This window comes from Paraburkholderia sp. BR10141 (genome assembly GCF_056155635.1).
This window is the reverse complement of record NZ_JBMIQH010000015.1, coordinates 1-115,343: the sequence shown is the minus strand read 5'-3', so window position 1 is coordinate 115,343 and position 115,343 is coordinate 1. Positions and strand designations below refer to the sequence as shown.

The window sequence follows — 115,343 nt, the reverse complement described above, 5'->3', positions numbered from 1 at the left end:
TCGCGCGCGGCGTGTAGCGCTTGATGCAGATGTTGCGGTCCACGAAGATCGTACCGATATCGTTCGCCGCGATCAGGTTCTGCAAGTCGTCGTTGATCTTGCTGGTCTCTTCGACCTTCGACTTCAGCTCCGCGTTGACGGTGGTGAGCTCCTCGTTGATCGACTGCAGCTCTTCCTTGCTGGTTTCGAGTTCCTCGGTCGCCGAGCGCAGTTCCTCGTTGATCGCCTGCAGTTCCTCGTTGGACGCCTTCAGTTCTTCCGTCGAGGTTTCCGACTGCTCGATGGTCGACTGCAGCTGCTCCTTGGTGCGCTGCAGTTCGCGTTCGAGCTGGGTGATGATCGGGTCCTTCTGCACGTCTACGGAAGCCGTTTCCACCCCGCTCATGCTGTCTTCGACTTCGTCGAAGAGCACGAGCACGAAGTCGGCGTTCGCCTCGGGGTCGTGCACCGGCCGCGCCGTCATGTTGACGAAATACGAGCGCCCGTCGCGCTCCAGACGTACGCGCCGCGCCTCGACGCTGCGGTTCGTGTGCAGCGCCTGGTAGATCGCGGTGCGCAGCTCGAGCCGCAATTCCGGGCGCACGGCGGCGACGATGTTATGCGAAGGCTCGCCGCCCGAATACTGGAGGAAGCGGCCCGCGCGGTCGGACAGATGCACGATTTCCGAATCGCGGCTCACCAGCACGCTAGGCGGCGCGTACTGTTCGACGAGGCGCTGGTGCAGGTCGCCGAACGAAAAGCGGCGGCGCCCCGGCGGCTGCACAGTCGCGACCACGGGCCGCGCGTTCATCGTGCCGGCAATCGCCACGGGCACGGGCGTGTCGCCGCGCACCGCCATGTTCGCCCGGTAAATGCGGTTGCGCTTGTCCACCACGGTAAACATCGAACTCACGCTGTCCGCGGATTCGGAACTGCCGAGGAACAGCACGCCGCCCGGCCGCAGCGCGAAGTGGAACATCTTGAGGATTTCGATCTGCGCTTCGCGGTCGAGATAGATCAGCAGGTTGCGGCAGCAGATCAGGTCGAGGCGCGAGAACGGCGGATCGCTCAGCACGTTGTGATGCGCGAACAGCATGTGCTCGCGCAGTTCTTTCTTCACACGATAATGCGCGGCGTCCTTGGAGAAGAACTGGCGCACGCGTGCCGGCGTGACGTCGGCGAGGATCGAGTCAGGGAAGAGCCCCGTGCGCGCGAACGAAATCGCGCGTTCGTCGATGTCGGTTGCGAACACCTGGAACGAGGTGCCTTCCGTCGACTTGAGCGAGCGCTCCTGGAGCAGCATCGCCAGCGAATAGGCTTCCTCGCCCGTGGCGCAGCCCACGGACCACACGCGGATGCGGTCCTGTTCGCCGCGCCCTTCGAACAGCTGCGGCAGGACCTCGCGCTCGAGCACGTCGAACGCTTCCTTGTCGCGGAAGAAGTTGGTGACGCTGATGAGCATGTCCTGCAGCAGCGCCTGGGTTTCCTCGGGATGCAGATGCAGATGGTCCCGGTACGCCTGCAGGTCGGTGATGCCGTTGACCTGCAAGCGCCGTTCGATGCGGCGCAGGACGGTGGCGCGCTTGTAGTGGCGGAAATCGTGCGCCGTGCGCGTGCGCAGGATGATCATGATCTCGCGCAGCGCCCGCTCGGCCGCCTCGTTGATATGCTCTTCGCGCCGCTCCTCGCTTTCCGCGACCGGCAGTTGAATTTCCTTCGTCGTCGACCAGAGGTCCATCAGACGCTGCGGCATCTCCGCCGCCGTGGTGACGAAGTCGACCATGCCGGTGGCGATGGCGCTGCGCGGCATGCTGTCGTATTCCGCCTCCGAGGGATCCTGGGCAAACGTGATGCCGCCCATTTCCTTGACGCGCGAGAGGCCGGCGGAGCCGTCCGAGCCCGCGCCCGAGAGCACGATGCCGATGGCGCGCTCGTGATGCGTTTCGGCGAGCGTGCGGAAGAACACGTCGATCGCCGCGCGGCGGCCCTCCTGAGGCTGACTGGGAGAAACGCGCAGATAGTCGTCCACCATCGCCAGATCGAGTGACGGCGTGATGACGTAGACATGGTCGGGCTCGATGGGCGTCGGGCTCGTCACCTCCACCACGGGCATGTCGGTCGCCTTGCGCAGCAGCGCGGCCATACTGCTTTCGTGGTCGGGCGCGAGATGGACGACCACAACGAACGCCATCGAGGTGTGGGAGGGAAGGGATTCGAAGAAGGCCAGCAGCGCGCTAAGGCCGCCTGCCGATGCGCCGATACCGACGATCGGATAATTGGTCTGGCTGCGGGGCATATGGCCACGTCGTTTCGGCATGATCGCCAGGTCCTGAAGTTGGAATGAATCGCGTTCGCACTCGCGCGCTCAGGCCGCGGGTGCTGCGCCGACATTATCCCTCCAGGAGCATCGACTGCAATAGTCCTGCCGCATCGCCCGCACGCCGCGCGGTTTCCTCCTCCCGCTGCTGCGCATCGCGGTCGCCGCACTGCCGGTAGTGTTCGCTCTGGGCACGGCTCATCGATTCGCGCTCGCGCAGCGCGCGCAGCGCGTCGCGCAGCGAGCGCTCCACGTCGCGGCTGCGGCCCCGGTTGAGCGAGGCCGCCGTGTAGGCGTGGCCCGTATGGCAGCGGTAGCGCAGCAGACGCGAGTAGTCGAGGCGCCAGAGCGTGCCGTTGCACTCGGGGCAGGTGAACGTCGAAGGCGTGCCGATGCTGGTCAGATCGCCGGCCAGGCCATTGCCCTCGCGCCAGGCGCGCAGCTCCGTGCTGACGAGCCCGGCGGCGCGGCGTCTCGCGACGCCTTCCTCGGCCGTTGCGGGCGGCGCGCGGTCCGTCAATTCCACGAGCCGGTGGGCCACGCCCGCGAGCGGCAGGATGTAGTCGGCGAACGGCGCAGCGTTGAGCGGCATTTCGCTGGCGAAGGCGTCGGACGGGTCCTGGACGATCCCGGTGCCGCCGCAGGCCTGGATGGCCTCGAGACCGGCCGCGCCGTCGTCCAGCAAGCCCGTAAGAATCACGCCGATGCTGCGCGGGCCCAGTTCCGCGGCCACGCTGCGAAAGAGCGGGTCGATGGCCGGACGGGCAAAGTTTTCCTTCGCGGCATGCACGAGCCGCAGATGCGAGCCCTCCACGATCATGTGCTGGTCGGGGGGCGCCACGTAAATCCTGCCGCGCGCCCAGGTTTCGCCGTCCGCGGCATGCACTGCGCGCAGCGGGCCTGCGCTGTTGAGCAGCGAAGGCAGATGGCTGTAGTGGCTGCCCACATGGAGCACGATTGCGATCGTCGCCCGCAAGTCGGGCGGAAGCGCGGACACAAGACTTCGAAGCGCATCGACGCCGCCCGACGATGTGCCTATGGCGATGAAGTCTCGGTAGATCAATTGGTGTCCAGGCTGGCAGGTGAATCGGGATCAATCCGTCACTTTGCGCAATTGCCGTGCCTGCAGGGGTGGCAGAGAGCGAGCGCGGGGGCCGCGGCATCTGCCTTGCTGTTTCGTCGGGGACTGACGAACAGGACGGAGGGCAGGCCGATGACACGATCCACGCGCGCCGCCGCGGCCATGGCGAGCGTCGCGGCGGGCGCCGCGCTCGCCATGTGGTCCACGCGCAGCCTGCGCGAAGCTGCGCACGCACGTGCGAGCGGCAAGCACGTGGCCGCAGCGCGCAGCTTCAATCATGGGTCGGCGCTGCTCGCGCTCTCCGTACTGGCCGACAGCGCCATGGAGCACTATCGCGGCTCGTTCGAAAACCGTGCGATGTACCTGCCGCCCGCCGTGGCGCTCTGCTCGCTCGCCGCGGCGCTGCATGGCGGCGCGGACCGGCGCGCGGCCTCGCACGGGCTGCGTCACGCGATCCAGCTCACCAGCGCCGCGACCGGCGTGACGGGCACCGCCTTCCATCTTTACAACGTGACGAAGCGGCCCGGCGGATTCAGCTGGCATAACGCCTTTTACGGCGCGCCGGCGGGCGCACCCTTCGCGCTGGTGCTCTCCGGCGTGCTGGGCGCAGTCGCCGAGCAGTTGCGCGACGAGCCCGGGCACGACCCGCAGCTCTTCGGCATGCCCGCGGGCAAGGCGCTCGCGCTGGTGGCGGGCGTGGGGCTGCTCGGCACAGCGGCCGAGGCGGCGCTGCTGCACTTTCGCGGCGCGTTCCAGCATCCGGCGATGTACGCGCCCGTGACCATCGTGCCTGTGAGCAGCGCGTTGCTCGCGCATGCGGCGTGGGCCCCGCCCCGCCATGCGGCCCGCGCGAGCGGGTTCGCGCGCTTCTGGCTGCGGCTCACGGCGGCGCTCGGTTTTGCGGGCTTCGGCTTTCATGCGAACGGCGTGGCGCGCGCGCAGGGCGGCTGGCGCAACTGGTCGCAAAATCTGTTCGCGGGGCCGCCCCTGCCCGCGCCGCCCGCCTTCAGCGCGCTCGCGCTCGCAGGGCTTGCGGCGTTGCGCATGCGGGAGACCGAACGATGACCCGAACGCCGACCTATCCCGGCTACGACGTGCTTGCCAAACGCGACACGCCTTCGTGGGACGCCCCCACGCGTGCGGTGATCGCGGCGCGCCTGAACACCCCGAACCAGGCGCGCTATCTCGGTCCATCGCAGTGGCAGACGCTGCTCGCGCTGTGCGACACGATCGTGCCGCAGCCCGGCAACGTCAATGGCGAGCACGCTCCGCGCGTGCCGGTCGCCGCGCTCGTGGAAGGCAAACTGCTCGACGACCGCCGCGACGGGTTTCGCGACGCCCGCCTGCCGCCGTTGCGCGCCGCCTGGGAGACGGGGCTCGCCGCCCTCGATGCGGAAAGCGTGAAAGCCTGCGGGGAGCCCTTTGCACAGTTGGACGACGAACGGCGGCGTGCGCTCGTCGCCCGCATGCAGCGTGGCGAGCTGCGCAGCCGGGCCTGGCACGGCATGCCGTGCGACCTGTTCTTCGCGAAGCGCGTGCTGCACGACGTGAGCGCCGCGTACTGGTCGCACCCGCTCGCGTGGAATGCGATGGGCTTTGGCGGCCCGGCGAATCCGCGCGGCTACGTGCGCCTCTATACGAACCGGCGCGATCCTTGGGAAGCCGTCGAAGCCGCCGACGAAAGCGACGCGGCGCACGAGGCGGCCCGCAGGGAGAACGAGCGTGTGCGCTGATCTCGCCGACTCGACCGACGCCAGCGAAGCGCCGCGTGGCAAGCACGGCCGCGCGCCCGACGTGTTCCGGCGCGGCGGCTGGATGCGCATGCGCGAATACGCGCTCGACGATCCGGTCGATTTCGCCATCGTCGGCACCGGCGCGGGAGGCGCGACGCTCGCCTGCCGGCTTGCGGAGGCGGGCTTTCGCGTGGTGGCGTTCGACGCGGGCGCATGGTGGCGGCCCCTCGAAGAATTCGCCTCCGACGAGACCCACCAGGCCAAGCTCTACTGGACCGACGAACGCATCTGCGACGGCGAAAACCCCTTGCAGCTGGGCAGCAACAACAGCGGCCGTGCGGTGGGCGGCAGCACCGTCCACTTCGCCATGGTCTCGCTGCGCTTTCGGCCCGAGTGGTTTCAATCGCGCACCAAACTCGGCTATGGCGTGGATTGGCCGCTCGACTGGCGCGAGATGTGGCGCTACTACACCGAGGTCGAGCAGGCGCTCGGCATCTCCGGGCCGGTGAACTATCCGTGGGGACCCAAACGACCGCGCTATCCGTATCGCGCGCATGAAATCAACGGCGCGGGCCTCGTGCTCGCCCGCGGCTGCGAGGCGCTCGGCATTCCCTGGGCGCCCACGCCGCTCGCGACGCTCTCCGCGCCGCGCGGCGACGCGCATCAGTGCGTCTATCGCGGCTTTTGCGTGTCGGGCTGCGCGACCAACGCGAAGCAGAGCGCGCTCGTCACGTGGATTCCCCGCGCCGTGCGCGCGGGCGCGGAAATCCGTGATCTCGCGATGGTGGGCCGCATCGAAACCGACGCGCTGGCTCGCGCCGCCGGCGTGCATTTTCATCGCGAGGGGCGCTGGCATTTCCAGCGCGCGCGCAACGTGGTCGTGGCGGGGTACGCCATCGAAACGCCGCGCCTGCTGCTGCTCTCCGCGAACGGTCGCTTTCCCGAAGGCCTGGCGAACCGCTCGGGACTCGTCGGGAAGAATCTCATGGTGCAGACGAACCAGGCCGCGTGGGGCGCATTCGACGACGAAATCCGCTGGTACAAGGGGCCGCCTTCGCTGGCGCTCACCGAACACTGGAACTATCAGGACGAAGGCAAGGACTTTCACGGCGGCTATTGCTACATGAGTCAGGGCCCGCTGCCGCTCGTCTGGGCGGCGACGCAAACGAGCCGCGGCCTGTGGGGCGACGCGCTCATGCGCGAGATGACGAAGTACAACCATCAGGCGGGTCTCAAGATGGTGGGCGAGACGCTCCCGCAGGAACGCAACCGCGTGACGCTCGCCGACGAGAAAGACGCGCTCGGCCTGCCCGTCGCACGCGTCACATGGTCGATGGGCGAGAACGACCGCCGGCTCGTGAACCACGCGCTGGACTATATGAGCCGTGCATTGGAGGCGGCGGGCGCGCGCGACATCTGGACCCAGGACGACGACACCTGCCACCTGAACGGCACGGCGCGCATGGGCAGCGACGCGCAAACGAGCGTCGTCGATGCGGACTGCCGCTCATGGGACATTCCGAATTTATGGATCTGCGACGGCTCCGTGTTTCCGACCGTAGGCGGCGTCAATCCTTCGCTCACCATCCAGGCCGTTGCGTGCCGCACCGCCGACCGCATCAAGACGCTTGCCGCGCGCGGCGAGCTTTGATGACCATCGCGCGGGCACGCGTCGTGCGTTGACGCAGATGTTTTTCAAAAGGAGGCCATCATGCCACTCAGCAAGGGAAAAACTCGCGAAGCGATCTCGAAGAACATCAAGACGGAAGTGAAGCAAGGCAAGTCGCAGAAGCAAGCCGTTGCCATCGCGCTGAACCAGGCGCGCAAATCCGGCGCGAAGATTCCGAAGAAGAACCAGAAGTGATCGGGCGCGCCGCGCACGCGGCGCGTCTTTCATCACGCGTTTCGTGTTTCGTGAGTTAGCCATCCTCGCCGACTTCGGCAGGTTCCGGCAGGTCCGGCAACTCGTGCGGCTCCGCCTGAGGGGCGCCGGATTCGCGCTCGTCGGGTTCTGCGCCGCCGCCCGGATCGTTCTTTTTCGGCGGCGTGGCGGGCTCCATCTGGACGCGTCGAAAACGGGGCAGGTCGTAAGGGCTTTGCATGCTCGATCTCCATAAAAAACGCCGGTAAAAGCGCGTAGCGGGCCTGCCGGGATCGCGCAGCGCGTGTGCCTGGCTCGCGCAGCGATGAGGCGTGCATGGGCATGCCGGGTGCGCAGGCGAAAAACGTTCTGGACGCCTACGCTGCTGCGCCGCTCATGACCCCTCTTGCCTACTTCCTGCACAGCGCGGGCCCCGCATCGGGTCCGGTGCAGGCGCTCGACTGGGGCCTCGCCGTCCTGTGCGTGGGCGTGTGCATCGTCATAGCGTCGTTGCTCTATCTGGCGATCCGGCGCAGGCGTCGCGGTGGCGCGGCGCAAGATGAAGCTTTGTTACAAACCAACGTTGCCGACGAGCACGGCGAGCGCACGGCGAACCGCATCGTTGCCGTCGGCACGGCCATTTCATCGGTGCTGTTGCTGGGCGCGCTCGTGGCGATGCTGCGCGTGCTGGCCGCCGTGGCCGACCCGCCGCGCGAGCCTTCGCTCACCGTGACCGTCACGGCTTACGACTGGTGGTGGAAAGTGAGCTATCGAACGCCCGAGGGCGCGAGCTTCGAAACCGCCAACGAAATCCACATTCCCACGGGCGAGCCCGTGCGCGTCGATCTGCAAAGCGCCGACGTCGTGCACGCGTTCTGGGTTCCGGCGCTCGCGGGCAAGACGCAGGCCATACCCGGCCAGGTCAATCACCAGTGGATCGAGGCCGACCATCCCGGCGTATGGCGCGGGCAGTGCACCCAGTTCTGCGGGGCCCAGCACGCGCACATGGCCATGGAAGTGGTGGCGCAAGCCCCCGCCGATTTCTCGCGCTGGCTCGATGCGCAACGGCAGCCCGCAGCGGCCGCGCAAAGCGGCGCGGCGCAGCGCGGCGAGCAGCTTTTCGCCGCGCGCTGCGGCGGCTGCCATGCCGTGCGCGGCACGCAGTCGGGCGGCATGCAGGCGCCCGACCTCACGCATCTCGCCTCGCGGCGCCTGATCGCCGCGGGCACGCTCGCCAACACATCCGTCAACCGGCTCGACTGGGTCGCGCACGCGCAGCAGCGCAAACCCGAATCGCTCATGCCCGACATTGCCCTCACTCCGGCCGAGGCGAGCGACCTCGGCGCGTGGCTCGACACACTCCAGTGACATGAACGATATCCCGGCCTCCCCCGCAGCTTCCGACCGTCCCGCCAGCGCGACGGTGCCGCGCCGTCCGCGTGCCGGGCGCCTCTCGCGCGTGCCGGAAACGGGCACGGCGCCGCTCGACGAAGCCACCCTGCGCCGCCTCCAGGAGATGTGGGAAACGCGCCCCGGCTGGCGCGGCTGGCTCTCCACGGTGGATCACAAGACCATCGGCCTCCGCTATCTTGTCACGGCGTTCGTGTTCCTCGTGCTGGGCGGCGTGGAGGCGCTCATCATGCGCGCGCAACTCGCGCGCCCCAACGAAACGCTGCTCACGCCCGAGCAATACGACCAGCTGTTCACGATGCACGGCGTCACGATGATCTTTCTCTACGCGTTACCCGTGCTGAGCGGCTTTTCGAACTACCTGTGGCCGCTCGTGCTCGGCTCGCGCGACATGGCGTTCCCGCGCCTGAACGCGCTCTCGTACTGGGTCTTTCTCGGCGCGGGCATTCTGCTCTACGCGAGCTTTCCCGCGGGACAGGGAGCCAATGCGGGCTGGTTCAACTACGTGCCGCTTTCCACGGCCGCCTACGACCCCGGGCCGAACATCGACGTCTACGCGCTCGGCATGGTGCTGCTCGGCATTTCCACCACAGTGGGCGCGGGGAACTTCGTCATCACGTTCCTGCGCATGCGGGCCAGCGGCATGTCGGTCGCGCGCCTGCCCATCCTCGTCTGGGGCACGCTCACGGCTTCGGCCGCCAATCTGCTCGCCGTGCCCTCCGTGAGCCTCGCGTTCTTTATGCTCTGGCTCGACCGCAACGCGGGCTCGCACTTCTTCGATACGACAGTCGACGGGCGCCCCCTGTTGTGGCAACACCTCTTCTGGATCTTCGCGCACCCGTGGGTCTACGTGGTCGTGCTGCCCGCCATGGGCATCGTGTCCGACGCGCTGCCCACCTTCTGCCGCCGCCCGATCGTCGCCTACGCGGCCGTTGCGCTGTCAACGGTCGCGACCATGCTCGTGGGCTTCGAAGTGTGGCTCCATCACATGTTCGCCACGGGCCTGCCGCCGCTCGCCCTGGCCTTCTTCGGTGCGGCGAGCATGGTGATTTCCGTGCCGAGCGCGATTGCGGTGTTCGCGTGGATCGCCACGATCTGGACCGGCAAGCCCGTGTTCAAGACGCCGTTCTACTACTTCGCGGGATTCGTGCTGATGTTCACCGTGGGCGGCGTTTCCGGCGTGATGACCGCCGCCGTGCCGCTCGACTGGCAGCTCACCGACACCTACTTCGTCGTGGCCCACCTTCACTACGTGCTGCTCGGCATCAACGTGTTTCCGGTGCTCGGCGGCCTCACGTACTGGTTTCCCAAGTTCACCGGCCGGCTCATGCACGAGCGCTTCGGCAAGTGGACCTTCTGGGTCACGTTCATCGGCTTCAATCTGGGTTTCTTTCCGATGCACATCTCCGGGCTCCTCGGCATGCCGCGGCGCATCTATACCTACCCGGAAGGCATGGGCTGGGACACGGCCAACCTGCTCACGAGCATCGGCGCGTTCGTGTTCGCGATCGGCATCGCCATGTTCATCGGCAATGCGCTCGTGAGCGCGCGGCGCGGCGCACGCGCAAGCGCGAACCCATGGAATGCGGCGGGCCTCGAGTGGGCGACCTCGTCGCCGCCGCCTCCGTACAACTTCGCGATCCTGCCGAGCGTGCGCTCGCGGGACCCGCTCTGGCAGCCCGATGCAAATGTGCCGCGTCCCGGCTATCTGCTCCATCGCGGGCGCGAAGCGCTCGGCGTCACGCCCCTCATGGGCGAGCCCGACGTCATCCTCAAGATGCCCGAGGACAGCTACGCGCCCTTCGTGCTGGGCGTGGCTTCGACGCTCGTGTTCGTGGGGTTGCTGTTCCATTCGACTCAGTTCACCGCGCTCGCCGGGCTCGCATGCGGACTCGCGCTGCTCTCGTGGCTGTGGCCGCGGCGCTCGCTAGGACAGCGCGAACCGTTCGCGCCGCAAGGCACGACGCCCGCCGGCAAAGTCGCCGAGACGACTGCGATCCGCAGCGAAGACGAAACCCTTGCCTTGCCCGTGGGCAGCGCCGGCGAACATGCGGGCGGCTGGTGGGGCGTGCTCACGCTCGTCGTGACGGAAACCGCGCTGTTCGGCTACCTGATCTTCTCGTACCTCTATCTCGCTTCGCAGAGCGCACAGCCCTGGCCGCCCGATGGCCTGCCCAAGCTCGGCATGAGCGGACTGAACACGGCGCTGCTGCTCACGAGCAGCGTGTTCGTATGGCTCGCGGGCGCGTTTGTGCGGCGCGCGCGCTCCTGGCCCGCGTTCTGGTCGATGATCGTCGGCATTGCGCTCGGCGTCGCGTTTGTCACGATCCAGTTCTTCGAGTGGCACGACCGGCCCTATGGGCTCGCGACGCATCTGTATGGTTCGCTCTACTTCACGATCACGGGCTTTCACATGGCCCACGTGATGGCGGGTGTGCTGATGCTCGCCGCGCTCGCGTTCTGGATCGCGCGCGGCTACTTCGACGGCAGACGCGATGCGGCACTCACCATTGGCGGCCTGTACTGGCACTTCGTCGACGTGGTGTGGCTCTTCATCTTCTCCGTGCTCTATCTCTCGCCTTACTGGATGCGAGGACGATGATGCAATCCGCCGCGTCTCCAGCACCCGTGCCCGCACGCATCCGGCCCACGCTGCGGCAGCATATTGCCGTGTGGTACGGCATTTTTGGCGTGCCGGCCATCTGGGCGGTCCACGTGCTGGTCTGCCAGACGCTCGCAGCCACCGCGTGTGCCGGCGGCGTCCCGCAACGCAATGGCGAGCCCTGGGAGGTCGTGCACTGGACGCTTGCGCTCGTCTCCGCCGCTGCGTTCGCTCTGGCGCTCACCGGCGCGCTGCTGGCGCGACGCACGTGGCGCGAAAGCGCCGCCGTCGACACGCCGCAGCGCGACACCTTCCGCTTTCTCGCCTGGAGCAGCACGGCCGTTGCCGTGGCGTTCACGATCGCGCTCGTGTTCACGATATCGGTGCTGTTCGCGTTGCCGCTCGAACGGCTATGCGGGGCGTTGCGATGAACTCCCGCGCCGGTTCGAGCGCTGTGCTCGCCGCCCTCGTGCTGCTCGCCGGCTGCCACCGCGACGAGCCGTTCGCGACGACGAAACCGCCGCCCGATGCCGCCCAGATCGCACTGGGCGAAAAGCTCGCGAAAGCGGGCGATTGCGCCTCGTGCCACGATTCCGCCAAACGCGAACCCTTCGGCGGCGGTCTCGCCGTGAATTCGCCGTTCGGTCCGATTTACGCCAGCAACATCACGCCCGACCCCGTGCACGGCATCGGCGACTACACGCCCGCGCAGTTCGCCGCGGCCTTGCAGCGCGGCGAAGCACGTGGCGGCAAGCGGCTCTATCCCGCGATGCCTTATCCGTCGTTTGCGGCGCTGGCGGCAAGCGACGTGAACGCGCTCTACCAGTACTTCATGTATGGCGTGAAGCCGGTGCCGAATGCCGCGCCGCAAACGCATCTGCCGTTTCCGTTCAACCAGCGCTGGGTGATGATGTTCTGGCGTCTCGCGTTCGCACAACATGGCCGCTTCGAGCCCGACCCCGGGCAGACCGCGCAGTGGAATCGCGGCGCCTGGCTCGTGCAGGGTCTCGGCCACTGCGGCGCGTGCCACACGCCGCGCGGGCCCGCCTACAACGAAATGGGCTACACGCAAAGCAGCCCGCTCTACCTCACGGGCGGCGTGAACGACCACTGGTACGCGCCGAATCTGACGGGCGACCCAGGCAGCGGCCTGGGCCGCTGGAGTGCCGACGACATCGCCGCGTTCCTGCGCGACGGGCACAACGACCGCGCCTATGCATTCGGTGCGATGGCGCCCGTGGTGGGCGCGAGCACGCAATACCTGGGCGACGACGATCTGCACGCCATCGCCACTTATCTGAAATCGCTGCCCGCACGCGAGGCGAGTGGCCAGTATGCCGATTCCGCGGCCGCGCGCGCCTCGACCATGGCGGCATTGCACGGCGGCACGCCGGAGCGGCCCGGCGCCGGCCTCTATCTCTCGTACTGCGCAAAATGCCACGGCGCCGACGGCGCCGGCAAACCCGACAAGGCGCCGCCCCTTGCGGGCAGTTCGCTCGCGCTGTCGTCCGACGCGACAAGCGTACTGCGCCTCATCGTCGAAGGCAGCCAGAGTCCGCAAACCAGTAATGGCGGCACATCGCGCAAGATGCCCGGGTTCCGCACCGAGTTCACGGACAGCGAGGTCGCCCAGGTGGCGAGCTTCGTGCGCGGCGCGTGGGGCAACAACGCGCCGCCCATCGCACCCGCCGAAGTCACGCGGCTGCGCGGCGCGATCCACCGTTGAGCGTGCCTCCCAGTCAAGCATGGCGCGAGGTGGGGAACGACCGCGCGCCATCCGGGTCAGGGGCTATCTGACGAGCTTATTGCCCCTTGCTGTCGCTGCTTGCGTCCGCACCCGGGGTGTTGGTCGTGTCGTTCATCGGTTTGGACATCGCCTTCGTGTGCTTCTTGTGATGAGTCGACTTGTGTGTCGTACCGGTAGCGGCAGGATTCTGCTCGACGCCCTGAGTCTGCGCCGGATACACGTCACTCGCGCCGCCGGTCGCAGCGCCTGGACTCGTGCTGCTGCTGCCGCCGCCTGAACCCTGGGCGAGCGCGAGACCCGATGTAGCAAGCGTCACGCTCGCTAGTGCAGAAATGAAATAGTGTCGTGGCTTCATGGTTGGCTTTCCTCGTCATCGTCTGGATAGAAAAAACGGGCGGTGCGTGCTGAAAACCACCCGCGCGCTAGCCCTTAGCAGCGCACATGGTGTGCCACGCATGCGAGCGTCTGCCGCAGCGCAGGGGCATACGGCTTGCGCGCACGTTTGCGTCGCTGTGGGCCGAGCCTGCAATGAACCCCGCCGCACTCATGAACCCGATGCCGCTCGTCGTTACCTGGCCCGATTTCGCGGCGCGGCTGATCGGGGCGATCGTGGCGGGCGGGCTGATCGGCCTGACGACCCGCGCCGGCTCACCTGGCGCGGCGATGGCCCTTCGCCGATCCGCTCAGCAGGATTGCCGTCTTGACCACGGCCAGATGACTGAGCGCCTGCGGGAAATTGCCCGCCAGCCGCTGCGCCCCCACGTCATACTCTTCGGCGAGCAAACCGACGTCGTTGGCCACGGCCAGCACGCGCTCGAACTGGGCGATGGCCTCGTCCACGTCGCCGCGCAGGTAGAGACAGTCGGCCATCCAGCACGAGCACGCGAGGAAGGCGCCTTCGTCGGGCGCTTCGTCCCCGCCGAGCCGCCAGCGACGAATCAGGCCGCCTTCGCCAAGTTCGGCGCGAATCGCGTCGATGGTGGCCGACATGCGCGGCTCGTCGGCGCGCATGAAGCCCACGAGTGGCATGAGGAGCACGCTCGCATCGAGCGCCTCTTCGCCGTAAGCGCGGACGAAGGCACCGCGCCGCGCGTTCCAGCCGTGCTCGCAGACCTCCTCGTACAGGGCCTTGCGCATCTGCAGTGCGCGTTGCACCAGCGGGTCGCCTATGCCCGGGCCGTCTTCACACCAGTGTTTGATGAAGCGGTCGAGCGCCACCCACGCCATGACGCGCGAAAGCGTGTAGTGGCGCGCGTGGCCACGCGTCTCCCAGATTCCCGAGCCCGGCTTCCCGCCATGATCGAGCAGCCAGCCGATCAAGCGCGCTTCGAGTTCGGCCTCCTCCTGCGCCGCGACGATGCCGGCGCGCCGCGTGAGATAGAGGCAATCGAACGCCTCGCCGAACACATCCGGCTGATATTGCATACACGCCGCATTGCCGAAGCGCACGGGCCTCGCGCCCTGCCAGCCCGCCAGGGCGTCGACCTCGCGCTCGCGCGGCACGTGGCAGCCATCGACGCAATACATGACGTGAATGTGTCCGCGCACATGGCCGATCGTACGCAGCAGCCAGTCGCGCCAGGCGCGCGCTTCGTCGTGAAAGCCCGCTTCGAGCAACGCTTCCAGCGCGAAACTCGCGTCGCGCAGCCAGCAATAGCGATAGTCCCAGTTGAGTTCGCCGCCCGGCGCCTCCGGCAAAGACGTGGTGGGCGCGGCGACCATCGCGCCCGTCGGACGGTAGACCAGCGCGTAGAGCGTGAGGAGCGAGCGCCGCACCGCTTGCGGCCAGAGCGTTCGATCGTTGTCGAAGTGGTCGATCCAGCGGCGCCAGTGACGTTGCGTGTCGTGCAGCGCCGTGACGGCCGATGCCGGATCGACGCCCACGGCCTCGCCCGGGCATAGCGTGAAAACGAAGCGCTCGCCCGCGCGCACCGTGAACGCGGCTTCGAGCGCCTGCGCGTGGACACGCAACGGCACCTCCGCGCGCAACGTCATCGGGCCACACGCGGCGTGCACGGTCGCCGCGCCGCTTGCGTCTATCGTGTGTGGCGCAGCGTGCCCATCCGCGCGGCGCGGCTGCGCGATCATGTGCATATCCACACTGCCGTCCACGCCTTCGACGATGCGCATGATGCACGGTTCAGCGCTATCGGCCGCCATGAAGTCGATCACACGCGCGCTGCCGTGCGTGCCCTTCCAGGCGGTTTCGACCATGAGCGTGTCGCGCCGGTAGCTGCGGCTCGCGCGGCGCGCCGGATCGGCCGGTGCAAGGCGCCAGTGGCCATCCTCTTCGCGGCCGAGCAGCGCGGCAAAGCAGGGTTCGCTGTCGAAACGCGGCCAGCAGAGCCAGTCGATCGAGCCATCGCGAGCGAGCAGCGCCGCGCTGCGGCCATCGGCAAGCAATGCGTAATCTTCGATGAGGCGTGTTCGGGTCATGGACGATAGCGCTACCCGCGCACGAATGGGCGCGCTCGAATCCGTGCGAGCACTTCGGATTCCCGAAAGGTTTGCAAGCCCAATGAGGGCGCGTCCCTTTGCAATGGCTGCGCACACCGTCTTTTCGCGCTGCAGTCGGCCGCGCGCGAACTTGCATCGATTACGTGTAAGGCTTGAAACGCGTGCGCAGCCCACGCCCGGCTTGCCAATGCGACGAATACACTCCAGGACATCTCGCAGCGTCGCGTGCGCGCAGCGTGAGCATCGAAGATCAAAGGGCGTCGTGCCACTGACGCATCACTACGAGCTTGCCGCGCAGGTGCCCCCCGGCGAGCCGCTCGAAGCCCCTTGGCGTGTCGTCGAAGTCGAAGCGCTCGACCACTTCGGCCTTCACCGCGCCCTTCTCGACGAGCTCGACGATATGGGCGAGCTGCGCGCCGTCCGCTCGCGCGGTGTAGCGCGTAGCGCGCGCGCCGTGGCGGCTCGCTTGCGCCTGCGAAGGTTCGCCCAGCGTCGAGACCATCGCCCCGCCGTTCTTGACGACCTGCCACGAGCGTTGCTGGGCTTCGCCGCCCACGAGGTCGAACACGAGGTCCACCTCGCCTGCCTCCTCTTCGAAGCGCTGCGCGTGATAGTCGATGACTTCGCTCGCGCCGAGCGCTAATAGCGCGTCGCGTTCGCTCGCCGAGGCCGTCGCGACGACGCGCGCGCCGCAATGGCGCGCGAACTGCACGGCGAAGCGCCCGACGCCGCCGCTCGCGCCTTGAATCAGCACGCGCTCGCCGCCTTGCAGCTTGCCGTGCTCGAACAAACCCTGCCACGCCGTGAGCGCGGCGAGCGGAATGGCGGCCGCCGCGTCCACGGCGCAGGTTGCAGGCGCGCCCGCCAGCGCGGTTGCGTCGACCACCACGTAATCGGCGAGCGCGCCAGACCCCTGGCCCACGAACGCGCAGACGCGCGCGCCTTGCGGCCATGCCTGTGCGCCCTCGCCCCTGCTCACTACCACGCCCGTCACGTCGCGGCCCAGCGTATATGGCAAATCGCCTTCCGTAACGAGCGGATAGCGGCCTTGCAGCGTCTTGAGATCGACGGGATTGAGCGCGGCAGCCTGCACTTCGATCAGCACTTCTCCATGCGCGGGCTCGGGCACGCTCAGGCTTTCCTGGCGCAACGACTCTACGCCGCCAAAGCGCGGCACGCGCCACGCGAGCATCGTCTCGGGAATATCAGCGTCCATCGATGGCTCCTTGTGCGCCCATCACTTCTTGCCCGGAATGACGCTCGCCATCACCTGGCGCGCCGTGTTCGCAATCACGCCGCCCTCGTCCGGGTCGCCTTCCATGAGCGCGCGCGCGAAATGGCGCGCCTGCTCGATCGTCACGTGCGGCGGCAGCGGCGGCACGTCGGGATCGGTCTTCACTTCGAGCACCACGGGGCGCGGCGATGCGAGCGCCTGGTCCCAGGCGTCGCCCAGCTGCTCCGCGTTGTCCACGTAGATGCCCGTGAGCCCCACCAGTTCCGCAAAACGGTGATACGGCACATTGGGAATGTCCTGCGAGGCTTCGAATTTCGCGTCGCCCTGCATCACGCGCTGCTCCCAGGTCACCTGATTCAGGTCCTCGTTGTTGAACACGCAACAGATCCAGCGCGGGCTCGCCCATTGGCGCCAGTACTTCGCCACGGTCACGAGTTCGGCCATGTTGTTCATCTGCATGGCGCCGTCGCCCACGAGCGCGATCACGGGCCGTTCGGGATGCGCGAACTTCGCCGCGATGGCATAGGGAACGGCCGCCCCCATCGAGGCGAGACCGCCCGACAGCGAACACATCATGCCGCGCCGGATCTTGAGGTCGCGCGCATACCAGTTCGCGCACGAACCCGAGTCGCTCGTGACGATCGCGCCATCGGGCAGACGCGGCGACAGCTCGGTCACCACGCGCTGCGGGTTCACCTTGCCGCTCGTCGCCGCGTGCGCGCGATCCTCGAGTACGCGCTGCCAGCGCTCGCCAGCATGGATGAGGCGGTTGCGCCAGCTCCCGGCGTTCTTCTGCTCGAGCAGCGGCAAGAGCGCGCGCAGCGTGGCCGCGCTGTCGCCCACGAGGCTCACCTCCATCGGATAGCGCACGCTGAGCATGCCCGCGTCGATGTCGATCTGCACCGCGCGCGCGTCGCCTTCCTTCGGCAGGAATTCCGAATACGGGAAGCCGGAGCCAATCATCAGCAAGGTGTCGCAAGAGGACATCATCTCGTCGGTCGGCTTGGTGCCGAGCAGGCCGATGCTGCCCGTCACCCAGGGAATGTCGTCGGGCACCACGGCTTTGCCGAGCAACGCTTTGGCAACGCCCGCGTGCAGGCGCTCGGCCACGGCGAGCACCTCGTCGCCGGCGTGCATCGCGCCCGCGCCGACGAGTATCGCCACCCGGTGGCCCGCGTTGAGCACCTCGGCCGCGTGCTTGAGGTCGGCCTCGCGCGGCACCACTTCGGGTGCGCTATAGCCCACGCCGGAATGCGCCGTGCCGTGCTTGCGCGCGGGCGGCTCATATTCGAGTTCCTGCAAGTCGTTGGGCAGCACCATGGCCGTGACCGTGCGCCGCGAGAGTGCGATGCGCACTGCGCGGTCCACCACGTGGCGTACCTGCGCAGGCACGCTGGGCTGCTGCACGTAGGCGCCCGCGACGTCCTTGAACATCGAGACGAGGTCGAGTTCCTGCTGATAATGCGCGCCGAGCGCGGCGCGCGCCTGCTGGCCCGCAATGGCCAGCACGGGCATGTGGTCGAGCCGCGCGTCATAGAGCCCCGTGAGCAGGTGCGCCGCGCCCGGCCCCGACGTGGCAATGCACACGCCCAACTCGCCCGTGAACTTGGCGTGGGCGCTCGCCATGAAGGCGGCCATTTCCTCGTGGCGCGCCTGCACGAATTCGATCTTGCCCTGCGCGCGCTGCAGCGCGCCGAACATGCCGTTGATGCCGTCGCCGGGATAGCCGTAGATGCGTCGCACGCCCCATTCGTGCAGCCGCTCGATGATGAAGTCGCTCACCGTAGTCGTCGCCATGTGCCGTTCTCCTTACGGATAGTCCGAGTCGTTTGCCGTGTTGGCGTCACCCGCGCAAACGCCGAACCTGGCGCCGGGTGAGACTGGCGGCTTTTGCGCCTCGACGCGCGTCTTTTTTCGTTCGACACCCTCTGCATAGGCATAGCGATTGCTGCCTGCAGGGAGTTGCCCTTTTCGCGCAAATCGAATCCACCGGGAGCCGCATGAAAGCCTTCCCCCATTCAGCCGATTTCAACGGTGAGCCAGGAGCCGCGCATGGCTGAGCAAGAAGGCTCGGGCGGCGTGGGCGCCTGGTCGCGCGCACACCGGGGCAAAGCGCGCCGCACGGATGCCGAAAAATCGAAAAACGGTGCGAACCGCAGTGAGAAGAATGACAATCAGGGCCGCAAGCGACCCGGCAAGAAGCCGCTCATCGTGATCGGCATCGTGCTGCTCGTGATCGCCATTGGCGCGCTTGTCTGGTGGTTCGTCACGCGCGACGAGGTCAGCACCGACGACGCCTATACCGACGGCAACGCCATCACCATCGCCCCGAAGGTATCGGGCTATGTGACGCAACTCAACGTCGACGACAACGTCTACGTGCACAAGGGCGACCTGATGGTCGAGATCGACCGGCGCGACTACGCGGCCCAGGTCGACCAGGCGCGCGCGCAACTCGGCCTCGCGAAGGCCCAGTTGCTTTCCGCGCAAGCGCAGCTCGACATCGCGCGCGTGCAGTACCCCGCGCAGTACGACCAGGCGCGGGCGCAGATCGAAACAGCCAGCGCGAACTACGCGCGCGCGCAGGCCGACTACGAACGCCAGCACGGCGTCGATCCCCGCGCAACCACGCAACAGAACATCGACACGGCCAACGACCAGCAGCGCGTGTCGCATGCCGGCGTCATGAGCGCCCGTGCCCAACTGAAGACGGCGAGCCTCGTGCCGCAGCAGATCCGCCAGGCCGTGGCCGCCGTGGAGGCGCGCCGCGAAGAGGTGGCGCAGGCCGAGGCGCAGCTCGACACGGCGGAACTGAACCTCGCCTGGTGCGACATGCGCGCGCCCTCCGATGGCTGGGTCACGCGCCGCAATGTGCAGTACGGCACGTTCTTGCAGGCGGGCACGTCGCTTTTTTCCATCGTCACGCCGCAAATGTGGATCACCGCCAATTTCAAGGAGTCCCAACTCACGCGCATGCGCCCGGGCGACAAGGTCAAGATCAGCGTGGACGCCTACCCGAAGCTCGAATTACGCGGCCACGTGGATAGCATCCAGCTCGGCAGCGGCTCGCGCTTTTCGGCGTTCCCCGCCGAGAACGCGACGGGCAATTTCGTCAAGATCGTGCAGCGCGTGCCGGTGAAGATCGTGATCGACAGCGGCTTGCCGGGGAACCGGCCGCTGCCGCTGGGGCTTTCGGTCGAGCCTACGGTGTATCTGGCGGACTGAGGGCGCGGCCATGAGCGATTCGCAGAGCAACTGGCGCCCCGCCGGCAACCCCTTGCTCATCGCGATCGCGGTCACGCTCGCCGCGTTCATGGAAGTGCTCGACACGACCATCGTGAACGTCGCGCTGCCCCATATCGCCGGCACGATGTCGGCGAGCTACGACGAGGCCACCTGGGTGCTGACGTCCTACCTCGTCGCCAATGGCATCGTGCTGCCCATCTCGGCGTTCTTCGCCCGCGTGCTCGGCCGCAAGCGCTATTTCATGCTCTGCATCGTCGCGTTCACGGTGTGCTCGTTCCTGTGCGGCGTCGCCACGAGCCTCGGCCAGCTCGTGATCTTCCGCGTGGCGCAAGGCTTCTTTGGCGGCGGCCTGCAGCCGAACCAGCAGTCCATCATCCTCGACACCTTCGAACCCAGCCAGCGCGGCCGCGCGTTTTCGATCTCCGCCGTCGCCATCGTCGTCGCCCCTGTGCTCGGCCCGACGCTGGGCGGCTGGATCACCGACCACGTCTCATGGCGCTGGGTCTTCCTGCTCAACGTGCCGGTCGGCATTCTCACGACCCTCGCCGTGTTCCAGCTCGTGGAAGACCCGCCATGGGTCAAACGCGAGACACACCAACGCATGAACTGGCGCACGGTCGACTTCTGGGGCATCGGGCTCATCGCCCTGGGTCTCGGCTGCCTGCAGGTCGCGCTCGATCGCGGCGAGGACGACGACTGGTTCTCGTCGCCGTTCATCGTCACCTTCGCCGTGCTCGCGGTGCTCGGCATCGTGGGCGCAACCTTGCGCCTCATCTACGCGAAGCATCCCGTCGTGGATCTGCGCTGCCTGCGCGACCGCAATTTCGCGCTGGGCTGCTGCATGATCGCTGCGTTCGCCGCCGTGCTCTATGGCAGCGCCGTGATCATTCCGCAACTCGCACAGCAGCAGCTCGGCTACACCGCCACCCTCGCGGGCCTCGTGCTGTCACCGGGCGCGCTGCTCATTACGATGGAGATTCCCATCGTCAGCCGGTTGATGCCGCATATCCAGACGCGCATGCTCATCCTGACCGGCTTCATCATGCTCACCATGGCGCTCATCTACGCGCGCACGCTCACGCCCGATATCGACTACCTCACGCTCGTGAAGCTGCGCAGCGCGCAGTCGCTCGCCATCGGATTCCTGTTCGTGCCTGTCACGACGCTCGCTTACCTGACCGTGCCGAAGGAGCTCAATAACGACGCCTCCGCACTGTTCACCATGTTCCGCAACGTGGCCGGCTCGATCGGCATTTCGGTCTCCACCGCGTTGATTCGCGAGCGCTCGCAGGCATGGATGGCGCATCTTTCGGCACATATGTCGCCGTTCTCGCAGAACTACCAGGACACACTCGCGCGCGAGGCGCAAACGGTCATGCAAAGCACCGGAGCGCCGCTCGCGCACGCCATGCAGACGGCGAACGGCCATCTCTACGAGACCTTCGTTTCGCAGGCCACCATCCTTGCCTATATCGACGTATTTGGCATACTCGCCTGCTTCTGCGCGGTGTTCGCGCCGCTCGCGCTGTTGTTCTCGCCCTCGAAAGCGGCGGGTTCAGGAGGCCATTGACATGCGAGCGCTCGCCGTCATTCTCGCCGCTTCACTGTGTGCCTGCACCGTAGGCCCCGACTTCCAGCCGCCGCAGGCCAACGCGCCCGCAGACTGGCATGCGACGCAACGCACGGCGAACGGACCGGGCGGCGTATCGACGCCCACCGTCGAATCGAATCCCGATCCGCAGTGGTGGCGCGGCTTCGGCGACCCCGCGCTCGACGCCCTGATCGAGCGCGCATTGAGCGACAACCCCGATCTGCAGATCGCGGTCGTGCGCATCGCGCAAGCACGCGAACGAACCCAGCAGGCCGCCGCACAAGGTCTGCCGAACGTGCGCGCGAGCGCGAGCTACAAGCGCGAACAATTGGGCGCGAAGGGCCTGCTCGAATCGGCGGGCGTCTACAACAAGGTCGATGCGCTCGGCGCGCCCAACTCGCCCATCAACCAGATCGCGCCGGGTGCGGGCCCAGGCGTGGAGCGCGGCGCGCAAAGCGCGCTCGACCGGCTCACCGCGCCCGTGGACCTGTGGCAAGCGGGCTTCGACGCGTCATGGGAACTCGACCTCTTCGGGCGCGTGCGACGCTCGGTCGAAGCCGCAAATGCGCAGGCCGATGTCGCGCTCGAGTCGCAACGCGATGCGCAGGTCTCGCTGGAAGCCGAAGTGGCCGAGACCTACCTGCAGCTGCGCGGCGCCCAGATGCTGCACGCGACGGCCCAGAACCTCGTCGCCGAGCAGCGCGAGACCGAGGACCTCGCGCGCAGCGCCGCGATGCACGGCCTCGAAAGCGAACTCGACGTCGCGCGCGCGCACGCCGAGCGTACGCAAACCGAGGCGCTGCTGCCGCAATACGATCAGCAGATCGCGCAGTCGCTCAACGCGCTCGCGGTGCTCGTAGGCGAAGCGCCGGGCGCGCTCGACACCGAACTCACGCCGCCCGGCATACTGCCCGGCACGCCGCCCGCAGTGCCGGTCGGGCTGCCCGCCACGCTCGCGCGCCGGCGCCCCGACATCCGCCGCGCCGAAGCTTCGCTGCACGCGGCCACGGCCAACGTGGGCGTGGCCGTGGCGCAGTTCTATCCGGACATCTCGCTCACCGGGCAGGTCGGCACGCGCGCGACCTCGCCGCACGATCTCACGCACTGGGCGAACCTTTTCTGGTCATGGGGGCCGAGCGTATCGCTGCCCGTCTTCCAGGGCGGCGCGCTCGTGTCGAACTTGCGGCTGTCGAAGCTCCAGCAGGTCGAAGCCGCGCTCGATTACCGCAAAACCGTGCTCGATGCGCTGCGCGACGTGAACAACGCGCTCGATGTGTATCGCACCGATCAGACGCGCCTCGTCTCGCTCGACGAGAGCGCGGCAGCCCAGCGCCACGCGTTCGATCTCGCACGCGAGAGCTATCGCAAGGGCATTGTCTCGTTCATCGACGTGCTCGATGCGCAGCGCCAACTGAGCAGCGCCGAGCAGAACGCGCAGCAGGAGCAACTGCAGGTATGCACCGACCTCGTGGCGTTGTACAAGGCGCTGGGCGGCGGGTGGGAGCAAGCGGGGCCGATCGCCTCGTCCGCACCTTCACCGCCGCGCTAATCGAGCAGCTTTGCCGCCATTCGCCGGCGCTTCTTGCGTTCGCGACGCAGCGTCGCGAGCGCGGCATCAGCCTTCGCACCGTCCGGGAAGATCTCGCGATGTTGGGCGAGCAGGTTTTCGCTCGCGACCGCATCGTTTAGCTTCCCGAAACGATCCTGTAGTTTCTTGAGCGACTTCATACCCCGGTTTTCGCGGCGCGGCAGTATCGATCCGAAGAACTCGAGCAGATAGCGCAGGCGCTTCGCCCCCTTGCGCACCTCGTGCCACGAGGCGTAATCGCGGCGTTTTGCGCTGCGCGCTCGCCGCATGCGCTTAGCCAGCGACCGGCGCGCCGCTCGCACGCGTTCGCGCGCGAGGCGCTTGAGCGGCGTGCGGCGCGGCGACGTGTTCAACGCCCGGTTCACCTCATGCAGCATGTCGCGCAGCGCGTGCTTGAGATCGGCGGCAGAGAGCGTCTGCCGGGCGTGCTCGCGCGCCGCTTGTCGTACCGGCGCAAGGTGCCCGTTCGCGAGTGCGCCGCCGTCCGTGCCGAGCAGCGCGACGGCAATATCCCAATCGCGCACCTCGCCCGCGGCCGACGCCGCACGCTTGAGAAACGCCCGCTGCGGCTCGATGCTCGCGCGCCCGAGCAGCGGCCGCCACGCCCACAACAGCGTGCGCAGCCGCCGCAACGCGACGCGCAGCTGGTGCATCGTTTCCGGCTCGGTGTCGAGCGCGGTGACACGCGCAAGCGCTTCCCTCACCAGCGGCTGCGCATAGCGCGAGAACTGCGATTGCGCGTCGCTGCGCGCGTTCTTCGATCGTGTAGCCGGCTTGTCCATTTGCTTGTGCCCTCCCGTTGACGCTCACGCCGGCACCGCCAGCGTCTGCGCCACGCGCGACCATACGCGATGCTGCCCTGCCGCTTCGATGAATTCCTTGAGCACGCGCTCGAGTTCGGCTTCATCGCCGTTCGCGACGCCGTCCGCGTGATCGGGCAACTGCGCGGCGGAAAGCACGAGCCGCCCGGTATCGAGCGCGCCGATCGCCTTCAGATGCTTGAACGCTTCGAGCACGAAATGACGCGCATCGCCCGACTGCGTCAATGCCTCCGTGGCCTTTTCGCCGCCGGGGACGAACACCGCGTCGAACATGACCGAGGGCATGCCGGTGATAGTCGCATCGGGCGCGAGATCGCCGATCGGCGCGAGCGTGGGCGCGATGACGAGCGCCGTTGCGCCCTCCAGCGCAAAGGCATCGCGCAGCCGCGTGAGCATGGCGGGGTCCGCGCCGGGCGCGGTGAGCAAGGCGATCTTGCGCGCCTTGATGCCGGGCTGCACGCGGTTGAGCAGGCTGAGCGCGGGCGAACTGGCCGTGCGCGGCTTGCCTGGTTTGGCGCCGGCTTTTGGTTTCGGCAAGCCGAGCGCTTGCGCCACGCTCGCAGCGAGGTCCGCGTCGATGTTCGCGAGAATGGCGTTGACCTGGCGTTCGCGTATTTCGGGCTTCGTGACCTTGCCCAGTTCGAAGGTATAGGCGGCCTTGATATGGTCCTTCTCCGGCTCCGACATGCTGTGGTAGAACATCGTGGCCTGCGAGAAGTGGTCCGCGAACGACTCGCTGCGCACGCGTATCTTCACGCCGTCCATGCGTTCCTGGTAGCTTTCGAAGCCGCCGTCCTTCGGCTGCGTTTCCTTCGGCCACCCGCCGCTCACCGAATTCGGTTCGTACGAAGCCTGGCCGACGTTGAGGGTTTGCCGGTGCATCGCATCGCGCTGATTGTTCTGGTACGGGCAAACCGGCCGGTTGATCGGAATCTCGTGAAAGTTCGGGCCGCCAAGACGGCTGATCTGCGTATCGGTATAGGAGAACAAACGCCCTTGCAGCAACGGGTCGTTCGTGAAATCGATGCCCGGCACGATATGGCCCGGATGGAACGCGACCTGCTCCGTTTCCGCAAAGAAGTTGTCCGGATTGCGGTTGAGCGTCATCTTGCCGATGATCTTCACCGGCACCTCTTCTTCGGGCACGAGCTTGGTCGGGTCGAGCAGATCGAAATCGAAGCTGTGTTCGTCGCTCTCCTCGATGACCTGCACGCCCAGTTCGAACTCGGGATAGTCGCCGCGCTCGATCGCCTCCCACAAGTCGCGCCGATGAAAGTCGGGGTCCTTGCCAGCGATCTTCTGCGCTTCGTCCCACAGCAGCGAGTACGAGCCCAGCACGGGCCGCCAGTGCCACTTGATGAAGCGCGCGTGGCCCTTGGCATTGACGAAGCGAAACGTATGCACTCCGAACCCTTCCATGGTGCGCAGGCTGCGCGGGATCGCGCGGTCGGACATGGCCCAGATGACCGTGTGCGCGCTTTCCGGCACGAGCGAGACGAAGTCCCAGAACGTATCGTGGGCGGTGCCGCCCGTGGGCATTTCGTCGGGGGCCTCGGGCTTCACCGCATGCACGAAGTCGGGGAACTTGATCGCGTCCTGAATGAAGAACACGGGCACGTTGTTCCCCACCAGATCGAAATTGCCCTCGTCTGTGTAGAACTTGGTGGCGAAGCCGCGTATGTCGCGCACGGTGTCCGACGAGCCGCGCGGCCCCTGCACTGTCGAAAATCGCACGTAGACAGGCGTTTCCTTGGCGGGGTCCTGCAAAAAGCCCGCGCGCGTGAGTTCGGCTTGCGACTCGTATACACGAAAAACCCCATGCGCAGCGGAACCGCGCGCGTGAACGATGCGCTCGGGAATCCGTTCGTGGTCGAAGTGCGTGATCTTCTCGCGCATGATGAAGTCTTCGAGCAGCGAAGGGCCGCGCGCACCTGCACGCAAGGTGTTCTGGTTATCGGCGATCTTCACGCCCTGGTTGGTGCGCAGCGCCTCGCCGTCCGCATGCGCGCGAAACGATTCGAGGCTCTGCGATTTCGCGTCGGTGGGCTGATGCTTGCCTTGAGGGCTTTTGTGTTTTGTCATGGGGTGGCTCCTGGTGAGTGTTCCGAATGGCTCGCCACAAGGTGAAGGCGAGCGACAACATCATCCGGAGCGCAAGCGATGTGCCCTCGCAATCGCGCCGGCGCACGCGCGCAGGGGGCATGCGATTTGCGCACCCGCAATAAGGGGGGAACGGGAGCGCACGATGGCTGCATGGACCAAGACGATAGACGTTGCGGCGCGCGACATCCCGGGGTTCTGATGGAGCGCGGCGCGACTGGGCAGGCCAGCGTGAAGGTCCCGCGCGCCGTCTACTACGCGCTCGCGTCCAACGTCGTGGTGGCGCTGTGCAAGTTCGCCGCCGCGGCCTACACGAATTCGGGCGCCACGCTTGCCGAGGCCGCGCACTCCAGCGCCGACTGCCTGAATCAGTTTTTGCTCATCGCGGGCCGGCGCGCGGCTCGCAACAGGCCCGACGAACAGCATCCGCTTGGCTTTGGCCGCGAGACGCACTTCTACGCCATGCTCGTCGCGCTGCAGTTTTTCTTCGTGGGCGGCCTGCTTTCGATGGCCATCGGTGCATGGCGGCTCTGGCATCACAGCGGCGTCGATCATGTGCAGATCGCCCTGGGCGTGCTGGCCGTTGCGGCGCTCGCCGAGGGCACCGCGTTGCGCGCATCGATCCGTTCCGTCGACCGGCGGCGCCGCGCGGGCGGTCTATGGCGCTGGTTTCGCGAAACCGGCGAACTGGAGAACATGCTCTCGATCGGCGAGGACGCCGCGGCGCTCGCAAGCCTCGTCGTCTCGATTGCCGGCACGGGGCTGGCCGCCCTCACCGGCTGGCCGGGCTTCGACGCGCTCGGCAGCATCGGCGTGGGCGGCGTGATGATGGCGGCGGCCGTGTTCGCGCTTCGCGAGATCAAGTCGCTGATCGTGGGCGAAGCGGCGCGCGCGAGCGTGCGCCGGGACATGCGCGCGTGGCTCGAAGCGCGCCCCGAGATCGGCCGCGTGGTCAGCCTCGTCGTGCTGCGCTGGTCGGACAGCCTGCTCGTAGCAGTCCAGGCCGAACTCGCCGAGCGCTGCGACGCCGTCGAGCTGGTGCGCATCATCGACCGTGTCGAAAACGCCTTGCAGGCGGCGTTTCCTGCGGCGCGCTGGGTGTTTTTCGAGCCCGAGTTGCCGGAACACGGTGAGCATCCGCTATAGGTTCGAGGGCGCCATCGGGCCCCGCACGCACCCGAACCACCAGGCAAGCGCATTGCGCATTGCATGATCGCGACCATTCCAGCCCAACCCGCCCTGATAACGAGGCCGTTATGCACACAGCCACCCGCAACCCCGCGCCGCGCGCACACGACGCAAAGGCGAGGCACGATGACACGCATCTTCGCAGCGAAGCCGTGCCGATCGAACTCACGATCAACGGCGCGCACCACGCGCTGCACGTGGAACCGTGGACCAGCCTGCTCGACCTGCTGCGCGAGCAGCTTCATCTCACCGGCACGAAGAAAGGTTGCGATCACGGCCAATGCGGCGCGTGCACGGTGCTCGTGAACGGCGTGCGCATCAACGCGTGTCTCGCGCTCGCCGTGTCGCACGACGGCGCGGACGTCACGACGATCGAGGGACTCGCGCAAGACGGCGCGCTGCACCCCGTCCAGCAGGCCTTCATCGACCACGATGCGTTTCAGTGCGGCTACTGCACGCCGGGCCAGATCTGCTCGGCCGTGGGGCTGCTCGCCGAAGGCCACGCGCATTGCCGCGACGACGTGCGCGAGCAAATGAGCGGCAATCTTTGCCGCTGCGGGGCATACGTGAACATCGCGAACGCCGTGGAAGGCGTGCGCCGCGCGCAGGACCTCGCCGGCGGCGAAGAGGACGAAGGAGACGCACCATGAACCGCTTCTCGTACGCTCGCGCGAAGAGCGTGGACGACGCCGTGCGGCTGCACTACGCCACCCCCGGCGCCGAATTCCTCGCCGGTGGCACGAATCTCGTCGATCTGATGCGTGAGGATGTCATGCGCCCCGCCGCGATCATCGACATCACACGGCTGCCGCTGCGCGACATCGAGGCGACGCAGGACGGCGGCTTGCGCATTGGCGCGCTCGCCACCAATAGCGCGCTGGCATGGGACGCGCGCGTGATCGAGCGCTATCCGCTGCTCGCGCAGGCGCTGCTCGCCGGGGCGTCCGCGCAGATCCGCAACGCGGCGACCGTGGGCGGCAATCTGCTCCAGCGCACGCGCTGCCTCTACTTCTACGATCCCGCCACGTGCTGCAACAAGCGCGCGCCGGGCACCGGCTGCGCCGCGCTGGACGGCGTCAACCGCATGCACGCGATCTTCGGCGCGAGCGAACACTGCATCGCCACGCATCCATCGGACATGTGCGTCGCGCTCGAAGCGCTCGACGCCACGCTGCACGTGGCGGGCCGGCGCGGCACGCGCACGCTGCCCTTCGACAGCCTGCACCGCCTGCCCGGTCACACACCGCACCGCGAAACGACGCTCGCCGACGAGGAACTCATCACCGCCGTCGAATTGCCGCGCGAGGGCTATGCGCAGCACTTCACGTATCTGAAGCTGCGCGATCGCCAGTCGTATGCGTTCGCGCTCGTTTCGGTCGCGCTCGGCGTGCGCGTGGAGGACGGCACGATGCGCGCGCTAGGCTGCGCGCTGGGCGGCGTCGCGCACAAGCCCTGGCGGGATCGCGAAGCGGAACAGCGTCTGATCGGCCGCGCTGTCGACGATACACGCGCCATCGAACGCTACGCCGACGCCGTGGTCGCGCACGCCGACCCGCGTCCCGGCAATGCGTTCAAGGTGGATCTCGCGCGACGTGCGATCGTGCGCGCATTCGAACAGGCGCTGGCGCCCCGAGCCGAGGGCGACGGCGCAGAAGACTCCGGGGAGGAATCAGCATGAGTACCGCCTATGAAGCTCGCCGCGACGCGAACCCGGTCGCACGCATCGGCGCGCCGCTCTCGCGCGTGGATGGCCGCAGCAAGGTCACGGGCGCCGCGCGCTACGCCGCCGAGTTCACGGCCACAGGGCTCGTGCACGGCGCGGTCGTCAACGCCACCATCGCGCGCGGCAAGATCGTCGCCATCGACGCGTCCGCGGCGCTCGCGCTGCCAGGCGTGCTGCACGTGCTCACGCACGAGAACCGCCCCACGCTCGCCGAAGACGACGCGGCCTGGAAGGATCAGATCGCACCGGGCGGCAAGCCGTTTCGCCCGCTCGCCGACACGCACGTCGCCTTCGCGGGCCAGCCCGTCGCGCTTGTGGTGGCACAGACGCCCGAACTCGCGCACTACGCGGCTTCGCTCGTGCGCGTGCGTTATCGCAGCGAGGCGCATCAGACCGAACTGGCCCGCGCCCTGGAGCATGCGGTCGACCCCTCCACCGAGAAGGGCGGCTTCGAGCCGCCGCCGGCACCGCGCGGCCACGCGTACCGGGCGCTCGCGCGCGCCCCCGCCCGCACCGACGCGTTTTACAGCATACCCGCGGAGTTTCATCAGCCTATGGAGATGCACGGCTGCACCGTCGTGCCTTCCGCCGACGGGCGTTACATCGTCTACGAAAAGACTCAAGGCGTGAGCAATACTCAGCAGTACCTGATGAAGGTCTTCGGCCTGTCTCAGGACCGCGTACGCGTGATTTCGCCGTTCGTGGGCGGCGCGTTTGGCTCCGGCCTGCGGCCGCAATACCATCTGCCGCTGGCGATGATGGCGGCGCGCGTGCTGCGCCTGCCCGTGCGGGTGGCGCTCACGCGCGCGCAGATGTTCACCTTCGGACACCGGCCCGCCTCGATCCAGCACGTTGCGCTTGCCGCGCAACGCGATGGCCGCCTCGAAGCGATCATCCACGAAGCCGTGGGAGAAACCTCGCAGTTCGAGGACTTCACCGACGTGGTCGTCAACTGGTCGGGCCGGCTGTATCGCGCGCCGCACGTCCAGCTCGGCTACAAGCTGGGGCGGCTCGACGTGTACACGCCGCTCGATATGCGTGCGCCAGGCGCCGCGCAAGGTCTCTACGCGCTCGAATGCGCCATGGACGAACTGGCCGTCGCGCTGGACATGGACCCGCTCGAACTGCGCATCCGCAACTACGCCGACGAGGACGCGAACAAGCAGTTGCCGTATTCGAGCAAGGCGCTGCTCGACTGCTACGCGCAAGGCGCCGAGCGTTTTGGCTGGGGCGCGCGCATTGCGACACCGCGCGCCATGCGCGAGGGCCACGAACTGGTGGGCTATGGCATGGCCACGGGCATGTGGGAGGCATTGCAGACCGAAGCGACCGTGCGCGCCGTCCTCAACGCGCAAGGGCGGCTCGAACTCGCCAGCGCCACGGCCGATATCGGCACCGGCACCTACACCGCCATTTCGCAGATCGCCGCCGACGCGCTGCACATGGCCATCGACGATGTCGAGTTCACGCTCGGCGACACATCGCTACCGCCCGCGCCGATCGAAGGCGGCTCGTGGACCGTGGCTTCCGTGGGCAGCGCCGCATCGCTCGCCTGCACGCAGCTGCGCTCGCGCCTCGCACAACTGTTGCCCGCGCACGGCGGCGTGGCGTTCGCCAATCTCGACCCCGGCATGCTGGACGAAGCGCTCGTGATCGAACGCGGTGAGGTGAGGTTGAGCGAGAGCGCCGGCCGGCCCGAAACGCGCGCCCGCATTGCCGACGTTCTCGCCGACGCGGGCATGAAAACGCTCGAAGCGCAGGTCACACTGAAGCCCGAGGCGCTCCAGAAGCAGTATTCCATGGCGACGCATTCAGCCGTGTTCGCCGAAGTGCGCGTGGACGAAGCGCTCGGCATGGTGCGCGTGGCGCGCTTGGTGAGCGCCGTTGCGGCGGGCCGCATCGTCAACCCGAAGACGGCCGCGAACCAGATCGCCGGGGGCGTGGTATGGGGCATCGGTATGGCGTTGCACGAAGAAGCGCAGTTCGACCATACGCTCGGGCGCATCATGAATCACAACCTCGCGGAATATCACGTGCCGGTGAATCGCGACATCGGCGAGATCGACGTGCTGTTCGTGGACGAGCACGACGACGTGGTGAACCCACTCGGCGCGAAGGGGGTGGGCGAGATTGGCGTGGTGGGCGTGGCCGCCGCCGTGGCGAACGCGATCTACAACGCCACGGGCAAGCGCGTGCGCGATCTGCCGATCACGCTCGACAAGCTGCTGTGAGGCACACGCGCGAGACATCATGAATGCCACCCGATTGACGCGCCTCGAAGCGCGCGCCTATACGATCCCCACCGACCTGCCCGAAGCGGACGGCACCATCGCCTGGCGTTCCACCACGCTCGTGCTGGTTGAAATCGATGCGCTCGGCTTCACCGGCGTGGGCTATACCTATGCGCATGCGGGCGCCACAGCGCTCGTGGAGAGCGTGCTCGGCGACGCCGTGCGCCAGCACGACCTCTTCGACACCGCGCGCATCAACCTCGAAATGCAGCGGGCCGTGCGCAACATCGGCCGGCCGGGCCTCGCGGCCTGCGCAATATCGGCCGTCGATGCCGCGCTCTGGGACCTCAAGGCGAAGGCGCTCGGCATCCCGCTGTGCGCGCTGCTCGGCATGCAGCGCGAGCGCGTGCCGGTGTACGGCAGCGGCGGCTTCACGAGCTACGACCTGAAAACGCTCACGAAGCAGTTGCGCGGCTGGGTCGAGAACGACGGCTGCGCGTGGGTCAAGATGAAAGTCGGCTCGCACCCGGCCGACGATCCGGCGCGCGTGGCGGCGGCGCGCGAGGCGATAGGCAGCACGGCGGGCCTGTTCGTCGACGCCAACGGCGCCTATGAGATCGAGGAGGCGCAGCGGCTCGCGCAATGCTTCGCGCAAGAGGACGTGCAGTGGTTCGAAGAGCCGCTTTCTTCGGACGACCGCCGCGGCCTCGCCGCGCTGCGCGCCGCCCTGCCCGCGCGCATGGCGCTCGCCGCGGGCGAATACGGCTATACGGCAGACGACTTCCGCGCGCTGCTGGAAACCCACGCCGTAGATGTGCTGCAGGCCGACGCCACGCGCTGCTGCGGCATCACCGGCTTTCTGCAGGCCGACGCGCTGTGCGATGCGTGGCATACGCCGCTCTCGGCGCATTGCGCGCCGGCGCTGCATCTGCATGTGGCATGCTCGGCGCGGCGCCTCGTGCATATCGAATGGTTTCACGATCACGCGCGCATCGAGGGCATGCTGTTCGAGGGCGCGCCGCGCCTGCACGCCGGACATATCGCGCCCGACCTCGCGCGCCACGGCCATGGCCTGACGTTCCGGCACGCCGACGCCGAACGCTACGCGGTGCGCTGACGCGCCGTCATTCAACTGTCAGGTGGCCGCGCGGGCACCTGCTGCCAGCCGCCTGGGCAGGTCCGCACGTACGGGTAGTAGGTCTGTGACGCGACGCAGTAGTACCAGACGCCGTAGGGCGCCTCGCCGCCTTGGCCGCCCTGGCCGGTTTGCTCGCCTTGCCCGTACTGCTCGTTTTGATCGTACATATTGGCGCCGCCGTACTGGGGCTCTGCCTGGTACTGAGCCTGGCCCTGGCCTTGTTCGATCCACTGCGTGGGCTGCGAGAAGTCGCCGGAAACGTAGGGGTAGTAGACGCTCGCGACGTACGGCGGATAGTAGTACGGATAGAACGGATAGCCGTAGATGAAGCCGGGGCCGAAGTAGAAGCCGACGCTCGCCGATCCGCAGCAGCCATACCAGCCGTGATAGCGGCCGCCGTGATACCAGCCGTAGCCGTGGTAGTAGCCGCCATGGTAGTAGCCGCCGTGGTAGTAACCGCCGTGATACCAGGCGCCGCCGTTATAGCCACCGTGGTAGCCGCCGCTCCAGCCGCTGCTGTGATTCGCGCCGCCGTAGCCGCCGCCTCCCCAGCCGCCGCCGCCACCGCCGCCCCAGCCACCGCCGCCGCCATGCACCCAACCGCCGCCTCGACCCGCGCTTGCCCCGGCGCTGATGCATAGCGCCACGAGCACGAGCAGGAGTCTGCACAATTCACGCGCTTTCATGATGCTTACCCCGGTAGCCGCTGACCGAAACGCTGACCGATAGCCGTCTGGCTTCATAGATTAGTTTAGGCGTCGGAAGCCCATTTTTCCTGTGCGGGCGAACACGGCGCGCTACGGCTCGCGCCAGTCGTCCTGCCGCGCGATGATGGCCGCACCGATGAGTCCGCCGTCCTGCCGGAACGCGCCCGGAACGACGACGCGTTCGCGAAACCGCCGCAGCGTGCGCTTGCGCACGGCCGCGTCCAGCGCGTCGATCAATGGGGCCACATTTGAAAGGCCGCCGCAAACCGGGACGACTGAAGCGCCCGTGATGTTGACCACGGCCGCGAGCGGCTCCGATACCAGCGCGAGCCACGCGCAAACGGTGCGCCTCGCGCGCTCGCCGCCTTGCTGCCAGTCGTCGAGAAGGGTGTGGCTGTCTTTCTGCTCGTCGTTCAGGAGTGCGTGGAGCCGTTCCAGACCGCGTGCCGCGCCGATGGTGTCGACGCAGCCCACTCGCCCGCAGCCGCAACGCAATGCCATCACGGGCTCCGCGTGGCCCATGCCGTCGAAGTCGACGTGCGTGCTGACCGGCAGCCCGTGGCCCCACTCTCCCGCTATGCCGCTCGCGCCGCCCACCACGCGGCCGCCCACGACCAGCCCGCCGCCGACACCCGAGCCGAGGACCACGCCGAACACGACATCGTGGCCGGCACCCGCGCCCTCGACGGCCTCGGCCAACGCGAGGCAGTCCGCGTCGTTTGCAATGCGTATGCGCCGCTTGAGCCGGGAGGACAACTCCGCGCCGAGCACGCGGCCCGAGACACATGGGACGTTGGACGCGCAAATCACGCCGCTTGCGGGATCGATCGCGCCTGCCATCGAGATGACGAGAGGCGAGCGGGTCTCGCCAATATGCCGGGCCGCCAGGGCTTCGAGGGTCGCGCCGAACGCCTCCCAACTGTCGACGGGGGTCGGCACGCTTTCGACGAGGCGCACGCTGCGCGGACGGTCCGATACACCGAGCCTGATGTAGGAGCCGCCGATGTCCGCGACAAAGACGCGTGGGTGTTGCCCTTGTTCAACGCTGGTGTCTGGCACCCTGGCTCCTCGTTAAGTGCATCGGCGACGCCGGCCTTTGGTTTCAGCGGGCGCGCACGAAATGATGCTCTATCTTCGCGCGCAACACGCCGTCGACGGCCGCGAGCCGTTCGCGCAGCCGGGCCGCCCGGCGTTCGGTCATGTCGCCAAATACGATTTTTTGCTCGAGCACGTCGCCGAAGCGGGTCACGGCCCATCGGTCGACGACCACCTGTTCGCCGTCGAGCACGCCAGCGGCGGTCGACACGACGCCGAGATCCAGACCGGACACCAGATGCACGGTGTGAGTGAGCGTGAAACCGGGGAGGCAGTGCGACAGGTCTTCACAGACGGTCGAAGAGGAGGAGATATCTTGATGCATGGTGGCTCCGGATGAAAGTTGATCGAACCGGTGCCAGCCAGGCTGTTCCCGTTTCGTTGCCGTGAATCGGCCGCATCGCCTCGAGGGCTTCCACCTTGCCCGGGAGGGCAGGTTGGCGTCGGTCAGTCCGACTCTGGATGCTTTGCTGCTGCGTGGTGTTTCTTGTTCGATATTCCGAACGAGCTTTCATTATACCGAAATCAGGACGCCGGGCAAGAAGTGCGGCCACCCGGCTCTCCCGGCCCGCAAGCTACTTCCTGGGCACTGCGCCACGCGATTCGACCGCCCTGAGGAAATCGAAATCGGCGCCCTTGTCTGCCTGGGTCACGGTGTCGAGAAAGAGCTTGTGATAACCGCGGCTTGCCGTGGGCGCAGTCACCGGGTTCGCCTGCGCCCGGCGCCGCAGTTCTTCGTCGTCCACGAGCAGCGTAATCTCGCGGTTGGCCACGCTCAAGCGGATGCGGTCGCCGTTACGGACCTGCGCTAGCGGGCCGCCGATGGCGGCTTCCGGCGTGACGTGCAGCACGATGGTTCCGAATGCCGTGCCGCTCATGCGTCCGTCCGAAATCCGCACCATGTCCTTCACCCCGGCCCGCGCCAGCTTCTTCGGGATCGGGATATAGCCGGCCTCGGGCATGCCCGGCGCGCCTTTGGGTCCGATGCGTTTGAGGACGATCACGTCGTCGGCGTGGACGTCGAGATCGTCGGAGTCGATGCGGTTCGCCATATCGGTCGCGTCCTCGAACACCACCGCGCGGCCCTCGTGCTCCATGAGCGCCGCCGAGGCGGCCGATTGCTTGATGACCGCGCCACCCGGCGCGAGATTGCCGCGCAACACGGCCAAGCCGCCCTGCGGGTAAATGGGCGCGGTGAGCGGCTTCACCACGTCCTGCGCGAAGCGCGGCCCGGCGCGCTCCATCTCCTCTCCGAGGGTGCGGCCGGTCACGGTCATGGCGTCGAGATGCAGCAAGGGCTTCAGTTCATGGAGCAGCGTGGCCATACCGCCCGCCCGATGAAAATCTTCCATGTAGTGCTCGCCGGACGGCTTCAGGTTGAGCAGCACCGGCGTTTCGCGGCCCATACGGTCCACGGCGTCCAGATCGATGTCGAAGCCCATGCGCCCGGCAATCGCTGCGAGATGCACGATGCCGTTGGTCGACCCGCCGATGGCCAGCAGCACCCGCAAGCCGTTTTCGAACGACTCGGCGCTGAGCACCTGGTCGATGGTGAGCCGCCGTCGCGCCATCTCCACGACTTGCGCGCCGGTCTGCTCGGCCACGCGCATGCGGTCCGAGCTCACCGCTGGAGGCGAGGCCCCGCCCGGCATCGTCATGCCCATGGCTTCCGCCACGCAAGCCATCGTGCTGGCCGTGCCCATGACGGCACAGGTGCCGACGCTCGGCACGAGGCGGTCGTTCACCTCGGCGATCTCGTCCGCCGTGACTTCGCCCGCGCGAAACTTGCCCCAGTAGCGGCGGCAATCCGTACACGCGCCGACGCGCTCGCCGCGATGCGCGCCCGTCATCATCGACCCGGTAACGAGCTGAATGGCCGGAATGCCCGCCGACGCCGCGCCCATCAACTGGGCGGGCACCGTCTTGTCACAGCCGCCGATGAGCACGACCGCATCCATGGGCTGCGCGCGAATCATCTCCTCCGTATCCATCGACATGAGGTTGCGCATGAACATGCTGGTTGGCTGCGAAAAGCTTTCGTGGATGGAAATGGTCGGGAATTCCATCGGCAAGCCGCCCGCCAGCAGAATGCCGCGCTTGAGCGCCTCGAGAAGCTGAGGCGCGTTGCCATGGCACGGGTTGTACGCGCTGCCCGTGTTCGTGATGCCGATGACGGGTCGCGCCAGCGCGTCGTCGGTATATCCGGCGCCCTTGATGAAGGCCTTGCGAAGGAACAGCGAGAAGTCGGTGTCGCCGTAGTTCGTGAGTCCGCCGCGCATGCCCTGCGGATCATGGGGATCTTTTTCGTCGGGGGAGTGCTTATCGGACATAGCCACCATCCTCGGGTCGGTTCAATCAGCCTGGTCGAAGTTGCCGCCGCCGGTAAGGGTACTGCGAATTGCGCAATCAGCGCGGGGGAGAACGGCGTGACATGAGTGCCCACGATATTACAAAACGCCTTCGATGGCGGAATGAACTCAATGCGCGCAAACTCGGTCAGTCAAGGAACCGGACTTGCTCGCTGTATTCATTTCGGCCCACTGAAGCGAAATCATGTCGACGAAACCGACTCACCCCGCGACCCAGCCCCACGCTTCCAACGAAGCTTCCCGCGCGGCCCCCAGCGCGAAAGTGCCTGCGCATCCGCACGGCGCACCGGCCGCGCCCGCCTCGCCCGTTGGCAAGCATCCCGCACCGCCCTGCACGCTCGTGATCTTCGGCGCGGGCGGCGATCTGACCAAGCGCCTTTTGATGCCGGCGCTCTACAACCTCGCCGTCGACCGCCTGCTCGACGACGGCATGAAGATCATCGGCGTGAATCATGGCGAGCGCGAAACGAAGGCGTGGGTCGACGATCTGCACGCCGCGCTGGAGAAATTCGCCGCCGACAAGGCGAGTACCTTCCACGCCGGCAAGCTCGACGACGAGGCGTGGGACTGGGTCGCGCAGCGGCTCACCTACATGGCAGGCGAATTCGAGGACGACAGCGCGTTCGAGCGCCTCGCGCAGCAGCTGAACGGCAAGTCGCGCGGCAACGTCGTGTTCTACCTCGCCGTGGGCGCGCGCTTCTTCAAGCCGATTATCGAGCGTCTCGGCAAGGCGGGGCTGCTCGACGAGGGCAACGACAGCAACGGCGCGTTCCGCCGCATCGTGATCGAAAAGCCCTTCGGCGCCGATCTCGCTTCGGCGCGCGACTTGAACGAGCATGTGCTGCGCTTCGCGAGCGAATCGCAGGTCTATCGCATCGACCACTTCCTCGGCAAGGACACGGTGCAGAGCATACTCGCGCTGCGCTTCGCCAACGCCATGTTCGAGCCCGTCTGGCGGCGCGAGTACATCGACAGCGTGCAGATCACGGCTTCGGAAGTGATCGGCGTGGAAGGCCGCGGCAAGTTCTACGAGCAGACCGGCGCGTTTCGCGACATGGTGCCCAATCACCTGTTTCAGCTGCTCGGCATGGTCGCCATGGAGCCGCCCAACTCGTTCGACGCCGAAGCCGTGCGCAACAAGAAGGCCGACATCTTCGATGCGCTCAAGCCGCTCACGCCCGACGACGTGGTGTTCGGTCAATACGCGAAGGGCCCGGCGGGCGTGGGCTACCGCGAAGAACCGGACGTGGCGCAGGACAGCCGCACCGAAACCTATGCCGCCGCGCGCGTGCAGATCGACAACTGGCGCTGGGCGGGCGTGCCGTTCTATCTGCGTACCGGCAAGCGCCTCGCCGCGCGGCGCACGGAGATTTCGGTGCAGCTGAAGAGCGTGCCGTTTCTGCTCTTTCGCGACACGCCGGTCGATACGCTCACGCCCAACGTGCTGACGCTGCGCATCGATCCGTCGCATGGCACGAGCTTCGACTTCAACGTGAAGACGCCGGGGCCAGTCGTGCAGATCGGCCCGGTGCATTCGTCGTTCGACTACGACGACTTCTTCGCGGAGCGTGCCAATGTCGGCTACGAAACCCTGCTCTACGATTGCATGCTCGGCGACCAGACGCTCTTTCAACGCGCCGATGGCATTGAGGCGGCATGGTCGACGGTGGATGGCGTATTGCACCCGGAACTCGACGCCGCGCTTCCCGTGTACGAGTACGCCGCGGGCAGCGAAGGCCCGGCGCAGGCGGATGCACTGCTCGCGCGCGACGGCCGCGCGTGGCGCACCCTCGCGCCGGCGCCGGCGAAGAAGACGTGAACCAGACAGCCAAGGAGAACGTATGACCAAAATCGAAAAAGCGGTGAAGAAAAGCGCTGTGAAAAGCGCGGTAAGTGCAACGCACACCTCGAACGACATCGAAAATATTCTCGCGATCGACGTTGGCGGAACGGGCCTGAAGGCCGCGATCATCGACGCGAGCGGCGCAATGCGCACGCAGCGCGTGCGCGTGGCGACACCGCATCCGTGCCCGCCCGCCTTGCTGGTCGAAACGCTCGCGACGCTCGTCGGCCCGCTGCTCAAGCAGTATCCGGCGACCCACGTTTCGATCGGCTTTCCTGGTGTCGTGCGCAACAATCATGTGATCACGGCGCCGCATCTCGGCCCCGACGACTGGAACGACGTGCCGCTCGCGCAGATGCTCGGCGAGCGCCTGGGCATTGCGTCGGTGCGCATGATCAACGACGCGGAAATGCAGGGCCTCGCCGCGATCGAAGGGCAAGGCCTCGAATTCGTGATGACGCTCGGCACGGGGGTAGGCACGGCCATGTTCCGTGATGGCGAACTGATGCCGCACCTCGAACTCGCGCATCATCCGGTCAGCCGGAAGCGCGCCTACGACGAGTACATCGGCGACGCCGCGCGCAGCAAGGCGGGGAACAAGCGCTGGAACGCGCGCGTCGAGAAGATCATCGGCATACTCGACTCGCTCGTGCACTACGACAAGCTCTGGATAGGCGGCGGCAACGCGGCGCGCCTCACGTTCGATCTGCCGCCGAACGTGGCCACCGTGCCGAACGACCGCGGCATCGAAGGCGGCGCGCGCCTGTGGCATCCGCGTTCGGTGCGCGAAACACGGCAGTTGCCCGCGGCCACGCAGCGCGCAGGCAAATTCCGCTAGCGGGATCGCTCGAGGCTTAGGCGCGGGCCGCGCCGCTACCCTTGCGCGCTTGCCCGCCGCCATCCGCGAAGAGTTCGATCACGCGTTCGCGCAGCCAGCGATTGCCTTCGTCGTGCTGCACGCGCGCGTGCCAGAGCAAATGAATCGGCGCGGCGGGCAGCTTCATGGGCAGCGCGCTCAGGCTCAGCGAAAACGGCTTCGCCAGTTGCAGCGCCAGCCGCTCCGGCACCGTGGCGATCAGATCGGTGCGCTCGAGGATGTAGCCCACGCTCATGAAGTGCGGCACCGAGAGCCGCACCTGGCGCTTCACGCCGCGCCGTTTCAGCCATTCGTCGACCTGTCCGTGCCCCGTGCCCGCCGACACCACCACCAGATGCTCGGCCTCGCGCCAGGCCGCGAGCGTGAGCGGCGCATTCTCCAGCGGATGCCCGCGCCTGAAGAGGCAGACATAGCGCTGATCGAAGAGACGCCGCTGATAGAAGCCGCCTTTGAGTTGCGGCAGCAATCCGATGGCGAGATCGACCCGGCCGTCGGCCATCTCTTCGCTGAGATTGACGCCCGTATTGCGCACGGTGTTGAGCGCGACGCCCGGCGCTTCGCGCGCGAGGCGCTCGAGCAGCGCGGGCAGGAACACGACCTCGCCGATGTCGGTCATGCCGATCGTCATGGTGCGCGTGGCGCGCAACGGATCGAACCCGGTCACGGGATTGAGCGCGCCGTGCAGCGTGGCGAGCGCCTGCGCGACCGGCTCTGCGAGACGCAGCGCGAACGGCGTGGGCACCACGCCGCCCGGCCCGCGCACGAAGAGCGGATCGCCCAGCAGGCGGCGCAGCTTCGCGAGCGCGTTGCTCACGCCGGGCTGGCTCATGTTCATCTGCTCGGCCACGCTCGCCACGCGCCGCTCGCGCATGAGCCGATGAAAAAGCAGCAGCAGATTGAGATCGATGTCGCCCAGTTCCATTCATTCAATCCAGTGATGAAGCAGATTCCTTCCATTTTATTGTGGAATGAGAAGCGGCTGCCGAGAATACGGACACGGTGTGAGCGTGATGAAGCAGCGCCAGTGCCGACCCCACCTATATGAATATCGGAGACACAGTCATGAAATCACGTGATCTGAAGATTGCGATCGTCGGCGCTGGCATCGGCGGCCTCACACTGGCTCTCGCGCTGCGCGAGCATGGCATCGACGCGCAGCTCTTCGAGCAGACCGACGAGTTGCGCGAAGTGGGCGCGGCCGTCGCCCTCTCGGCCAACGCCACGCGCTTCTACGAGCGCATGGGCCTGCGCCCGGCCTTCGAGAAAGTCTGCGCGGAAGTGCCGGGCCTCGTCTATCGTGACGGCCGCAGTGGCGCGGTGATCGGCCACCATCGCGGCGCACCGGACTCCCGCGGGCAATTCGGCGGCTCGTACTGGGGCGTGCATCGCGCCGATCTGCAAGCGGTGCTGTCGGGCGCGGTCGGGCTCGAGCGCATCAAACTCAGCCATCGGCTCGTCGATCTCGCGCAGCAACCCGACCACGTGAGCCTGACGTTCGCCAACGGTGAACACGTCGATGCCGATCTCGTGATCGGCGCGGACGGCGCGCGCTCGATCACCCGGCGCTGGATGCTGGGTTACGACGACGCGCTGTATTCGGGCTGCTCGGGCTTTCGCGGCGTGGTGGCCGCGGAGCGCACGGACCTGTTGCCCGATCCCGAGACCATTCAGTTCTGGGTCGGGCCGGGCGGCCATCTGCTGCACTATCCGATTGGCGACAAGGGCGACCAGAACTTCCTGCTGGTGGAGCGCCATCCGTCGCCGTGGCCGTCGCGCGAGTGGGTCATGCCTGCCCAGGAAGGCGAGCAACTGCGCCTTTTCAGGGACTGGCACCCGGCCGTCGTGCAGATGATCACCGCTGTGCCGATCAGCCTGCGCTGGGGGTTGTTCCACCGCCCGCCGCTCGGCCGCTGGAGCAAGGGCCGCATCACGTTGATCGGCGACGCCGCGCATGCGCTCGTGCCGCACCACGGCCAGGGCGCGAACCAGTCGATCGAGGATGCCGTGGTGCTGGCCGACCAGCTGGCGAAGGCGGGCTCGGGTAACTGGCGCGAAGCGCAGCAAGCCTACGAGCGCCTGCGCCGGGGCCGCACGCGCAAGGTGCAGTACGCTTCGATCACCACGGCGGACGTGCTGCATCTGCCCGACGGCCCCGCTGCGCAGGAACGCAACGCCCGGCTCGGCTCGCGCGAGGGCGTGCTCAATCATCTGGACTGGATCCACGATTTCGACGCGCTTGCCCAGGAGCCGAACGAGCGCCAAGGGGGAACGTGGCTTTAAGGGTGACCGGCAAGCTGCACAGTTAATGATCCGTTAATCTCGGCACGCTAGAATCGGCGCTTTCAACCGACCCTTTCTGAGCACGGAGCGCCCATGCAAATCGCTGCCGATTCGCGCTACGACCTCGTAGCGCGCCTGCTTCACTGGCTCGTCGTCGCACTCGTCGCGGCGCAGTTCGTGATCGGCTGGACCATGCCCGATGTGCACCGCGACACGCGCCCCGTCGGCGAAATTGCGTGGCACCTGGGCGTCGGCACGGCGCTCGTCGCCGCCATGGTGTGCCGTCTGCTCTGGCGCGCCACCCATCGCCCGCCGCCCGACGACCAGACGCCGTTCATGCGTGCCGTGGCAGCCCTCACGCATGCCGGCCTCTACGCCCTGCTCATCGGGGTGCCCATGCTCGGCTGGATCAACGCGTCGTCGCGCGCGTGGGACGTCACGCTGTTCGGCGCCATCCCGCTGCCCGCGCTCTCCCCTGCGGGGTCGTCGTTCGGGCACGCCATGGGCGACGTCCACAGCGTGCTCGCGTGGGTGCTGTTCGCGTTCATTTGCCTGCATGTGGCCGCGGCGCTGTTTCATCGCTTTGTGCTCAAAGATCGTGTCTTGCAGCGCATGAAGCTCTAATCGCGCAGCACCACAGCCGCGCTCACAGCGCCATGCCGCCGTCGATCATGAGGCTCGACCCCGTCATATAGCCGGACTCCTTGCGCACGAGCCACGCTACACCGTCACCACGATCTTGCCGAACTGCCCATTGGTTTCGAGGTAGCGGTGTGCATCCACAATCTGGTCGAACGTGAACGTGCGATCGATGACGGGCTTGAGCGCGCCGCTTTCGAGTCCCTTTAGCACGTATTCCACCGCGGCCTTGCGGCGCTCTGCGTCGCCGCTGGTGAGCCAGATGTTGTGGGCCTTCACGCTCACGACCTTCGCGATCATCTCCAGCACGGGCAGCGTCGTGGCACGTTCATCGAGCGCGCCGTAGAGATACGCGATCCCCTGGAAAGACAGCGCCGAGATCAGCTTCACGAAGTTCGGGCCACCGACCGGATCGAAAACGACACGCGCCCCCTTGCCGCCGGTGATGCGCATGATTTCGTCCAGCAGATCCGTCTCGTCGGTCACGACCACGTGCGCCGCGCCTGCGTCGAGCAACGGCTGTTTCTTGGCGGCGTGACGCGTGACTGCGATCGACGTCGCACCGGCGTGGTTCGCGATCTGGATCGCCGCGAGTCCGACGCTGCTCGACGCGGCCGGCACGACGACGTAATCGCCGGCGCCCACCTTCGCATCTTCGATCAACGCGCCGTATGCGGTGACGAACATCATCCACACCGACGCGGCCTCAGCGAACGAAAGCGATTCAGGATGCTTGACGACTGCATAGTCCGGCACGACGATGCTTTCTCCATATGTGAAGTACTGATTCATCGAAAACGACGGGATCACGTTGACCTTGTCTCCCGGTGCGATGCCGGCTACTCCCTGGCCCACGGCGTCGACGATGCCGGCCGCTTCGTATCCGAGTCCTGCCGGAAAGCGCACAGGCTCGATGTACTGGTCGGCGCGCCACATCGATTCCGCGCGATTCAGACCAATGGCTTTCACGTCGATGCGAACTTCGCCGGGGCCAGGGGCGCGTACCGGTTCGTCCACGAATTGCAGCACTTCCGGGCCACCTGCTTGTGCAAACCTGACTGTGCGTGACATGACTGACTCCTGCTTCGATTGATGAGGACGTAATGGGCGCATCACAGGCTCACCGCGGCCTGCGAGTTCGACTGATGAATCGGGAAATCCGGGTCATGCTTTTCGTCGCTGCCCCGGAATGCTGCGCGCACATAGGGCGTAAGCGGCAGTTTGTGCTTCAGACGATACGGCAAGTTCGGGTTTGACGAGAAATGCCTGCCAAACGCCACGATCGCTTCGGCGCGACGCCGTCTGCTGGACAATCGGCGGGCGCACGGCGGCGCAATGCTCGTTGCGCCGCATCCGCATCGTGCCGTCCGTTCCGGGCGGCCCGCGCTACAGCATTTTCGAAGTGCTCTGAGCCACGCGCTGGGCCGCTGCCGCGCCTCACGCCGCGCCGATATGCGGCTGCAGCGCCTTGAGCCAGCACGCCACCACCACCGCCCCGCCATCGGGCGTCCCGATCGCCCGCGCGCCGAGATAGCTTGCCCGGCCCGCGCGCGGCGTCATTTGCGCCGTGCTTTTCGCACCGGACTCCGCGGCGCTCACCGCCTGCGCCCACGCCTCGCCCACGGGGCGCGCCGACTTTAAGGCGCTTTCCAACGCATCGACGGCGGGTACGAGCGCATCGAGCATCGTGCGGTCGCCGGGTTTCGCGCCGCCCAGTTCGCTGATCGCCTGAGCCGCAGCGCGCATGGCTGCCGCCCAATCCAGCGCGCCGGGCTGCGCTTGCTCGCCGAGCGTGCGCGAGGCGCGCAACAGCGCAGTTGCGTAGAACGGCCCGGAACTGCCTGCTATCGCACGGCGCAATGCCGTGCCGAGCGCGGCGAGCGCGCTGCCCGGCGAGCCGAGCGCGCCCGGGGGTAGGGCGAGCATGGCCTGCGCGGCGCGCTGCATGCTCGCGCCCAGATCGCCGTCGCCGGCTCGGGAATCGAGGTCCGTAAAAATCGCTTCGTTCTCGATCAATGCGTGCGCAACGGCATCGAGCGCCGGCTTCAGACGCTGCGCCCATGCAACGCTCGCCGCGTCCGCAGGCGTCGCGCCCGACTCAGCGCCCGCATCGGCTGCCGAAAACGCCGGCTCGATGCGGATTCGCCGGTTGACCGTGCCGACGCCGGGCCACGCGCGCGCTTCGGTGGCGGCGTCGAGCAGCGCCAGCTTCGCATCGTCGAGCCGCAGCACGGAGATCGAACAGCCCGGCATGTCGAGCGCCGAGAGAAACGTGCCGGTCCATGCCCGCTCGACGGTCACGTGACGGCGATTCAGGCTCTCGAATGCATCGCGCATGATGATCGCCAGCTCCATCGCCGGTGTCGCGCCCAGTCCGTTCACGAGCAGCGCCACGCGCTCGCCGCCTTTCAACGCCAGGTCTTCGACGATGTTGGCGAGCAGCGTTTCCGTCAATTCGCCCGCCGCCATCGGCACCGTGCGCTCCACGCCTTTCTCGCCGTGGATGCCCATGCCGAGTTCGATCTCGTCGTCGGCGAGGCGAAAGCCGGCTTGCTGAGCGCCGGGCAGCGTGCAGCCATCGAGCGCCACGCCCATCGTGCCGAGATTCTCGGCCACGCCGCGCGCAATCGCGGCCACGAGGCACAGCGCGTCGCCCCGCGCCGCCGCCGCGCCCGCGATCTTGTGCACGAGCACCGTCCCCGCAATGCCGCGCCGCTGATTGCGCTCCGTATGCCCGCGCAGCGACACGTCGTCGGCCACGATGACGATTTCGACCGGAATACCCTCGGCTCGCGCCAGTTCGGCCGCGAGGCCGAAATTGAGCCGGTCCCCCGTGTAGTTCTTCACGATGAGCAGCGCGCCGTTCGGACCCGCGCTCGCGCGAATTGCGGCCAGCACGGCGTCGGTGGAGGGCGACGTGAACACTTCGCCGCACACGGCGGCGGTGAGCATGCCTTGTCCGACGTAACCGCCATGCGCGGGCTCGTGGCCGCTGCCGCCACCCGAAATCACGGCGACGTTGCGCTCGGCCGGGCTGGGCAGCGGGTTGCGAACGAGCACGTTTTCGTTGCCGAGCACGGCGACATGCGGCGCAGTACGCGCAATGCCCTCGAGCATTTCGTACACCACTGACGACGGATCGTTGACGAGTTTCTTCATGAGAGTCCCTTGAACGAGTAACCGGGGGCAAAAACCAGGGGCAGAAGCGAGGGGCAAAGCGACGGGACCGTGCGCGATCCCTTCACGCCATGAACGTATTGAAGCACGGGCATCGAATGCGTTCCGGATGCCTGCCCCACACGTAGCGCCAGCATCCAGGCCTCTAGGTAAAAACACCCATCAAAGAGGCACGCGGAATACCCGTTATTCAGACAGTAGCGACCGATCACGGACTTGCCGTGCCTTCGCGGTCTGCATGCCTGGAACACATGGCCCCTCTGCCCGCCTCCCGCGCTGATGCGGGTGCATTCACCCGTAACCTGCCCACTCCGGCCGAGCAACGCGGCGCGAGTGGCGATGTGCCGAATCGCGTTGCGTGGCGATGAACGTAGAACTATCCGGAACCCCTCCACAGGCCCCGTCCCGCGCGCCCGGCAAGGGCGTCGCCGTAGCGCTGGCCGTGGCGCTGATCGTCTGCGTGGCAATCGGCGCGATACTGAGCGCGAACCTGTCGCGCGGCACGGCCGACTCGCGGCTTCGCCAGGAACTGAACACCACGTCGGAACTCGAAGCCCTGCTCACGCTGCACATCGCGGCGAATACGGACTTCCTCAAAGGCGTGGGCACGGCGGGCTATACGTCGCGCGCGTGGCCGATCAAGCGGGCTGCAGTCGTGGCCGGTATTTACGACCGGCTCGAGCACGACTTTGCCGGCGCGCCGCGCAACGAGCGCACGATCCGCGAGTTGCGGCAGTTGAGCGCCATCTGGCCCGAGCAGCTCGACGCGGCCGCGCGCAATATCGCGCTCGCAGACGCGGGCGCGAGGCTCGACCCCGCCCTGATGCAGCGCGCGAACGAAACGCTCAGCTCCATCATGTCGCTGCTCACCGAGCTGCGCTCCGAGCAGCGCGAACAGATCAAGGTCGTGCAGTTCAGCGCGCAGGCGCAGCTCGCGCGGCAAAAGATCTCGCTGATCGGCACGGCGACAGCCGGCGCATTGCTGTTGCTCTTCACGTTGTTTACGAGCCACCGCGCCGCGCTTTCCCGCAGCGCCGCGAAGATCGTCGCGCTCGAGGCCGAGCGGCGCTTTCGCGAGTACTTCGAGCAGCATCCGGTTGCGATGCTCATTTTCGATGTGCGCTCCTACGCGATCCTCACCGCCAACGCCGCGGCCCAGCGCCAATACGGCGCGAGCCTTCAACAACTCAGGGCCATGTCGGTCGAGCAACTCCGCCTGCAGGCCGAAACCGGTGCGTTCCGCCGCGACCTGCACGGCTACGTCAATTCCGGGGCGCAAAGCGGAGCAGGCGGCGTGCGCCGGCACGTGCGCATCGACGGAGAAGTGATCCACGTCGATATCGCCTGGCATCTGCTGGACTATGCGGGTCAGGACGCGTGTTTCATCACTGCGCACGACGTCACCGCGCACGAACAGGCGAGAGAGCATTTGCGCATTCGCAGCCGGGCGCTGGAGGCTTCGAGAAACGCTGTGATCATTTCGCAAAAGGTCGATGGCGAAAGCATCATTACGTACGCCAACGCGGCGTTCGAGCGCATCACCGGCCGCGCCGTGGCTACAGCGAATGGCGCCGGGCACTGGGACATGCTCGATTGCGATAAAGCGTGCGCCGATGCCAATATCGTTCGCACTGCCATGCAATCGGAGCGCGAAGGCGAGGGTCTGCTCAAATGCTGCCGGCCCGACGGCTCGCCCTACTGGATCGAGCTGCATGTCGCGCCGGTGCTCGACGAGCGCAATCGCCCCACGCACTGCGTGACCGTGTTCAACGACGTTTCCGAGCGCATCCGCTATCAGGAGCAGTTGCGCCTGCAGGCCAACGAGGACTCGCTCACGCATCTGCCGAACCGGCTCGGCCTCAAGGCGCGATTGCGCGAACTGGTCCGCACGGCGCTCGACGCGCAGCAGAAGTTCGCGCTGGTGTTCATCGACCTCGACAACTTCAAGGAGATCAACGACTCGCTCGGCCATACCGCGGGCGACGAGGTATTGTGCGAAGTCGCGCGCCGCCTTTCCGCCAATATCGCCCAGGGCGAAATGGTTTCCCGCTATGCGGGCGACGAGTTCGTCGCCGTGCTGTACGGCCGGGGCAGCGTCAATCACTTCGTCGCCGCAGCGGCAAGCATGCAGGAATCCTTGACACATGGCCTGCTGATCGGCAACAAGGTCATCGTGCCGCGCGCCTGTGTCGGCCTCGCCGTGTTCCCCGATCATTCGAGCGATCCCGACTCGCTGCTCAAGTACGCCGACTCCGCCATGTACCGCGCCAAGTCGATGGGACCCGGCAGCATGCAGGTATTCGACATGGCTATCGCCATGCAGAACCTGGAGCGGGCGAGCCTCGCGCAGGCGTTGCGGCTAGCCGTGGCGTCGCGCGCGTTTGCCGTTGCGTGGCAGCCGAGAGTCAACCCGAGGACAGGCGAGACGATGGGTTTCGAGGCGCTCGTTCGCTGGCACGACGCAGAGCGCGGCCAGGTGAGCCCGGCGCTGTTCGTGCCGCTCGCCGAGGAAAACGGCCTGATCGTGCAGATCGGCGAGTTCGTGTTCGAGGAGGCCTGCCGCCAGGCCCGCGAGTGGGCGCGCGAGCACCCGGACATCGTGGTTTCGGTCAACGTTTCGCCGGTCCAGTTCGTGCGTGCTGACTTGCCCGCGATGATGGCGCAAACGCTGGCGCGTACCGGCGTGAGCCCGCGCAATATCGAGCTGGAAATCACCGAAGGCGTGCTCATGGCGCCCCGTTCGCTCGCCACGCTGCGTGCCCTTCGCGAGATGGGGCTCTCGGTCGCCATCGACGACTTCGGCTCGGGCTATTCGAGCCTCGGCTATATTCGCAGCTTCATGCCCGATCGCCTCAAGCTCGACATGTCGTTCGTGAAGGGCATTGGCCACTCGCGCGCGGACGAAGTCATCGTGAAGGCTGTGCTCGCGCTCGGCCATACGCTCGGCATGCGCGTGGTAGCGGAGGGCGTGGAAACGCTGCGGCAACTGGAATTCCTGATCGAGAACGGCTGTAACGAGGCACAGGGCTACTGGTTCTCTCGCCCTGTGGACGCAGCGAGCGCGCAGTCTTACCTGGAAGGGAGCCATGCGGCCGGCGTTCACCAGCGCTAACCTGCTCAGATGGCTCACCGGGCCGCGCGCGATTTTCTATGGCAGCCTCGCGGTCGCCTTCATCATGGCGTCGCTCTGTGCGACGGTGCTCTACGAGAGCCGCCACGACGCCCTGGAGCGCGCCCGGGAGAACTCGCGCAACGTTGCGCTCATCGCCGAACGCGACATCGAACGCAACCTCGAGCTTTACGAGCGCGATCGCCGAGAAAATCCGCCATGCGATCAGCGACCTCGCGATCGAGCATGCGGGCAGCGAGTACGGGCGCGTCACAGCAAGCATCGGCTACGCAAGCTGGTCGCCGGATCGGGATGTCGATGTCACGCAGGTCATCCAGGCGGCGGATCAGGCGCTGTACGATGCGAAAGCGCGCGGCCGCAACCGCGTCGCCATGTGTGGCGCTTGACCCGCGCGGCTACGGGGTGACGACACTACTGGAAGCGGCGCCTGCGTGCTCGGCCGGGCGCGCGTCCTGCCCGCCTCCCAGCGCCACATAGAGCGAAGCGCCGTTTTGCAGCGCCGCAGCGCGTAGCTGGATCAGTTGCTGTTGCGCCGCGAACAGGCTGCGCTTCGCATCGACCACTTCCAGGTAGATGGAAATGCCGTTCTCGTAGCGCAGTTCCGCGGCCTCCGCCAGGCGCGACTCGGAGGCCACCGCGCGCTCCTGTGCCGCGATTTGCTCCTGCAGGCGCTGGCGCGCGATCAGCGCGTCGGAGACTTCGCGGAACGCCACCTGAACGGCTTTCTGGTAGTTCGCCACGAGTTCGGTCTGACGCGCTTCAGAGAGGCGCACTTGCGCGCTGCGGCGCCCCGCGTCGAAGATCGGCAGCGCGACGAACCCGGAGATGAGCCATGCCTGCTTGCCGGGCACGAACAGGTCGCTCAACTCGGGAGACACATAGCCGAAATTGCCCGTGAGCGAAACACGCGGAAAATAGTCCGCACGCGCGGCGCCGATATCGGCGTCGGCGGCTCGCAGCGACTGCTCGGCCGCGCGAATATCGGGGCGCAGCGCCAGCAGCGAAGAAGGTAGGCCCGCGTCGAGCGTGCCGAACTGGTCCGCGTCGGCCAGCGCGTGGCGTTGCGTCATGTCCGCGGCATCCGGCAAGGGACCGCCGATCAGGACCGCCAACTGATCGCGCTGCTGGCCTGTCGTTCTTTGCAGCTCGGCAAGCTGCGTCTGTGCCTGCGTAACGAGAATGCGCGCCTGCTCGTAGTCCACGAGCGAGGTCGCGCCCGCTTCGAGGCGCAGCCGCGCGACCTCCAGCGCATACTGGCGCGTTTGCAGCGTGTGCTGCGCGAGGTCGATGCCCTCGTTGCCAGAAAGGATCGCGTAGTACGTCGCGGCCACATTGCTGATGAGCGAGAGGCGAAACGCTTCGTTCGCCTCCACCGTCGCCAGATAGTTTCGCCGCGCCGACTCGCTCTGGTTGGCCACGCGCCCCCAGAAGTCGAGTTCGAACGACGTGACGGCCACCTGCACGCTGTACTGGTTGACGTGAATCGACGTGTTGTTGTTGGGCAGCTCGGGCTCGATGGAGTTGAGCGGAGTTTTGGTGCGGGTTGCGTCCGCGCCCACGGCCACTTGTGGAAACTGCGCGGAGCGCTGCACGCGATAAAGCGCCTGAGCCTGCCCGATGCGCGCAACCGATGCCGCCAGATCGCGATTATGCGCAAGCGCCATGGCGATCAACTGCCTGAGCGCCGGGTCGCGAAAGAAGGTCTCCCACGTCAGCTCTGAAGCGAGCCGCTCGCCGCCCGGCGCGGCGATATCCGCACTCTCGTAGCTTTGCGAAACCGGCAAATCGGGCTGCTGGTAGCGAGGCGCGAAGTTGCACGACGCGAGCGTCAGGCACGCGGTGATCGCCGTCCACCTGGCAGTCTTAAGCATCGTGCGCTCCCGCGGGCCGCGCGTCTTCTTCGTCATCGTCGCGCGTCCGTTTGCGGCTCAACCATCGGCGCGCCACCACATAGAACACGGGCGTGAAGAAGATACCGAACAGCGTGGCCGTGAGCATGCTGCCCATGATGCCCGTGCCCACCGCCTGCCTGCCCGCCGCGCCCGCGCCCGTGGCGAGCACGAGCGGCAGCATGCCGAGCACGAAGGTCACGCTCGTCATCAGGATCGGCCGCAGGCGCTGGCGCGCACCGTTCACCGCTGCGCTCACCGTATCGCTGCCACCGGCCTCCTCCTTGATCGCGAACTCCACGATCAGAATGGCGTTTTTCGCCGCGAGCCCGATGATGGTCACGAGGCCGATATTGAAGTAGATGTCGGCGGAAAAACGCCGCGCCATGGTGAACAGAACCGCGCCCAACACGCCCAGCGGAATGATGAGCAGCACGGCAACGGGAATCGCCCAGCTCTCGTAGAGCGCGGCGAGCAGCAGGAACACCACGACGAGGGAAAGCAGCAGCAGCGCACCGATCTGCCCGGCCGCCTGCTGTTCCTCGAACGCCGTGCCGGTCCATTCGTAGGTCAGGCTGCCGGTAAGCACGTGGTCAGCAATGCGCTCCATCTCCGCGAGTGCCGCGCCGCTCGAACGGCCCGGCGCCGCCTGCCCGGAGATCGTGGCCGAGGGAAAGCCGTTGTAGCGTTCGACCTGCTGCGGTCCCGCGCTCCAGTGCACGCTCGTGAACGCCGAGAACGGCACCAACTCCCCCACGTTGTTGCGCAGCCGCAGCGCGCCGATATCCTCGGGCCGCATGCGCTGGTCGGCGTCGGCTTGCATGAGCACGCGCAGCACGTTCCCCTCGTAGACGAAATCGTTCACGTAGTTCGAACCGAATGCGAGCGCGAGCGCGCTGTTCACCTGACCGATCTGCAGCCCCAGCGCGCGCGCCTTCACGCGGTCGATATCGACATAGAGCTGTGGCGCGGGCGGCAAACCGTCGGGACGCACGCCCACCAGCAAGGGACTGCGCGCGGCCTCCGCCAGCATGCGCGCGCTCGCCTGCTGCAGCGCCGCGCCGCCCACGCCGCTGCGGTCGAGTATCTTCATCGTGAAGCCGCTCGCATTGCCGAGCGCGGGAATGGCCGGCGGATCGAGCGCGAAGACGAGCGCTTGAGGAATATTGCGCAACGCCGCGTTCGCGCGCGCCACCAGCGCCCCCGCAGAATTGGCCGCGCCAGGCCGCTCCGACCACGGCTTCAGGTCGACGAACGACATTGCCGCCGACTGTCCCTGGCCGAAGAAGCTGAATCCCGTGACGGATGCGATATTGCGCACCTGCGGCTGCTGCCTGAGAAAGGCCTCGACCTGATCGACGACCTGTTGCGTGCGCTGCGCCGTCGCGCCCGGCGCCGCCGTGTACGCGACGAAAATGTGCCCTTGGTCCTCGCCCGGAATGAAGCCGCGCGGCAACTGGGTGAAGAAGAAACCGGTCGCCGCGCACACCACGACGAAGACGAGGAGCCAACGCACCGGCTTGCGCAGCATGGCCTGCACGGCCAGCACGTAGCGCTCGGTGGCGTTTTCCATGCCGCGATTGAAGGCATCGAACACGCGCTGTTGCATGCGGGCCGGCCAGTGTGTGGCGGCGGGCTTGCCTGTGCCGTCACTGGTCTTCGTCCGGCTGCCCAGCAGCGTTGCCGACATGGCCACGCCCAGCGTCAGCGCGAGCAGGGTCGACAGAAAGATCGAAACGGTGAGCGTGACCGAGAACTGGCGATAGATCGCGCCCGTCGAGCCCGGAAAAAACGCCATGGGAACGAACACCGCAATGAGCACGAGTGTGCTCGCAATGGCGGCGCCCGCAATCTGCCCGACGGCCTTGACGGTTGCGCGCCGCGAACCGAGTCCCTCTTCCTGGATCACGCGCTCGACGCTTTCCACCACCACGATCGCGTCGTCGTTGAGAATACCGATCGCCACGACCATGGCGAACAGCGAAAGCAGATTGATGGAGAGTCCGAACAAATAAATACCGACACACGTGCCGATCAGCGCGATCGGCACGACCAGCGTGGGGATGAGCGTCGCGCGCCATTTCTGCAGGAAGAGGAACACGATGACCGTCACGAGCAGCAACGCCTCGACCATCGTGCGCAGCACGCCGCTCAGCGAGGTCGTGATGAACGGCGTCGTGTCGAACGGCACGACCCATGCCACGCCCTTCGGGAAAGTCGGCTGCAATTGCGTGAGACGCTGCCGGACGGCGCTCGCCACGGCCAGCGCGTTCGCTCCGCTCGCAAGCTGGATGGCGATCCCGGCGGACTCCCTGCCGTTCACGCGAAAGCGAAAGCCATAGCTGTCGTTGCCCAGCTCCACGCGTGCGACGTCGCCCACACGCACTGTCGAGCCGTCCGGGTTCGAGCGCACGATGACCTCGCGGAACTGCTCGGGCGTAGAAAAGCGGCCGCGCATGACGATCTGCGCATTGAGTTCGGCGCCCGGCGCAATGGGCTGGTCGCCGAGGCTGCCGCCCGCAGTCTGGCTGTTCTGCTCCTGGATGGCCGTCATCACTTCGATTGCCGAAATCCCGAAGCTGCTCAGTTTTTCCGGATCGATCCATATCCGCATGGCATACGACGAACCGAACAGCTGTGCATCGCCGACGCCGGGAATGCGGCGTAATTCGTTGACGATGTTATTGGCCGCAAAGTTGCCCAGCTCGACAGCCGGGATCGAACCATCGGCGGACTGCAGCGCAATGAGCATCAGAAAGCCGGACGACGCCTTCGTGACGCTCACGCCCACCTGCCTCACCTCCAGCGGCAGGCGGGGCTCCACGCGGCTCAGGCGGTCCTGGACCTGCGAGAGCGCGACGTCGAGATTCGTGCCGGGCCTGAGCGTGACGGTGATCTGCGCCGTGCCGTTCGAGCGGCTCTGCGACGACATGTAGAGGAAATTCTCGACGCCGTTCATCTCGTCTTCGATGATCGACGTCACCGTGCGGTCCAGCGTGTTCGCGTCGGCACCGCTATAGACCGCCGATATCGTGAGCGAGGGCGGCGCGACGTCGGGGTACTGCTCGACCGGCAGCAGCATGAGCGCGAGGGCGCCGAAGAGCGTGACGAAGAGCGCAACGACCCACGCGAAGACTGGCCGGTAGACGAAGAATCGGTTCATGAGGCGCGCCGCTCAGGAGTGGGCCGGCGCGGTGAAGGGATGGGCGTCCACGCGCTGCCCCGGCTGCACCCTTTGCCAGCCGTCGACGATGACGCGCTCACCCGGCTCCAGCCCATCCTTCACGACCCATTGCCCCGCTTCCTGCGGGCCGAGCACGACATTGCGGCGCACGACGGTGCCGTCGTCGGCGACGAGCGAGAGGTTCGCACCGTTGCTGTCGAACTGCACGGCGCGCGCGGGGACGACGAGGCCGTTCGGTATCGTCCCGATCACGACGCGCCCGCGCACGAACTGCCCCGGCAACAAGATGCGCGATGCATTGCTGAAGCGCGCGCGCAGCACCTGCGTCCCGGTGGAAGGATCGACGACGAGATCGGTGAAGTCGAGCACGCCCGGCTCGCCATAGTCGTCGCCGTTCCCGAGCGTGAGCCACACTTGCGCGCGGGCGGCCGGCGCCGCGAGCGTGCCTGACGCGATCTGTTTGCGTACTTCCAGCAACGAAATATTCGACTGCGTAAAAACGGCATTCACCGGCGTTAGCTGGTTGACCTGCGTGAGCAAGGTTGCGCCCGCAGCGCTGACCAGCGCGCCTTCGGTGACGAGCGCGCGCCCCACACGGCCCGCTATCGGCGCGCGAACCGTGCATCGATCGAGGCGAAGTTGCGCGAGCGTCACCGCGGCGCGTGCATCCGCAACATTCGCGTCGGCCTGCTGCAGTGCGGCCGTCGCGGCCTCGAACTCCTGGGCGCTCACGACCTGGCGTGCCACCAGCGGCTTGAAGCGCGCCACCTCCGAGGCCGCATTGCCCTGCACGGCCCGGGCCCGGTTGAGCGCGGCCTGGGCCTGCTGCAATGCAGCCTCGTAGTCGCGCGAATCGATCAGAAAGAGCGGCGCCCCGGCGCGCACGTCGGTGCCCTCCTCGAAGAGCCGCCGCTCGACGATCCCGTCCACGCGTGCGCGCACTTCCGCCGAACGGATCGCTTCGATCCGCCCCGGCAGTTCGATCTCGCGGGGAATCGTTTGCGCCGCAACCGTTACGACGAGCACGCTCGGCGGCGGTGGCGCCGCGCCGCTCTGAGCTTGCCTGTCGCGGCATCCGTTGCCCGCAAGCAGCAACATTGCCGCAATGCCGATCAGCCACGGTCTGCAGCGTCTGGGTTCGCAGTTTGGCACGCGAGGCTCCACCGAAAAATAGAGACGGTACGCGCGCGCCCCGAATGGCTCATTGCGCCGTACCCGACCGGATCATTGCGATGTTCACTCAAACTGCAAATCAGAGCCCCCGATGTGCGCAATTCGCGAATGCTCAAGCGCGCGAAAAACGCATAACGTTTCGATCGTTATCTAACAAGCAGCGCTTTCATGCATTCACAGGAATTACGCAAAACCGCCGCAAAATCAACCAGTCGTAAATTACTTGAAGTCGGAATTCCGTTTACTACTATGGATAGACGCTTCACACCCTTATTCACACCGCTAGATTCGTTCGTTTTCCAGCCTTTGCCCATACGCTTTTAAGGGCACGTTCGCACAACTGGATATCACGGATTTCGGGATGTTCTATAACCGAAGAAGCCATAGTCATGGTGACGTCAATCATCTTCTTGCCTCCGGAGATCGAATCATGAAAAGCCAACTCGTCCTCTCAGTCATCGCTGCGCTCCTCCTCGGTGTTGCCTCTTCCGCAATGGCGCAAGACGCAGCATCGGGTGCAGACCAAAGCCAGGGGACAGGTCGCCAGCAGGTCATGCCGACCATGCCGCATCGCGACTGGCATGAGGGCCAACAGGTTCCCTCGAAGTATCGGCATTACAACTACCAGATGAAAGACTGGAAGTCGCATAACCTGGACGCACCGAAGCGCGGCCAGCAATGGCTTGGCGTGAACGGCGACTACGTGCTGGTGACGAGAAGCAACTGGAGGATCTCGAAGATCGTTTCGGGTACTGAATGACCGGATGACGCGACGGGCTACGTTGCCGTAGCCCGTGCTTGCTGCATGATTCAGGCATGGACGGTTGCCATGCCTGCTGCCCTTCTCATTCGACGAGCCGCGCGCGCAGGCGCTTGTACTCGTCGTCGGTAATCGAGCCTGTCGTTTTCAGCTTGTCGAGCTTCTCGATTTCGTCCGCGACACTGTAGCCCACTATGTGGCGCAGTTCTTCGCGCGCCTTCTGCGCCCGTTCCTGGTTGCGATGCGCCATGTCCCTGCCTTGCGTGAGGACATAGGCAAATATGCCGATATAGGGCAAAACAATCAGAAAGATCACCCAGACGATCTTCAGGAAGCCCGATATATCGGTTCGACGGAACAGGTCGCTCGTGATCGTGATGAACAGCCAGAACCACAGAATGAACATGAATATCGAAAACGTATCGATAATAAAGTTCGAAAACGTAAAGCCATTTGCGAAGATCATGAATCGCCTCCGTCGGTTTTGCGTGTGTAAAACGGCAACCGCACACTGACACGGGCATCGATGGCGATACCGTGTGCGCGCGAAACGTGATGCGCGGCCGTGACGCGGCCGCCGACTGCGCTTTCGTCAGGTCAGATCAGGTCGCGCCTGCGCTCCCGGCCGCCAAACGGCACCACGGCCATGGAAATGAGATCCAGCCCGAGGAACAATCCGAGCAAGGGCAACGGCACGCTCGGGAAATTGGCGGCCAGAAAAATGGCGAGCAGGAAAGACAGCGCCGCACTGACAATGCCGATGTTGTTGATCTTCACGTCCTGCCCGACGGAAGCAATGATCTTGAAGAAGCCGTCGAGCACGAAAAAGATCATCAGCATCACGGTAAGCCCGCGAGCCCGTGCGCTGTCATTGACCAGAATGAGAATGCCGATGAGTATGGGCACGATGACCGGCGGAATGCGCCTGATAGCGAGTTTCCAGTCCTTCGTCGTGAACAGATTCAAGGCATGCACGAAGCCGCAGAACAGCAGCATCCTTGCGATGAAAAGCGTTCCGATCAGGGACCTTGTCGAGAGTGACAAGACGATGCAGAAAATTCCCGCCGCGACGAGAAGCGTTGAACTGGCAATCGGAAAAATAGCACGCTTTTTCATATTCGAATGTAACTGCGTCAATACGGTTACATAGATCGGCATATCTGACTTGCGCGTATTCTTGCCGAATTATAGGCTTAAGCGAAATTAAGCGTTCTACTATCAGCCGTCGAAGTATAGTGCGTGAGTGTGCAAATACAAGGGCGCGATTGCACCGTGAGCCTCGAACGCGGCCACACCTTCTCGTTCAGTCCCAACGGCGAGCACTTCCTGCTCGACGGCGAACCCTTGCAGATTCGCAGCGGCGAGATGCATCCCGCGCGCATACCACGCGAGTACTGGCTGCATCGCATTCGCATGGCCAAAGCGATGGGCATGAACTGCATTGCGCTGTACATCATGTGGAACTACCACGAGACGCGCAGGGGCGTGTTCGACTTCGAAAGCGGCAACCGCGATCTCGAAGCCTTTATCCGTCTGTGTCAGCAAGAAGCGCTGTGGGTGCTGCTGCGTCCGGGCCCCTACGTTTGCGCAGAATGGGACCTGGGAGGCCTTCCCGCTTACCTGCTGAGCGAACCGGACATCCAGCTTCGCACCGACTCCGCCAGCGATGCCCGTTACATGGCTGCGGTTGCGCGCTACATCGGCGAACTGGTTCCCCGCATCAAACCGTTGATGATCGATGCAGGCGGGCCGATCCTGATGATCCAGATAGAGAATGAATTCGGTTCGTACGCAAGTAATCCCGCTTACCTCGAAGAACTGAGGCAGCTCTGGCTACGGGGCGGCGTAACGGGGCCCTTCTACACCGAGGACGGCCTCGCGCAACTCGAACGCAATCGCACGACGGTGACGGGTGGCGCCATTGCATTGAGCAACGGCAACGCGGCGCAAATCGCCACGGTGCGACGCGCGTTTCCTGCCGTTCCCGCGATGGCGGGCGAGGTCTACCCGGGCTGGCTGACGCATTGGGGCGAGCCTGAATTCGCCGGACTTCATTACGATCTTTCCGCCATCTTGAGTGCATTCATGCAGTCGCAATTGTCGTTCAACCTCTATGTCATTCACGGCGGCACGAGTTTTGGCTTTCATGCCGGCGCGAATATGGACGAGTCGGGCAACTATCAACCCGATATCACGAGCTACGACTATGGCGCGCCAATTAACGAGCACGGGGCCGCCACCGCGAAATACCTGAAGTATCGCGACATCATCGCCCATTACCTGGCCGAGCCGTTGCCGGAGATCCCGGACGCCATACCCACGGTCGCGGGCCACACCCTGACGCCCACCCTCCATGCCTCGATCTGGGACAACCTCCCCGCGCCCTTGCCAAGTGTCGCTCCGTTGCCGTTCGAGCACTACGGCCAGCCATTCGGCTTCATGCTGTATCGAAAAACGTTGCGTTCGCAACCTGCTGACGCGCTGGATATCAGCGGCGTTCACGACTATGCAACGGTCTTCGTCGGCGAGCGCTACGCGGGCGGCGTCTCGCGTGCGCGGATTCCGCACGACTATTCACAGCGGCTACGCGTGACGCATCGCGCGCCGCTCGCATTGCCCGCCGCCGCGTCCGGCGCGTTGGAGATCCTGGTAGAGGCCATGGGCCGCGTCAACTTCGGGCCTGCAATCGTCGACCGCAAAGGCCTGCTGGAGCCCGTGAAAATGCAATACGCCGACGGGTCCGTTTCATCGCTCGAGGAATGGGAAGTCTTTTTGCTACCGATGGATGAGGCGTACGTCGCCGGGTTGGATGCACGCTGCACGAATCCGCTGAAACCCGGGCTCTTTTTCAAGGCGCGCCTGGTTCTCGATGAAATCGGCGACACCTGGCTCGATATGAGCCACTGGGCCAAGGGCGTGGTCTGGGTCAATGGGCACAATCTCGGACGCTACTGGAGTATCGGCCCGCAACAGCGCTTGTTTTGCCCCGCGCCGTGGCTCACGCAAGGCGAGAACGAGGTGCTGATCTTCGACCTGCACCAGATCGAAGCGAAGCCGGTGCATCTGGCGAATGCGTTGTATTAGCCTCCAGCGGTCGGCAGCAGTTCCAGCGTGAGCACTTCGAATGACGCGAGCTGGATTTCGCACGGCACGTCCGCGTCCAGTATTGCGGGAATGCTGCTCTTGCCTGCATGCCAGAGACTCCGCGCAAGAAATCGTCCTGCCGCCTCGGCCGGCAATTCCAGTTGATGCCGCAGCGCCAGTGCAAAGCGCTGCGCCTGATCGTGCGGATTGCGCAGTGTGACGAATGCCTTGTGCGGCGCCCACGCGGCCCAGCCGTAGATTGCCGCTTCGTCGGGCGCGCCGCCGATCCAGTGGCTGTCGCGCAATACATCGCTGTTCGCGCGCGCCCACCGGGCCGCTTGCGCGAGCACGTTCCAGTCGTCTTCGCCCAGCAGCGAAGGCGTGATGTATAGCTCCTGCAATTGCGTACCGCTCGCGAAGAAGGACCGCACCTCGTGCGCGAATGCGTCGCCTGCCGGCGCATTCAGGCGCGGATTGCACTGTGCCAGCACAATGCCGTGCAGCATCAGGGAATTGAGCGGAAAGAGCGGGCTGCGCAGCACGACTTTGCGGTACGTCTGCGCGTCGCGATACGTGATCCAGCGCTCGCGGTTCGTGCCGCTGCCCGCCTGACCGTCGTCACTGCCGCCGCGCCAGATCGCGTCGACGTAGCGCAGCCAGAACGGCGAGGGATGCGTGCCGGTCGAGAGATTGATGAAGGTTGCCGGTTTCGCCGCGCGAATGTCGCCGATGAGCTGGATTGCCGCGTCCCAGTCGCTATCGAAAAGGCTGCCTGGAAATACACGGTCCGCGTTGCCCGTGCCGTCGAACTTGAACTGGTTCACGCCGTCTGTCGCGAGCAGGCTCATCACGACTTCGTGAAAGCGCTCGTAATAGCGAGGCCCCGATAACGCAAAGCCATTGTCGATGACCTCATAGCCCGTGGCGCGGCCGTGCGTGACGCGCTCGTCCTTCGGCGCGCAATAGCCGCCCCAGGGAGAGAGCCAAACGCCGGGCGCGCCGCCATAGCGCGCCGCCGCGTCGCGCAGCGGCGCAAAGCCATGAGGAAACGCCTGGCTGAAATGCCAGCCGCCGCCAAGGTCGTCCCAGCCATCGTCGAAAAGAAACGAATCGATCTGCACGCCGCGCGCGGTATGTAACTCGTGGCCGATTGCGTCGATACGCTCCAGCGCCTGCTCCTGCGTATAAGGCGTGAGATAACCGATATCCCACCAGCTGTTGTAGTGCAGAAACGGCTGATATGGGCGAGCGCGCTCCTGCTCGAGGTATGTGGAGAAATCACGCCGCAACTGTCCGTCGCGAGCCACGCCGGCCACGGCGGAGTAAGTCAGCGTCCGGTTCTTTTCCAGCGGCAACGCGCGATGCAGCGTAAAAGCGATGCTATCTGCCTCCACGTGGCTGGTTGCAAGCGGCAACTCGAAGCCCAGATAGAAGCTGCCCGCGACGACCGGCGTGCCCTTGCGTTCACTGCCGGTCTGCGCGGCGGCAGCGCGCGCCTGCAGCAATGAAACGACGCCAATGGCTTCGTCCAGGCGCAGGGCCGTCACGTTTAGCGTCATGCGCAGATATCGCGCGCCGGCGCGCTGCTCTACGCTCCATTGAATCGCGAGACGCCCCTGGGCGTCGCCCAGCGTGATGCTCACGCGCTGGCCCTCAACGCGTTCGGCCAGGCGCGATGCGTGCGGGTTGGCCGCGAGCGCGTCTTCCCGTACCGGTGCAAGCACCCGCAATTCGGCCAGACCGAGCGTGGTGCCATCTGCGAACGTCAGCGTGAACGGCGCGACGATCGGCAGCTCGCATGCTCTTGCGCAATCGACGAGCGAGAAGCGAGTGAGGTGTTCGTCCTCGAGTGTCCAGCGCAATGCAACGGCTTGATTCCCGAACGAGCAGACATCGCCCTGCGTCCGGAATTCAGGCATGGAGGCTTGCGTAGCAGTTCGATCGTCGGTGCACATGGGAAACCTGTCCCGGACGCGAGCAACCTCTGTAGGGTAATGGCAAAGGCATAACCGTGTAATGGCCCCAAAGCGGCGGCCCCACACAACCGGACATTCAGATCCGCGCAACTACCTTATGAGAACCTTAAGCTCGCTATTTTTTCGCGCGGCCTTACCAGCGGTTACACGATTGACAAATCTGCGCATCCCGTTCGTAAGCCCAGCGACTAGAATCCGCTTCCATCGCAACCGCGTCCGTTGACTGGAATAGAGATCATCATGAATCGCCTGACGTTTTATCTTCTCGCAGGACTCGCAGGGACGTGTGTCAGCACAGCGGCATCCGCCCATGCCGATATCGGTGTCTATCTCGGCGTTCCCGGTCCGGTCTATGCCGCGCCCGAGCCGGTGTACGAGGCACCGCCGCCCGTCGTGTATGCGGCACCGCCCGCTGCGGTTTACGAACCGGCCCCGGCCTACGGCTACTACCGCTACGACCACGACGAAGGCGAACACCACTGGCACGACCACGGCCGTCATCGTGGCTGGGAACATCACCACGGCGACGACGATTGATCGGCGCGCCCGCCAGCTCTTGTTCGTTGCGCGCGCAACCTCATGCGCGCGCCTGCCTCTCCCTACGTGTGCAAAGTCCGTCGCTCCCTCCCTGCGACAGCAGTCCTGTTCGGCCACGTCAGGCTAGGCCCATCAAAGTTGTCTAGCCAATAAACGCTTACAACGCACGCCCGACCCCACCTCCCGCCCTTCCTTCCCGTGTGCACCGCGCACATGTCAGCACGTTTACACCGTCCGCCAGCAAAAACCCTAGTTGTCTCAATATGTGAGAGCCGTTATCTTGTCTATACAACACGGCTGACGTGACAGCCCGCTGTTGACCATGCCGCCATCCGTCACGGCGGCGTCGAAAGCCATACTGGAGACCCCACGTCAATGAAGAAGTTTGCCCTGTGCATTGCGATGCTCGCCGTCGCCACCTCGGTCTGTGCGAAGGACTGGACCACCGTCCGCTTTGGCGTGGACGCAAGTTATCCCCCATTCGAATCGAAGAGCACGGACGGCAAGCTGGTCGGCTTCGACATCGACGTCGGCAACGAAATCTGCAAACGCATCAACGCGAAGTGCGTGTGGGTGGAAAGCGAATTCGACGGCATGATTCCGGCGCTCAAGGCCAAGAAGTTCGACGCCGTCCTCTCCTCGATGTCGATGACGCCGCAGCGTGAAGCGCAAATCGCGTTCTCGTCAAAGGTCTTCCACACGCCTAGCCGTCTCGTCGCGAAGAAGGGCACGAGCCTCCAGCCCACGGCGGATTCGTTGAAGGGCAAGACGGTCGGCGTCGAGCAGGGCACGACCCAGGAAGCCTATGCAAAAGCCAATTGGGCGCCGAACGGTGTGAAGATCGTGCCTTACCAGGATCAGGACCAGGTCTATGCGGACCTGCTCTCGGGCCGCCTCGACGCCGCGCTGCAAGACGCCGTGCAAGCCGACCTGAGCTTCCTGAAGACCCCGCGCGGCGCAGGCTTCGCGTTCACGAACGGCGAACTGAGCGATCCCAGCGGCATTCTCGGCAACGGTGCCGCCATCGGCCTGCGCAAGGACGACGCCGACCTGAAGGCAAAGATCGACAAGGCGCTCGCGGACATGCTCAAGGACGGCACGTACAAGAAGATCGAATCGCGCTACTTCGCATTCGACGTGTACGGTTCCTGAGTCTGACCGGAGCACACGATTAGCGACGAAGGCGCGGGACACTCCCGCGCCTTTTGCCCTTTCCGCCGCCCGTAACTTCCGTCCTCACGCCATCATGCAGATCCAGACCCATCCGCTCATTTCGCCGGCGCTCGGCACCGCGCGGCACCTTACGAGCTTCCACTACGGCCCCACCGGCGCACAGAAGATCTACATCCAGTCGTCGCTGCACGCCGACGAACTGCCGGGCATGCTCGTCGCCTGGGCCCTGCGCCAACGCCTTGCCGCGCTCGAAGCCGCAGGCAAGCTGCGCGGCGAGGTCGTCGTCGTGCCCGTGCCCAATCCTATCGGCCTCAATCAGCGCCTGCTCGGTCAGCTGCTCGGCCGTTTCGAAAGCGGCACCGCGGCCAACTTCAACCGCCACTTCCACGACCTCGCCGAACTCGTGCTCCCGCGTGTCGGCTCTCGCCTGAGCGGCGACGCACAGCAGAACGTGGCCGTCGTGCGCGCTGCGATGCGCGAGGCGCTCGACGAACAGACGCCCACCACGGAACTCGGCTCGCAGCGTCTTGCGCTTCAGCGCCTGTCGTACGACGCCGATGTCGTGCTCGACCTGCATTGCGACTTCGAAGGTGCGATGCATCTCTACACGAACCCCGACCTGTGGGCCGATGTCGAGCCGCTCGCGCGCTATCTCGAAGCGAAGGCGTCGCTCTTCGCGCTCAATTCGGACGGCAATCCCTTCGACGAGATTCACAGCTTCTGCTGGTCCGCGCTGCGCGAGCGCTACGGCGAACGCTTTCCGATTCCCAACGGTGCGGTGTCCGTGACGATCGAGTTGCGCGGCCAGGCAGACGTGAGCTACGACTTCGCCGAACGCGACGCGAACGCCATCATCAACTACCTCACGCATCGCGGTGTGATCGAGGGCACGCCCGCGCCGCTGCCTGCGCTCGAATACGCGGCCACGCCGTTCGCGGGCGCCGAAACGCTCATTGCGCCGGCCTCCGGCGTGCTCGTGTTCCGCACGCCGGTTGGCGTGAGGGTCGAACCGGGTCAGCCGATTGCCGATGTGGTCGATCCGCTGACCGATCGCGTCGTCACGATCACGAGCTCCGTGACCGGCATGCTGTACGCACGCCAACGCACGCGCTTCGCCACGGCGGGGATGGAAGTGGCGTGGGTGGCGGGCGCGACGCCGCTGCGCAGCGGCTCCCTGCTGCCTGGCTAGGCGATGAAACCGGGCAAATCGCCCGAAACGTGTGGGGTCATGCCCGATAACGGACAGGTTGTGCGGCCCGGTTCGTTTGGAAACGAAACGATATGTGACGGGGCGTAACAGCGGGCCGGCAGGCACGCCGCACAGGACGATGCCTGCCGCTGCGGCGCAGTGAGGGCGGGAGCAAGCGCGATTTACACTTGCTTTCGATTCTTTACCTATGCGCGCTGAGTTGAAACTTACGATGGTAGCGCCTGAAACATCGGGCCCCAAGGCGGCCGGAGACCTCCGTTTCCGGCCGCCTTGCTCATTCGTAAATAAGTCAGCGGAATGGCCCACAATAAATGAACAGCTTCGATACCGTCATTCTGCGAGCCCTCACCCAAGTCGATCTGCCGCCACTGCTCAATCATGCGATCCGGGTGATGGTGGGACTCTATACGTTCAAGGGGTATTTCCTCATCCCGCTCATCTGGTGGATCTGGTTTCAGCCGAACGAGCGGCGCGAGTGGCGGCGCGAGATGATGATCGCCACGGTGGCGAGCGGCCTGATCGCGCTCGCCGTGGGACGCCTCCTCGCGCGTTTTCTGCCGTTCCGCCAACGGCCGCTATTCAATCCCGATCTGCATCTGCATTTCGCCTCGTCGTCGCTGCGGGCGGCCGGGCTCACCGACTTCAGTTCGTTCCCGAGCGATCACGCCATGCTGTGGGTGGCGATTGCGATGGGGATCTTGCTGGTATGGCGCGTGGTCGGCGCGCTGGTGATGTTATACGTGGTACTCGTTATCTGCCTGCCGCGTGCGTATCTGGGCTATCACTACCCCACGGATTTGATCGCGGGCGCCGCAATCGGCGTGGTGATTACCTGGCTGATGACGCGCGACGCAGTCAGGAAGCGGACCGCCGAGCCCGCTCTGCGCCTGATGGTGCGCTTTCCCGGGGCGGCTGCCGCATTCACATTTCTCGTGTGTTTCGAACTGGTCACGCAATTCGACGATCTGCTGCGGCTCGCCCACTCCGTGGTGCACGGCATGATCTGAAAACCGGCGCGGGCGGCGTCTTCCGTACGCCGCCCGCGCGGCGTCACACTGCGCCCGGATTGACGTACGCCGTCTTGACCGTGGTGTAAAACTCGCGAGCGTAGCTGCCCTGCTCGCGCGGGCCGTAGCTCGAACCCTTGCGGCCGCCGAACGGCACGTGATAGTCCACGCCCGCCGTCGCCGTGTTCACCATCACCATGCCGGCCTGCACATGGCGGCGGAAATGGTTGGCATGACTGAGCGAAGTCGTGCAGATGCCGGCCGACAGACCGAACTCCGTGTCGTTCGCCACGGCGAGCGCCTCGTGATAGTCCTTCACCTTGATGACCGAGGCGACGGGGCCGAACACTTCTTCGCGGTTGATGCGCATTTGCGATGTCGTGCCGGTGATCAGCGCGGGGGCAAGGAAGTAGCCGCGCGTGGCGCCTTCCACGCGCTCGCCGCCGTACACCTCGCCGCCCTCTTCACGCGCGATCGCAATGTAGCGCTCGTCCTGCTGAAGCTGCTTGTCGTCCACCACCGGCCCGATATGCGTGCCGTCCGCCAGCGCGTCGCCCGTCTTCAGCGTTTTCATGCGCGCCTTCATCGCTTCGATGAAACGGTCGTGAATGCCTTCGGTCACGATGAGGCGGCTCGACGCCGTGCAGCGCTGCCCCGTCGAGAAGAATGCGCCGTTGATGCAGGCGTCCACGGCGACGTCGAGATTGGCGTCGTCGAGCACGACCATGGGATTCTTGCCGCCCATTTCCAGCTGGAACTTCTTGCCCGTTGCAAAACACTTCGCGCCGATCGCGCGGCCCGTCGGGACCGAGCCGGTGAAACTCACGGCATCGACATCGGGCGAGCTGACGATCGCCTCGCCCACCACCGAGCCGCGCCCCATCACGAGGTTGATCACGCCGGCCGGCGCGCCCGCTTCCGCAATGATCTTCACGAGCTCCCACGTGCTGGCCGGCACGAGGTCGGCAGGTTTGATGACGACCGTGTTGCCATAGGCCAGCGCGGGCGCGATCTTCCAGGCGGGAATGGCGATCGGAAAGTTCCAGGGCGTAATGAGCCCGATCACGCCGATCGGCTCGCGCGTCACCTCGACGGTCATGCCGGGCCGCACCGAAGGCACGATCTCGCCGCCAAGGCGCAGCGCCTCGCCGGCGAAGAACTTGAAGATCTGCGCCGCGCGGCCCACCTCGCCGATGGCCTCGGGCAGCGTCTTGCCCTCTTCGCGCGCCAGCACGCGGCCCAACTCGGCCTTGCGCGCGAGAATGACACTGCCCACCTGGTCGAGCAGATCGAAGCGTTGCTGCGGCGTGGAGAGCGACCATTGCGCAAAGGCCTTGCGCGCGGCGGCGATGGCGTCGCGCGTCTGCGCGTCGTCTGCCTGCGCGAACTCGCCGATCGCGTCGTCGAGATTGGAGGGATTGATGTTGGTGGATGCCGTAGCGCCGCGCACCCACTGGCCGCCGATGTAATTGTCGAACTGGTTCATGTCGCGTTTCCCGATTCAGTGGCTCACAGCAATCCGCGCGCGGCCAGATTGCGATAGAGCGCGCGCACGCCGAAGTTCCACGGCGCGAGAGCCGTGCTCAATTGCACGGTGTTGATCAGCGCGCCGAGTTCCGGCGCGGAAATGGTGACCTTGTCGCCAAGGTGGTGCGTAAAGCCGCCGCCTTGCGTGTCGCGATCCTTGATCGGCGAGAACATGGTGCCGAGAAACAGCATGAAGCCGTCGGGATACTGGTGATGCGGGCCCCACGTCTGCGCCACGAGGTCGGCCGGATCGCGGCTGATTTCGCTCATGTGGCTGATGCCTTCCAGGACGAAGTCGTCGTCCGTGCCCTCCACGCGCAGCGCGACGCTCGTCTTGCGCACCGTGTCGAGGCTGAACGACTCGTCGAACAGACGCACGAACGGGCCGATCGCGCACGAGGCGTTATTGTCCTTGCACTTGCCGAGCAGCAGCGCCGAGCGGCCTTCGATGTCGCGCAGATTGACGTCGTTGCCGAGCGTCGCGCCGACAATCTCGCCGCGGCTGTTCACGGCCAGCACGATTTCCGGCTCGGGGTTGTTCCAGACCGAAGCGGCCAGCAAGCCGACAGCCGCGCCAAAGCCCACCGCTGACATGGGCTGCGACTTCGAAAACACTTCCGCGTCGGGCCCGATGCCCACTTCCATGTACTGGGACCACGCGCCGCGCCGCTCGAGTTCCGCCTTGAGCTTCATCGCTTCGTCCGAGCCCGGCTTGATCTTCGAGAGATCGGTGCCGATCGTGGCCGCGATGGTTTCGCGCACTTCCTGCGCTTTCGCGGGATCGCCGCCCGCCTGCTCTTCGATCACGCGCTCGATCAGGCTCACCGCGAACGTCACGCCGCAGGCCTTGATGGCCTGCACGTCGTTGGGCGCGAGCAGACGCAGCGCTGGCTCCCCGCTGCCGGGCAGATTCGCTTCGATCAGCTTTTCCACCGGGCCGAGCGATTCGCCGCTCACGGTGCGCGCGAATTGCGCGAGGTCCTCGCGGTCGAACAGATCCGCGGTGGTCGGCGCGCTGGCCGTGATATCGATGACTTCGCCGTTGCGCACGAGCACGACGGAGGGGCCTTCATGCTCGCCTGCCTTGCGCCACACGCGGCCAACGAGCAGCGCCTGCCCGACATCGCCGGGAAGCCAGTTTGAGGGGGTGTTCGAGGTCATGGTGCGTCCAGTTGAGTGTCCGGTTAATGCGAATGGCGCGGGTTGCCGCGCTCGGCGATCACTTTCAGATAAAGCGTGGCGGGTTCGAGGCATCCGCCCGTGGACAATTGCCCCACCGTCTTGCGGTAAAGCTCCTGCCAGGGCGTCTGTGCAGGCGGCACCTCGAAGTGCGCCGTCTCGCGGCGGCGCGCCAGCTCGGCTTCGTCGACCAGCACGTTCACGCTGCGCGCGTTCAGATCCACACGAATGCGGTCGCCTGTTTGCAGCAGCGCGAGGCCGCCGCCCACCGCCGCCTCGGGCGACATGTTCAGGATCGACGGGCTCGCCGACGTACCGCTCTGTCGGCCATCGCCCAGCGTGGGCAGCGACGTGATGCCCTGGCGCACGAGTTCCGCCGGCGGCGCCATGTTCACCACTTCGGCGCTGCCGGGATAGCCGACCGTGCCGGTGCCGCGAATCACCAGAATGCAGTGCTGGTCGATTTCGAGCGACGGGTCGTTGATGCGTGCATGGTAGTCCTCTGGACCGTCGAACACGATGGCGCGTGCCTCGAAGGTGTTTTCCGCACCCGGCTCGCTCAGATAGGTTTGCCGGAAGGCGTCGCCGACCACCGACATCTTCATGATCGCGCTGTCGAAGAAGTTGCCCGAGAGCACCATGAAGCCTGCGCCATGCTTGAGCGGGTCATCGGTTGTCCTGATGACTTCGCGATCGGGCTCGGGCGTGCCGTCGGCGATGGCGCCGATGGTGCGGCCCGATACCGTGAGGCATTCGCGATGCACGAGACCCGCGCGATCGAGTTCGCGCAGCACGCCGGGCACGCCGCCCGCGCGGTGGAAGCTCTCGCCCAGATACTCGCCTGCCGGCATGCAGTTCACGATGAGCGGCACCTGTTCGCCGACGCGTTGCCAGTCTTCGAGGCTCAGCTCGATGCCCATGTGCCGCGCGATCGCGATGAGGTGCGGCGGGCAGTTGGTCGACGCACCCAGCGCAGAGGCCACGACGATGGCATTCTCGAACGCCTCTTTCGTCATGATGCGCGAAGGCCGCATGTCATAGCGCACGAGGTCGACAATGCGCTTGCCGGTTGCGTACGCCATCTGGCCGCGCTCGCGGTAAGCGGCCGGAATGCTGGCGCAGCCGGGCAGCGACATGCCCAGCGCTTCGGCGAGGCTGTTCATCGACAACGCCGTACCCATCGTGTTGCAGTGGCCGATGGAGGGCGACGAGGCCGTCGTGAGCTCCATGAAGCCCTCGTAGTCGATCTCGCCTGCTGCCAGCAGATTGCGCGCATGCCAGATGACCGTGCCCGACCCGACGCGCTGGCCGTTATGCCAGCCGTCGAGCATTGGGCCGCCCGACAGCACGATGGCGGGCATGTCGACCGTTGCCGCGGCCATCAGGCAAGCAGGCGTGGTCTTGTCGCAGCCCGTGGTCAGCACCACGCCATCGAGCGGGAAACCGTGAAGAATTTCGACGAGACCCAGATAGGCCAGATTGCGGTCGAGCGCTGCCGTGGGCCGGCGGCTCTGCTCGGCGAGCGGATGGACCGGAAATTCCATTGGGATGCCGCCCGCGTCGCGAATGCCCGCCTTCGTGCGGGCCGCCAGCTCGATATGGTGACGGTTGCAAGGGGCGAGATCGCTCCCCGTTTGCGCAATGCCGATGATGGGGCGGCCCGATTGCAGTTCTTCCCGGGTCAGACCGTAATTCATGAAGCGCTCGACATAGAGCGCGGTCATGTCCGCATGGGCCGGGTCGTCGAACCATTCCTGGCTGCGCAGGCGCCGTGCGTTGGGCTGGGTCATATCACTCACTTGCTTGTTCCTTGTCTCGACGATGTGGCACGCAGGTCCGCGCCATTTGTTATCGGTAACATTTCTGGATCTTAGCACTTTGCACGCGCCCTGTGCACCAGGTGAGACCACGCGTTTTCCCGACTTCGGCGCTGGCGACCGACTTGCCGTGGCGCCTCGTCTCATGCTAATTTAGCGCCCGCTGTGTTACCGATAACAAACAATGCGCTGTTCACAGCCAGCGCAGAGATCCAGCAAGCACACCACGAAGCTCGTGGAATCGCCTCCCCAGTACCGGGAGCGTTCAAAGGCATATGTGAAAGGAGACACATCCCATGCCAACCCTGACCCAGATTGCGGACTCGCCGGCCGCCGTCAACGAAGCCGAAGAACGGCTGTACCGCAAGGTACTGAAGCGCATCTTGCCGCTTCTGCTTCTGTGCTATGTCGTCGCCTACCTCGACCGCGTAAACGTCGGCTTTGCCAAGCTGCAGATGCTCGATTCGCTCGGTTTGAGCGACAGTATCTATGCGGTGGGCGCAAGCATTTTCTTCTGGGGATACTTCCTCTTCGAGATGCCGAGCAATCTGCTCCTGCATCGCTATGGCGCGCGTTTCTGGATCGCGCGCATCATGGTGACGTGGGGCATCGTGTCTTCGTCGCTCGCCTTTATCGCGCCGCTCGCGAGTTTCTTTCACGTGCAGACCTCGACGATGTTCTACATCCTGCGGTTTCTGCTCGGCGTCTGCGAAGCGGGGTTTTTCCCCGGCATCATTCTTTACCTGAACTACTGGTTTCCGGCGCGTCGCCAGAGCGTCGCGATGTCGGGGTTCCTGATCGCCATTCCGGTGAGCCTCACGCTCGGCGGCATTATCTCGGGCTGGCTGATGGAAAACACGCATGGACTGTTCGGCCTGGGCGGCTGGCAGTGGATGCTGTTGCTCGAGGGCATTCCTTCGATTCTCGTCGCCTTCGTGGTGCTGCTGCGCATGGGCGACGGCATTCAGTCGGCGACATGGCTGAGCGCCGCCGAAAAAGCCGTGCTGCAAAAGAATCTCGAACAGGAAAGCGCGAAAAAAACGCATAGCGCCGTGGCAGCGCTGAAAAGCCCGCGTGTCTGGCTGCTGACGTTCATCCTGCTGACCTTCAATACCGGCTTCTATGGCCTGGCATTCTGGCTGCCTTCCATCATCAAGGCTTCCGGTGTGAAGAGCACGTTCAACATCGGCTTGCTGACCGCCATTCCCTATCTCAGCGCCGTCGTCGCCATGATCTGGAATGCGTCACACTCGCGCAAGACGGGCGAGCGCCGCCTGCATGCGGCCATTCCGGCCTGTATCGGCGGCGTCGGCCTGATTCTGAGCGCACTCTTCGCGCACAACGTGCCGCTCTCGATCGTATTCCTGACGATCGCCACCTGCGCGATCCTCGGGCTCATGCCGATTTACTGGACGTTCCCAGGGCAGATTCTCTCGGGCACGGCCGCGGCGGCCGGTATTGCGCTCATCAACTCGGTCGGCAATCTCTCCGGCTTCACGGGTTCCATGATCACCAGCGTGGCGAAGGACCTGACCGGCGACATCAACAACGGCACCTATGCGCTGGGCGCCTGTCTGCTCGTGAGTTGCGTTCTGATTCTGTCGATTCCGCAAAGCATGCTGAACCGCGACCCGGTGGAAGAGAACTGAACGTTATGCGAATCGGCTAGATCGTCCGTTGCGAGGGCCACCTTCCACCACCTTCCGGCTGGGCCCTCCTTACACGAACCCGTTTTGAAAATTGCGTCGGCCTTGCGCCGGCGCTTTTTTTTGGCCTCTGCGCTTTGGCGGGCACGGGCAATCGTCCCACCTGAACACCCCAGCGCCCGCACGAAAAGCGTGCAAAAAAAACAATTGGAATTGTCTCAAGAATTGAAGCACGCTGCCGATAAGACGTGAAGTCTGTTTTCCGCCCAGTGCACCGCTATCGGGCCATTGACACGCAACGGAGACGCTGTGATTCGAACCTGCCTTGGCGGCCTGCTGCTCGCGCTCGGTTGCATTGGCACCGCGGTTGCCGCGGGCCCCGACTGCTCGCGCTCATTTACGCTCGCCTTACACGATCACGGGCTGCTCTACTCCGTCGACACCGACACGGGAATCGACAAGGACTTCGCTGACGCCCTCGCGCGGCGCAGCGGCTGCCAGATTCGCGTGAGCCTGATGTCGCGCGCACGCATCTGGAAGCTCATCGAATCGGGCGCGCTCGATTTCAGTCTGTCGGGCATTGCCAACGAGGAGCGCAACCAATACGCGGATTTTGCCTGGTACTTCAGCAACAAGTACTATCTGCTGGTTCGCAAGGATTCAGGCATTCATCAACTGGCCGATTTCGAGCACAACGACAAGTTTCAGCTCGGCGTGATCCGCAGCTTCCGCTATAGCGAGTCGGCCAACCGGCTGGTCGATTCGCTCTCGGCCGAAAACCGCGTGAGTCAGGCCGGGGGCCTCGAGCCGCTTTACCAGGCGCTGATCCTTGGCCGCATTCAGGGAATGATCATCGAGCCGTTCGATTATCCCGCCATCGATGAAGCGAAGATTCGGAGCGTGACCAATATCGTGGAGTTCGACGATCCACCCATTCCGCATGGACTCATCATGTCGAAGAAGGCGCTTTCGCCCGAGGAGCGGGACAAGTGGCGCGCCCTCGTCAACGAAATGATCGCGGACGGCACGGTGCGGCGCATCTTCACGAAGTATTTCAAGCCTGACCTCGCCGATTCGATGGTCCCCTTCTAGACGCCGCCATGACCCGGACGCGCCTCGTTCTGCTCCCGCTACTGGTTCTCGCCGCCGCGCTCGGCGTGACCTGGACGCTCTGGAACCACGAGCGGGAAGCGGCTCGCCACGAACTGCTGACGCAGTTCGATTACTCACTCGGCGACGTCGTGAGCCGCATCGAACAGCGCATGGGCACTTACCAGCTGTTGCTGCGCGGCGTGCAGAGCCTCTTTGCCGCCACCGGCGAGGTCGATCGCGACGCGTTCCGGGCGTACGTCAATACACTCACTCTCGACGCCAACTTTTCTGGCATCCAGGCCATCGGCATCGTCGCGTGGGTGCCGCAAACGCAAAAGGCCGCACATATCACGGCCATGCAGCAGCGCGGCGTGCCGGGCTACTCGATCCAGCCCGACGGTCCGCGCGCGAACTACGCACCCATCATCCAGCGCGAGCCGTATATCGGCGCCAACCGCGCGGCGCCCGGTTTCGACGCCTGGGCCGACCCGGTGCGCCGGCGCGCCATGGAGCAGGCGCGCGACACCGGCATGGCGACCATTTCAGGAAAGGTGCGCCTCTCGGTCGACACCGATCCCGCCGCCGACCCCGGCTTCGTGATGTATATGCCCGTCTACGCACGCGGCTCGGCGCCGGAAAACGCCACGGAACGCCAGGCGCAGCTGGTGGGCTGGGTCTATGCGTCCTTTCGCATGCACGACGTCATTGCCAGCCTTTACGGCGAGGAACCGCCCGGCCTTTCGGTCTCCATCTACGACGGCGTGGAATCGTCGCCGGACGCGTTGCTCTACAGAACGTCGGGTGCCCCGGCCCCTCACCTGCCCAGCGATCTTTCGGCAACCGAATATCTGGTGGTCTGCGGACACGACTGGATGCTCAAGCTGATGGCGCGCGACGGCTTCAAGGCGCGCTTCGGCCGCGACGCGGCAACGCTCATCGCAATCACCGGAACGGGTCTGAGCCTGCTGCTCGCGCTGCTCACGCGCCTCATGATGACGGGCCGCAGCCGCGCGATACGTCTTGCCTCGTCGATGACGAAGGAACTGCGCGAAAGCGAGGAAAAATTCCGCGCCATTGCGGACTGTACGGTCAACTGGGAAATCTGGTGGTCGCCGGAAGGCAAGCCGCGCTGGATCAATTCGGCGGTGGAGCAGTACATCGGCTATACCGTCGACGAATGCATGGCCATGAGCGACTTCGCCTGCACCGTGATCTATCCGGGCGATGCCTCCTACGTCGCGCCCGAGTTCCGGGGCGCGCAACTGGGCTCGCGTGGCGACAATCTGGAGTTCCGCTGCGTGCGCAAAGACGGCTCGCTCATGTGGCTCTGCGCCTCGTGGGTGCCGATTACCGACTCGAAAGGCGACTTCATCGGTTTCCGCACGAGCGGGCGCGACATCACCGAGCGCAAGATCGCCGACCAGCGCATCAAGGAGCTGGCCTTCTACGACGCGCTCACCGGCTTGCCCAATCGCACGCTGCTGCTCGACAACCTGAAAGACGCCCTGACCGACAGCGCAAGAAACGGCACGAGCGGCGCCCTGCTGTTCATCGATCTGGATCACTTCAAGACGCTGAACGATACACTGGGTCACGACAAGGGCGACCTGCTGCTGCAGGAAGTGGCCAAACGCCTGGCGGCGAGCATACCCGCGGGCGACACCGTGGCGCGCGTGGGCGGCGACGAGTTCGTCGTCGTGGTGGGGAACCTGAACCCCGTTCCCTGCGAAGCGGCCCGCCAGGCCGAGGCCCTGGGCGAGCGGATTCTCGCCGTGCTCGGGAATCCTTATCGACTCGACGAGATCGACTACCGCAGCACGGCGAGCATCGGCGCAACCGTATTCAAGGGCTTGCAGGCGACGACAGACGACCTCATGAAGCAGGCCGACCTCGCCATGTACAAGTCCAAGGAACGCGGACGCAACGCGGTGCGCCTCTTCGACCCCGACATGCAGACGGTCGTGGTGGAACGTGCCGCGCTCGAAGCGGCACTGCGCGAAGCCATCGAGAACGAAGAGTTCGTGCTTCACTACCAGATGCAGATCGACAGCGGCCGGGTCACCGGCGTCGAGGCGCTGGTACGCTGGCGTCATCCGCTGCGCGGGCTCGTGTACCCGGCCGATTTCATTCCCGTGGCCGAGGAAACCGGGCTCATCGCCGAGCTGGGCAGCTGGGTGCTGCGCGCGGCCTGCACCCAGCTGGCGCGCTGGGCCACGCAGCCCGACACGGAGCATCTGACCATTGCGGTCAACGTCAGCGCGCAGCAGCTGCACCAGCCCGACTTCGTGCAAAGCGTGCTGGCCACGCTCGAACAGACTGGCGCAAGAGCGGACCGGCTCAAGCTCGAGTTGACCGAAAGCGTGCTGGTCGACAACGTGCAGGAGATCATCGAGAAGATGGAGGCGCTCAAGGCGAACGGCGTCGTCTTCGCGCTCGACGACTTCGGCATCGGCTATTCGTCGCTTTCGTATTTGAGGCGCCTGCCGCTCGCTCAACTGAAGATCGATCGATCCTTCGTGCGCGATGTCCTCGTCGACCCGAACGACGCCGCGATCGCCCGCACCATCGTGGCGCTCGCGCACAGCCTGGGCCTCGGCGTGATCGCCGAAGGGGTCGAGACCGAAGAGCAGCGCGCCTTCCTCGCCTCGGCCGGGTGTTACGCGTATCAGGGCTATCTGTTCTGCCGCCCGATTCCTGTCGAGGAGTTCGAAGCGGCATTGCGCGGGCTCGAGGCGTCGGAGTGCCTCACGGAGTAAGCGCGCCCCGCCGCCCGCCGCCGGTGGCATCACGCGTCGCCGTGCCCGCGCGGCACGAGCAGGTCGGAGAGGCCCACGCGATGCAGCATCTCCGCCCGCACGCGGTCCAGTACGGCAAAGCCAACGTCCGCGCCATCCTGGGTCGGGTCCACGTGCACCCGGAAGGGCCGCTTCCCGAAGGGGGCATCGACCACATCGACGATCGCCTCGGCCACGAGGCCCACGTCGGCTTGCGGCGGCACGATGGCGGCAAACGCCTCCTGGATCTGCTCGCCGAACCCGGCATAGGGGCCGGCTTCATAGGCGGCGACGACGCCCTTGTCTTCCGGGCTGCCCGCATGCGAAAAGTGATTCGTGCCCGAGGTGAAGGCGCCCGGCACGATGATCGACGTTTCGATGCCCCAGCGCGCAAGCTCGCGTGCGTACTGCACCGCAATCGCATCCATGGCGGCCTTCGCCGCAAAATACGGCGCGAGATAAGGCGGCGTGCCGCCCGCGGAACTGCTGCTCGACACCCACACCACGAGGCCCTCCCGCCGCTCGCGCATGTGCGGCAGCACCGCGCGGTTCACCCGCTGCGTGCCCAGCACGTTGATGTCGTACAGGTGTGCATACTGCTCCGGGCTGAACGCTTCGGCCGGCCCGAAGGCCATGTGGCCCGCGTTGTGGACGATCACATCGATACGCCCGCTTGTGGCAATTACGCGGGCGATGCCCGCGTCCACGGACGCCTGTGACTGCACGTCGAGTTCGACGGTGCGCAGATCCACGCCCTTGTGCAGCGAAAATTCCGCCATCTGCGCGACGACCGGGGCGTTGCGCCCGGCGCTCGCGCGCATGGACGCGTAGACGGTATGACCGGCGCTCGCGAGTGCTTCGGCAGCGAGGCGGCCAAAACCGCTCGATGCGCCGGTAACGACAATGACCTTCTTCATGATGGGCTCCTTGTTCGTCATGAAACGCTTGATCAGGACATCAAACAATGCCGCCGTTCACACGGATCGTTTGACCGTCGATCCAGCCTGCGCCGTTGCCGACAAGGAACGAGACCACCTCGGCGATGTCGTCCGCCTGGCCGAGCCGTTCGAGCGGCGGCATCTTTGCGAGGCGTTCGATCTGCTCGGGCGTCTTGTCCTTGAGGAACAGTTCGGTTGCGGTAGGCCCGGGGGCGACCGCATTCACCGTGATATTGCGGCCGCGCAGTTCCTTGGCGAAGATGTTGGTCATCGCTTCCACGGCAGCCTTGGTGGCGGCGTACACCGAGTAGCCCGGCAGCGCGAGCGCCTGGATGCTGCTCGAAGAGTTGACGATGCGGCCGCCCTGGCGCAGCTTCTTCGCGGCAATGCGCAGCGTATTGAAGGTGCCCTTGAGGTTGATCGCGACGAGCCGGTCGAACAGGGCGTCATCGGTATCGGCCAGATTGACGAGGCCCGGCTGCATGATGCCCGCGTTGTTCACCACGATATCCACGCCGCCGAAGAGCGTAATGGCCTGGTCGAACATTGCGGCCACCTGGGCGGGCACGGCCACGTCTGCCTGAATCGCCGCGGCGCGACCGCCCGCGGCCTTGATGTCCTCCACGACCGCATTGGCGTCTGCGGCGCGGCCGGCGTAGTTGACGACGACTGCGATGCCTTCGCCCGCGAGGCGTCTGGCGATCGATGCGCCGATCCCGCGGGAAGCGCCGGTGACGATCGCGACTTTGCTGGTGTTGGCTTGCGTGCTCATGGTGACTCTCCGTTCCGGTTGGGTGGGTGATGCAACGTGATGCGATGGGTGCATCTTCCCGCCAGCCAACGCTCCACGGTAGCCGCATAGCCAGAATATCGGTTATGCTCCCGGCGTATGACCATATTCAACGACCTGGGCCTGCTGCAGGCCTTCGTTGCCATCGTGGAGAGCGGCAGCATCTCCGCGGCGGCCCGCAAGCTGAATCTGAGCCAGCCCACGCTGAGCCGCCAGTTGCGTTCGCTCGAAGATCAATGCGGCGCGGCGCTGCTGCGGCGCGACACGCACCGCATGAGCCTCACCGAAACCGGCCACCAATTCCTTGCCGACGCCCAGGCGCTGCTCGCGCTAGCCGAGGAGTCCGCGCAGCGCATGCGGCGCGACCAGAGCGCGCTGAGCGGCAATATCCGCGTGTTCTCCACCATCGACTTTGGCCAGTCCGTGGTGAGCCGGATGATCAGCAGCTTTATCCAGGCGCACCCGGCAGTGAGAATGGAGCTGGCCTATTCGAACCGCCCGCTGCACATGATCGAAGAGGGCTGCGACGCGGGTATCGTCGCTGGCGTGCTCACTGACGATCGCGTCGTGGCGCGCTCGCTGGGCGAGATCCGCCGCTATCCGGTTGCCTCGCCCGCCTTCCTCAAGGATCACAAGTTCGCCAGCAAACCGGAAAGTCTCCAGGCCTTACCGTGGATCGCACTTTCGAGCCGGCAATTCGGCGGTTCGAGAGATGTCACGCTGTATTCGGGCGCGGCAACGTATACGTTGCAGATCGAGCCCGTGATGATCTCGGAGGGGGTGACAAGCATGCGCGAGGCCGCGCGCATGGGGCTGGGCCTGGCCGTGTTGCCGGAATGGCTGATCGAGGAGGATCTGATATCGGGCCGCCTCGTGCGCGTCTTGCCGAAATGGCAGGCGAAACCACTCGCCGCGCAAATCGTCTATCCCGTTCAAAGGCGGCTGCCGCTGCGCGTGCAGGCATTCACAGAATTCGCGACGGAATATATGACGACAGTGTTGAAGCCGCGGTAACGCCGGACTCCGCTCATGCGAACGCTTCGGGCTAAGTGGCCCAACTAGCCGGTGCCCCACCAGGCACGATGCCATGCTCGACCGCGACCTCGGTCTACGCTGCAGCGTTCGTCGCGCTTGGCGGCGTTGCACTCGTCCTCGTCCTGGATCGTCATGAGCCGGCGCTCGCGTTAAATCACTATTTTCGATTAGGTTACCCAATCATTTTTTGTGGAGAGCAACATGCGCAAGATTCCCGCATTCGGCCTCGGCACGTTCCGCCTGCAAGGCCAGGCTGTGATCGACTCCCTGCGTAACGGCCTCGAAGTCGGCTACCGCGCCATCGATACCGCGCAGATCTACCGCAACGAGGCCGAAGTCGGCGAAGCGATCGCCGCTTCCGGCATCGCGCGCGACAATCTCTTTCTCACGACCAAGATCTGGGTCGACAACTACGCGCGTGAAAAGCTGGTGCCGAGCCTGAAGGAGAGCCTGAAGAGGCTGCGCACTGACGCAGTCGATCTCACGCTGATTTATTGACCCGTGCCCAACAACGGCGTACCGCTCGAAGAATTCATGCGCGCACTGGCCGAGGCGAAATTGCAAGGGCTGACCGGACAGATCGGCATTTCCAATTTCAATATCGAGCTGACGAAGCAGGCTGTCGCAGTGGTCGGCAAGGAAAACATCGCGACCAACCAGATCGAGTTGAGCCCTTATCTGCAGAATCGCAAGCTCGTTGAGTTCCTGAAGCAGGAAGGCATTCACGTGACGTCGTACATGACGCTCGCCTACGGCAAGGTGCTCGGCGATCCGGTCGTCGGCGCGATTGCCGAACGGCGCCACGCCACGCCCGCGCAGGTGGCGCTCGCCTGGGCACTGCGCCTGAACTACTCCATCATTCCCGCTTCGACGAAGCGCGAGAACCTGACCAGCAACCTGCTCGCGCAAACGCTGGAACTCACGATGACGACATGGTGCAGATCGCCGCGCTCGAACGCAACGGTCGTGAAGTGCGCCCTACGGGCCTCGCCCCGCCGTGGGACTAAAACGCCGCGCCGCTTTACATCGACGATTCGAGCATGGCGCGGTAATCGTCTTCGGAGGCCTCGCGCGGATTGGTCTTGTGGCTGTGATCCTTGAGCGCGCCCTTGATGATCTCGGGGAACAGCCCGGCGTTCACACCGAGTTGCGCGAGGCCCGTCGGCAAACCCAGGCGCTCGGTCATCGTACGCACGGCAGGCGCCACTTCGGCGCCGCTGCCTAGCCCCATTGCCGTCGCGAGGCGGTCGAGCTTGCCTTCCTCGCGCACCGAAGGCGCTGCCTCGTTGAACCGCAGCACAGCCGGCAGGAAAATCGCGTTCAGCGTGCCGTGATGCAAACGCGGGTTGATGCCGCCGAGCGAATGGCTCAGGCTGTGCACGCAACCCAGACCCTTCTGGAACGCAAGCGCGCCTTGCATCGACGCGCTCATCATGTTCAGCCGCGCCACGCGGTCGCCGCCATCGCGCGTCGCGCGCTCGATATGACGCCACGCGCGCCACAAGCCGTCCAGCGCAATGCCGTCCGCGGGCGGATTGAAGGCGGGCGCGAGGAAGGTCTCCATGCAATGTGCGATGGCATCCATGCCCGTCGCCGCCGTCATACCGGGCGGCAAGCCCAGCGTGAGTTCCGGATCGCAAATCGCCACGCGCGGCACCACGTACGGGGAGATCACACCGACCTTGCGACCGTCGTCGAGAATGAGAATGGCGCCGCGCCCCACTTCGCTGCCGGTGCCCGCCGTCGTCGGCACGGCGATCACCGGGGCCGTCTTCGCCGTGATGTTCACCGCGCCGCCTTCGATCACCGCGAAGCGCTGCAGCGGTCCTTCGTGTGTCGCGCAAACGGCGACGCCTTTGGCGAGGTCAATGGCGGAGCCACCGCCAACGGCGACGATGCCGTTGCACTCCCCCGCGAGATAGGCCGCCACGGCCTCACGCACGGCCGCTTCGCTCGGATTGGGTGGGGTACCGTCGTAGATCGTTGCGGGCGCAACGCCTGGCAGCGCGCCCAGCACCCTATCGACGATCCCCGCCGCGCGTACGCCCTTGTCCGTGACGATCAATGGCCGGCTGATGCCCACACGTTCGCATTCGTTCCGCAGCAAATGAATGGCGCCGAAATCGAACTGGATTTGCGTGACGTAGTTGATGAGGGACATAGGATTGAGTTTCAGTTATAGTGAATTCGGCCGTTGCGGCGGCAAACGCTGGCAACGGCAATGCAATTACCGCATTTCGGCCGCATAGTGCTATTGTTTTGGGCCAGTATAGGGAGACACCTTATACGCGGTAATTGAGAAGATTTGATACAGCTATAACTTTTCCTCAACCCCATGACCCCGTCGCTCAACTCGATCATCTCCCGCCTCCATGTGAAGCAACTTCGGCTGTTGATCGCCCTGGGCGATCACGGCTCGCTGTTGAAGGCCGCCCAACAGGTCTCACTCACGCAGCCCGGCGCCAGCAAGGCATTGCAGGAGATCGAAACCACCTTTGGCACCGCGCTCTTCAATCGCACCAATCGAGGTCTCGAGCCCACCGAGGCCGGTCACTGCGCGATCCGCTACGCGCGCTTGATCCACACCGATCTCACGCATTTGCGCGAGGAGCTTGTCGGACTCTCGCGCGGGCGTGGCGGACGCGTAGCGGTGGGGGTCATCATGGGCGCGGTGCCGCTGCTGACCGACGCGATTTCCACGCTGATCGCGGCGCATCCGGAAATGTCGGTTGAAATCGTCGAAGACACGAGTGCTGCGCTGCTGAGCCAGATCGATGCGGGCCGGCTCGATCTCGCGATCTGCCGCACCACGGTCAGCCAGACGCCGCATCTCTACGAGAGCCTCAAACTGCAGGACGAAACGCTCGCCGTGATCGCCAACGTGCGGCATCCGCTGCACCGCGCGAAGAAGCTCACCCTCAAGGACACGGAGAAGTATCGCTGGGTGGTCTACCGCGCCAACATGCCGATGCGGCTGTTGCTCGAACGCGAGTTTCGCGAGGCCGAACTGCGCTTTCCCACGCATCTGCTAGAAACGACCTCCGCGTTCGCAACGCTGGCGCTGCTGCAAGGCAATCCCTCGTTCGTCGCGCTGGTGTCGATCGACGTTGCGCAGTTCTTCGCGAGCCAGGCGATGGCCTGCATCCTGCCGCTGCGCCTCGCTTCCCGCAGCGAACCGTATGAACTGGTCACACGCCAGGGTGCGCCGCTCGCCCCCGCGCCGCGGCTGCTCATCGAAACGCTGTGCGACAAGCAAGGCATTGAATTCTGAAGCGCACGACAGCCGGCCCCGGGGAAACCCTGGCATTGACCTCAATCAAATCCCTCCCGCACAATGAACCATATCGTGGACTTAGCGTCCATATTATGGACATAACGAGAGCAATTGATGACGGACAAGCCCTACTCCCCCATGACGCCGTATCAGCTTCCGTTCCCCAAGGAAGCGCAGCAGGAAATCGTCATTCCCCACGCCATTCCCACCGACGAGCGCGTGTGGGTACCCCAGGCCGAGAACGTATGGTTCCGTCCGCTGTGCCTGAACACGGCACAGGGCTACTGGATGAATTTGCTGCGCGTGCGTAAATCAGGTGTCCTGAGCAGGCATCGGCATCCGCAGGCCGTTCACGGCATGGTGCTCAAGGGCCGCTGGCGCTATCTGGAGCACGACTGGGAAGCGACCGAAGGCAGCTACGTGTTCGAGCCGCCCGGCGAAACGCATACGCTCTACGTACCGGAAGACGTCGAAGAGATGATCACCTACTTCCAGGTCAACGGCGTGATGTTCTATTGCGATCCGTGGGGCAACTACACGGGCTATGAGGACGTGTTCACGAAGATCGACATGTGCCGCAAGCATTACGCGGCGGTGGGTCTTGGCGAGGATTACGTGGACCAGTTCATCCGATGACCCGCGCCCGGTACGATTTCGCGGGGCGCGTGGCCGTCGTGACCGGCGCGGCGGGCGGCATCGGCCGCGCGATCTGCAATGCGTTCGCGCGCGGCGGGGCGCGCACGGTCAACTGGGACCGCGTGCCCGGCCCGCTGGATACGCAGGACGCGCCCCGTCACATCGAAGCCGACGTCACGCGCCCCGAGACGATCGAAGCGGCGCTGGCAGCGACGCTCGCCGAGTTCGGGCGCATCGACTACCTCGTGAACAACGCGGGTTTCGCCGGTTCGACCGTGCCGCTCGATGCGTACGATCCCGCCGAATGGCAACGCATCGTCGACGTCAATCTGGTGGGCACCTATCACGTTTGCCGCTTCGTCGTGCCCGCCATGCGCCGCGCCGGTTCGGGGCGCATCGTCAACGTGGCATCGCTCGCGGGCAAGGAGGGCACGCCGAACGCGTCCGCCTACAGCGCGGCGAAGGCCGGTGTAATCGCGCTCACCAAATCGCTCGGCAAGGAACTCGCGCGGATGGGCATTCTCGTCAACGGCATTGCGCCCGCTGCCGTAGAAACACCGCTGCTCGCGCAGATGGCGCCCGCCCATGTGCAGACGATGATCGACAAGAGTCCGCTCGGGCGGCTCGGCACCGTGGATGAAGTCGCCGATCTCGCGCTATGGCTTTGTTCGGATTCCTGTACGTTCAGCACCGGCGCGATATTCGATCTTTCCGGCGGCCGCGCCACGTACTGATACACGCCCAAAGACACCCACACGATAACAGCCAAAAGGAGACGACCCATGATCAAAAAATCGCAACGGCTCAAACGCACCCAGACGATCGCCATCGCCTTTCTGACGATAGCGGGCATCGTGAACTACCTGGACCGCAGCACGCTTTCCATCGCCAACCATTCGGTGGCGGAGGAACTGCATCTGAACGCTTCGCAAATGGGCTTGCTGCTTTCGGCGTTCTCGCTCGCCTATGCGTTCGCGCAATTGCCGGTGGGCGCGATGCTCGACCGTTTCGGCTCGCGCGTGATGCTCGGGCTCGGCATGCTGGTGTGGTCGCTCGCGCAGGTCACGGGGGGCTTCATTCAAACGCTCAATCATTTTCTGGCGGCACGCGTGGTGCTGGGCATCGCCGAAGCGCCGCTCTTTCCGGCGGGCGCCAAGGTCATTCACGAATGGTTCGCCGTGCGCGAACGCGGCGCGCCAACCGGCACGTTCGTCTCCTCCTCGACCATCGCGCCGATGATCGCGCCGCCACTGCTCACCGCGCTGATGCTCTCGTTCGGCTGGCGTCCGATGTTCATCATCATGGGTGTGCTGGGTGTGCTCGTCTCGGTCGGCTGGTATGTGGTCTATCGCAACCGCGATCAGGTCGTGCTCACGTCCGAAGAAACGGCATGGCTCGAAGACGGCGCGACCGAAGCACCGAAGAAGAGCGCACTGAGCTTCGCCGAATGGGGCATGCTGCTCAAGCAGCGCAACACGTGGGGCATGATCTTCGGCTTCATGGGCGTGATCTACATGGTGTGGCTCTATCTCACCTGGCTGCCCGGCTATCTGGAGAAGGAGCGCCATATCTCCATCGCGCATACGGGCTGGCTCGTCGCCATTCCCTATGTGTTCGGCACGATCGGCATGGCCAGCAGCGGCTTTATTTCCGATTACCTGCTCAAGCGCGGCATGGCGCCGATCCGCAGCCGCAAGTGGCCGCTGTGCGTCGGGCTGATCGGCGCGGCGGCCTTCACCGTGCCGGCCGCCTACACGCCGAGCACCGCGCTCGCCATTACCTATGTTTCCGTCGCGATGTTCTTCGTGAACATGTCGAGCGGCGCGGCCTGGGCGCTCGTGAGCGTGGCGGCTCCCCGCCATCTCGTGGCGTCGCTTGGCAGCATGCAGAACTTCGGCGGCTATTTCGGCGGCTCGTTTGCGCCGGTCATCACCGGCATCGTGGTCGACCAGACGCATTCGTTCGTGAACGCCCTGCTCATCAGCGCAGCGGTGGCGTTCGCCGCCGCGTTCGTCTATCTCTTCGTCGTCAGGGAAGTCGTGCCTGAAAACGAGCGCCGGACGGCAGCGACCCAACCCACCTGATTCATCTGTTCATTCGCACTACGCATCATGACATTCAAGGACAATTTTCTCGCGGGGAAGGTCGCGCTCGTGACGGGCGGCCACTCCGGTATCGGCGCGGCCATTGCCAACCGGCTCGCACAACTCGGCGCACACACCACGGCCGCCGGCCTGCCGCCTCCCGCCGGCACGCCAGACGTACTCGATGCCGGCGTGCAACGCACCTCGCTCGACGTGCGTTCGAGCGAAGACGTGACGCGACTGGTTAATGGCTGCGAGCGGCTCGATATCGTCGTGAACTGCGCGGGTGTGATCAGCCGCGGCGAAGAGCACCAGATCGAGGCGTTCGAGCGCGTGCTCGATATCAATCTCAACGGCACCATGCGTGTGTGTTCGAGCGCGCGCGAGCTGCTCAGGGCTTCTTCCGGCTGCATCGTGAACACGGCTTCGATGCTGAGCTTTTTCGGCGGCGGTCTCGTGCCGGCCTATAGCGCCAGCAAGGGCGGCGTGGCGCAGCTCACGCGCTCGCTCGCCATTGCCTATGCGCCCGACAATATCCGTGTGAATGCACTCGCGCCCGGCTGGATCGCGACGCCCCTCACCCAGGCGCTGCAGGACGACGGCGGCCGCTCGCAGGGCATCCTCGAGCGTACGCCGATGAAGCGTTGGGGGCAGCCCGAAGAAGTCGCGAACGTGGCCGCGTTTCTCTGCTCGCCCGCCGCTTCGTTCATGACGGGCGCGATCGTGCCCGTGGACGGCGGCTATCTGTGCGCCTGATCCGCAGGAATTGCGGGCATAATGGCGCCACACATGGCGCCCGCTAGCTTTCCGATGTCGACCACTGATTCCCCCACCTCCTCCCAATCCGGCGACGCCAAGGGCGTTGCCGGCACGGCCGCCTTTTCGAAGTTCATCGCCGTGCTGCAGCTCATCGCTGATGCCAGCACGCCGCCGAACATCGCGAAGCTCGTGGCCGCGAGCGGCTATCCGCGCCCGACCGTGCATCGCATCGTCGCCGCGCTGCAGGCCGAAGGGCTCGTCGCGGCCGTGGGCGGCGGCAATACGTTCGCGCTCGGGCCGCGTCTCGTGAATCTCGCGAGCCGCAGCTGGGAGCGATCCGACCTGCGCATCGCCGCCGTCGACGCGCTCATGGAACTGCGCAACACCACCTCGGAAACAGTGCACCTCGCCGTGCCCAGCGACGGCGCGATGGTGTACATCGAAAAGCTCGAAAGTCCGCACGCCGTGCGTATGGCTTCGCGTATCGGCACGCGCGTGGCGCTCACGTCGAGTTCGGTCGGCAAGGCCTGGCTCGCCACGCTCACGCCGCCCGAGCGCGAGCCAATGCTCGCACAGGCGCCGCGCGTGCGTTTCACCGAGCATACGATGACCGACCTCGACGCGATCCGCGACGAGATCGAACTCACGGCGCAACGCGGCTACGCGGAAGACCGCGAAGAAAACGAACAGTCGATCTGGTGTTACGGCGCGGCGATTCTCGGCGCCGATGGTCACGCAGTGGGCTGCGTGAGCGTCAGCATGCCGATGTTCCGCCGCCAGGCGGATGCGCAGCAGAGCTACATCGAACCCCTGCTCGCCGCGTGCCGCACCATTGCCGCACGGCTCGGGCCGGTTTGCTTGCGATAACTCAAAACGGCACGACTTCAGCAGGACCGGCCTACTTCGCCTCTTCCACGCGCCGTTCATCGGTGTTGCTGGGATATTTCGCCTGCCCGAAGCGGATGATCAGCACGCCCAGCGCGATCAGCACGATCGCGCCCGCAGACGCCAGCAAATGCAGCTCGGTGTTCGCGCCCGCGCGCAGGATGAGGTCCCGCGCGATCGACACCATGGCGATATACAGCGGGAAGCGAACGGGCAGCTGTCCAGCCTTGAGATACTGCCCGACCATGGCGAAGATCTCGAGGTAGAGAAACATCAGCAGCAGGTCGGTCAGCGTCACGCCGTCCGAATGCACCATATGCCAGATCAGGGCGCCCATGGCGGCCACGGTGCCAATGCCGATGATCAACAGACCGAACAGTTCGGCCAGCTCCATAGCGCGCTCGAGGCGCTCCTTGATCGCTCGTTGCAGAGCGTTCTCGTACTTCATCTTCGTAGGTTCCCCATGACACAGTAGGGGGATAGTAGCGCGACAAGATGAAAGTTCGAAAACGCGAAAAAAAATCCGCGAGGGCGCGGGCGCGAAACGAAATCAGGGCGAAGGCGCGGCGGTCACGCGCTCCACGTCGTTCAGGAGCGCCGCCTCGCCGGTCGTGCTGAGCGCGGCGATGCCGGCAACGCCGTCACTCGCGTATTCGTCGGTCAGGAGTTACAACGCCTCGACATCCACTCGCCATCGCGCAACGGCGTCACGATGGGCAACCGGATTCCCTCGAACATATCAGGCCCCCTTGTTGCCGGTACGCAGACGCAACGCGCCGATCGTGGCTTCCGGCACGCTGCCTATCAGCGTATGCATCGTGAAGTCGATGTCTTCGGGCGCGATATCGAGTAGCACACGCATGGCGCCGCGCGCGAAGGCAGTTTGCGCGACGTAGACGCCGAGCGGGGAATGCAGCAGCGCCGCAAGATGCGCCCGCGCGGCTTCTTCGGTATTCGCGGTCAGCATGACTTCGAGCCAGGCACGCGGGGCCCGCAACGGAACGACCTTTGCACGCGGGCGCGGAGCCGGCGCCACGATCTCGTAACGGGGGATGGGATTTGCGCAAGCCATGAGATTTGAATTGCTATTCGCAGGTTGTGAACACAACTTCAGCGTATTCCCGAACGCGTAAAAGCGGTGTTAAAAATAGCGGTGCGTCGTGTCTAAATCTCACATGCCTTGTGCGAGCTGCGGATTCAACTCGAGATGCAGCACGACGAGCCAGCGTCGCGGGCACGCGTTGGCAATTTCGAGTGGCGCTTCGTGCGCATTTGCACCGCTTCGTACAGGCCCGATGAAGCCCTGCTTCTTTGCCGTGGCCCACGCGGCACGCGCATCGGTCACCAGCCAGTTGCTGACGAGCAGGCATGTAATGCAGCTGAAGATCAGCGTCTCGATGTCCGAAATGCCCGGATCGATCTGCTGGGTAACGTAGCCGAACACGGCGGTCAGTATCTGGTCGACGGAAAACGTGAGAAGCGCGAGCTTCAACCAGCCTCGAAAACGCGTCGGCATGATTAGCGGAGAAACATAGGATTGAACGGCGGGCGGCAAAACATGGCAATGACTCGGGCGAAGTCGACGCGCCAGTGTAGGTGCGACGTTCTTCTTCGCACAAGAAAAAATGCCGTAAAAAAGCGCGGCATTTACCTCCCATTCTGACTTCGGCGTTCGCATTCTTCGCATTTTCGAATTACCCCGATTTCGCGCTGGGGTCTGCGCGAACGCGCGCGAACCCGCATGTTCGAAAACGTCCGTGGGACACATTACGCTGCCGCGCCGCGCAATGCGGACTACTATATCGTCAGTGTATTGGGCAACCGGGCAAAGGAGGCTCGATGGCCGACTGGTCGAACATGATGCGCGATTTCGTCGACGAAATCGCTGCGAGCGTGGCCATGATCGGCCGCGACGAGCGGGGCCAGTTCGTGGTTTCGGCCTGCAACGATCATTTCATGCGCATGACGGGCGGCAGGCGCAGCGCGATCAAGTCGTTCCCGGCACCGTTCGATTCGCTCATTCCCAACTACGCCCGAACCGAATTCCGCAAAAAGCTGACCCAGTGCTTCGAATCCGGCGTCGCCCGGGAACTCGAGCAAGCCTATGACCTGAGGGACGGAACGCACTGGTGGCGCCTGTCGTTGAAGCCGATACGCCACGCCGAAAGCGGAGTCTCCGTACTCGAAATCATGGTCACAGGCCTTGAAATCACCACGAAGATGTTGCTGACGCACGAACTGGAAGTCAGCACGTCGCGCTTTCGTTCGGTCGTCGATGCAGCCTACGACGCCATCATCACGATCGACCAACAGCATTGCATCACGCTATTCAATCGTGCCGCGGAAAACCTGTTCGGGTACTCTGCCGAAGAAATGCTCGGCCAACCGATCACGGACCTTCTGCCCGAGCGCTACCGCGCCAATCATTCGCAATACGTCCACCTGTTTGCGCGCTCGCCCGTGCGCTCGCGGCAGATGGACGAGCGCAACCGCGTGTATGGGCTGCATCGGGATGGGTCGCTGTTGCCCGTCGAAATTGCGATTTCGAAAATCAACGTGGGCGGGCTGATCGAATTCACCGCCGTGATTCGCGATATCGCCGACCGCGTTCGCTTGATGGATCTGCTTCAGAAGCAGGCCGTCACCGACGAGCTGACCGGCCTGCCGAACCGCCGAGAATTTGCCGATACCGTTGAACAGCTTCTCGAAGCCGACAAAACGCTTTCCGTCTTTATTCTCGATATCGATTACTTCAAGAAGATCAACGACAGCTACGGGCACGACATCGGCGACGAAGTGCTGCGCGTGCTGGCCAAAGTCGTGATGAACAGCGACAGGCGCATTGGCGTGTTTGCGCGCTGGGGCGGCGAAGAGTTCGTCGCCGCGCTGCCTGAGTTCAATATCGAGCAGGCAACGGCCGTGGCCGAGGAATTGCGCCAGACCATCGAGCAGCAGGACTTCGAGCATCAATGGCGGCTGGGCAAGCCCGTTCCGTTTACGGTGAGCATCGGCGTAACGGAGCGCCTGCCGGGCGAGGATGACTTCGGTGCGATCGTCAAACGCGCGGACGTGGCGCTCTATCGGGCCAAAGACAGCGGACGCAACCGCGTGGAAGTCGGCTAGCGCGCGCCACAATCGCATCGCGTTCTTTCGCCAGGGAGGCCGTCATGGACAGAATTGCGCTGGCCTGCGTGGCCGTGCTGGGTCTTTTGCTGTTTGGCCTCGGCCTGTCCATTTCCATGCTTCGCTTTCGCGAAGGCACGCTCTCGGGATGCGCGCCGGACCCGGCCAGCCTGCTGCACAAGTTCGTGCGCGCGCATGCGAACACGGCCGAATATGTGCCCTTCCTGGCCGCGCTGTTTCTCTATCTGGGCACACACTCGCCCTCGCCGGCAACGCTCGCGCTGATCGTGGCCGCGACCGTCTGCCGGTGCTTGCTCGTCGTCGGGCTGGTCGCGTTTCCCTCGATGGCAAAACCCAATCCCGCCCGATTTATCGGCGCGCTCGGCACTTACGCGGCCGGTATCGCGCTGAGTCTCGCGTTGCTACGTTGACTCGAGAATGGGCTTTCGCTGTGCGCGCAACGTTGTCGCCGGTGTTCGCTACGGCGCACGCGAATCGCCGCGCAGCGATGCCAGCAACTGCACGAGCGCCTCGATGTCTTCATCCCGCGTGCGCCACGACGACACGCTGATCCGCAACGCAGGCCGCCGTTGCCAGATCGTGCCGCCGAACCACGTTTCGCCCGAAGCCTGCACGGCGCTGCGCAGCGCCAGCGTCTGGGCATCCGTTGCGCCGCGGAACAGCACCTGGTTCAGCACGACCCGGTTGAGCACCTCGTAGCCCAGGCGTTCGAGTTCGGCGCCGATGCGCTGCGCCTGCGCGTGATGGCGCTCGACCATGGCCGCGACACCTTCGCGACCGAGCGTGCGTAGCGCCGCCCATACGGGAATGCCGCGCGCGCGGCGCGAGAACTCCAGTGTGAGGTTCTTCTGCGCGTCGGCGCTCGCAGACAAATAGGCCGCGTCGCTGTTCATCGCCTCGGCGAGCGCCGTTGCATCGCGGCAAATGACCATGGCGCAGTCGTACGGCGTGTTCAGCCACTTGTGCGCATCGGTCGTCCAGCTATCGGCCCCTTCGATACCCTCGGTCAGCGCCGCCAGTGACGAGGTCCGCGCCCACAGGCCGAACGCGCCATCGACATGCACCCACGCGCCGGCCTCCCGCGCACGCGCGATGATCGGCGCAAACGGGTCGAATTCGCCGGTATTCACCTCGCCGGCCTGCAGGCACAGGATCGTGCGGTCGTCGAGCGGCGGGAGTCGCGCCGCATCCACGCCGCCGTGAGCATCGACGGCCGCGTAGACGATGCGCTCCAGCCCGAAGCCCAGGATGCGCAACGCCTTCTTTACCGTAATGTGAGCGAGTTCCGAGACCACGACCTTGATTTCGGGCGCGCCCATCAGCCCCTGGCGGTCGAAGTCCCAGCCTTGCCGTGCGAGCAGCGCGCGCCGGGCGGTAGCGAGCGCACCGAGCGTGCACGCTGTCGCGCTGGTGCCGAAGCCCACGGCGCTTTCGCGTGGCAGGTCGAGCGCTTCGAGCACCCAGCGTCCCGCGATGCGTTCCACCGTGGCTGCGACCGGCGAGTTGTCGAACGTGGAGGCGCACTGATCCCACGCCAGCATGAGCCGCTCGACCGCGGCCGCTGCAGGCAGCGCCGCGCCGATCACGAAGCCGAAATAGCGCGGACCGTTCGAAGCCGTCGTCGCCGGCGAGCCTACGCGGTCGAGCAGCGACAGCGTGTCTTCGGCGGGTAATCCGCTCGCGGGCAGCGGCTCGTCGAACGCACTGAGCGCCGCGATGGCTTCGTTCGAGGGGAAAACACGCCGTGTGGCGTTGCCTTCGAGATAGCGCAGGCCGCGTGCGTCGGCATCCGCCAGCAGTTTCAGTTCATCCATCCATGTCTCCCGGTTCGAGTTTCCATTCAGGCTTCAATTCGACGTACAGGCGCACGGGGACGCGCGGCATGCTGCGCACCGTGACGGCCCAGAACACGAGCGCCAGCAAACTCACGGCCGCGCCCAGCGTACACACACCATGCCAGCCCGCCGCGGCATACGTCGCCGTCGTGCCGATCGCGCCCAGCCCGCTGCCAACCGCATAGAACAGCATGTAAAGACTCACGAGCCGGCTATGAAGTTGCGCGTTGCTGCGAAAAATCAGGCTTTGATTGGTCACGTGCAGCGCCTGACCGCCGAGATCGAGCAGCACGATGCCGACCAGCAGCATCCATAGCGAGTGTCCCAGCATCGAGAGCGGCCACCACGCCAGCAACAGCAGCGCCAGCGCGGCCGCACTGGTGCGCTGGCCCCAACCCCGATCGGCCCAGTGGCCCGCGCGCGCAGCGGCCAGCGCGCCCGACGCCCCGGCTATGCCGAAGGCCCCGATCGCCGTATGAGAAAAATTGTAGGGCGGCGCACTCAACGGCAGCACCAACGCGCTCCAGAAGATATTGAGGGTCGCGAACATCAGCAGCGCGAGCACGCCGCGCGTCTGCAGCACGCGATCCGAGCGCAGCAACGCGAACATCGAGATGATCAGTTGTACATAGCTCATCGTGCCTGGCTCACCGCGTGCCAGTTTCGGAAGCCGGCGCCACAGCGGCACGGCCAGGGCGAGCATGACGGCGGCGGAACAGCCATACACGCCGCGCCAACCGGCAAGATCGCTCACGCCGCCGGAGAACACGCGAGCCAGCAGCAGGCCGATGAACACGCCACTGCCCGCTGCGCCCACCACGCGCCCGCGCTCGTCGGGCGCGGCGGCCGCCGCCGCATAGGCGATCAAACCCTGCGTCATGGCCGTGCCGAGCATACCCACACCGAGCATGCCGGCCAGCAGCACCGTTACGGATCGCGCGAGACCGACCACGCCCAACGCGCCCGCCAGCGCCAGCAATTGCACGATCATCAGGCGGCTACGCTCTACCCTGTCGCCCAACGGCACGAGTAGCAGCAGCGCCAGCGCGCAACCGGCCTGCGTCGCCGTGACCACGCCGCCAACCGCGGCGCGCGTGATGCCGAAATCGCGCGCCAGGGCGTCCAGCAAGGGCTGCGCATAGTAGACATTGGCGACGCTCAAACCGCTGGCCACGGCGAACAGCAGTACGAGGCCGCGCGACAACGGCGCGCGCGGCCGCACGGGAGCGCCGCGGGCCGGCGTTGCAAGCGCAACGGAATCCGCGTCCATGATCTTCGATCCAGTTTCAAAACAAAACTGATTGAATGGTATGTCGACTGGTTTTAAAATGCAACTACGTGAGGCGTACGCATTACGTCAATACGTTCCAGCAAGAGAGAGAATCGCCATGGCAAGCCGCAAATCCATGCAGAAGGAGACCTGCCCCGTCGCGCGCTCGGTCGACGTGATCGGCGACAGGTGGTCGCTGATGATCCTGCGCGATGTCTTCGACGGCATTCACCGCTTCGGTGACATTCAGCGCAATCTGGGCGTGGCGCGCAATATCCTGTCCGGCCGTTTGAGCCATCTCGTCGAGGCCGGCATTCTCGAAACCCGGCCTGCCTCCGACGGCACGACCTATCAGGAGTACGTGCTAACGAAGAAAGGGGAAAGCCTCTTCCCCGTTATCGTGGCGCTTCAGCAGTGGGGCGAGCGCCATTTGTTCGAGCGCGGCGAACGGCATTCGTGGTTGATCGACAAAGCAACGGGCAAGCCGTTGCTGTCCATGTTTCCGCAGACCCGCGAAGGGCAGGCGCTCACCCCTCACGACACCGTGGTCAAGAAGCCCGCATAACGCCCGCCCGGCTTACATGGCCGGGTCGATGGGCGAAGGCGGCGCGCCGCGTTCCTCGATGGCCTGGCCCGCCAGCAGACACAGGTCTTCGCGGAAGTGCCCGGCGACGATCTGCACGCCAACCGGCACATCCTTCACCATGCCCGTCGAAACGACGAGCCCCGGCAAGCCCATCGCGGGCAATGCGCGCATGGTCAGCTGGGCGTCCCACACGCGCTGGAATCCCGCCGCGCCCTGCATGTCGAGGTTATCGGGGAACGGCAGTTCGCCCGAAACCGGCAGCAGCAGCACGGGATATTCCGCAAGGAACATGCGCCATGCGCGCGTGAGCGTCGTGCGGCGCACCAGCGACGGGACCACCACGTTCTCGGGCATCGCCGCGACCTTGGCGCGCACGCCGTCCACCACCGCCTGCGCGCCCGGGTCGCCGTCACGCGCCACGGCGTCGGCGAGCGCCGGGAAGCCGTCGCCGAGCCACAGGCGTTCCTGCACTTCGCCGGCGTCACGCAGGAGCGGCACGTCATCGATCTGCTCGACCGTCCAGCCCGCGTCGGCGAGTCGGCGGCCGGCGTCGAGCAAAGCATCCTCCACCTCCTTCGTGATGCTCATGCCGCCCGGGCGCAGGCAGAGCGCCGCGCGCCGCGGCGCGTCCGGCCCGATGAGCGGCGCCGGCGTCCACCACGGGTCGCGCAGGTCGGGCGCGGCAAGCGCCGCGAGCGCCACGCGCAGGTCCTCGACCGTACGTGCCATCGGGCCCGCGCCCGACATCATCTGCGCGCCGATCGGCCGCTCCGGCGACGACGCGTTGAACGCCGGCACTCGCCCGATGCTGGGCCGCAGGCCATGCACGCCGCACGCATAGGCTGGGTAGCGCACCGAGCCGCCAATGTCGGTGCCGAGCGCGATATGCCCGATGCCGGCCGTGACCGCCGCCGCCGCGCCGCCGCTCGAGCCGCCCGGCGTGAGCGATGCGTTGCGCGGGTTCTTCGTATGCCCGTGAACCTGGTTGCTCGTGAACCAGCGCAGGGCGAAGGTCGGCGAATTGGTGCGGCCGAGCAGCACCGCACCCGCACGCACGAGGTTTTCGACGGCGGGGCTGTTGACCTGCGCGATCAGATCCTTTTGCAGACGCGTGCCGTTGGTCGTCGCGAAGCCCGCCTGGTCGATGTTGATCTTCGTAGTGACGGGCACCCCCGCGAGCGGCCCCGGGTCTTCGCCGCGCGCTATCGCCGCGTCGATTCTGTCGGCCTGGTCGACGACCCACTCGGGCCGGTAGTCGATCACCGCGTTGATGAGCGGATTGACGGCTTCGAGACGATCGAGCGCGGCCTTCGCGGCCTCGCGTGCCGACACCTCGCGCGCGCGAACCCGCTTGGCGAGTTCAGTTGCGGATAAACGCCATAGTTCAGTCACGATCCCTCCGGTTCGTTAGGAAATTAAGAGTTGCCAGACCTGTTCAGGCGCTGGCCGATAACGTCTCGACACGCTGCCGGTCGCGCAGAACCGCCAGCGCGAGCGCCGCGAGTCCGCATGCCGCGATGAGCGCGAGCAGCGCCGCGCGGCCGCCGTGCACCAGCACCCAGCCGCCGACGGTCGGAAACCCGAACGCGCCGACGAAGTACGCCGCGACGAACCACGTGAGCGCGGCGCGGCGGTGCGCGGCGACGGAGTCGTTGACGGCCTGAAGCTGGACGATCGGGTAAGCGAGCCCGTACCCGGTGCCCAGCAGCACCGCGGCCGCCGATTGAAACAGCACGTGAAACGGCACGACGAACATCGCCGCGCTGCCCATCACCATCATGACGAGCAGCACTTTCGTCGCGGTTTCGGAGCGCATCTTGATGACCACGCGCGAGAGCAGCCAGCGCGTGGCGATGACCGTCACCGTGTAGACGCTGAAGAAGGTCGTCGCCTTCGCCTCGGTGCCTTGCACGAGCGACATCTGGAACGTCATGAGGCCAGAGAACACGCAGCCGCCCAGCGCGATGATGACGATGGGATACACCGCACGCGTGCGGGCGATCACGCCCATCTTCAGGAGCCACGGGTCCGGCGAGGCCGGTTCTTGCGTCGCGGTACTGGAGCGCACGTGCGGTGCGAGCCGGCCGAACAGCTCGAGCAGGACGGCCGCCAGCACGCACAGGCCGCCAATCGTGTAGAGCACGCCGCCAAGCGGCATGCGCCAGAAGCGGATCGCAAAGCCCGCCAGCGCCGGACTGCCGCCGATGCCCGTCATCTGCATGGTGGCGAAGCGCAGGAACCACAGGCCGCGCTCGGCGTCGTTCGTGCGCTCGGCGAGCGCCATGGGCGCGGCGAGGCAGAACGCGCCCCAGCCGAAGCCCACGAGGAAGCCGGGCACGACGTCGAAGCTGCTCACCTGCTCGACCAGCGCGAAACTCACCACGCCCGCGCCCACGCAGAGCGCCGCGAGCGCGGCCATGCGCGCCGCGCCCACATGCTGGGCGACCCAGCCCGTGAGCGAGACGCCCACGAAGGTGCCGAGCGCCGCGCCCGCGAGCGCCACGCCGGTGTTGATGTCGTTCCCGCCGATGGCGCGCACGTGCATGGAGAACAGGAACGTCGCGCCATAGCCTGCCGATGCGAGCAGGACGCCGACGAGCATGATGAGGGCACTGAATGGGCGCACGGCGGGCCTTCCGGACGATGACGGAAGTGTGCAGATTATCAGTCCCTGTGCCCAGCGTTGCATTCAGGTGCTCCTCGGGTGCGATGTCGGCGGCGGGCGAGCGGTCGCGCGAGTCGAAGCGCTTCCACCGCACGGCCGAGGCGGGCCGGTTACTTGACGTCCTGCTGCGCGTGTTCCGCCGCGTCGATGATCGCGTCGGCCACGGCCTTCGGCTGGCTCAGCATCGAGACGTGGCTGCCGTTCACTTGTGTCACCTTTGCGCCGATGTGCTTCGCCATCGATTCCTGCAGCGCGGGGGCGATCATGCGGTCGCGCGCCGTCACGACGAAATACGAAGGCTTGTCGTGCCACGCGGCCTGCGTGACCTTCTGCGAGAGGGCGCCGCTGAACCACGGGCCCTGGGTCGCCGCCACGATGCGTTGCTGCGCGGGCGGCAGGTCGGGCGCGAAGTCCTCGCGGATCGCCTTGTCCGAAAGCGTCAGGTAGCCCGCCGAGTCCTTGCGCAGTTCGCTTGCCCAGGGCGCGTCCGGCTGGCCCTGGGTGATATCGGCGATCGACTGGCCGTTGTCGGGCGCGAAGGCCGCCACGTACACGAGCGACTTCACCTTCTCGTCGTTGCCGGCTTCGCTGATCACGACGCCTGCCCACGAGTGGCCGACCAGCACGACCGGGCCCTTCTGCTGCTCGATCACGCGCTTCGTTGCGGCAGCGTCGTCGGCGAGCGAGCTGAGCGGGTTCTGCACGGCGACGACGTGCAGGCCGCGCGCTTCGAGGAGCGGAATCACGCGGTTCCAGCTGGAGCCGTCGGCGAACGCGCCGTGCACCAGCACGACGTTGGTGCCTTTCAGGTCCTGCGGCGGCGCGGCATGCGCCGCTTGCAGCGCGAAGAGGCCGCCGAGGAACGCCACGGACGTAAAAATCTGCTTGATCGAAGCCATCGTTTTTCTCTCTTCTCTTATCGGGTCGTTCGGTGGGTCGGGAAAGGCGGATTACGAATGCGCGTAGATCGGGCCGAGGCCGGGGATATCGTCCTGCGCAGCGCGCGCGGCGTTCGTGCCGTTCATGGCGTGATGCGGCTTGCGCGGAGCGGACGCATCGGACGAACCGGCCGTCACACCGCCATACGACGGCGAAGCGGCTTGCTGCGCGACCTGCGTGGCTTCCACGCGCGCCAGCGCGGCCTGGATGTTGCGCGGGTATTGGGTTTCGTCGGCGGCCGGGTTGTAGCCGGCTTTCTGCAGCTGCACGAGTTCGGCGCGCACCTGCGCACGGGTGACGGGCTCGTTCGACTGAGCGAACGACAGAACCGGGGCGGCGGCAACAGCGGCGAGGGCGAGGAGTTTGAGGGCTTTCATGACGTTCTCCAAAGAGGAATGAGGTAGACAGCGATCGGGTTCAAACCGGGTTCAGTTCAGCGCGAGGGGTGTATCGAGCTGGCGTAGGTGTATTTGAACGTCCCGATGTATCTGCCGTGTTTCCATTTGGGGCGCGGTTTGCATATGAACGTGTCCGAATTGCCCGCAGATACATTGCGCTACAAAAAGCCCTCCGCGATGCGCGGCACAGCCATAACGCAAACGCCGCCGGCCCGCGAGGGCACGGCGGCGCGGCGTGGCGTGGCGCTTATCAGCCGAACGTGAAGCTGTAGACGTGCGCGCCCGGGTCGAGAAAGCGGATCTCGAAGGTGTGATCTCCAATGCGGCCGGACTGCCGCACGAGCTGATAGAGGCGCGCGCTCGTGGCGACGCCGGTGCCGTCCGCTGCGACGTCGGCGCCATGCGCGGCTCCCGGAGGCGCGCCGTCGATGCTGATGCGAAAGCGCACGGGCTTGCCGTCGGCAGTGGGCGCAAGCACCAGATGCAGGTCGCGCGCATGGAAGCGATAGGCAATGCTCGCCTGCGGCGCGCCCGCCACGGCGGACTCGGCGCCCACGTTCCACTGCCCGCCGAACGCCCACTGGTTCAAGCCGAGCTGCCCCGGCAACGTGTACGCGGCGGCCGTATCGGCCTGCACGCGCTGCGCGTTCGCATTGCCCTGCGCCTCGCGATACCCCACATACGTTTCGCCCGAGCCGATGTCGCGTTGATCCGCGGGAGCCAGCGCGCCGCTTGACTGCGGTGCTGTCGGCGTGGCGGCGGGCGCGGCGCGGCCGTTGTCGGCCAGCAGTCGCTGGATCGCCTGCTCGGCCTGCGCGTAGTCGCCTTCGCCGAAGTGGTGATAGCGCACGCGCCCCTGAGCATCGACGAGATAGAACGCCGGCCAGTACTGGTTGCCGAAGGCGTTCCAGATGCGGTAGTCGCTGTCCACAGCGACGGGATAGCGGATGTCCAGATTGGCCAGCGCGCGCTTGACGTTGCCCGTGTCATGCTCGAAACCGAATTCCGGCGTGTGCACACCGATTACGACGAGGCCGTCGTTACGGTAGCGGTCGGCCCACGTCTTCAGATACGGCAGGGTTCGCAGGCAATTGATGCACGAATACGTCCAGAAGTTGACCAGCACGACCTTGCCGCGCAGCGCTTCGGGCGTGAGCGGCGCGGAGTTGAGCCACGCGTTCGCGCCGTCGAGCGCCGGCAGGCGGCCTTCCACCGGAAGATCGACCGCGGGCGCCGGGGCCGGCAGCGACACGCGCACGATGTGGGCCGCTGGTTCGTCTCGTACCGCTGGACGAGCCTGGGCTACCCGCTCCTCATGACGCGCTGGCTCCGCGCTCGGCGTCTGCCGTGCCGCAGCGGGGCTCGCAAGCAGATCGACGAGGCGCGCTTCCACGCCATTGGTCGGCGCGCCCGGCACCAGCGCAAGCAGGCGCGTATCCACGCCCAGCGCGATCGCACCGACCGTGAGCAGCACGAGCGCACCCATCGCGCGCCGTACATGCTCGCCCACGCCGAGCGAGCGCTTGAGCGCAGCCATCGCGCGATGGCCGAGCCCCGCCACCGCCGCGAGCGAACTGGCGGCGCCCACGGCATAGGCCGCGAGCGCGGCCCACGTCTGCCAGGTCACGCCGTGGCGGGCCGCGCCGGTGATGATGAGACCGAGGATCGGCCCCGCGCACGGCGCCCACAGCAGGCCCGTCGCGGCGCCGAGCAGCACGGCGGAACCGATGCGGCGCGACGCGCCGTCGTCCTGCGAGCGCGCCATGAAGCGGTCGGCGAGCCCAGTGAGCGGGCCGGAAAGGCGCGTGGCGAGCGCGGGAAAGAGGAGCGCCGCGCCAAACAGCGCGAAGAGCCCGAGCGCGATCCAGCGGCCGTACTCGCTCAGCTGCGCCGCGCCGTTCAGGCCGGCGGCGCCGAGCCCCGTGAGCAGCGCGAACGTGAGCGCGAGGCCAAGCAGCATGGGCAGCCGGCCAGTGAGGAAAGGCTCCTCGGAACGTGCGAACACGAACGGCACGACCGGCAGGATGCAGGGGCTCAGGACGGTGAACGCACCGCCCACGAATGCGATGACGATGAGTAACATGAGTTCGGTCTCCAGACGAATGTCGGCGGACTTGCCATGTGCCGTATTTCAGCGCGGGCATGTATCCGGGGAATGTCCGGAACGCGGGCGTCGTGCATCGTCATGTATCGCGCAGGCGGCTGGATACATAGGGATACAAACACGCGCACGGCGTGCAGCGGCCCGCGAAGCTGTGGCCGCGCAGTGGACGATTTGTATCCCTACGTATCGCGCCCCGCCGGCGACACACTACGTTTCAACAGTGCCGCAAGCGGGACACGAGCCAGATACGTGGGAGCGGTCCAATACGCTCGTCGTCCACACAAGGAGAACTCTCATGATCTCTCGTCTCAAGATAGCCGCTGTTGCCATCGGCCTCGCGGCCACCGCCGGGCTCGCCGCGTACGCTTCGGGCGAAGCGCCGTCGGGCGGCTCGGCCGCGCTGCAGACCGGCGCGCAGGCGCCCGACTTCACCGGCATCAACAACTGGCTCAACAGCCCGCCGCTCGACCTCAAGCAACTGCACGGCAAAGTCGTGCTCGTCGACTTCTGGACCTTCGACTGCATCAACTGCGCGCACACTATCCCGCACATCAAGGAGCTGGACGCGCGCTATCGCGACAAGGGTCTCGTGGTGGTCGGCGTGCATACGCCAGAATATTCGTTCGAGCGCGACACCGGCAACCTGCAGAAGGCGATCAAGCAATACGACATTACGTACCCTGTCGCGCAGGACAACGGTTACGCGACGTGGAACGCCTATGGCAACCAGTACTGGCCGGCGGTCTACCTCATCGACCAGAACGGCAAGCTCGTTTATACCCACTTCGGCGAGGGCGACTACGCGCAGACCGAGCAGAAAGTTCGCGATCTGCTGGGCATTCAGGGCAAGCAGGGATGATCGGCTGGCGCGGCGCCGCTCCGGCTGGCGGGGCGGCGGCGATCACGCGTTTGCCCGCGTAGATCCGGCAGCAGCGCGCGATGAGACCGACTATACGCGTAACATGCGCGCGTACCCGCAAAAACGGAGAAGACCGATGTCGACAGACTGGAAAGGCCGCTGCCTGTGTGGCGCGGTGCAATACGAGGCTCGCGGCGCAGCGTTCGCGCAGCTCGTTTGTCACTGCCGCGATTGCCAGCGCGCTTCCGGATCGGCCGGGTTGCCGGTAGTCGTGGTGAGTGCGGCCGAATTCTCGTTCGAAGGCGAAATCCGCACTTACACGATAACGGGCGGCAGCGGCATGCCAACGACACGAAATTCCTGTGCGCATTGCGGCAGCCTGCTCTTTGGCACACCGCAGCATGCGCCGGATATCGTGACGATCTACGCCGGATCGCTCGATGACCCTTCACGGTTTCGCGCCGAATTCGTTCAGTTCACGTCTGAGCGGCATCAGCTGGACGGCCGCGAGCCCGGCATTGCTCAACATGCGGGACGAGCGCCCTGAGACACTCAAAGGTGCCGCGTTTCCGGAGGCGGATTGCCCCAATCATTCGCGAGACCGTTGGCATAGGAGATCGGTGCATCGAGGGCTTCGTTCAGGTCGAAGTCGTCGATGCACATGATATTCACGTTGATGTAAGGGTAACCCGTTCCATTCGGCATATCGACGCGGTCGAATACATGCACGCCGCAGTGTTTGCAGAACGGATGGTGGGCTACCGGGTTCTTCCCTTCGTAATGCGTGAGATCGCTTTCGCCCGAAAGCAGGACGAATGCTTCCGGGCGAACCTGGACGAGCCAGAGGCGGAGCCTTCCGCAGAAACTGCAGTTGCATTTTCCCGTGCCCTTGCTGAAATCGATTAGGGCTTCGAACTTCACCGACTGGCAATGGCAACTTCCACGGTATGTCCGCTGCATGGGGCTCTCCCGATCAGTGTGAAGACAACTGCGGAATTATGTCACCGATCCTGAATCAGGAGCCCCTGCACCCTGTCAAGGTGCAAATCGAGTAAACAAGTAGTCGCGATCATTTCCCACTTGCGGTAGCCGGGCGCAATCGTCAAGCCGTAGATCGGCGATGCGGCCTGCCCCGGCGCTTGCGTACCTTACTGGGCCCACGCAGCGGGAACCTGCGCGAGAGCCGTGCGCAGTGCGAGCACGACGGGCGCGCGATGCTTGAGAAAACGCGCTTGCATCGCGGCCCCCGTCACAGATGCGTGACTTGCAGAATGGCCTGCGCGAACTCCTTGGGCGCTTCCTGGGGGAGATTGTGGCCAATGCCGCCATCGAGATTGCGGTGCAGATACTTGCCCGTGAACTTCTTCGCGTAGGCGGCCGGCGCGGGATGCGGCGCGCCGTTGGCGTCGCCTTCGAGCGTGATGGTCGGCACGGTGATGGCCGGCGCGGCGGCAAGACGCTGCTCGAGGCTGTCGTACTTCGCCTCGCCCTGTACGAGCCCGAGGCGCCAGCGGTAGTTAGAGATCACGATGGCCACGTGGTCCGGATTCTGGAAGGACGCTGCGCTGCGCTCGTAGGTCGCGTCGTCGAAGTTCCACTTCGGCGAGGCGAGTTGCCAGATCAGCTTGTTGAACGCATCGCGATTCGCGGCATAGCCCTGCACGCCGCGCTCGGTCGAGAAGTAGAACTGGTACCACCACTGCAGCTCGGCTTGCGGCGGCAGCGGCTTGCGGTTCGCCTCCTGGCTGCCGATCAGGTAGCCGCTCACGGAGACCATCCCCTTCACGCGCTCGGGCCACAGCGCCGCGACGATGTTCGCCGTGCGCGCGCCCCAGTCGTAGCCGCCCAGCACGGCCTGATCGATCTTCAGGGCGTCCATGAACGCGACGAGATCGACGGCGGTGACGGCCTGCTGGCCGTTGCGCGGCGTGTCGTCGGAGACAATGCGCGTGCTGCCGTAGCCGCGCAGATACGGCACGAGCACGCGATAGCCCGACGCGGCCAGCATCGGTGCGACCTCGACATAGCTATGAATGTCGTACGGCCAACCGTGCAGCAAAATCACAACCGGACCGTTCTTCGGACCCGCTTCGGCGTAGCCCACATTGAGCAGGCCTGCGTTGACCTGCTTGATCGGGCCGAACGAGACGCCGTTGCCCGTGCGCGAGTTGCCTTCCGTGCCGCCAGCCGACTGTGCGTGCGCGAGACCGCCGAATGCGAAGTCCGCGAGCGTGAGGCCGGCAAGCGACGTGCCGAGAAGGCGACGGCGCCGGACGTTGACGGGATCTGACATGACCATTTCTCCTTGTTGTGCATGCAGGCCGCGCCCGAACGGCTTGGCCTCGTTGATGAGCCGCGGCAGCAGATCGTTCGAACCGGTCGATCACGCTCGCGGCGGCAGGCAAAACGCCCCGGTGAATTTATAACCGGGCAGCAAAAGCGCCATGTATCCCAATGTGTCTGTTGCGAGCGCGTACACAAAACGAATCAAAAAAGCGTCGGCGTGCCAGGATCGATTCGGCGTGAGCGGGATTGCACGAGCGGCGCGTTTGTATCGCAATGTATAAGCGCCGGCCACAGACATATACCCTTGCAAAACGCGGCGTTCATGAAACACGGCAGATACGTCCGGTGGTTGTAATGCATCAACGCCGGAACTTGCTGTTGACCGGACGGATTTCCAAACCCTTCCCAGGAGAAAGTCATGAACGTCTCGAAGCTCGCCCTCGCCTTCGCCGCCAGCGCCGCAGTCCTCACCGCCGCTCCGGCCTTCGCCGCCATGCCCGCCCAGTCGGTCGCCGCGCAACCCTCGGTTCAGCAAAGTCAGGCATGGATGCCCGCCAGCAATGCGGCCAACGCAAAGATCACGCGTGCACAGGTTCGCCAGGAACTGGTTCAGGCGCAGCACGACGGCCAGCTCGCCGCGATCCAGCAACTGTACCGCGGCAGCTAATTCATTGTCCCGACGACGGTAACCCCAGGAGATAAATACCATGAGTCAGGCAGAAAAAGTGCTGTACACCGGCAAGACCCACACCACCGGCGGCCGCGATGGCGCGGCCCGCAGCGAAGACGGGCGTCTGGACGTGAAGCTCTCGCCGCCCGGATCGAGCGCACCGGGCACGAACCCGGAGCAGATGTTCGCGGCGGGCTGGTCGGCGTGCTTCATCGGCGCCATGGGTCGCGCCGCCACGAAACTCGGCACGACGCTGCCGCGCGACGTGGCGGTCGACGCCGAGATCGACCTCATCAACGCGGACGACGCGTTCAAGCTGCGCGGCCGTCTGAACGTGACCCTGCCGGGCGTCGATCGCGAGACGGCACAGCGCATCGTCGAAACGGCACACCAGATCTGCCCGTACTCGAAGGCCACGCGCGGCAACATCGACGTCACGCTCAGCGTCGTCGAGGCGTGATCGCGGAGCAGAAGAAAGCAAAAAAGCGGGGCGGCTTGCGCGCGCCCCGCTTCGCTTTTATGCGTTGCCGTGCGCGCTGCGCGCTAGCCGTGCGGCGCGTCCACGAGATTGACCGGCGAACCGCTATGCCAGGCCTCCACGTTGCGCAGCGTCGTTTGCGCGATCTCGTTCATCGCCTCGCGCGTGAAGAACGCCTGATGCGACGTGACGATCACGTTCGGAAACATCAGGAGACGCGCGAGCACGTCGTCCTGCAGCGGCGCATCCGAGTGGTCCTCGAAGAACAGGCCGCCCTCTTCCTCGTACACGTCGAGGCCGAGATGCCCCAACTGGCCGCTCTTGAGCGCATCGACGAGCGCGGTGCTTTCCACCAGGCCGCCGCGGCCGGTATTGATGAGCATGGCGCCGCGCTTCATCTTCGCGAGCGCGTGCCGGTCGATCAGATGCCGGGTTGCGGGCACGAGCGGGCAATGCAGACTCACTACGTCGGACTGCGCTAGCAACGTATCGAGCGGCACGTAACGCGCGCCGAACGCCAGCAAGTCTGCGGCCGGCGGGCCGGGATCATGGGCGAGAACCTGCATGCCGAAGCCTGCCATGATGCGCGCGAAACACCGACCGATGATGCCCGTGCCGATCACGCCGGCCGTCTTCCCATGCAGATCGAAACCGAGCAGCCCGGCAAGCGAGAAGTCGCCTTCCCGCGTGCGCGACACGGCTCGCGGCAGCTTGCGGTTGAGCGCGAGGATCAGCCCGACGGCATGCTCGGCCACCGCATGCGGCGAATAGGCGGGCACTCTCGCGACGGTGATGCCAAGACGCTGCGCCGCTGCCAGATCGACGTGATTGAAGCCTGCCGAGCGTAGCGCCACGAGGCGCGTGCCGCCCTTGTGGAGGCGCTCGAGCGTGGCGGCGTCGACCGTATCGTTGACGAACGGGCACACCACCACGTAGCCATCGGCAATCACGGCGGTATCGGCGTCGAGATGCGATTCCTGGTAGTGCAATTCATATTCGAAAGCGCTGTTCGCCTCGGCGAACGTATCGACGTCGTACTGGCGCGCGCTGAACAGGATCATGCGCGGACGAGCGGAAGTGGGGATCTGGGTTCCCGGCATGTTGACCTCGTGCGAGCTTCGGGGTGTGGGCGCGAAGTGCGCCTTGATGCGCATGGATGCGCCTTGAACTCGAACGTGAAAGCGTTCGCGTGAGCCGCGTAGCCACGCAAGCACATGGTAACAGCAGGTCGGCGGGGGATCGCGTGTTGTCGCTGGCGCGGTTGTAGCCGGCCTTCTGGAGTTGCATGAGTTCGGCCTTCACTTCGGCACGGGTCACCGGTTGGCTCGACTGGGCGCAGGAACGGCAACGAGGGCCGCAAGTGCGGCGGCGGCGAGCGAGTGTGCGAGCTTCATGGTGTCGCGTTGGCGGGGCCGGCTAACACGACAATAAGGGGCGAATCAAAAGTGTTGCTGCACCGCACACTTAGCTCCCCGCGCCTTGCATTCTGCCCTGAAATCTCTATAATAAGGGTTATCCCTTAGGCACTAACCCTAGCAACGAGGAAATCATGGGTGCAATCGTCGAAAAACTGACTCAAGTTCTGGCTGCACTGCGTCGTCTTGGCGCCGAAGCGCTGAACCGTCACCTCGAATACTGCGAACTGCTCGCAGAAGCTCAGCGCCGCTGGTACTAATCCGCGCCTGACTGCAGCAAGCGTCCCTGCCCGTACAAACGAGGGACGAGAAGAAGTAACACGCGGCCGCATCGAGCGGTCGGGTTTTATGCGGCGCCCTGCCGTGCCTCGATTCGGGAGGCGTCCGTGCGCGCCGCATCGGGCCGTGATCCCGGCGCAACCAGAAATACGCGTGCGCGGTCATAGGCTTGCGCAAAGCCACGCAGTTCCCGCGTGACCGGCCGGTCGTCCAGACCCCGCCGGGGGTGAGCGCGTAGCTTTCACCATGCCCACCGCACCGAATCCTGGTAGCGAGTAAGCATGAAATGCGCGACCGCGTTCCAGCGGTACGCGGCCACATCCCGTTCGTCCTCGAAGCTCGCCGCATCGAAGCTGCGACCATAGGGCTCGTCGCCGTATGGGTCCGTGCGCTTCCGCAGCCCTCTTGCCGTTTAGTTGCAATAGCAACGACTTGCCGGCCACAAGATGTGCGCGCCGCAGCCCGGCGCGCCAAATCCCGATTCCTCCATTGCTTTCGGAGCCGTGCAATCCGTGTGCGGCACAACATCCGGCGCGTTTTCCCGCCATTCGGGCCGGTTCGCGCTTTGGGCGGAAAGCGCCTAATCTTGAGGTATCGGCTCTTGCCCCATCTGTGAGCCGGAACGTGCGCCACCTTCCGGACTTCCGATGCGCGATCATCGCCCCTCGCATGCCGCGGTGCACGACGCGCCGCACGCTCACCCGCACCATCCGCTCACCGCGCGGCTTGCTCGCGCCGTTGTGTTCGTCGCCTTGCTGGTCGCGTGGGCCGCTGTGGCGGCCGCGCTAGCCGTGCCGGCTGCGTTCGCGGCGCCGAGCCCGCCCGTCGTCGTCATGACGGTGAACGGCGCGATCGGGCCCGCCAGCGCCGATTTCATCGTCCGCTCGCTGGAGCGAGCCGCGCGCGAGCGCGCGCCGCTTGCGATCCTCGAACTGGATACGCCCGGCGGCCTCGACACGTCGATGCGCCAGATCATCAAGGCGATTCTCGCCTCGCCGGTGCCCGTAGCGACCTTCGTCGCTCCCGGCGGCGCGCGCGCCGCGAGCGCGGGCACCTATGTCGTCTACGCAAGCCACTTCGCAGCCATGGCGCCGGGGACGAACCTCGGCGCGGCATCGCCGGTGCAGCTCGGCGTGGGCGGCGGCGGTGGTGGTGGCGGTGGTTTTCCAGGCGGCCCGCCAGGCGCTCCCGAGACCGCCTCCGGCGCCTCGGCCACGCACGCCGACGACAACGAATCGACGGAAGCCCGCAAGGTCATGCACGACTCCGCCGCCTACATTCGCGGCCTTGCGCAACTGCGCGGGCGCAACGCCGCGTGGGGCGAGCGCGCCGTGCGCGAGGCTGTGAGCCTCTCGGATGAAGAAGCACGCGACCAGCACGTGATCGATCTGATCGCGCTGGACCCCGCCGATCTCGCGCGCCAGCTCGACGGCCGCACCGTCACAACCACGGCGGGAACGCTGCGCGTCGCCACCGCGCACGCGCCGCTCGAAGTCGTCGCGCCCGACTGGCGCAACCGCTTCCTCTCGATCGTCGCCGACCCGAACGTCGCGCTGATTCTGCTGACCATCGGCATTTACGGACTCTTCTTCGAGTTCGCCAACCCAGGCTTCGTGCTGCCCGGCGTGGCGGGCGCGACCTGCCTGCTGGTGGGCCTCTTCGCCATGCAGCTGCTGCCCGTGAACTACGCGGGTCTCGGGCTCGTGCTGCTCGGACTCGCATGCCTCATCGCGGAGGCATTTCTGCCGACCTTTGGCGTGTTGGGCTTCGGCGGCATCGTGGCGTTCGCCATCGGCGCGCTCATGCTCATGGACACCGGCGCGCCCGGCTACGGCATCCCCATCCCGCTCATCGCGGGCCTCGCGCTAGGCGGCGCGGCGTTCGTCGCCACCGTCTCGAGCGTGGCGCTGCGCGCGCGGCGCCGGCCCGTGGTGACCGGCGCTGAGGCGATGGTAGGCGCCACGGGCGAAGTAATCGACGAGGGCCTGCACCCCGACCCGCGGCCCGGCCACGCAGCTTTGTCGACGGGCTGGGCGCGCGTGCACGGCGAGCGTTGGCGCGTGGCATGCGCCACGCCGCTCGCCGCCGGCAGCCGCGTGCAAGTGAGTTCGCGCAGCGGTCTCACGCTCACCGTGACCCCGCTGCACGGCGCGGCACACGACAAGGCAAACGAGAAGGGAGAACATTCATGATCGGCTTCACGTTCGGCTTCACAGGTCTTCTGATCGCGCTGCTGGTGCTGATCGCCTTGTCGTCCATCCGCATCTTCAAGGAGTACGAACGCGGCGTCGTGTTCATGCTCGGGCGCTTCTGGAAGGTCAAGGGGCCGGGCCTCGTGCTCATCATTCCCGTGGTGCAGGTGGCGGTGCGCATCGACCTGCGCACTGTCGTGTTCGACGTGCCTTCGCAGGACGTCATCACGCGCGACAACGTTTCGGTGAAGGTCAACGCCGTGGTCTATTTTCGCGTGGTAGACCCGGAAAAGGCCGTGATTCAGGTCGCGCGCTACATCGACGCGACGAGCCAGCTCGCGCAAACCACGCTGCGCGCCGTGCTCGGCAAACACGAACTCGACGCCCTGCTCGCCGAGCGCGAGCAACTGAACGCCGACATCCAGAAAGTGCTCGACGCGCAAACGGACGCATGGGGCATCAAGGTGTCGAACGTCGAGATCAAGCACGTGGACCTGAACGAAACGATGATCCGCGCAATTGCCCGCCAGGCCGAAGCCGAACGCGAGCGCCGCGCCAAGGTGATTCACGCGGAAGGCGAACTGCAGGCGTCCGAAAAATTGCTGCAAGCCGCGCAATGCCTCGCGAAGCAGCCGCAGGCCATGCAACTGCGCTATCTGCAGACGCTCACCACCATTGCCGCCGACAAGAACTCCACCATCGTCTTTCCGCTGCCGATCGAACTGCTCAACGCGCTGATCGAGCGCCTGGGCAAGTGATCCGGCCCCTCGGTTTCGAGCCGCTTGCGCCCGGGCAGGCTTCCGCGCGGCTGCGGATCGAGGCGCATTGCTTTTCGCACTGAGCGTGGCCAGCCTTCATTCGCGAAAGTGCCTTGGGCACGACCGAGGCGCCGGGCCGTGTTGCCCAACCCACTGCGCCGCACGAGCACCGCCGCAGTGCGCATGTATAGGTGACAGCCTGTGTGTCAGTGCCCAAAGTAGATCGGCTTGATTCCAGCGGGGGCGTTCATTGGCTGCGCCCACTTCGCGGCCGACTCCGACGAGCCCGCGCTTACGCCGCCATAGCCGCTGCCCGCGATGCCCACCTGCTGGGCGCTAACGCGCGCTTCAGCCGCCTGCAGGTCGCGCGGATAAGACGCCCGGTCGCCCGCCGACGGTTCGTAACCCGCCTGCTCCACCTGAATCAAATCCTGCCCGACCTGGCCGCGGGTCAGGGAATCGCTTGTGGACACTGCAGCTTGCCCGAAAGCTGCAGCAGGAAACGTCAAAATCGCGGTGACTGTGACAATACGTTTAATCGTCTTCACTTAGTTCTCCCAAACGTTGAAAAGGACACATCTAATCGAGCACGGGCTGTGCCGCGCCTTCAACGGATGGCGACGGTCATTGGGGGCAAGGCCGGAGCGAGGACGACGGGCAGGCGGTCCGCGACCGCCGGCTCCCAAAAGACCGCAACGATGCGGCGATGTCGTGCCTCGCGCTCGCGCTTCAGATCTATCGCAAACTCGGGCCATTGCCGAGCGGTGTTACCCATCGTGCGGAGCCGGCACGTGTGCGCCGGCACACGCCAGCACGGACATCACGGACATCACGGCTCTAGCTTGACCTTGATCCAGCCCGGTATCAAGGGCGTCGTCACGCGAGACAGCGCCACACGTTCCCTTGCGCTCGATGAACCGGTCACACCCGTCCGCGCGCCGAGCGACTCGGACAACCCACAGGAATCGCCCTTCGGAATCGAATTCGACCGTCGGCGTTATCGACAGCTCCGCCATTTCTATACATTGAATTCTCATACCCCCTCCTTTCCAATGTCTCTGATGCGGGCGGTCAGACTGTCCGATTCAGTTGCTTGCCGGTTGATTCCCTCAGCCGACACGTCGCTCGATCAGCAAACGACGTTCCGCATGTGCAAGGCCTGGCTGTACGAAACACAGCCTTTCCGGCCATGCGCGGTTTCTGGCGGTCGACTAAGCGTTGCCCGGCTCCGGAAACCGCGCCATTCGATGGGTCCTGCGCTATCCCAGAGATCGGGAAGCTTCCGCTCGGCCGCTTGCGCTATCGCGACGAACTGGGTGAAGTAGAAGATGGGGCGAAGCGTGCCTCGAGGCTGTTTAGGTACGTGCGATGCGTGTTCGTGAATTCGATATGCAGAGAGCGCTGAAGAGTGCCTATTGAAACCCCTAGAGCAAACGGTGCGACGACGTGATGTAACGCCTCGATGATTTGCCCGCGCAGGAATTTCAGAGGGCCGCCGACGTATCAAAGGGCGTCGGTAACGGGTAATCGTCAGGCGCTCCGCCAAGACCCGCAGGAGGGCCCGATGCAATTCTTTGCGCTTGCCACCGACTACGACAATACGCTGGCGAGTGACGGCCGCGTCGCCGATTCGACGTGGGACGCCGTCGAACGTCTTCGTGCATCGGGCCGTCACGCCGTTCTCGCGAGCGGCCGCGAGCTCGACGATCTTCTCGCGATCTGCCCGCGCCTCGACCTTTTCTCGCGCGTCGTGGCCGAGAACGGAGGCGTCCTCTATTGCCCCGCCACTGGCTCTCATCGTCTGCTCTCGCCCGCCCCGCCGGAAGCCTTCGTCGCCGAATTGCGGCGGCGCGCGCCCGGCGCGTTCAGCATCGGCGAGACGCTGGTCGCGACGGTGAAGCCGCACGAGCACGTCGCGCTCGACGTGATCCGCGACGTCGGTCTGGGCTTGCAGATCGTTTTCAACGGCGATGCGGTGATGATCCTGGCGCCGGGTGTTTCGAAGGCAAGCGGTCTAAACGCGGCGCTCGACGAACTGGAATTGGCGCCGCTGAACGTAGTCGGTGTCGGTGACGCGGAAAACGATCACGCCCTGCTCAACGCATGCGGCCTGAGCATCGCAGTCGCAAATGCGCTGCCCGCATTGAAGACGCATGCCGACGCCGTGATGCATGAGGCGGCCGGATCGGGCGTCGCGGAGTTGATCGGGATGCTGCTCGCCGACGATCTGCGCGCCATCGCCGCCGTATCGCCGCGCCGTCGCGTCCTGCTGGGGACACGCTGTTCCTTGCAGGACAATCAGAAGAGCCACGAGCAAGACCGTGAGAAAAACCGGGAGTGGCTACCGCTGCAAGGGAGCGTCTCACTGCTGGTCGGCCCGTCAGGTTGCGGCAAGTCTACCGTGACGGCGGGCATGCTGGAGCGGCTCGCAGGCGCGGGCTGCCAGTTGTGCGTGATCGATCCCGAGGGCGATTATGCCAACGACGACATGACTATCGTGCTCGGCGACACGCACAGCGCGCCTTCGGTCGAAGAACTGATGCAGTTGTTGACCCGCCCAGCGCGACCCGTAGTCGCCGTCAACCTTTTGCGCGTGCCGCAGGCGGATCGCCCCGTCTTCTGCGCGAACCTGCTGTTGCACGTTCAGCGCCTGCGCACGCGCACCGGTCGTCCGCACTGGGTCGTTTTCGACGAAGCACATCATCTGTTTCCGGCAGCTTGGGAAGGCGCGAGCCAGGCGATCCCCGAAACGCTCGAAACCGCGCTGGCCGTAACGGTATCGCCCGACCAGCTCGCGCCGGCATTCTTGCGTCAAGTCGGCGTCGTACTGGCAATGGGCGATGACGCCGAAGAGGCTCTGCACAGTTTCGCGTCGGTAAGCGCACGTCCGCTGCCGGCCTCGATGGCACCAGGGGCAAGTACGGGCACTGCGCTGCTTAAGCGTGGCGAGGCGCTGTTGTGGCGTGTCAATGACGCAGCCGCACCGCAGGCGGTTTGCCTCGAACCGGGGAACAAGGAAAAGCGGCGCCATCACCGCAAATACGCGGAAGGCTTGCTGATTCCCGAGCGCAGTTTTTATTTTCGCGGCGCGCAGGGCAAGCTGAATCTGCGCGCACATAACCTGGTGCTCTTCATCGAACTGGCAGAAGGCATCGATGTCGACACGTGGCAATTCCATCGCCTGAAGGGCGACTATTCGCGTTGGTTCGAAGAGCAGATCGGCGATGACGATCTGGCCTCGGAAGCGCGTGCGATAGAGCGGGACGACTCGCTGGATGCCTGCGAGAGCCGTTTGCGCATTCGCGCTGCTATTCAGGCACGTTACACGCAACCGGAGAACCCGTCGTTGCCCGCAGTCCTGACAGCCCGGCAGCCTGGTGGAGGCGGCGTGTCGGACGGCGCACGCGAGCGGGCGGCGGAGTGACCGCTGCCCTGAAGAGTCTCTGGACCTGCACTGATCGCGAAAAGATGTGTATGGCGATTGCTTTCTGTTGCGCCGGCTCACGCGCTCGCTTCACATTTAATACGGAGTCCCGCCGTTATGATCTATCTCGATCCCGCATTGAATTCGATTCAAGGCTCCATTGCAGCGACCGCGACAAGGCACGTTGATTGCACACTCCGAAGAAGCCCCGTCTGTTGCTGCTCGGACTGCTCCGCATCTGGTTCTATCTCAACATCGTCGTTGGCCACTCGGCGGTTGCGCGACCGATTCGCATAGTGGCAACGATCGCGGCCATCGTCTACGCACTTACCATCGTCGGTATGCTTTCGCCCTAAGTTCCGGTGTCCGTGGCGCAGCATCTTCATTACCTGCCTGCATCGCCGCCCATGTACGGCGCGTCATCGTCCGGCAAGGGCGGCTAGCGCCACCAGACCCAGAGTCTTCCAGGTCCGTCGCCGGCCGCAAGATCAATCCGGGAGGACGGATCTGCCCGATCCAGTCGTCGACCAGGACGTCCATGCTGGACCCGATGAAATCGCATAGCCTCATATCTGCTATCCCGGTGTTGGGCCGGGTCAATGCGGGCAAAGAAGGGCTCGAAGGGCCGACATCTTCCAGGTTCGTCTCGACTGACCCACCACTCAACGCGCACCCAAACTGGCCGTACTTGCGAGAGCTTCGCGACACATGCCCGGGATCAAAAGTTTCCGGGGCCTCCGGCGGCATCAGATACGCGCTCCGCACCTTCCTTGCAGTGCGAGTCGCGGCTGGCAGGATCAGATGATGCGCGCCTGTTTCCATTGCCAGCGGGAAACGCGAGACCCCTGGAGTCTCTTCCGCGCGCGGCAGCGCCGCAATGAGGCACTGGCGCGATCAATGAACGTCGGCGGCCGAACGCCGCACTGGCCGCCGCTCAACCGGAGTTCACGATGACCGACAATCTGAATCGAACCGCTCTGCCTCCTGATGTGGCCGCAGAGATCGAACGTATCTACCAGCAATGGGACCTCGCATGGTCGACCGACGATCTCGACGCGATGGTCGCGCTCTATGCACCGGAGGCGGTACTCGAAAGCCCACTCGTTCCTCACCTGCTCGGCGGCAGCGACGGTGTCCTTCAAGGGCGCGAGCGAATCCGTTCACTGCTTGACAGCGCGGCGCCGCGTAAGCCTGATGCCCGCTCCTTCCATCGCGAGGGCTATTTCACGAACGGTCGCCGGTTGATATGGGAATACCCGCGCGCGACGCCCAACGGCGAGCAAATGGACTTTGTTGAAGCGATGGACGTTGAGAACGGTCGGATCAGTCGGCATCGCGTGTATTGGGGCTGGCGCGGCGTAGAAGTGATCAAGGCTGATGCGTATTACAAGGGGCACCGCTAGCCGGCCGAATCATTTTCCCTAAGAGCGACCTTGAGCGTCCTCCATTGAAGTTCAAGGCGATCAATAGTTGCGAGCAGAACGTCACGCCGACAAAACCGGGAAGCGCCGGACACTCTCCTCATGAGTCCTGGATGGGCTGCCATTGAGAGGGCGCCCCGTGTCAGGGCCGCCAAAGACCCTGCTTTTATTACGTTATGGAATGCGCGCCCGCGGCGGTGTGACCGTGCGGAGATGGACCATGAATGACACGACGCCTGTCATCGGTGCTGGACCGGTCGGTCTCGCGGCCGCACTTTTTCTTGCTGACCAGGGCATACGCACCCGCATCGTCGATGCCGCTCCGCAGGCTGCCACCGAATCGCGCGCTCAGGTCGTGAATCCCCGCGCACTCGAACTGCTGGAGTCCACGGGCGTCGCGCAGGCGATGGTCGCGCAAGGGCGTGCCATCCACCGCACGCGCTTTTATGAGGACTGGAAACTGATTGCAGAACTCGAGTTCGCTGGCGCGCATCCGCGCTACGGAATGATGATCCTTTCGCAGGCCCGCAGCGAGGCATTGCTCGCGCAAGCCTTGCGCGAGCGGGTCCGTCACAATCGCAGCCGCCTTACGGCGACCGTTTTCTGCAGGCGTTACAACTGACCGGATCACTTTGAACGCAGTGAATCCTTCGCAGCACGCTTGCCAACCGCACGGGCTAGCACGGGCCGGAGCGGCCAATAGATCGCCGCAAGCGTCGCTCAGGCCTGGTAAGGCCTGCTGCCCCGTTGCAACTTGTACCAGCCTGATTCACCGTCCGCATATGACCCGAGCGACGGCTCATCGCTCGGACTGGCGTGGCTGGACTCACCGCGGAACGTTCGCCCGAAGCGGCGCGCCATCTCTCATTGACTGGCGCCGGCAGCGCTGCTCGCCGCAGCAGGCGAACTGCTCATGCCAGTGTCGCTCTGTGCCCTGGTGTTGTCGGCACGTTTGCATCCAGCAGCCGATAGCAGCGCCAGCAGCGCTGCAAGCACAATAATCCCTGTCACGCTGTGTCTCATTTGATACTCCGATAGCGGTCCCGCAATATGGCGCGCAACCTTCATGCCGCGGGTCCGTCATCACACAAGTCCAGTGCGTCGTCCCGGGTGCAGCCGCTCAAACGAACCGGAACTCATCGGAACCCACTTTGCCTGTTGCATTACATCGACACGGGCCGCGCCATACGCGTGGGCACGCGCATGTCCAGTTGGGAGGTAATTCGCCAGCGGGCTTTTGTGAACGCCATGCGAGCTCCCGCGGCCGTTGCAGCAGCAGCGCGACGTGGGCAATGGCACGCCGCAGGCCCTACGATGTCAGCGAAGTGTCCAATGAACGTCCCTGTTTTCGAAAGGACTACATGAACAGCACCATTCAGCTCCGCAACCCGGGCAGCGGTAGTACTGGATGCGGATGCTGCCGAGATATGCCGGTTCGCCGACATCGCGCAGAGGGTGTGTCACATCGAAATCGGGATGACTCAGCAGAAGACTGCAGGACGCGCAAAGATGTGATGGATCGCAAATCATTTCATTGCCCCTGCATTGCCTTCGATGCGCAACTGCCAGGCGTCGCACGATACTTTTCACGAAGGCAGAAGATCTTGATGTCAAGGAACACGGAGGCTTGGGGACAGAGCGGAGTGTCCTCGCCATTCGCGAAGAACGCCGCGTCTGTGAAGCGCTCGAAGTATAGGATGCGGTCCGGCGCGGGCAAGCGTACTAAATTCATGGGTTCCGCACAGGCAGTTGACCGCACTCGGACGATCAGCTGCGCACGGACGCGTCATGAAAGGTTGGACTCGACGGATTGCCATCTCCGCAGCGCGGCGGCGCATGGCCAGGTGAAACAGATCCCATCGGGAGCCTGCAACTGTCTGGCCCCGTCAGCCTACCGCGCGCAGTCGCGTTCGCTGCGGCTCATCGGAATACAGCGCCACTGGTCGCATGCTTGCAAACGTCTGCCCGAAAGCTCCTGCGTCCGGCGCGCCAGCCCCACACTCGAGCGAGGTCATTCATGACGCGCCAGCCATTGAACAGTGACGTGAACACCCCGATGGCCGCCAATGCAAAAAGTACTCAGACCTACGCACTGCACGATCGCCGGGGTGCCGGACGTCCACAGGAATGGCATCGCCGGGAAGATGGCTCCGACCGCAAACAACGGAAACGAAAATCCCGCTGCAGTCCACCGATTGCCACCGGGTTCCATGACGGCGAGCATGAACACACACGATCCAAGCGTCTCGTGGAATCGCCGGTCTATCTCGTGGACGGACGAATACACGCGCCGTTCGCGTCCGCCTGGCTCGTAGACGATGCGACGAGGTCAAGAACTGCCGTACACCAGTGAAGGAATTGCGTGATCGAGCCGTAACGGGTTCCAGAGCTACCCATGGCTTTTTTCAGGTTAGCAGAGTGTCATTACATTGACGCACGCGAATGAGCGACGGGCAACGACACAGTAGCTGACGTGGCGCATACCTGTTCATGGGCTTACGGCATCGTGGTAGCCGACGCCGAGCACAAACCCTGGAACCGGCTCGATTCCAGTAGAGGACTGACTACTTGGGTCAGCTTGACAAGCGAAGCGCGAGTTAGTGGCGATTAATATTTACCTCTACGAGCGTCGGCCCGCAAACAGGGTCTATACGCGTCATGACGTTCAGTACCGGGTTTCCTGTCATCGGCTGCGTAATGCGTTACTAAGGCAGTATTTCCCGTAGACCAAACAGTGGTGAATTCCAACATTCGGCAATGCGTTTTCAGCGAAAACGCCAGTAACAGCCCGTGTCGTGTTCGTTGTGAAAACCGGACGGTTTTGATTTATGGACTGGAATGCGATGACCAAGACCAGAGCAAAAACCATGCATATCGGTGGAATGTGCTTTTTCATCGTCGGTGCCTGATACGGTAACCTGAAACGCCCTGCCAAGGTGCGGCGGAGCTCGCTCTCAGTTCATGCCACTGGGTGGCCTGTTATGCCACGTTCGCCAAATGAACATGACGTTGCTCTGCGCCGCCGTGGCGTCATTCGACTTGGCGGGCGCAGATTCGTGGGCCTGTCGACCAATCGAAGCTAGATACGCCGTTGTCCATGTCCATTCGGACCGCCAGGATACTTGAGCATTAACGCGGCCCTCTCGGGCCGTCCGCGCCGAAGAGTCGCGGTCCCGGAGCCGATACCTGCTGCGAACTGCGTACGAAATGTATCGCTTCAAATGACTGTCAGCCATCACGACCCGACCCGCAGGCACCGCAGCAGAGCCCGTCCTGCCTCGGTTAGTCGCACGGTGATCCACTCAGGCGCTCGCTCCTGAGTTTCGACAAGCTTCCGACTCTGCAATGCCCTCATGTTCGGGTCCAGTGTGCGTACCCGCATTTCCCCGTTCGCAAGCGTTAGCAGCGTGCCAATCTCATGGTGGCTGAGCATCGAAGTCCCCGCAAATGAAGACATGTCAGGGGCAGAAGCCGCGTCACGTGCCCGTATGCATACGCTTGCACAAAAGAGACGGGGCCGTGCGCACTAGAGAAGGGGCAGACTTGCGTCTGCCCGATGCACGTTAATTGATAGCCATCTGCACGACCTTCACGATCACGAGGCCCACTGCGACGACGAGGTAGGTGCGCAGCACGCCCATCCACACGCGTGTCGACAGCGTCAGGTGCTGCGGCGCCGGCAGGTCTTCGAGCGGCGCCATGCGCCACGTGTTGCGCAACTCCTTCAGGGCCGGCTTGTTGAGCGGAGCCGCATCATGGGTGACATTCGCGCCACGCAACTTGCGCGAGAGTTCCACCGCGGCGTACACCGCTGCGGCAAGCCCGCATCCGCCCACGAGAATCTTGATAATTGCCGCACCGCTGAGATCCGGATAAACCGTGGCCGCCGTCAGGATGATCGACAACACGACGAGCACCGCAATCACTGCACCCGTGAACACGTTCAGCCTCTTCGAATTCACCCACGGGCCAAGCACCGCCTTGTCATTACAGAGCAGCAACAGGAACACCGTTGCGCTCGGCAGCA

General features: G+C 65.4%; 94 protein-coding genes, 5 pseudogenes and 1 riboswitch (1 of these 100 running past the window's edge). Of the genes and pseudogenes, 53 read left to right on the top strand and 46 right to left on the bottom strand.

Features of this window, described 5'->3' with window-relative positions; translation table 11 throughout:
- Both ACOJB8_RS21385 and ACOJB8_RS21380 read right to left on the bottom strand, forming a co-directional pair.
- Positions 1-2,296, bottom strand: the 5' portion of a protein-coding gene (locus tag ACOJB8_RS21385; protein WP_342948277.1) for a CheR family methyltransferase. The gene continues 1,784 nt to the left of window position 1, outside the view; the window shows 2,296 of its 4,080 coding nt (coding positions 1-2,296); it begins with the start codon at positions 2,294-2,296; its stop codon lies beyond the left edge, outside the window.
- A 73-nt stretch (positions 2,297-2,369) separates the two neighbouring features.
- On the bottom strand, positions 2,370-3,359 hold the full coding sequence (locus tag ACOJB8_RS21380) for a chemotaxis protein CheB (protein WP_069262288.1): 990 nt from the start codon (positions 3,357-3,359) through the stop codon (positions 2,370-2,372).
- A gap of 150 nt (positions 3,360-3,509) precedes the next feature.
- On the opposite strand from ACOJB8_RS21380, the gene ACOJB8_RS21375 reads away from it, so the two are divergent.
- Genes ACOJB8_RS21375 through ACOJB8_RS21360 form a run of 4 tightly spaced genes read left to right on the top strand, consistent with a single transcriptional unit; the run spans position 3,510 to position 6,974 of the window.
- On the top strand, positions 3,510-4,442 hold the full coding sequence (locus ACOJB8_RS21375) for a hypothetical protein (RefSeq protein ID WP_475014087.1): 933 nt from the start codon (positions 3,510-3,512) through the stop codon (positions 4,440-4,442).
- The gene (locus ACOJB8_RS21370; RefSeq protein ID WP_475014085.1) at positions 4,439-5,110 is read left to right on the top strand and encodes a gluconate 2-dehydrogenase subunit 3 family protein; all 672 of its coding nucleotides are present in this window, start codon (positions 4,439-4,441) and stop codon (positions 5,108-5,110) included. The genes ACOJB8_RS21375 and ACOJB8_RS21370 overlap by 4 nt, the downstream gene beginning before the upstream one ends.
- On the top strand, positions 5,100-6,761 hold the full coding sequence (locus ACOJB8_RS21365; RefSeq protein ID WP_475014083.1) for a GMC family oxidoreductase: 1,662 nt from the start codon (positions 5,100-5,102) through the stop codon (positions 6,759-6,761). Before ACOJB8_RS21370 ends, ACOJB8_RS21365 begins: the two co-directional genes overlap by 11 nt.
- Before the next feature lie 60 nt (positions 6,762-6,821).
- Positions 6,822-6,974: a DUF6496 domain-containing protein gene (locus ACOJB8_RS21360; protein ID WP_176732830.1), complete on the top strand. Its 153-nt coding sequence runs from the start codon at positions 6,822-6,824 to the stop codon at positions 6,972-6,974.
- 55 nt (positions 6,975-7,029) lie between these two features.
- Here ACOJB8_RS21360 and ACOJB8_RS21355 read toward each other — a convergent pair whose 3' ends face one another.
- Positions 7,030-7,212: a hypothetical protein gene (locus ACOJB8_RS21355; RefSeq protein WP_342923528.1), complete on the bottom strand. Its 183-nt coding sequence runs from the start codon at positions 7,210-7,212 to the stop codon at positions 7,030-7,032.
- 95 nt (positions 7,213-7,307) lie between these two features.
- Between ACOJB8_RS21355 and coxB the strand changes: the two genes are divergently transcribed.
- From coxB to ACOJB8_RS21335, 4 genes are read left to right on the top strand one after another with little or no spacing between them, the layout of a single operon-like run.
- On the top strand, positions 7,308-8,339 hold the full coding sequence (gene coxB, locus ACOJB8_RS21350) for a cytochrome c oxidase subunit II (RefSeq protein ID WP_475014080.1): 1,032 nt from the start codon (positions 7,308-7,310) through the stop codon (positions 8,337-8,339).
- A gap of 1 nt (position 8,340) precedes the next feature.
- Positions 8,341-10,983 (top strand): cytochrome c oxidase subunit I, encoded by a 2,643-nt coding sequence (gene ctaD / locus ACOJB8_RS21345; RefSeq protein ID WP_475014077.1) that lies wholly within the window; start codon positions 8,341-8,343, stop codon positions 10,981-10,983.
- Complete coding sequence (locus tag ACOJB8_RS21340) at positions 10,980-11,414, top strand: cytochrome C oxidase subunit I (protein WP_342948281.1); 435 nt, start codon at positions 10,980-10,982, stop codon at positions 11,412-11,414. Before ctaD ends, ACOJB8_RS21340 begins: the two co-directional genes overlap by 4 nt.
- Positions 11,411-12,709 (top strand): c-type cytochrome, encoded by a 1,299-nt coding sequence (locus ACOJB8_RS21335; RefSeq protein ID WP_475014074.1) that lies wholly within the window; start codon positions 11,411-11,413, stop codon positions 12,707-12,709. Before ACOJB8_RS21340 ends, ACOJB8_RS21335 begins: the two co-directional genes overlap by 4 nt.
- A 76-nt stretch (positions 12,710-12,785) precedes the next feature.
- On the opposite strand, the gene ACOJB8_RS21330 is transcribed toward ACOJB8_RS21335, so the two are convergent.
- From ACOJB8_RS21330 to ACOJB8_RS21315, 4 genes are all read right to left on the bottom strand, one after another.
- Positions 12,786-13,085: a hypothetical protein gene (locus ACOJB8_RS21330; protein ID WP_342948283.1), complete on the bottom strand. Its 300-nt coding sequence runs from the start codon at positions 13,083-13,085 to the stop codon at positions 12,786-12,788.
- 293 nt (positions 13,086-13,378) lie between these two features.
- Positions 13,379-15,166, bottom strand: a complete 1,788-nt coding sequence (locus tag ACOJB8_RS21325; RefSeq protein ID WP_475014072.1) for a glycoside hydrolase family 15 protein — start codon at positions 15,164-15,166, stop codon at positions 13,379-13,381.
- Positions 15,167-15,437: 271 nt separating this feature from the next.
- Positions 15,438-16,403 (bottom strand): NADP-dependent oxidoreductase, encoded by a 966-nt coding sequence (locus ACOJB8_RS21320; protein WP_069262296.1) that lies wholly within the window; start codon positions 16,401-16,403, stop codon positions 15,438-15,440.
- Between the two features lie 21 nt (positions 16,404-16,424).
- A complete protein-coding gene (locus tag ACOJB8_RS21315; protein ID WP_368604670.1) occupies positions 16,425-18,218 on the bottom strand; it encodes a thiamine pyrophosphate-requiring protein in 1,794 nt (597 codons plus the stop codon).
- A 255-nt stretch (positions 18,219-18,473) separates the two neighbouring features.
- Here ACOJB8_RS21315 and ACOJB8_RS21310 point away from each other — a divergent pair, with 255 nt between their 5' ends.
- Genes ACOJB8_RS21310 through ACOJB8_RS21300 form a run of 3 tightly spaced genes read left to right on the top strand, consistent with a single transcriptional unit; the run spans position 18,474 to position 22,807 of the window.
- Entirely contained in the window at positions 18,474-19,646 is a 1,173-nt protein-coding gene (locus ACOJB8_RS21310) for an HlyD family secretion protein (RefSeq protein WP_475014069.1), read from the top strand.
- A gap of 10 nt (positions 19,647-19,656) precedes the next feature.
- Positions 19,657-21,237, top strand: a complete 1,581-nt coding sequence (locus ACOJB8_RS21305) for a DHA2 family efflux MFS transporter permease subunit (protein WP_475014066.1) — start codon at positions 19,657-19,659, stop codon at positions 21,235-21,237.
- 1 nt (position 21,238) lies between these two features.
- Positions 21,239-22,807 (top strand): efflux transporter outer membrane subunit, encoded by a 1,569-nt coding sequence (locus tag ACOJB8_RS21300; RefSeq protein ID WP_475014064.1) that lies wholly within the window; start codon positions 21,239-21,241, stop codon positions 22,805-22,807.
- Here the strand turns inward: ACOJB8_RS21300 and ACOJB8_RS21295 are convergent.
- Positions 22,804-23,628, bottom strand: coding sequence for a CHAD domain-containing protein (locus tag ACOJB8_RS21295; protein WP_475014062.1), 825 nt, complete (start codon positions 23,626-23,628; stop codon positions 22,804-22,806). The genes ACOJB8_RS21300 and ACOJB8_RS21295 overlap by 4 nt on opposite strands.
- A gap of 24 nt (positions 23,629-23,652) precedes the next feature.
- On the bottom strand, positions 23,653-25,749 hold the full coding sequence (gene katE / locus ACOJB8_RS21290) for a catalase HPII (protein ID WP_475014060.1): 2,097 nt from the start codon (positions 25,747-25,749) through the stop codon (positions 23,653-23,655).
- 171 nt (positions 25,750-25,920) lie between these two features.
- Here katE and ACOJB8_RS21285 point away from each other — a divergent pair, with 171 nt between their 5' ends.
- The 5 genes from ACOJB8_RS21285 to ACOJB8_RS21265 all read left to right on the top strand — a co-directional run bounded on the left by ACOJB8_RS21285 (position 25,921) and on the right by ACOJB8_RS21265 (position 32,026).
- The gene (locus ACOJB8_RS21285; RefSeq protein WP_342948289.1) at positions 25,921-26,913 is read left to right on the top strand and encodes a cation diffusion facilitator family transporter; all 993 of its coding nucleotides are present in this window, start codon (positions 25,921-25,923) and stop codon (positions 26,911-26,913) included.
- A 110-nt stretch (positions 26,914-27,023) separates the two neighbouring features.
- On the top strand, positions 27,024-27,605 hold the full coding sequence (locus tag ACOJB8_RS21280; protein ID WP_069262304.1) for a (2Fe-2S)-binding protein: 582 nt from the start codon (positions 27,024-27,026) through the stop codon (positions 27,603-27,605).
- Positions 27,602-28,633 (top strand): FAD binding domain-containing protein, encoded by a 1,032-nt coding sequence (locus ACOJB8_RS21275; protein WP_069262305.1) that lies wholly within the window; start codon positions 27,602-27,604, stop codon positions 28,631-28,633. The genes ACOJB8_RS21280 and ACOJB8_RS21275 overlap by 4 nt, the downstream gene beginning before the upstream one ends.
- Positions 28,630-30,909: a xanthine dehydrogenase family protein molybdopterin-binding subunit gene (locus tag ACOJB8_RS21270; protein WP_475014058.1), complete on the top strand. Its 2,280-nt coding sequence runs from the start codon at positions 28,630-28,632 to the stop codon at positions 30,907-30,909. The genes ACOJB8_RS21275 and ACOJB8_RS21270 overlap by 4 nt, the downstream gene beginning before the upstream one ends.
- A gap of 19 nt (positions 30,910-30,928) precedes the next feature.
- Complete coding sequence (locus ACOJB8_RS21265; RefSeq protein ID WP_406951049.1) at positions 30,929-32,026, top strand: enolase C-terminal domain-like protein; 1,098 nt, start codon at positions 30,929-30,931, stop codon at positions 32,024-32,026.
- A gap of 11 nt (positions 32,027-32,037) precedes the next feature.
- On the opposite strand, the gene ACOJB8_RS21260 is transcribed toward ACOJB8_RS21265, so the two are convergent.
- The 4 genes from ACOJB8_RS21260 to ACOJB8_RS21245 form a co-directional block, all read right to left on the bottom strand.
- Complete coding sequence (locus tag ACOJB8_RS21260) at positions 32,038-32,733, bottom strand: hypothetical protein (protein WP_475014056.1); 696 nt, start codon at positions 32,731-32,733, stop codon at positions 32,038-32,040.
- 111 nt (positions 32,734-32,844) lie between these two features.
- Positions 32,845-33,813: an ROK family protein gene (locus ACOJB8_RS21255; RefSeq protein ID WP_475014054.1), complete on the bottom strand. Its 969-nt coding sequence runs from the start codon at positions 33,811-33,813 to the stop codon at positions 32,845-32,847.
- A 43-nt stretch (positions 33,814-33,856) separates the two neighbouring features.
- The gene (locus ACOJB8_RS21250) at positions 33,857-34,174 is read right to left on the bottom strand and encodes a hypothetical protein (protein WP_368617392.1); all 318 of its coding nucleotides are present in this window, start codon (positions 34,172-34,174) and stop codon (positions 33,857-33,859) included.
- Between the two features lie 42 nt (positions 34,175-34,216).
- Positions 34,217-34,320: riboswitch (SAM-I-IV-variant riboswitch) on the bottom strand.
- A 104-nt stretch (positions 34,321-34,424) separates the two neighbouring features.
- On the bottom strand, positions 34,425-36,179 hold the full coding sequence (locus ACOJB8_RS21245) for an IlvD/Edd family dehydratase (protein ID WP_475014052.1): 1,755 nt from the start codon (positions 36,177-36,179) through the stop codon (positions 34,425-34,427).
- A gap of 223 nt (positions 36,180-36,402) precedes the next feature.
- On the opposite strand from ACOJB8_RS21245, the gene zwf reads away from it, so the two are divergent.
- Positions 36,403-38,037, top strand: coding sequence for a glucose-6-phosphate dehydrogenase (gene zwf, locus ACOJB8_RS21240; RefSeq protein ID WP_368617390.1), 1,635 nt, complete (start codon positions 36,403-36,405; stop codon positions 38,035-38,037).
- 22 nt (positions 38,038-38,059) lie between these two features.
- Entirely contained in the window at positions 38,060-38,899 is an 840-nt protein-coding gene (locus tag ACOJB8_RS21235) for an ROK family protein (RefSeq protein ID WP_083245078.1), read from the top strand.
- 16 nt (positions 38,900-38,915) lie between these two features.
- On the opposite strand, the gene ACOJB8_RS21230 is transcribed toward ACOJB8_RS21235, so the two are convergent.
- Positions 38,916-39,860, bottom strand: coding sequence for a LysR family transcriptional regulator (locus ACOJB8_RS21230; RefSeq protein WP_069262312.1), 945 nt, complete (start codon positions 39,858-39,860; stop codon positions 38,916-38,918).
- 140 nt (positions 39,861-40,000) lie between these two features.
- Between ACOJB8_RS21230 and ACOJB8_RS21225 the strand changes: the two genes are divergently transcribed.
- Both ACOJB8_RS21225 and ACOJB8_RS21220 read left to right on the top strand, forming a co-directional pair.
- The gene (locus tag ACOJB8_RS21225) at positions 40,001-41,218 is read left to right on the top strand and encodes an FAD-dependent monooxygenase (protein WP_475014049.1); all 1,218 of its coding nucleotides are present in this window, start codon (positions 40,001-40,003) and stop codon (positions 41,216-41,218) included.
- 93 nt (positions 41,219-41,311) lie between these two features.
- Positions 41,312-41,842, top strand: coding sequence for a cytochrome b (locus ACOJB8_RS21220; protein ID WP_475014047.1), 531 nt, complete (start codon positions 41,312-41,314; stop codon positions 41,840-41,842).
- A 96-nt stretch (positions 41,843-41,938) separates the two neighbouring features.
- Here the strand turns inward: ACOJB8_RS21220 and ACOJB8_RS21215 are convergent, their stop codons facing one another.
- Both ACOJB8_RS21215 and ACOJB8_RS21210 read right to left on the bottom strand, forming a co-directional pair.
- Entirely contained in the window at positions 41,939-42,928 is a 990-nt protein-coding gene (locus ACOJB8_RS21215) for a zinc-dependent alcohol dehydrogenase family protein (protein ID WP_475014045.1), read from the bottom strand.
- 366 nt (positions 42,929-43,294) lie between these two features.
- Positions 43,295-45,016: a dihydroxyacetone kinase family protein gene (locus tag ACOJB8_RS21210; RefSeq protein WP_475014044.1), complete on the bottom strand. Its 1,722-nt coding sequence runs from the start codon at positions 45,014-45,016 to the stop codon at positions 43,295-43,297.
- 382 nt (positions 45,017-45,398) lie between these two features.
- Between ACOJB8_RS21210 and ACOJB8_RS21205 the strand changes: the two genes are divergently transcribed.
- Positions 45,399-48,146, top strand: coding sequence for a putative bifunctional diguanylate cyclase/phosphodiesterase (locus ACOJB8_RS21205; RefSeq protein WP_475014043.1), 2,748 nt, complete (start codon positions 45,399-45,401; stop codon positions 48,144-48,146).
- A gap of 197 nt (positions 48,147-48,343) precedes the next feature.
- Positions 48,344-48,550 (top strand): annotated as a pseudogene (locus tag ACOJB8_RS21200) (GGDEF domain-containing protein); the annotation flags it as partial.
- 9 nt (positions 48,551-48,559) lie between these two features.
- Here ACOJB8_RS21200 and ACOJB8_RS21195 read toward each other — a convergent pair.
- From ACOJB8_RS21195 to ACOJB8_RS21180, 4 genes are all read right to left on the bottom strand, one after another.
- Positions 48,560-50,035: an efflux transporter outer membrane subunit gene (locus tag ACOJB8_RS21195; RefSeq protein ID WP_475014041.1), complete on the bottom strand. Its 1,476-nt coding sequence runs from the start codon at positions 50,033-50,035 to the stop codon at positions 48,560-48,562.
- Positions 50,028-53,216, bottom strand: coding sequence for a multidrug efflux RND transporter permease subunit (locus tag ACOJB8_RS21190; protein WP_475014040.1), 3,189 nt, complete (start codon positions 53,214-53,216; stop codon positions 50,028-50,030). Before ACOJB8_RS21190 ends, ACOJB8_RS21195 begins: the two co-directional genes overlap by 8 nt.
- Positions 53,217-53,228: 12 nt before the next feature.
- A complete protein-coding gene (locus ACOJB8_RS21185) occupies positions 53,229-54,389 on the bottom strand; it encodes an efflux RND transporter periplasmic adaptor subunit (protein WP_342948303.1) in 1,161 nt (386 codons plus the stop codon).
- Between the two features lie 295 nt (positions 54,390-54,684).
- Positions 54,685-54,816: a hypothetical protein gene (locus tag ACOJB8_RS21180; RefSeq protein ID WP_256094503.1), complete on the bottom strand. Its 132-nt coding sequence runs from the start codon at positions 54,814-54,816 to the stop codon at positions 54,685-54,687.
- Between the two features lie 24 nt (positions 54,817-54,840).
- On the opposite strand from ACOJB8_RS21180, the gene ACOJB8_RS21175 reads away from it, so the two are divergent.
- Entirely contained in the window at positions 54,841-55,170 is a 330-nt protein-coding gene (locus ACOJB8_RS21175; protein ID WP_069262335.1) for an RcnB family protein, read from the top strand.
- A gap of 85 nt (positions 55,171-55,255) precedes the next feature.
- Here the strand turns inward: ACOJB8_RS21175 and ACOJB8_RS21170 are convergent, their stop codons facing one another.
- Together ACOJB8_RS21170 and ACOJB8_RS21165 are read right to left on the bottom strand one after the other, a co-directional pair.
- Entirely contained in the window at positions 55,256-55,636 is a 381-nt protein-coding gene (locus ACOJB8_RS21170; RefSeq protein WP_069262336.1) for an SHOCT domain-containing protein, read from the bottom strand.
- A 131-nt stretch (positions 55,637-55,767) separates the two neighbouring features.
- Positions 55,768-56,328 (bottom strand): hypothetical protein, encoded by a 561-nt coding sequence (locus tag ACOJB8_RS21165; RefSeq protein WP_475014038.1) that lies wholly within the window; start codon positions 56,326-56,328, stop codon positions 55,768-55,770.
- 114 nt (positions 56,329-56,442) lie between these two features.
- Between ACOJB8_RS21165 and ACOJB8_RS21160 the strand changes: the two genes are divergently transcribed.
- Positions 56,443-58,254 (top strand): beta-galactosidase, encoded by a 1,812-nt coding sequence (locus tag ACOJB8_RS21160; RefSeq protein WP_475014036.1) that lies wholly within the window; start codon positions 56,443-56,445, stop codon positions 58,252-58,254.
- Here ACOJB8_RS21160 and ACOJB8_RS21155 read toward each other — a convergent pair.
- Positions 58,251-60,173: an enterotoxin gene (locus tag ACOJB8_RS21155; RefSeq protein WP_475014034.1), complete on the bottom strand. Its 1,923-nt coding sequence runs from the start codon at positions 60,171-60,173 to the stop codon at positions 58,251-58,253. The two genes, ACOJB8_RS21160 and ACOJB8_RS21155, sit on opposite strands and share 4 nt — an antisense overlap.
- Positions 60,174-60,470: 297 nt before the next feature.
- Between ACOJB8_RS21155 and ACOJB8_RS21150 the strand changes: the two genes are divergently transcribed.
- The 4 genes from ACOJB8_RS21150 to ACOJB8_RS21135 all read left to right on the top strand — a co-directional run bounded on the left by ACOJB8_RS21150 (position 60,471) and on the right by ACOJB8_RS21135 (position 64,157).
- Complete coding sequence (locus ACOJB8_RS21150; protein ID WP_069262339.1) at positions 60,471-60,767, top strand: hypothetical protein; 297 nt, start codon at positions 60,471-60,473, stop codon at positions 60,765-60,767.
- Positions 60,768-61,142: 375 nt separating this feature from the next.
- Positions 61,143-61,919: an ABC transporter substrate-binding protein gene (locus ACOJB8_RS21145; protein ID WP_069262340.1), complete on the top strand. Its 777-nt coding sequence runs from the start codon at positions 61,143-61,145 to the stop codon at positions 61,917-61,919.
- Between the two features lie 94 nt (positions 61,920-62,013).
- Positions 62,014-63,129, top strand: a complete 1,116-nt coding sequence (locus ACOJB8_RS21140) for a succinylglutamate desuccinylase/aspartoacylase family protein (RefSeq protein ID WP_475014032.1) — start codon at positions 62,014-62,016, stop codon at positions 63,127-63,129.
- 332 nt (positions 63,130-63,461) lie between these two features.
- Positions 63,462-64,157: a phosphatase PAP2 family protein gene (locus ACOJB8_RS21135; RefSeq protein WP_475014030.1), complete on the top strand. Its 696-nt coding sequence runs from the start codon at positions 63,462-63,464 to the stop codon at positions 64,155-64,157.
- A gap of 43 nt (positions 64,158-64,200) precedes the next feature.
- Here the strand turns inward: ACOJB8_RS21135 and ACOJB8_RS21130 are convergent, their stop codons facing one another.
- The 3 genes from ACOJB8_RS21130 to ACOJB8_RS21120 are packed head-to-tail and all read right to left on the bottom strand — an operon-like array spanning position 64,201 to position 68,653.
- The gene (locus ACOJB8_RS21130; protein ID WP_342948309.1) at positions 64,201-65,643 is read right to left on the bottom strand and encodes an aldehyde dehydrogenase family protein; all 1,443 of its coding nucleotides are present in this window, start codon (positions 65,641-65,643) and stop codon (positions 64,201-64,203) included.
- Between the two features lie 23 nt (positions 65,644-65,666).
- The gene (locus ACOJB8_RS21125) at positions 65,667-66,845 is read right to left on the bottom strand and encodes a fumarylacetoacetate hydrolase family protein (RefSeq protein ID WP_342948310.1); all 1,179 of its coding nucleotides are present in this window, start codon (positions 66,843-66,845) and stop codon (positions 65,667-65,669) included.
- Between the two features lie 23 nt (positions 66,846-66,868).
- The gene (locus ACOJB8_RS21120) at positions 66,869-68,653 is read right to left on the bottom strand and encodes an IlvD/Edd family dehydratase (protein ID WP_342948370.1); all 1,785 of its coding nucleotides are present in this window, start codon (positions 68,651-68,653) and stop codon (positions 66,869-66,871) included.
- 323 nt (positions 68,654-68,976) lie between these two features.
- On the opposite strand from ACOJB8_RS21120, the gene ACOJB8_RS21115 reads away from it, so the two are divergent.
- The 3 genes from ACOJB8_RS21115 to ACOJB8_RS21105 all read left to right on the top strand — a co-directional run bounded on the left by ACOJB8_RS21115 (position 68,977) and on the right by ACOJB8_RS21105 (position 74,174).
- Positions 68,977-70,329, top strand: coding sequence for an MFS transporter (locus ACOJB8_RS21115; RefSeq protein ID WP_368604706.1), 1,353 nt, complete (start codon positions 68,977-68,979; stop codon positions 70,327-70,329).
- Positions 70,330-70,635: 306 nt separating this feature from the next.
- Positions 70,636-71,418 carry a substrate-binding periplasmic protein gene (locus ACOJB8_RS21110; protein WP_069262347.1) on the top strand — a complete coding sequence of 261 codons (783 nt, stop codon included), beginning with the start codon at positions 70,636-70,638 and terminating at the stop codon, positions 71,416-71,418.
- A gap of 8 nt (positions 71,419-71,426) precedes the next feature.
- Positions 71,427-74,174: a bifunctional diguanylate cyclase/phosphodiesterase gene (locus tag ACOJB8_RS21105; protein ID WP_475014028.1), complete on the top strand. Its 2,748-nt coding sequence runs from the start codon at positions 71,427-71,429 to the stop codon at positions 74,172-74,174.
- Between the two features lie 29 nt (positions 74,175-74,203).
- Here the strand turns inward: ACOJB8_RS21105 and ACOJB8_RS21100 are convergent, their stop codons facing one another.
- Together ACOJB8_RS21100 and ACOJB8_RS21095 are read right to left on the bottom strand one after the other, a co-directional pair.
- A complete protein-coding gene (locus ACOJB8_RS21100) occupies positions 74,204-75,109 on the bottom strand; it encodes an SDR family oxidoreductase (protein ID WP_069262445.1) in 906 nt (301 codons plus the stop codon).
- A gap of 40 nt (positions 75,110-75,149) precedes the next feature.
- On the bottom strand, positions 75,150-75,902 hold the full coding sequence (locus tag ACOJB8_RS21095; RefSeq protein ID WP_368617372.1) for an SDR family oxidoreductase: 753 nt from the start codon (positions 75,900-75,902) through the stop codon (positions 75,150-75,152).
- A gap of 117 nt (positions 75,903-76,019) precedes the next feature.
- Between ACOJB8_RS21095 and ACOJB8_RS21090 the strand changes: the two genes are divergently transcribed.
- Positions 76,020-76,934, top strand: coding sequence for a LysR family transcriptional regulator (locus ACOJB8_RS21090; RefSeq protein ID WP_368604709.1), 915 nt, complete (start codon positions 76,020-76,022; stop codon positions 76,932-76,934).
- Positions 76,935-77,156: 222 nt separating this feature from the next.
- A pseudogene (dkgB, locus tag ACOJB8_RS21085) lies at positions 77,157-77,962 on the top strand (2,5-didehydrogluconate reductase DkgB).
- A 14-nt stretch (positions 77,963-77,976) separates the two neighbouring features.
- Here dkgB and ACOJB8_RS21080 read toward each other — a convergent pair.
- Positions 77,977-79,116: an iron-containing alcohol dehydrogenase gene (locus tag ACOJB8_RS21080; RefSeq protein WP_475014026.1), complete on the bottom strand. Its 1,140-nt coding sequence runs from the start codon at positions 79,114-79,116 to the stop codon at positions 77,977-77,979.
- Between the two features lie 174 nt (positions 79,117-79,290).
- Between ACOJB8_RS21080 and ACOJB8_RS21075 the strand changes: the two genes are divergently transcribed.
- The 6 genes from ACOJB8_RS21075 (at position 79,291) to ACOJB8_RS21050 (ending at position 84,575) form a co-directional block, all read left to right on the top strand.
- Complete coding sequence (locus ACOJB8_RS21075) at positions 79,291-80,226, top strand: LysR family transcriptional regulator (RefSeq protein WP_475014024.1); 936 nt, start codon at positions 79,291-79,293, stop codon at positions 80,224-80,226.
- Positions 80,227-80,343: 117 nt separating this feature from the next.
- Complete coding sequence (locus tag ACOJB8_RS21070; RefSeq protein WP_069262353.1) at positions 80,344-80,865, top strand: 2,4'-dihydroxyacetophenone dioxygenase family protein; 522 nt, start codon at positions 80,344-80,346, stop codon at positions 80,863-80,865.
- Positions 80,862-81,599 (top strand): SDR family NAD(P)-dependent oxidoreductase, encoded by a 738-nt coding sequence (locus ACOJB8_RS21065; protein ID WP_342948316.1) that lies wholly within the window; start codon positions 80,862-80,864, stop codon positions 81,597-81,599. The genes ACOJB8_RS21070 and ACOJB8_RS21065 overlap by 4 nt, the downstream gene beginning before the upstream one ends.
- 48 nt (positions 81,600-81,647) lie before the next feature.
- Positions 81,648-82,949, top strand: coding sequence for an MFS transporter (locus tag ACOJB8_RS21060; RefSeq protein WP_342948317.1), 1,302 nt, complete (start codon positions 81,648-81,650; stop codon positions 82,947-82,949).
- A 27-nt stretch (positions 82,950-82,976) separates the two neighbouring features.
- On the top strand, positions 82,977-83,705 hold the full coding sequence (locus ACOJB8_RS21055) for an SDR family NAD(P)-dependent oxidoreductase (RefSeq protein WP_342948318.1): 729 nt from the start codon (positions 82,977-82,979) through the stop codon (positions 83,703-83,705).
- A 54-nt stretch (positions 83,706-83,759) separates the two neighbouring features.
- The gene (locus tag ACOJB8_RS21050; protein ID WP_069262446.1) at positions 83,760-84,575 is read left to right on the top strand and encodes an IclR family transcriptional regulator; all 816 of its coding nucleotides are present in this window, start codon (positions 83,760-83,762) and stop codon (positions 84,573-84,575) included.
- Between the two features lie 31 nt (positions 84,576-84,606).
- Here the strand turns inward: ACOJB8_RS21050 and ACOJB8_RS21045 are convergent, their stop codons facing one another.
- The 3 genes from ACOJB8_RS21045 to ACOJB8_RS21035 all read right to left on the bottom strand — a co-directional run bounded on the left by ACOJB8_RS21045 (position 84,607) and on the right by ACOJB8_RS21035 (position 86,085).
- Positions 84,607-85,041 (bottom strand): phosphate-starvation-inducible protein PsiE, encoded by a 435-nt coding sequence (locus ACOJB8_RS21045; protein ID WP_069262357.1) that lies wholly within the window; start codon positions 85,039-85,041, stop codon positions 84,607-84,609.
- A 291-nt stretch (positions 85,042-85,332) separates the two neighbouring features.
- On the bottom strand, positions 85,333-85,560 hold the full coding sequence (locus ACOJB8_RS21040; protein WP_256094505.1) for a hypothetical protein: 228 nt from the start codon (positions 85,558-85,560) through the stop codon (positions 85,333-85,335).
- A 204-nt stretch (positions 85,561-85,764) separates the two neighbouring features.
- A complete protein-coding gene (locus ACOJB8_RS21035; RefSeq protein WP_342948320.1) occupies positions 85,765-86,085 on the bottom strand; it encodes a hypothetical protein in 321 nt (106 codons plus the stop codon).
- A gap of 347 nt (positions 86,086-86,432) precedes the next feature.
- Between ACOJB8_RS21035 and ACOJB8_RS21030 the strand changes: the two genes are divergently transcribed.
- Entirely contained in the window at positions 86,433-87,716 is a 1,284-nt protein-coding gene (locus ACOJB8_RS21030; RefSeq protein WP_069262360.1) for a sensor domain-containing diguanylate cyclase, read from the top strand.
- 44 nt (positions 87,717-87,760) lie between these two features.
- A complete protein-coding gene (locus ACOJB8_RS21025) occupies positions 87,761-88,147 on the top strand; it encodes an MAPEG family protein (RefSeq protein ID WP_069262361.1) in 387 nt (128 codons plus the stop codon).
- 48 nt (positions 88,148-88,195) lie between these two features.
- On the opposite strand, the gene ACOJB8_RS21020 is transcribed toward ACOJB8_RS21025, so the two are convergent.
- Both ACOJB8_RS21020 and ACOJB8_RS21015 read right to left on the bottom strand, forming a co-directional pair.
- Positions 88,196-89,551, bottom strand: coding sequence for a pyridoxal phosphate-dependent decarboxylase family protein (locus ACOJB8_RS21020; RefSeq protein WP_475014021.1), 1,356 nt, complete (start codon positions 89,549-89,551; stop codon positions 88,196-88,198).
- Positions 89,544-90,842 (bottom strand): MFS transporter, encoded by a 1,299-nt coding sequence (locus tag ACOJB8_RS21015; protein ID WP_475014019.1) that lies wholly within the window; start codon positions 90,840-90,842, stop codon positions 89,544-89,546. Before ACOJB8_RS21015 ends, ACOJB8_RS21020 begins: the two co-directional genes overlap by 8 nt.
- A gap of 118 nt (positions 90,843-90,960) precedes the next feature.
- Here ACOJB8_RS21015 and ACOJB8_RS21010 point away from each other — a divergent pair, with 118 nt between their 5' ends.
- Entirely contained in the window at positions 90,961-91,407 is a 447-nt protein-coding gene (locus ACOJB8_RS21010; RefSeq protein ID WP_368617580.1) for a winged helix-turn-helix transcriptional regulator, read from the top strand.
- Positions 91,408-91,419: 12 nt separating this feature from the next.
- Here ACOJB8_RS21010 and ACOJB8_RS21005 read toward each other — a convergent pair whose 3' ends face one another.
- From ACOJB8_RS21005 to ACOJB8_RS20985, 5 genes are all read right to left on the bottom strand, one after another.
- Complete coding sequence (locus ACOJB8_RS21005) at positions 91,420-92,820, bottom strand: amidase family protein (RefSeq protein WP_475014017.1); 1,401 nt, start codon at positions 92,818-92,820, stop codon at positions 91,420-91,422.
- Between the two features lie 43 nt (positions 92,821-92,863).
- Positions 92,864-94,054 (bottom strand): MFS transporter, encoded by a 1,191-nt coding sequence (locus tag ACOJB8_RS21000; RefSeq protein ID WP_342948324.1) that lies wholly within the window; start codon positions 94,052-94,054, stop codon positions 92,864-92,866.
- 149 nt (positions 94,055-94,203) lie between these two features.
- A complete protein-coding gene (locus tag ACOJB8_RS20995; protein ID WP_069262367.1) occupies positions 94,204-94,992 on the bottom strand; it encodes an alpha/beta fold hydrolase in 789 nt (262 codons plus the stop codon).
- Positions 94,993-95,043: 51 nt separating this feature from the next.
- On the bottom strand, positions 95,044-95,409 hold the full coding sequence (locus ACOJB8_RS20990; RefSeq protein WP_069262368.1) for a DUF4148 domain-containing protein: 366 nt from the start codon (positions 95,407-95,409) through the stop codon (positions 95,044-95,046).
- A gap of 271 nt (positions 95,410-95,680) precedes the next feature.
- A complete protein-coding gene (locus tag ACOJB8_RS20985; RefSeq protein WP_475014015.1) occupies positions 95,681-97,513 on the bottom strand; it encodes a cytochrome c biogenesis protein DipZ in 1,833 nt (610 codons plus the stop codon).
- Between the two features lie 316 nt (positions 97,514-97,829).
- On the opposite strand from ACOJB8_RS20985, the gene ACOJB8_RS20980 reads away from it, so the two are divergent.
- Positions 97,830-98,393, top strand: coding sequence for a thioredoxin family protein (locus ACOJB8_RS20980; RefSeq protein ID WP_368728571.1), 564 nt, complete (start codon positions 97,830-97,832; stop codon positions 98,391-98,393).
- Positions 98,394-98,529: 136 nt separating this feature from the next.
- Positions 98,530-98,940 carry a GFA family protein gene (locus tag ACOJB8_RS20975; RefSeq protein ID WP_368728570.1) on the top strand — a complete coding sequence of 137 codons (411 nt, stop codon included), beginning with the start codon at positions 98,530-98,532 and terminating at the stop codon, positions 98,938-98,940.
- Between the two features lie 5 nt (positions 98,941-98,945).
- Here ACOJB8_RS20975 and ACOJB8_RS20970 read toward each other — a convergent pair whose 3' ends face one another.
- Positions 98,946-99,353, bottom strand: coding sequence for a GFA family protein (locus ACOJB8_RS20970; protein ID WP_368617359.1), 408 nt, complete (start codon positions 99,351-99,353; stop codon positions 98,946-98,948).
- A gap of 289 nt (positions 99,354-99,642) precedes the next feature.
- Positions 99,643-100,686 (bottom strand): alpha/beta fold hydrolase, encoded by a 1,044-nt coding sequence (locus tag ACOJB8_RS20965; RefSeq protein ID WP_368683663.1) that lies wholly within the window; start codon positions 100,684-100,686, stop codon positions 99,643-99,645.
- Between the two features lie 411 nt (positions 100,687-101,097).
- Here ACOJB8_RS20965 and ACOJB8_RS20960 point away from each other — a divergent pair, with 411 nt between their 5' ends.
- Together ACOJB8_RS20960 and ACOJB8_RS20955 are read left to right on the top strand one after the other, a co-directional pair.
- Entirely contained in the window at positions 101,098-101,346 is a 249-nt protein-coding gene (locus ACOJB8_RS20960; protein WP_368604723.1) for a DUF4148 domain-containing protein, read from the top strand.
- 40 nt (positions 101,347-101,386) lie between these two features.
- Positions 101,387-101,809, top strand: coding sequence for an organic hydroperoxide resistance protein (locus ACOJB8_RS20955; RefSeq protein ID WP_069262376.1), 423 nt, complete (start codon positions 101,387-101,389; stop codon positions 101,807-101,809).
- Between the two features lie 83 nt (positions 101,810-101,892).
- Here ACOJB8_RS20955 and ACOJB8_RS20950 read toward each other — a convergent pair whose 3' ends face one another.
- Entirely contained in the window at positions 101,893-102,927 is a 1,035-nt protein-coding gene (locus ACOJB8_RS20950) for a 2-hydroxyacid dehydrogenase (protein WP_475014012.1), read from the bottom strand.
- A gap of 133 nt (positions 102,928-103,060) precedes the next feature.
- Positions 103,061-103,221, bottom strand: a pseudogene (locus ACOJB8_RS20945) (DUF4148 domain-containing protein); the annotation flags it as partial.
- A 155-nt stretch (positions 103,222-103,376) separates the two neighbouring features.
- Here ACOJB8_RS20945 and ACOJB8_RS20940 point away from each other — a divergent pair.
- The 3 genes from ACOJB8_RS20940 (at position 103,377) to ACOJB8_RS20930 (ending at position 106,471) form a co-directional block, all read left to right on the top strand.
- Positions 103,377-103,502 (top strand): hypothetical protein, encoded by a 126-nt coding sequence (locus tag ACOJB8_RS20940; protein ID WP_256094506.1) that lies wholly within the window; start codon positions 103,377-103,379, stop codon positions 103,500-103,502.
- Between the two features lie 666 nt (positions 103,503-104,168).
- A complete protein-coding gene (locus ACOJB8_RS20935) occupies positions 104,169-105,713 on the top strand; it encodes an NfeD family protein (RefSeq protein ID WP_475014010.1) in 1,545 nt (514 codons plus the stop codon).
- Entirely contained in the window at positions 105,710-106,471 is a 762-nt protein-coding gene (locus ACOJB8_RS20930) for a slipin family protein (protein WP_069262378.1), read from the top strand. The genes ACOJB8_RS20935 and ACOJB8_RS20930 overlap by 4 nt, the downstream gene beginning before the upstream one ends.
- A gap of 206 nt (positions 106,472-106,677) precedes the next feature.
- Here the strand turns inward: ACOJB8_RS20930 and ACOJB8_RS20925 are convergent, their stop codons facing one another.
- Positions 106,678-107,019: a DUF4148 domain-containing protein gene (locus ACOJB8_RS20925; protein ID WP_342948335.1), complete on the bottom strand. Its 342-nt coding sequence runs from the start codon at positions 107,017-107,019 to the stop codon at positions 106,678-106,680.
- A 1,016-nt stretch (positions 107,020-108,035) separates the two neighbouring features.
- Between ACOJB8_RS20925 and ACOJB8_RS20920 the strand changes: the two genes are divergently transcribed.
- From ACOJB8_RS20920 to ACOJB8_RS20905, 4 genes are all read left to right on the top strand, one after another.
- Entirely contained in the window at positions 108,036-109,895 is a 1,860-nt protein-coding gene (locus tag ACOJB8_RS20920; protein WP_475014007.1) for an HAD hydrolase family protein, read from the top strand.
- Positions 109,896-110,083: 188 nt separating this feature from the next.
- Positions 110,084-110,251 (top strand): hypothetical protein, encoded by a 168-nt coding sequence (locus ACOJB8_RS20915; RefSeq protein ID WP_368728565.1) that lies wholly within the window; start codon positions 110,084-110,086, stop codon positions 110,249-110,251.
- Positions 110,252-110,845: 594 nt separating this feature from the next.
- Positions 110,846-111,298: a nuclear transport factor 2 family protein gene (locus ACOJB8_RS20910; RefSeq protein WP_342948338.1), complete on the top strand. Its 453-nt coding sequence runs from the start codon at positions 110,846-110,848 to the stop codon at positions 111,296-111,298.
- 238 nt (positions 111,299-111,536) lie between these two features.
- On the top strand, positions 111,537-111,938 hold the full coding sequence (locus tag ACOJB8_RS20905; protein ID WP_368617352.1) for an FAD-dependent oxidoreductase: 402 nt from the start codon (positions 111,537-111,539) through the stop codon (positions 111,936-111,938).
- A 1,406-nt stretch (positions 111,939-113,344) separates the two neighbouring features.
- Here the strand turns inward: ACOJB8_RS20905 and ACOJB8_RS20900 are convergent.
- Both ACOJB8_RS20900 and ACOJB8_RS20895 read right to left on the bottom strand, forming a co-directional pair.
- Positions 113,345-113,528, bottom strand: a pseudogene (locus tag ACOJB8_RS20900) (VIT1/CCC1 transporter family protein); the annotation flags it as partial.
- A gap of 1,351 nt (positions 113,529-114,879) precedes the next feature.
- Positions 114,880-115,343 (bottom strand): annotated as a pseudogene (locus ACOJB8_RS20895) (manganese transporter); the annotation flags it as partial.

Bases quoted from the DNA above. Each gene is read 5' to 3' on its own strand.
- ctaD (WP_475014077.1), top strand. From the start codon at position 8,341: ATGAACGATATCCCGGCCTCCCCCGCAGCTTCCGACCGTCCCGCCAGC.
- ACOJB8_RS20970 (WP_368617359.1), bottom strand. From the start codon at position 99,353: ATGCAGCGGACATACCGTGGAAGTTGCCATTGCCAGTCGGTGAAGTTC.
- ACOJB8_RS21250 (WP_368617392.1), bottom strand. From the start codon at position 34,174: ATGCATCAAGATATCTCCTCCTCTTCGACCGTCTGTGAAGACCTGTCG.
- ACOJB8_RS21305 (WP_475014066.1), top strand. From the start codon at position 19,657: ATGAGCGATTCGCAGAGCAACTGGCGCCCCGCCGGCAACCCCTTGCTC.
- ACOJB8_RS21265 (WP_406951049.1), top strand. From the start codon at position 30,929: ATGAATGCCACCCGATTGACGCGCCTCGAAGCGCGCGCCTATACGATC.
- ACOJB8_RS21130 (WP_342948309.1), bottom strand. From the start codon at position 65,643: ATGAACCAGTTCGACAATTACATCGGCGGCCAGTGGGTGCGCGGCGCT.
- ACOJB8_RS20930 (WP_069262378.1), top strand. From the start codon at position 105,710: ATGATCGGCTTCACGTTCGGCTTCACAGGTCTTCTGATCGCGCTGCTG.
- ACOJB8_RS20995 (WP_069262367.1), bottom strand. From the start codon at position 94,992: ATGGCTTCGATCAAGCAGATTTTTACGTCCGTGGCGTTCCTCGGCGGC.
- ACOJB8_RS21335 (WP_475014074.1), top strand. From the start codon at position 11,411: ATGAACTCCCGCGCCGGTTCGAGCGCTGTGCTCGCCGCCCTCGTGCTG.
- ACOJB8_RS20920 (WP_475014007.1), top strand. From the start codon at position 108,036: ATGCAATTCTTTGCGCTTGCCACCGACTACGACAATACGCTGGCGAGT.
- ACOJB8_RS21030 (WP_069262360.1), top strand. From the start codon at position 86,433: ATGGCCGACTGGTCGAACATGATGCGCGATTTCGTCGACGAAATCGCT.
- ACOJB8_RS21145 (WP_069262340.1), top strand. From the start codon at position 61,143: ATGAAGAAGTTTGCCCTGTGCATTGCGATGCTCGCCGTCGCCACCTCG.
- ACOJB8_RS20990 (WP_069262368.1), bottom strand. From the start codon at position 95,409: ATGAAAGCCCTCAAACTCCTCGCCCTCGCCGCTGTTGCCGCCGCCCCG.
- ACOJB8_RS21015 (WP_475014019.1), bottom strand. From the start codon at position 90,842: ATGGACGCGGATTCCGTTGCGCTTGCAACGCCGGCCCGCGGCGCTCCC.
- ACOJB8_RS21320 (WP_069262296.1), bottom strand. From the start codon at position 16,403: ATGGACGCTGATATTCCCGAGACGATGCTCGCGTGGCGCGTGCCGCGC.
- ACOJB8_RS20905 (WP_368617352.1), top strand. From the start codon at position 111,537: ATGAATGACACGACGCCTGTCATCGGTGCTGGACCGGTCGGTCTCGCG.
- ACOJB8_RS21195 (WP_475014041.1), bottom strand. From the start codon at position 50,035: ATGCTTAAGACTGCCAGGTGGACGGCGATCACCGCGTGCCTGACGCTC.
- katE (WP_475014060.1), bottom strand. From the start codon at position 25,749: ATGACAAAACACAAAAGCCCTCAAGGCAAGCATCAGCCCACCGACGCG.
- ACOJB8_RS21045 (WP_069262357.1), bottom strand. From the start codon at position 85,041: ATGAAGTACGAGAACGCTCTGCAACGAGCGATCAAGGAGCGCCTCGAG.
- ACOJB8_RS21215 (WP_475014045.1), bottom strand. From the start codon at position 42,928: ATGTCACGCACAGTCAGGTTTGCACAAGCAGGTGGCCCGGAAGTGCTG.
- ACOJB8_RS21310 (WP_475014069.1), top strand. From the start codon at position 18,474: ATGGCTGAGCAAGAAGGCTCGGGCGGCGTGGGCGCCTGGTCGCGCGCA.
- ACOJB8_RS21280 (WP_069262304.1), top strand. From the start codon at position 27,024: ATGCACACAGCCACCCGCAACCCCGCGCCGCGCGCACACGACGCAAAG.
- ACOJB8_RS21295 (WP_475014062.1), bottom strand. From the start codon at position 23,628: ATGGACAAGCCGGCTACACGATCGAAGAACGCGCGCAGCGACGCGCAA.
- ACOJB8_RS21235 (WP_083245078.1), top strand. From the start codon at position 38,060: ATGACCAAAATCGAAAAAGCGGTGAAGAAAAGCGCTGTGAAAAGCGCG.
- ACOJB8_RS20960 (WP_368604723.1), top strand. From the start codon at position 101,098: ATGAACGTCTCGAAGCTCGCCCTCGCCTTCGCCGCCAGCGCCGCAGTC.
- ACOJB8_RS21050 (WP_069262446.1), top strand. From the start codon at position 83,760: ATGTCGACCACTGATTCCCCCACCTCCTCCCAATCCGGCGACGCCAAG.
- ACOJB8_RS21245 (WP_475014052.1), bottom strand. From the start codon at position 36,179: ATGTCCGATAAGCACTCCCCCGACGAAAAAGATCCCCATGATCCGCAG.
- ACOJB8_RS21090 (WP_368604709.1), top strand. From the start codon at position 76,020: ATGACCATATTCAACGACCTGGGCCTGCTGCAGGCCTTCGTTGCCATC.
- ACOJB8_RS21120 (WP_342948370.1), bottom strand. From the start codon at position 68,653: ATGACCCAGCCCAACGCACGGCGCCTGCGCAGCCAGGAATGGTTCGAC.
- ACOJB8_RS21150 (WP_069262339.1), top strand. From the start codon at position 60,471: ATGAATCGCCTGACGTTTTATCTTCTCGCAGGACTCGCAGGGACGTGT.
- ACOJB8_RS20910 (WP_342948338.1), top strand. From the start codon at position 110,846: ATGACCGACAATCTGAATCGAACCGCTCTGCCTCCTGATGTGGCCGCA.
- ACOJB8_RS20975 (WP_368728570.1), top strand. From the start codon at position 98,530: ATGTCGACAGACTGGAAAGGCCGCTGCCTGTGTGGCGCGGTGCAATAC.
- ACOJB8_RS21285 (WP_342948289.1), top strand. From the start codon at position 25,921: ATGGACCAAGACGATAGACGTTGCGGCGCGCGACATCCCGGGGTTCTG.
- ACOJB8_RS21205 (WP_475014043.1), top strand. From the start codon at position 45,399: ATGAACGTAGAACTATCCGGAACCCCTCCACAGGCCCCGTCCCGCGCG.
- ACOJB8_RS21105 (WP_475014028.1), top strand. From the start codon at position 71,427: ATGACCCGGACGCGCCTCGTTCTGCTCCCGCTACTGGTTCTCGCCGCC.
- ACOJB8_RS20955 (WP_069262376.1), top strand. From the start codon at position 101,387: ATGAGTCAGGCAGAAAAAGTGCTGTACACCGGCAAGACCCACACCACC.
- ACOJB8_RS20985 (WP_475014015.1), bottom strand. From the start codon at position 97,513: ATGTTACTCATCGTCATCGCATTCGTGGGCGGTGCGTTCACCGTCCTG.
- ACOJB8_RS21095 (WP_368617372.1), bottom strand. From the start codon at position 75,902: ATGAGCACGCAAGCCAACACCAGCAAAGTCGCGATCGTCACCGGCGCT.
- ACOJB8_RS21040 (WP_256094505.1), bottom strand. From the start codon at position 85,560: ATGCTGACCGCGAATACCGAAGAAGCCGCGCGGGCGCATCTTGCGGCG.
- ACOJB8_RS21220 (WP_475014047.1), top strand. From the start codon at position 41,312: ATGCAAATCGCTGCCGATTCGCGCTACGACCTCGTAGCGCGCCTGCTT.
- ACOJB8_RS21340 (WP_342948281.1), top strand. From the start codon at position 10,980: ATGATGCAATCCGCCGCGTCTCCAGCACCCGTGCCCGCACGCATCCGG.
- ACOJB8_RS21230 (WP_069262312.1), bottom strand. From the start codon at position 39,860: ATGGAACTGGGCGACATCGATCTCAATCTGCTGCTGCTTTTTCATCGG.
- ACOJB8_RS21135 (WP_475014030.1), top strand. From the start codon at position 63,462: ATGAACAGCTTCGATACCGTCATTCTGCGAGCCCTCACCCAAGTCGAT.
- ACOJB8_RS21075 (WP_475014024.1), top strand. From the start codon at position 79,291: ATGACCCCGTCGCTCAACTCGATCATCTCCCGCCTCCATGTGAAGCAA.
- ACOJB8_RS21080 (WP_475014026.1), bottom strand. From the start codon at position 79,116: ATGTCCCTCATCAACTACGTCACGCAAATCCAGTTCGATTTCGGCGCC.
- ACOJB8_RS21210 (WP_475014044.1), bottom strand. From the start codon at position 45,016: ATGAAGAAACTCGTCAACGATCCGTCGTCAGTGGTGTACGAAATGCTC.
- ACOJB8_RS20950 (WP_475014012.1), bottom strand. From the start codon at position 102,927: ATGCCGGGAACCCAGATCCCCACTTCCGCTCGTCCGCGCATGATCCTG.
- ACOJB8_RS21375 (WP_475014087.1), top strand. From the start codon at position 3,510: ATGACACGATCCACGCGCGCCGCCGCGGCCATGGCGAGCGTCGCGGCG.
- ACOJB8_RS21190 (WP_475014040.1), bottom strand. From the start codon at position 53,216: ATGAACCGATTCTTCGTCTACCGGCCAGTCTTCGCGTGGGTCGTTGCG.
- ACOJB8_RS21055 (WP_342948318.1), top strand. From the start codon at position 82,977: ATGACATTCAAGGACAATTTTCTCGCGGGGAAGGTCGCGCTCGTGACG.
- ACOJB8_RS21125 (WP_342948310.1), bottom strand. From the start codon at position 66,845: ATGACCTCGAACACCCCCTCAAACTGGCTTCCCGGCGATGTCGGGCAG.
- ACOJB8_RS21060 (WP_342948317.1), top strand. From the start codon at position 81,648: ATGATCAAAAAATCGCAACGGCTCAAACGCACCCAGACGATCGCCATC.
- ACOJB8_RS21010 (WP_368617580.1), top strand. From the start codon at position 90,961: ATGGCAAGCCGCAAATCCATGCAGAAGGAGACCTGCCCCGTCGCGCGC.
- ACOJB8_RS20935 (WP_475014010.1), top strand. From the start codon at position 104,169: ATGCGCGATCATCGCCCCTCGCATGCCGCGGTGCACGACGCGCCGCAC.
- zwf (WP_368617390.1), top strand. From the start codon at position 36,403: ATGTCGACGAAACCGACTCACCCCGCGACCCAGCCCCACGCTTCCAAC.
- ACOJB8_RS21330 (WP_342948283.1), bottom strand. From the start codon at position 13,085: ATGAAGCCACGACACTATTTCATTTCTGCACTAGCGAGCGTGACGCTT.
- ACOJB8_RS21180 (WP_256094503.1), bottom strand. From the start codon at position 54,816: ATGATTGACGTCACCATGACTATGGCTTCTTCGGTTATAGAACATCCC.
- ACOJB8_RS21275 (WP_069262305.1), top strand. From the start codon at position 27,602: ATGAACCGCTTCTCGTACGCTCGCGCGAAGAGCGTGGACGACGCCGTG.
- ACOJB8_RS21355 (WP_342923528.1), bottom strand. From the start codon at position 7,212: ATGCAAAGCCCTTACGACCTGCCCCGTTTTCGACGCGTCCAGATGGAG.
- ACOJB8_RS21360 (WP_176732830.1), top strand. From the start codon at position 6,822: ATGCCACTCAGCAAGGGAAAAACTCGCGAAGCGATCTCGAAGAACATC.
- ACOJB8_RS21325 (WP_475014072.1), bottom strand. From the start codon at position 15,166: ATGACCCGAACACGCCTCATCGAAGATTACGCATTGCTTGCCGATGGC.
- ACOJB8_RS21165 (WP_475014038.1), bottom strand. From the start codon at position 56,328: ATGCCGATCTATGTAACCGTATTGACGCAGTTACATTCGAATATGAAA.
- ACOJB8_RS21225 (WP_475014049.1), top strand. From the start codon at position 40,001: ATGAAATCACGTGATCTGAAGATTGCGATCGTCGGCGCTGGCATCGGC.
- ACOJB8_RS21300 (WP_475014064.1), top strand. From the start codon at position 21,239: ATGCGAGCGCTCGCCGTCATTCTCGCCGCTTCACTGTGTGCCTGCACC.
- ACOJB8_RS20940 (WP_256094506.1), top strand. From the start codon at position 103,377: ATGGGTGCAATCGTCGAAAAACTGACTCAAGTTCTGGCTGCACTGCGT.
- ACOJB8_RS21025 (WP_069262361.1), top strand. From the start codon at position 87,761: ATGGACAGAATTGCGCTGGCCTGCGTGGCCGTGCTGGGTCTTTTGCTG.
- ACOJB8_RS21115 (WP_368604706.1), top strand. From the start codon at position 68,977: ATGCCAACCCTGACCCAGATTGCGGACTCGCCGGCCGCCGTCAACGAA.
- ACOJB8_RS21170 (WP_069262336.1), bottom strand. From the start codon at position 55,636: ATGATCTTCGCAAATGGCTTTACGTTTTCGAACTTTATTATCGATACG.
- ACOJB8_RS20980 (WP_368728571.1), top strand. From the start codon at position 97,830: ATGATCTCTCGTCTCAAGATAGCCGCTGTTGCCATCGGCCTCGCGGCC.
- ACOJB8_RS21065 (WP_342948316.1), top strand. From the start codon at position 80,862: ATGACCCGCGCCCGGTACGATTTCGCGGGGCGCGTGGCCGTCGTGACC.
- ACOJB8_RS21070 (WP_069262353.1), top strand. From the start codon at position 80,344: ATGACGGACAAGCCCTACTCCCCCATGACGCCGTATCAGCTTCCGTTC.
- ACOJB8_RS21370 (WP_475014085.1), top strand. From the start codon at position 4,439: ATGACCCGAACGCCGACCTATCCCGGCTACGACGTGCTTGCCAAACGC.
- ACOJB8_RS21260 (WP_475014056.1), bottom strand. From the start codon at position 32,733: ATGAAAGCGCGTGAATTGTGCAGACTCCTGCTCGTGCTCGTGGCGCTA.
- coxB (WP_475014080.1), top strand. From the start codon at position 7,308: ATGGGCATGCCGGGTGCGCAGGCGAAAAACGTTCTGGACGCCTACGCT.
- ACOJB8_RS21100 (WP_069262445.1), bottom strand. From the start codon at position 75,109: ATGAAGAAGGTCATTGTCGTTACCGGCGCATCGAGCGGTTTTGGCCGC.
- ACOJB8_RS20965 (WP_368683663.1), bottom strand. From the start codon at position 100,686: ATGTCAGATCCCGTCAACGTCCGGCGCCGTCGCCTTCTCGGCACGTCG.
- ACOJB8_RS21020 (WP_475014021.1), bottom strand. From the start codon at position 89,551: ATGGATGAACTGAAACTGCTGGCGGATGCCGACGCACGCGGCCTGCGC.
- ACOJB8_RS21155 (WP_475014034.1), bottom strand. From the start codon at position 60,173: ATGCCTGAATTCCGGACGCAGGGCGATGTCTGCTCGTTCGGGAATCAA.
- ACOJB8_RS21175 (WP_069262335.1), top strand. From the start codon at position 54,841: ATGAAAAGCCAACTCGTCCTCTCAGTCATCGCTGCGCTCCTCCTCGGT.
- ACOJB8_RS21140 (WP_475014032.1), top strand. From the start codon at position 62,014: ATGCAGATCCAGACCCATCCGCTCATTTCGCCGGCGCTCGGCACCGCG.
- ACOJB8_RS21270 (WP_475014058.1), top strand. From the start codon at position 28,630: ATGAGTACCGCCTATGAAGCTCGCCGCGACGCGAACCCGGTCGCACGC.
- ACOJB8_RS21315 (WP_368604670.1), bottom strand. From the start codon at position 18,218: ATGGCGACGACTACGGTGAGCGACTTCATCATCGAGCGGCTGCACGAA.